This is a genomic window from Thalassospira sp. SN3W, assembly GCF_038070535.1.
Lineage (GTDB): Bacteria > Pseudomonadota > Alphaproteobacteria > Rhodospirillales > Thalassospiraceae > Thalassospira > Thalassospira xiamenensis.
Map to the genome: position 1 here is coordinate 608,225 of NZ_CP121124.1, position 115,343 is coordinate 723,567.

Sequence of the window (115,343 nt, forward strand, 5' to 3'; positions counted from 1 at the left end):
ACAGCCTTCTCAAGCAATGCCTGAAACTGATGTCTGGCAATATGGATGACGCGCAGGATGCACTGTCCGAAGCCATGCTAAAGGCATCGGTAAAGTTCGAGGATTCAATGGACGAAATCCGTAATCACCGCGCCTGGCTGTCACGGATCGTGCACAATGCCTGCATTGATCTGCATCGGCAAAACCGCCGAAAGGCGGAATACAAGGAAGAAAACCACGGCACCGCGGATGCCGCCCTGCCGCCGATTTCCGGTCGCAACGAACCCAGCCCTGAGGAATCCTTCCTTGCGACCGAAATGTTCGACCATCTTGAACGCGCCTTACGCGCCCTTCCTGAAAAACTGCGCAAACCGCTTCTGATGCGATGTGTCGAAGACCGCAGCTACGATGATATCGCGGTCAATCTCGGACTAAGCAATTGTGCCGTGCGTAAACGCGTTCAGCTTGCCCGCGACCATCTGCGTGGCGCAGGCATCCAGTAACCGCACGTGAAACCTGTTTAACGGGCAGAATGACAAATGCCATTCTGCCCGTTTCAACGCCGGGCTTGGAAAAGATCCGGCCCGCAAAAGACTTACAGAAATCCCCTTGCTGGCAAAAAAAATCATCCGTCCTGTCACAACCCCGAATTGCCAGCGTCGATAGGGTGAATTCGGGACGGAGAAACCCCGTCAGGATTTCCACCGCAAGCAGCATACGAAGGAGTTTTGAAATGGCGATTCCGACCCCGGTAAACGGTCAAATCACCGATGCCGTCACCCAGGCAAACGTCAAGGTGCTCGGTGATGCCCCGGCCATGGCTATGGGCTCGATCTTCCAGTCACTGGCCCATTCCACGGGCATTCTCTATGAAAATGCCGTCAGCGCCCAGCAGCAGCTTGGCATTTCTTCTCAGGCGGCAACCAACCAGGGTGTCATCCAGATCTATTCGATCGACACCATGGCCGATGCCGTCGCGACCTCGAAAATTGCCCAGAGCGACGTCCCCGACAACATGCTTTCGCTTCTGACCACCCTTCAGGCCGTCAAAAGCTAAGCCCCGTCCTCCAAGACCTCCCCGATTGGGCGGCCCGTTTTCCGACCGGCCGCCCAATATCGTTTCCCGGCAATTCCGCCCGCAGTTTTTGACGGTTTGACGTCACAAAGGCATATCCTCACCGTCAAATGACTGATCGCCGCGCACCACGCGGAACGGGCCGGTTTCCGGCATATTTATCCAGGCAACCAGGAGACAGATTATGGCTGATAATACCCCGGTCAATGGCATGATTACCGATGCAGTGACCCAGGCCAATGTCAAAGTACTGGGCGATGCACCGGCCATGGCCATGGGCTCGCTGTTTCAGTCGCTGGCACATTCCCACGGCATTCTTTACGAAAACGCCGTCAGCAACCAGCAGCAGGTCGGCATCTCGTCGCAGGCTGCAACCAACCAGGGCGTCATTCAGGTCTATTCCGTCGACACCATGGCAGGTGCCGTGGCAACGCAGAAAATCGCAACCAGCGACGTTCCGGACAACATGCTTGCATTGCTGTCCGCCCTGAAGGCAACCACCGGCACCGCAGTGTCGTAAACCTTCATTGGTTTCGCCGCCCGAACCGGCCCGGCATGCAAAAGCTTGCCGGGCTTTTTTTGTGTCACAAATTCCGATCCTCACCGTCATTGCGATGTAGTTCACGCGCCAGCCAAGGAGACCGCGATGGCACCGGCAAATACCGACCCGTCCGACAACAATTCCGACGCAACCTCCGTCGCAGACGCGGTGGAAAATTTGCAGGATCAGGTATCCCATCAGATCAGTGACGCTGTCAGTCTGGTAAATGTTGGCACCCTTGGTGTCGGCCCGGCCTATGCCACCCTGCAATCCATGCTGGCTCAATCACAGGCACAGGGTGTTTTGATGGCCAACATGGTTTCCGGTCAGCGGCAACTATCCATGACCGGCATGGCCACCCTGACCAAAAGCATCGAACAGATGATGTCGCGTCCTAACCGATAAGGATCAAAACGATGAGCAACCCGCGCGAAGTCGACGAACAGATCACCGATGGCGTGACACAGACCAATACCACCGTCATCGGCTCCGCACCCGCCATGGGAACCATGCAGACTTACCTGTCGCAGGCCCAGGCACAGGGTGTGCTGTTTGCAAACATGGTCAATGAACAGCAACAGCTTGCCGTCGCCAGTCTGGCGACCACCATGGAATGCGCCCGCAATACGCTGGCGATCGGGGACAAAGGCCCAAAGTCCTAAGGGGGGATAATAATGGGACAGCAAAGCGCCCCCCCGACCTCAAGAGCGCACCGCCTCCCGCCCCCAAAATACCGGAAGACCCGAACAGCAATATCGAACTGACCGACGACGAACTTAAACGCCAGCAGGACGAATACGAAAGACAGAGACAGGCCGGACAATAACGGCACTTTAACCGGCTCCGTCGGTTCTGACCCGACCTGCGGACAAACCTTCAAGACAAAGGCATGACGTCATGAGCGATATCGTCAATCCGCAAATCACCGATGCCGTGACTCAGACCAACGTCAAGGTGCTGGGCGAAAGCCCGGCACAGGCGGTATCGATCGCCCTGCAATCGCATTCCCATTCAACAGGCCTGGCCATGGAAAACGCCACCCTGACGCAGGGAAACATGCAACAGGTCGCCAATACCGCAACCTCAAAACTGGTGGCCATGATCACAGCCCAGGCGGGTTGATAAAAAGGTCATCAATCAGGATTTTTGTCACAAAGATCAATCATCTGCGTCAAAACGGGTACGGTCATCGTGACCGCCAAATCGGAGGAAGAAATGGCTATTCCAACCCCAGTGAACGGTCAGATCACAGATGCGGTGACCCAGACATCGGTCAGCGTTCTCGGCTCGGCCCCGTCGAATGCCATGGGCATGATCTATCAAAGTGCCGCGCATTCGACATCCATCCTGTTCCAGAACGCTATCCAGGCCCAGCAACAGGCCTCGATGTGCTCGCAGGCCGCGACCAATATGGGTGTGATGCAGCTTTACTCGGTCAATACAATGGCCGGCGCGCAGGCAACAACCAAGCTGTCGCGATCCGACAACAGCAACACACTTCTGACCCTTTTGGTCATTTTGGCAGCAACTCGCCGGTAGGCAGCATTCGGATGTCACGCGCCGTGCGTGTTATCCGGAAATTTCAGTGAGGGCGTGACATGGCAGACAACACCCCGGTAAATTCCCAGATTACGGACGCGGTCACGCAGACCAACGTCAAGGTTCTGGGCGAGGCTCCGGCACAGGCAATGGGGCTCGTGTATCAGACGATGGCACATTCGATCAGTCTATCGATGCAGAACGCCATGCAAACCCAGGGCGGACTGCAACAGATCGGCAATGCCGTAACCTCCAGTGCGTGCAAAATGATTCTCGACAGCTCCGGTGGCGGCATGGGTGGCGGCGGCAAATCCTGACGCCGCCAACATGATTTCCCATGCCTTAAACGTCCGGCAACTTTGCGCCAAGCTCCTGAAACCGACCTGTTAACGCGATGAGGCCCGTCATGGCTGACGAAAACGAAAATCCCCCAAAGGACACCCCGCCCGCTGGTGGAAATCCCGCCGATGAACAGGGTGCCGCCGATCCCGAAAAAGCCGGAGACAAAACCTCCCCTGCGGCCGATGCCCAGGGTGGTGCTGGTGGCGGCAAAGCTGCCGGCGGCGACACTCCGCCCGCGAATGGTGGCGCTGCTGGCGGAGGAGGAGGAGGCGCAAACAACACACCGCTCAGCACCGCCCTTAACCCGCAAATCGTTCAGGCCGTCGGCACCACCAATCACGCCGTACTGAACGGGGCCGGTCCGGGCGCCAACGGGATCGCCTATCAGAAGGTCGCGCAGGCCGCCGCCTACGCCGTACAGGACAGCACCGATTACATGCGCAACATCATGTCGATGGCGTCTGCCACAACCGGTGTCGCGCTGCAAAAGATGCTGGTGGAAAAAACAACCGATCCCTATGCCGATATCATCAAGGCGGCAACACAGGCCGTCACCGATGCCCAGCAAACATTTACCAATGTCGGCACGGCATCAAGCGGTGTGGTCAAGGATTTCGACAGTATGGCCTGATGATCGCCAGGCGGGATCACCCCGCCTGCATCAACTGGATACGCTCGCACGCTTCGGTAAAGTCCGGCGCAAACAGTTTCAGGCTCAGACCCGTGCCATGAAGCTCGAAGGCACCCATTTCTTCCGTCGGACAGGAAATGAACTTCGCCACCTGATGACTGACCAGAACCCGTTTGCCAAGCTGCTTGGTCAACTGTTCGATCCGGGCGGCTTCGTTGGCTGCCTGCCCGATCACGGTAAAATCGACCCGGTCAGGCACGCCGACATTGCCGTAAATCACATCACCAACATGCATGCCAAGCCCGTAATCAAAGGCCGGCAATCCGGTTTCTTCGCGCGGGCGGTTAAGCTGATCGATATTAAGCTGCGCCTCGGCTGCTGCGTAAACCGCGGCCGTACAGGCCTGTTCCAGATCCTGCTCATCCTCGCGGATCGGGAAAATCGCCAATGTCGCATCCCCGATATAGCGCAAGACCTGCCCACCATGCTTCAGGACCGAACCGGCCGTCGCGGCAAAGAAATCATTCATTTCACCTAGAAAAGCATCATCCCCGACACTGGCGGCAACCGATGTCGAATTGCGCATATCGGAAAACCAGATCACTGCCCGCGTCTTGGTACTGTCGCCCAGCTTGATCTGCCCGTCGCGCACCCGACGCCCGGCATCCGAACCCAGATAGGTTTCAAGGATCGTCTTGGTTTCTTCGTGCATGATGCGCATTTTGCACGACACGGCAAAACGGCGCTGGATCGATGACAGGATTGCCAGATCCTCGTCGGTAAAGCCGCTGGGCCGACGCGTCATATAGGTCATGAAGATACGGTTCGTACCCAACGTGCTGTCGCGGTCCGTGGTAAAGGGCGTCATCAGCGCCAGATAATCCGTGCCGCCGGATTTGCGGAAAGTCTGCAAAACATTGAAATCAAGGATCGCCCCCGGCCCGATCAGATGGCGACGCATGAAGGTGACATCGTTATCGGACATCCACTTCATCGGGCTATCAAGCCAGTCGGGGTTCTTTTCGCGCACATCAAGATGCAGCGACCGTTCAACCCGGCCCTCATCCTTGGACCAGATATAGGAAACGCCTTCATAAAGCGGATGCAGGGTCTTGAAACCAACCATGACGCGTTCGATCGGAATGCCCGCGGCAACAAGCCGCGACACCATGCCTTCAACAATCGCATCAATATCGGTATCGTCGAGTGCGCGCTCCATCAGCCAGTCATTGACCGCCCGCACAAAGCCACCGCCAGACAGGGCACTGTTCGTACCCGGCAGCGACGTGACATTGTTGTTGGACTTCGTGTTTTCCGGCATGATGGGCTCCGTCCGATTCTTAAGCGACTATGACATGAATATGACATCGCATAAATGGGACAGGCTTGTGATTTCGCAATCGCAAAATCACAAAAACTGCACTGACCGATATTATTCCTGACAAATTTCGGTCAATACAGCGAAACCTTTTGCCCAAGCCCCGGATCACTGCGCAATCGGCGGCAGGTAAATCCGCGCCAGAAGCCCGCCAGACGGCGCATCTTCCAGATAAATCTCGCCGCCATGCGCCCGGATCGCGGTGCGGGCAATCGCCAGACCAAGGCCAATTCCACCCGTTTCACGATTGCGCGAGGATTCAAGCCGGAAGAACGGCTCGAACACCTGATCGCGCTGATCGGGCGGAATTCCCGGCCCGTCATCACTGACTTCGATCCACATGCCTCCATCATCGGCGGGCTTCAACGATACGTCGACATGATCGCCAAATGTCAGGGCATTTGACATCAGATTGCCCATCGCCCGCTTGATCGAAAGCGGACGGCATGGATAAACCCGTGGTTCGCCATCACCCACGAACCGGATCGGTCGCCCGGTTTCGGCAAGGTCTTCGACCGCGGCCTCGATCAGGGCGGTAATATCGATCTTGCGGGTCGCCTCGTTCGCGGTTTCTTCGCGCGCAAAGGTCATGGCCGCTTCGACCATCTGTTCCATTTCATTCAATGTCTCGATGATCCGCGACCGGTTTTCCGCATCCTCGACAAATTCTGCCCGCAGCCGAAGAGACGTGATCGGAGTGCGCAAATCGTGCGAAATCGCGGCCAGCATCCGGGTGCGATCCTCGACAAAACGTTTCAGCCTTGCGGTCATGCGGTTGAACGCCTTGGCCGCCCGGCGGATTTCAAGCGGGCCATCTTCGGGCACCGGTTCGGGATAATCACCACGCCCCACCCGGTCGGCGGCCTGTGCCAGAACCGCCCAGGACCGTGTCATGCGACGCGCCAGGAAAAACGCGATGATCCCGATCAGGACCGCCGAAATAACAATACGCAGGATATTTTGCAAAACCGCACGCGGCGGCGGTGCAACACCATTGATCCGCGCTTCCAGCCAGACAACCGGCTGCACACTTTCAGCCCCCCCCGATCCGGCAGCGTTTACCGCGGCCCGCACCGGGAAGATCGGCACACTGATCTGCATTAATGGTGCGGCAACACAGTCAAGGTGATCAAAGAAGCGCGGCCCGTGATGTCCGTCGCGAACAAAGTCATCCTTGCGCCATTTCTTGTCGCGATCATCATCATCGTCATCGTCACCATGCTTTTCGTGTTTCTTTTTCTCGCGCTCCTCAACCGCCTGACAATCATCCTCCGACAGGATATGCACTCGCGCGGGCACCGCGGGACCGTCAAGCGCCTGATTAAGCCGCTCGCTCAGCGTGTAACTGATATCAGACATCGGCAGGCTGTTATCGGGCTTGTCCGCCAGACGCATGATGCTTTGCGGCGACTGGCCGACCTTCAGGACATCACGCCAGTTTTCCGATGGGGTTGCCGCCAGAATGCGCGAAATGGCCGCAACGCGCGCCAATGCACCGCCACGCCGCTCGCTTAACAACGCATCGCGCCGTTCTTCGGCCAAAAGCAATCCTAACACCACATGGGTCAGAACCACGGCACCGAGGATCAGCAACACCAGCTGCCCGACAAGGGTTTCTGGCCATAAACGGGAAATGAAACTGCGCCGTTTCATTTCTTCACCACGTCGCAGGTAAACATATATCCCCCGCCCCAAACGGTTTTGATCAGGGTCGGGTTCTTCGGGTCGGGCTCGATCTTTTTGCGCAGGCGGCTAACCTGATTATCAATACTGCGATCAAACGGAATGGCTTCGCGCCCCTTGGTCAGGTCAAGCAACTGGTCGCGGTTCAGCACCATATTGTGGTGATCGACAAAGGCGCATAACAGGGCAAATTCACCAGCACTCAGCGGCACGACAACATCGTTTTCGTCACGCAATTCATGACGCGTGCGATCCAGTATCCAGCGATCAAAGGCAATTTCACCCCCGGTCTTCTGGCCGCGCCGCCCGCTTGGCAAACTTTGCGCCCGACGAAGCACCGCCTTGATACGGGCCAGCAACTCACGCGGATTGAAAGGCTTTGCCAGATAATCATCTGCCCCCATTTCAAGGCCGATGATCCGGTCGGTTTCCTCGCCAAGCGCGGTCAGCATCACAACCGGCACATCATAATTCTCGCGCAGCCACCGGCAAAGACTCAACCCGTCTTCGCCAGGCATCATCAGATCGAGCACGATCAGATCGGGCAGAACATTCTCAGCCATCAGCTTGCGCAATTCGCGCCCGTCAGACGCCAGCGTCACGCGGTATTCATGCTGGCGCAGATACCGCCCCAGCAGATCACGAATATCGCGGTGGTCATCAACGACGAGAATATGGGCCGGATCACTCATCAAGCTGTGCCTGTCTTTCCAAAGATTATCTGATCCCAGCTTATCGCGCCCGGTGGCCCATCAAAAACAGCAATTTGTATCAGATTGTCGCAAAAGCCGGTTTTGGTAGACATTGCGACCATTTCCCCGGTTTACCGGGATCATTTCGCGACAAATCAGCTTCATAAAGGCCTCAGCCAAACAAAAGTCCCCCAACGAAAAGAGGCCCACATGACCCGTAACAGCAAACTTAAAATCGCATCCCTCCTGATCGCGACCAGCATTGTCGCAACCCCCATCGCCACCGCGCTTGCATCGGGCGGCGATCATCGACCCTGGCAGATGAGCGATGATGACCGTGGCGATGGCCCGAAATTCCGCGATCATGACCGCGACCACCACAAAGGCATGTATGGCAAACATGGCATGCGCCGCAGCACTCCGCTGACGGTCGAGGAAGCCAAAATTCTGGTCGATGCAATGCTTCTGCGTCGCGGCACGACGGAGCTTAAAACCGGCGATGTCAAATCGGTCGATGACGGCGAGGAAATCGAAGTCACCCTGCTGAATGCCAACGGCGATGTTGTCGATACCGTGAGTTTCGATGCCAAATCGGGCCGCCCGGATCGCGACGAAATGCGTGATATGCACCGCATGATGCCCAAACCGGACGCGGAGGACCGCTTTGACCGTCGCTTTACCACTGAACAGATGACCCTTCTGGCCAATGCCATGGTGATCCGGTTTGGTGGCGGTGAACTGACGCTGGGCGAAATCAAGGAAACACCACGCGGCACCTATATCGCGACCATCACCAACAAGGCCGGCGACATCGTTCGCGAAATGGAGCTTAGCCGCGTGACCGGTCGCCCGGTCAGCTAACCGGCTTTGTCAGAACACGCACTTCCCTTCTACCCAACTCCCATTGTCCGGGTCCTTCCCCCACCCAACCGATAGCCCGGACAACACTGGCGCCCCCTCTCCCCGGGGGCGCCACTTTTTATATTTGCATGACTTTTGGTTTGACGCGCCTTCGATCCCTGATCATTCTACGTTTTTAGGAACCAAAAAGCTGCATCATGACTGCAACCCACCTTTCCCCCGCCCCACGTACCGCCCTTGAAACCGACATTCCCGCAATCACCAAACTCTGGCAGGAAACCGGGCTTTACCGCCCGTACAATCCGCCGGAATGGGATGTGCGATTTGCGCTCTCGGATCGCAATTCGACGCTGATGGTATGGGAAGATATCAACGGTGTTATCATTGCCACCGTGATGGTCGGCCATGACGGGCATCGCGGCTGGATTTATTATCTGTCGGTTGCACCAAGCCATCAGAAAACCGGGCTTGGCAAAAAGCTGGTTGCCATCGGCGAAGACTGGCTGCGTGAACACGGCGTCTGGCGTATGCAATTAATGGTGCGGTCGGAAAACAGCGCGATGCAGGATTTCTATCGCCATCTTGGCTATCGGGCCCTTGATGTCACGGTCATGCAAAAAGATATAGATACCCCTCCCGCTGACCGCTGAGAAAAAAACAGCTGTTAAGGTGCAACCGGATGCCCGTGCGGCGTTCGTTCCGGGCTGTTGCTGTTGTCATCCCGATCATCGCGCGTAATCGCCAGTGACGCCCGCGCAATGCGGCGTGCGCGTTCATATAAGCGGTTGATACGCTCGACCAGCGCAACTTCTGTGCGGTAACGGCGGATATCCGCATCTCTTGGCCCGATCTCGTCGCTGATCCGGCGCAGGGTGACGTCCATTTTTTCGATGAACTCTGCCTTACGAGCCAATACACGATTGGCGGCCTCAACATCGTCACTGGCAAAGGCCGTTAGTGCCTGCTTGAGGCATTCTTCAGAAAAAGTGAACAATTCGGACATTTTTTCACGGCTATCTAATAATGGCAGATTGCGTTCGGCTAACAATCTGCCAACCAGCTCGGTCATTTCCTCGCTGATAATATCGCCGATAGCCTCCAGATGATTGCTGATCGCAAGCTTGTTCAAAAGCCGGTTCTGATCCGATGGCAGCAACTCCGAATGGCGCAGTTTTCCAGCAAACCGCGCAATCGCATCCTGAAGGCTGTCAACCCCGTCATCAAGCTCGGCAATCTTTTCAAGTTTCTCAAGTGTCGGGTTTTGCATGGTTTCGCGCCCACGCCTTACAACATCGCACACGATATCGCCCATATGCATGACCTCTTTGCGCAAAAGCATCAGAGCGGCAGACGGGGTATTGGCAATTTCATTGACCAGAAATTTTGGTGCCGGGTTAAGCGGCGGTTCGAACACATCACGCACCGGCACACATTTTTCGATCAGACGCGCAATCCACGGCACGAAACCAATCATGATCGCGACATTGGCGATGTTGAAAATGCTGTGCGCATTGGCGATTTCACGCGCGATGTCGACCTGACTACCCTCCTCGCCCAGCGACACGGCATGGACGAAACCGGCCAGTTGCGGGATAAACGGCAGCCAGATCAGCACCCCGACAACGTTAAAGAACACATGACCAAGGGCGGTGCGCATCGCATCGCGATTCTTGCCAATCGTCACCAGAAGGGCCGTGATACAGGTGCCGATATTCGCCCCGAAGATCAGGGCAATCCCCCCTTCGAGCGGCACAAGCCCCTGCCCTGCAAGGGCAATCACAATGCCGGTCGTTGCCGAACTTGATTGCACAAGGGCGGTAAAGGCCGCGGCAATCGCAATCGACAAAAACGGGTTTGTCATCTGCGCCATCAGATTGATGAAGGGGTCATAGGTGCGAAGCGGTTCCATCGCCTCGCTCATCATGCCCATACCGAAAAACAACAGCCCAAGCCCCAGCAGGGCACGCCCGCCAAGTGACCAACTTCGATCACGCCAAAACGTCATGACGCCAAAGCCGACCGCAATCATCAACGGCGCGACGGCATCAATCCGGAAGGCGATAATCTGCGCCGTCAGGGTCGTTCCGATATTGGCCCCCATGATCACAGCAATGGATTGGGCGAAGCTCATCAATCCGGCAGAAACAAAGCCGACCACAAGAACAGTTGTCACACTCGACGATTGCACCAGCCCGGTGATCGCCACCCCGGAAAGGACGGCCATAAAACGGTTGCGGGTCATTTTGGCAAGGATCACACGCAACCTTGCCCCGGCCAGCGTTTTAAGCGCCGTTGCAAGATGATCCATGCCATACAGGAAAAGGGCAAGGCCGCCCAAAAGGCCAATCATCATCCAGCCCGGCTGCAAATCCGGCACCGAAGGATCATTGGTTGCCGCAAGGATGCCGCGCATCGGCAGGACAGTCAAAACAGCCGTCAGGGCAGATAAAAAGGCGGATAAGCGAAGGGATGACATCGGCACGGAACCTGCCATAAACTATTGATATGCCATCATAGCACACAGAAATCCCGCGTATAGATCAGACTGGATCGCCGCCATCATGCCCGCCCCGAACCCGCACGGAAAAATGCGCAATATCGGCCCGACATCGTCGCACGAACTGGCCGAGATTGGCATTAAAAGCCGATCCGACCTGATCAAGGCCGGGATTGAGGAAACGGCAAGACGGCTATTGTTCCGGTTTGGCGGGGAAAAACAGATCAGCGTGAATTATCTTTATGCACTTGAAGGTGCCATTCACGACCATGACTGGCGCGATATTGCCCCATCGCGCAAACAGGAACTCCGCGATTTTCTGGTGCGGTTACGCAGCGAAATCGCGGCGCATTAAGGCCAGCCGATTACTGGGCCGCGATCTGGTCCGATGACACGGATGCCAGACGTTTGCGAAGTCCCGCAATCTGATCTTCTGACAGGCGCAAACCAAGTTTGGAGCGACGCCAGACAAGGTCTTCGACGCCACGCACCCATTCCTGATCAATCAGATAACGCACTTCGGCTTCATACAGGTCATAACCATAACAAACACCAAGGTCGGCCACGCTGTTGCAGCCATCAAGCAGTTTTTCGATCCTGCTGCCATAGGCACGCAGAAGACGTTTCAGGGTTGCTTCCGGTAGCCAGTCATATCGGGCACCATAGGATTGCAGAGCCTTTTCAAAGGATGCATCGGGCAGATCACCACCGGGCAGTACTTCGCCCGCCGTCCAGGGACGATCAGTCACCCCAAGCTGTTTTGAAATCAGTTGCAAGGCATGCTCGGCCAGTTTGCGATAGGTGGTGATTTTGCCACCAAACACATGCAGCGCCGGGGCTTTGCCCTGCCCGGCTTCGAGTTTGAGCGTGTAATCACGCGAGACTTTGGATGCGTTGGCAACTTCGCCCTCACCCGCATATAGCGGACGCACCCCGGAATAGGACCAGACGACATCCATCGCCGAAATCGGTGTTTCGAAATAATCACCAGCCAGCTTGCACAGATAATCGACTTCGTCAGCGCCGATTTCAACCCTGGCCGGATCGCCGTTAAAATCGACATCGGTGGTGCCGATCAAGGTGAGATCATCCTGATAGGGAATGGCAAAAACGATGCGGCCATCCGGGTTCTGGAAAATATAGCAATGATCATGATCGAAAAGTTTCGGAACCACGATATGGCTACCCTTGACCAGACGGATATTTGCCTTGGTTTCGGCATCGACCACACCATTCTCAGGATCAATCAGCGAGGCACACCACGGACCGGCGGCATTGATCAGCATCTTGCCACTAACGATGCGTTCGGCGTTGCTGTCGCGATCACTCAGGGTGACCTGCCATTTGCCATCCTGCTGGGTTGCACCGACACAGCGGGTACGCGTCAGGATTTCGGCACCGCATTCGCGGGCATCCATGGCATTCAAAACCACAAGCCGTGCATCATCGACCCAGCAATCTGAATAGACGAATGCCTTGTCCATCCCGGTCTTGAGCGGATGCCCTGCAACGTGCTTACGCAGTGAAATGCCTTCGCTGCCCGGCAGTTTTTTGCGTCCGCCAAGATGATCGTAAAGGAACAGGCCAAGGCGAATCATCCATGCCGGACGCAGGCCGGGAACATGGGGAAGAACAAACCGCAGCGGCCAGATGATATGCGGCGCATTTCCCAGAAGGACTTCGCGTTCGTTCAATGCCTCACGGACCAGACGGAATTCATAATGTTCAAGATAACGCAGACCGCCATGGATCAGTTTCGTACTGGCCGAAGATGTGGCACTTGCCAGATCGTTCATTTCGCACAGCAGGACCCTGAGCCCGCGCCCGGCCGCGTCACGGGCGATACCCGCCCCGTTGATCCCGCCGCCGACGATGATCAGGTCATATTCCGAATGGTTCTGCATGGCATGACTTCCGCGCTTTAGTTTCGATATTGACCATAAAATATTTCATTTTCGAAAATTTTCAAGCGATGAATTGTGACAATTTATAGCCAATAGCAATCGACCCCGCTTATTTACCGAAGCCAAAACCTCAACACTCGATAAAAATTTCGATTTTGAAAAAATTGACAACTCTGGGATCAAATCCCATGGGCCGAAACGAAAAAACCCCGCCAAACGGCGGGGCTTTCAAAGTTAGATTTTTTGCAATCAGCTTAGCTTAACCAAGCCAGCGACGCTGCCAATCCGACAGCATGGCAATTGCCCAAAGCTGGTGCGACCAGTTCCGGCAACCCGAAACATGTTCAGCAAAGCGTTTGTCGATTTCCGCACGGTTAAGGCCAAGATCGGAATAAAGCGCATCGCGTGCCAGCAAATCCCCAACCCATTCCTTAAGTGGCCCACGCAACCATTCCGCCAGCGGCACACCAAAACCGGTTTTGGGGCGGTCGATCAATTCGCGCGGAACATATTTATAAAGGATGTTGCGGAGGGCAACCTTGCCCACCGAACCGTCCAGCTTAAGGTGCGCTGGCATACGCCAGCCAAATTCGATCACCCGATGATCGATCAAAGGCACGCGCACCTCAAGCGAGCTTGCCATTGATGCCCGGTCAACCTTGGTCAGGACGTCATCGACCATATACATCATCGTATCCATGACTTGCATCGCGGACACATGATCAAGGTTTCGGTTACGGCAGAATTTTTCGCCCGGAATGCGGAATTTCTTTCGCGGTTTTCCGGGTTCATCCGCCATCAGGACATCGGGATTCCAAAGCGAAAGCAGCGCCTGATAGCGATCCAGATCATCGCGGATCGACAGAAGCGGTGCCACCTTGTGAATTTTATCGCCCAATGCCGCCGTCCTGCGCTTGCCGGGCACAAGACCGATCAGGGCATCCCATTGCCCGGGCGAAAGCGCCGTCAGCCCCTTGGACATCAACGACGATCCGAACGGGATGTTTTTGGCGATATTGCTGATCTGGCGCGCCCAAAGATACCGATTATAGCCACCAAAAGTTTCATCGCCGCCATCGCCCGAAAGGGCAACCGTGACTTCCTTGCGGGTCAGGGCCGAAATCAGGCAGGTCGGGATGGATGAGCTGTCAAAGAACGGTTCGTCATAGATTTCCGAAAGACGCGGCACCAGATCAAGCGCGTCCTTGGCGGTGACATAAAGCTCGGTATGGTCGGTGCCAAGATGTTTGGCAACTTCACCGGCAAAGGCCGCCTCGTTATAGGCATCATGATCAAAGCCGATGGAATAGGTTTTGACAGGCCGATCCGAAACCGATTGCATCAGGGCAACGACAGTCGAGGAATCAATACCACCCGACAGAAACGCGCCGAGTGGCACATCGGCAATCATCCGCCGTTCAACAGCATCGCGCAGCAAATCTTCCAGCGCATCAATCGCGCTTTGATCATCACCACTCCAATGATGGTTCTGACCGCTGATGACCGCGTCCTCGACCGACCAGTAGGCAAATTCGGATGCGTGCCCCTCCCCGGCGATTTCCAGGATATGACCGGGTTGCAGCATTTTGGCATGGGCATAGATCGAATGCCCCGATGGCACATAGCCAAACCGCAGATAGGCATCAAGGGCAGTGCGATTAACCTCGCGCGAGATGACATTGCCCGCGATCAGGCCTTTAAGCTCGGACGCAAAGGCGATGTTCCCGTCATAACGCGACCAGTAAAGCGGCTTGATCCCCAACCGGTCACGAACCAGTGTCAATTTGCCGGTCTTTTTATCCCAAAGGGCAATGGCGAACATGCCGATCAGTCGCTTGACCGTATCGCGCACGCCCCAGCGGGCCATGCATTCAAGGATCACCTCGCTATCGGAATGGCCGCGCCAGACAATGTTGTCACCGGCCAGTTTGGCACGCAGGTCTTCGGCGTTATAGACCTCGCCATTATAGACCATGACATAACGGCCATCGGCCGAATGCATCGGTTGTTTACCGGCATCGGAAAGATCAATGATAGCAAGGCGACGCTGCCCCAGCGCAAGTCCGGCATCGCTATCGCACCAGACATCGCCGCCATCCGGCCCGCGATGAAGCAATGCATCGGTCATGCGCGTGATGGTGTTGCGCAATTTATCGCCGTCGCTATTGCGACCAAGCCACAGACCGGTGATGCCGCACATGAAAATATCCCTTTATTATTTGCCCCTACTTAAAAACGATCCGGGCGCGTTCGACAATCAAAATCATGGGGTTGCCGACAAGGATTTGCAGTTTGTTCCGGGGATTTTGGTCGCGTGTAATGACAAGCGGTGATAAACAGGCTGCATTGCCCATCAAGCTGGAATGACCATGCTTAAACTGGATCGACTGTTCATCAAAATCCTGCAGGTTTTGCAAACCAATGGCCGGATTTCGAACCTTGATCTTTCAGAAGAGGTCAATCTGTCGCCCTCGCCCTGTCTGGAACGGGTGCGCAAGCTCGAGGAAGCCGGGCTGATCACGCAGTATCTGGCGGAAATCGACCTTGATAAAATCGGTGCCAATCTGCACATCATGGCCGAAATCACGCTGGGCAATCATCTGGTCGATGATTTCAAACGGTTCGAAGCCGCGATCACCGACGTCCCCGAAGTCATTTCCTGCTATAAAATCGCCGGGCCGTTCGATTACACGATGGATATGATCTGCCGCGATATCGCGCATTTCAACCAGCTCAAAGAAAAGCTTCTGGCAGCCAATATCGGGATCGAGAATTTCCGCGGCCATGTGGTGATGGAACGCACCAAAACCTTTTCGGGCTATCCGCTCGAAAGCCTCACCGCGCCCTCGCCACTTGACGGCGTGCTTAAGGGCTAGACCTCTCGCCTTATATCGAACCGATCCATCTTGCGATAAAGCGTATTGCGACTGATGCCGAGCGCCTTGGCGGTTTTGCTGATATGCCAGCGGTGATCATCAAGCACCTGACGCAATGCATCGGCTTCAGCCCGTTTCAGGATCGATCCGGCAGGGGCCGGGTCCCGCGTGACGGTTTCGTGGAAATCGTCGGGCAGGTGCGACCGCAGGATCAAACCGCCTTCGGCAAAGACGCAGGCATATTGCAAAACATTGACCAGTTCGCGGATATTGCCCGGCCAGTCATGGCGTGACAGCAGCTCCAGAACGTCGTCCGAACACCGAACATCCCCCGCCATATCCCCGGAAATTCCGCGAAGAAGCCGGGCGACGAGATCGGGCAGATCGGACCGTTCGCGAAGTGCTGGCAGGGAAAGGCGCGCGCCCTTGATCCGGTAAAGCAGATCTTCGCGGAATTTGCCATCCGCCACCGCACGGGTCAGATCGACATTGCTGGCACAGATCAGACGGAAATTGACCGGCACGGATTTGGTACTGCCAAGCGGCTCAACCGTGCGTTGTTCAAGCACACGCAAAAGCCGCCCCTGTGCTGAAAGCGGCATATCACCGATTTCATCCAGGAACAAAGTCCCGCCATCGGCCTGCTTGATCCGCCCGCCAAAGCCATCGCGTGCCGCCCCGGTAAAGGCACCACCGGCATGACCGAAAAGCTCGCTTTCTATAAGGCTTTCGGGAAGGGCCGCGCAATTGATCGCAACGAACGGTTTGCGCGCACCAACCGCTGCCGCATGAATGGCGCGCGCCATATGTTCCTTGCCGCTGCCGGTTTCACCCGACATCAGAACATTGATACGATTGCTCAGAAGCTTGCTACCGACCTTGTAAAGACGACGGATTACCGGGTCCTGATCGGGGATGTCACCGGTTTCATTCGCCGCCGAACGCGCGGACGGACGCGATACTGGTGCGGGCCGCATCGAGATAAACTTGCGCCGCTGCTTTTCAGGCAAAGTCACCCGCCCGAACAAAAGCCCCCCGCCATTGACCGGCAGGGCCTTGGCCGATGCAGAAGTTGATGCCCCTTCGCCCACGCCAAGCGTCGCGATCAGGCCATCCAGATCAAAACCGAACATCGATTGCACATCGCACGCATTATCCGCCGCCGCCAGCAAACGGCGCGCGGTCGAGGTCGCGCCACGGATATTGCCATCCGGGCCAATCGAAATCAGGGCGTCACGGGTCGATCCGACATGCTGTGCGTCGGGATGAAGATGCAGGATCAGATCAGACGCGCATTCATCAAAGAAAAGAATACGCTCAAGCGCATCGGCGTAATCGGCAATCAGGCTTCGGACCCGCAAACAATCGGTGCGTTTGATGTCATCGCGTACGGCAGACACATCAAGCACGGAGCAAACCTGCCCTTCCGGGTCAAACACCGGGGCGGCCGTGCAGGTCAGAACCGCATGTTGTGCCAGAAAATGTTCGTCCTTGTGGATGGTGATCGGTCGGCCTTCAACGATGCAGGTGCCGATACCGTTGGTGCCTTCGCGTTCCTCGCTCCAGACGGCACCGGGCAAAAGGCCGTTGGTGCGAAACGACGGCAGCAACGTGTGGGCCGCGACACTGTCAAGGATCACACCGTCATTATCGGTCAGGAAAACCGCATAGCCCGACGCATCGATCTTGCGATAAAGCGTGCGCACCAGATCATGGGCATGATGATAAAGCCGTCCGCTGCGATCACGGCGCTGGCGGGTTTGGCTTTCGGGCATGACTTCGGGACGGCGCAAAGTGTCATGCGCCAGACCAAAGCGCTGTTCGCAGCGTTGCCAGCTTTCGAGGACGGCGCGATTTTGGGCGACGCCGCTTAACTGCAACGCAGCTTCGATCCGTCCACCATGATGGTTTCCAGACATAAGACGTTATCTCCCTTGTGCCGGTGTTTTATCGGGAATGCCTTTTGACATCGCCCGGTTTGCAGCTTTTGCCGCGTCCGATCACGGTAAGGATCGTAACACATCACAGGGCCGAAACGCCAAACGGTTTCGCGGCAAAACCGCCACACAATTCACAGTGTCACGAATATGGGACAATTTGTGTCACCTGTGTCATCGCAGGGGACGCAATGGCACAGACACCTTGCGCCACCACCCTCCTCCAACCGATTGTTAAAAGACAAAAAAAACGGATCATCCGGTCATCTGGCACGGGATTTTGCGAACTGGCACGGGCTTTGCGGAAATGACAGGGCCAAAACCAAAAACAGGTGGCAAAGCCGCCTTCCGATCATGGAGGATCCAAGATGATTTACAAGAATCCGGGCGACGCGGGCAGCGTCGTTGCTTTCAAATCCCGTTATGACAACTTTATCGGTGGCGAATGGACCGCACCGGTCAAGGGCCAGTATTTTGAAAATGTCTCGCCGGTAAATGGCAAGCCATTCTGCGAAATCGCACGATCCAGTTCGGAAGACATCGAAAAGGCACTTGATGCCGCCCACGGCGCAGCAGAAGCATGGGGCAAAACGTCTGTCACCGAACGGGCCAATATCCTCAATAAAATCGCCGACCGCATGGAACAGAACCTTGAAATGCTCGCGGTTGCGGAAACATGGGATAACGGCAAGGCCGTGCGTGAAACACTCGCCGCCGACATTCCGCTGGCGATTGATCATTTCCGGTATTTTGCCGGTGCCATCCGCGCACAGGAAGGATCGCTTGGCGAGATTGACGACAATACCGTCGCCTATCACTTCCACGAACCGCTTGGCGTTGTCGGGCAGATCATTCCATGGAACTTCCCGATCCTGATGGCAGTCTGGAAACTGGCCCCGGCGCTGGCGGCGGGCAACTGCGTTATCCTGAAACCGGCTGAACAGACCCCGGCATCAATTTGCGTGCTGCTAGAACTGGTCGGTGATCTTCTTCCGGCCGGTGTGCTGAACGTTGTGCAGGGCTTCGGGGTTGAAGCCGGCAAACCACTGGCACAAAGCAACCGGGTCGCCAAGGTCGCCTTTACCGGTGAAACCACCACCGGCCGCCTGATCATGCAATATGCCAGCGAAAACATCATTCCGGTCACACTCGAACTGGGTGGCAAATCGCCGAACATCTTCTTTGACGATGTGATGGCACAGGATGACGATTTCCGCCAGAAAGCCGCCGAAGGCCTGACCATGTTCGCGCTGAACCAGGGCGAGGTCTGCACCTGCCCGTCGCGTGCGCTTATTCAGGAAAACATCTATGACAAGTTCATGGATAGCGTGCTTTCGCGTGTGGCAAATATCAAACAGGGCAACCCGCTTGATAGTGAAACCATGATCGGCGCGCAGGCATCGACCGAACAGATGGAAAAAATCCTGTCCTATCTTGATATCGGCAAGCAGGAAGGTGCCGAAGTCCTTTGCGGTGGCGGCAAGGCGGAACTGGGCGGTGATCTTTCGACCGGGTTCTATATTCAGCCAACCATCTTCAAGGGCCATAACCGGATGCGGATTTTCCAGGAGGAAATCTTTGGCCCGGTGGTTTCCGCCACGACCTTCAAGGACGAGGCCGAGGCGCTTAAAATCGCCAATGACACGCTTTATGGCCTTGGTGCCGGTGTCTGGACCCGCGATGGCACGCGTGCCTACCGGTTTGGTCGCAATATCAAGGCCGGTCGTGTCTGGACCAATTGCTATCACCTCTATCCGGCGCATGCGGCCTTTGGCGGCTACAAGCAATCGGGGATCGGACGTGAAAACCACAAGATGATGCTCAACCATTATCAGCAGACCAAGAATCTGCTGGTTTCCTATGATCCGAAACCGATGGGCTTCTTCTGATCGGAATGTTCTGGCCGGGGTCCTGCTCGCCCCCGGCCCTTCCCGATACAGAGGAGGTTGTCATGACAACAGACCAAATTCCGGCACGGGTCACGGCCACCGACGCGGCCACCGCCCTGATCTGGAAGCTTAAGGACATTCACGGGCCGCTAATGTTTCATCAGTCGGGCGGATGTTGCGATGGCAGTGCCCCGATGTGCTTTCCGGATGGGGAATTCAAAACCGGCGATCAGGACGTGTTGCTGGGCGAGATTGAAGGCAGCCCGTTTTATATCGGACGCGCCCAATTCGAATATTGGCGTCACACACAGCTGATCATTGACGTCGTGGATGGACGCGGGGGCATGTTTTCGCTTGAAGGACCCGAAGGCAAACGCTTTCTGACCCGATCACGCATCTTCACCGATGACGAATGGAATGCACTGAAATACGCCGAACAAGGAAACGAGCAATCTAAAACAGAAGCAAGAACGTAAAGAAGATTACCAACGCAGATCTACCCGTGACATTGCGCGATCCCTGCCTCCCACAGTGCCTGCTCGCCAATGTCTGAAGATGCCGGACGCATCTTCCCCTTGCCCGTCGCCATTCCCCCCGAACAGGCGGCGGGCTTTTTTTATCTGCGATCAGGCCAAAATCACCAGCACCAGAAGACCAAGTGCACACAGCACCAGAAGCGACAGAAGGGCTGCGGCAATTACCCGCCCGCCAACATGCATGACGCTTCGGATATCGACACTTAACCCCAATGCCGCCATGGCAAGGATGGTCAGGAAGGATGATGTCGTGCGCATCGGCTCCAGCGCGATTTCGGGGATCAGGCCAAATGAACGGGCTGCCATCATCGCCACAAACCCGACAATGAACCACGGCACCATCTGGGTCACAGGAAGGCGGACCTCGCGCTTGCGCCCCCCCATAAGGGCAAGCGCAAAGATCACCGGGCCAAGCATCAGAACGCGGATCAGCTTGACCAGGGTGCCGACCTGCACGGCCAACGCACCCGCCGGGGCCGTCGCGGCCAGAACCTGCGGGACTGCATAAACCGTCAAGCCGGAAAAAATACCATATTGCGCGGCACTCAGGCCCAGACCGACATGCACCAGCGGCAGGGCAAAAACAAACAGAACCCCCAGAACAGCGGTAAAGGCGATGGAGGCCGCAACATCATCGGATTTTGCCGAAATCACCGGGGCGGTGGCGGCAATCGCCGAATTGCCACAGATCGAATTGCCGCAGGCCACCAGCATCGCTAAATGCTTCGACAGTCCAAGTAACCGCCCGATATGGAAGCTTAAAAACAGACTGGCGCAAACCACCAGAACAATGGCCGCAATCAGGCCAAAGCCCGCCTGCCCCAAGGCCTGCGCACTGATTGACGCGCCCAGCAAAACAATCGCGATTTCAAGCACGGTCTTGCCACAAAACCGCACACCGTCATGAAACGGCTTGGCAAGGCCAAACACGGATCGCACCACCACACCAAGCAGGATGGCAAAAACCAGACTTTCGATCCAGCCATGCCCCAAAAGGCTACGCTCCGCCTGCTCGACCAGTTTGGCGATCAGGGCAATCGCCGTGGTCAGGAACAAACCGGGCAAAAGGGATTTGAGGTGCGCCTTAAAAAACATGATCTGCCTGTAAAATGTGACAGTCGGAAAATCACACGAACAATCATTTACTTCCATCGAATAAAAATGGATATTTCATTCGATTATTTCGAATGATTTTTGGATAAATGCCATGATGACGCTTGAACAGCTTGCCATCTTTGTGGCCGTGGCCGAACGCGAACATCTTACAAAAGCCGCCGATGCGATTGGCCTCACCCCCTCGGCAGTCAGTTCGGCGATCAAGAACCTCGAAGGGTTTTATGGCGTTGCGCTGTTCCACCGGGTCGGACGGCGGATCGAGCTTAGCGAAACCGGGCGGCTGTTCTTGAACGAGGCCAAGGCGACCTTGGCACGCGCACGGGCCGCCGAACTGACACTGGCGGAACTTGGCGGATTGCAGCGCGGCGAACTTAACGTTTATGCCAGCCAGACAATCGCCAGTTACTGGCTGCCACCGTTTTTGATGCAGTTTCATGATCAGTATCCCGGCATTGCCATCAATCTGACGATTGGCAATACAAAAACCGTGGCCGATGCCGTCCGTGGTGGTGCCGCCGATATCGGCTTTATCGAGGGCGAAGTTGATGAACCGGCACTTGCCATGCGCGAAGTCGCCGAAGATGCATTGGTGGTGGTGGTCGGCCCCAAACATCCCTGGGCCGATGGCAGGCCCTTAAGCGCGCAGGACCTAACAACCCAAAGCAGCTGGGTCCTTCGCGAAGCCGGTTCTGGAACACGGTCGGAATTTGAAAATGCCGTGCACCAGTCTGGCATCGATCCGCAACGGCTTAAAATCGCCCTGACATTACCGGCAAACGAGGCGGTGATTACCGCGGTTGAAACCGGCATCAGCGCCACCGCCGTTTCAAGCTTCGCCGTCAGTTCCCTGATCGCGCAGGGGCGTCTTTTCCGGGCCGGCTTCCATATTCGTCCACGCAAATTCATGATGCTGCGCCACAAGGAACGCCGCCAGACGCAAAGTTCGCTGGCTTTGGAAAAGCTTTGCCTTTCCACAAACGCATAATCGAATTTTTCCAGATCAAAATTGCGAATACGCAATGCACAATTCGGACGGGCCCTTTATCACTTTGTCCTTATGAACACGGCCCCTGATCCGCTGTTCTCAGTGAATCAGGTCATGCAATGAGCGATTTCGCGTTGCAACGAAAAACGCGGCCCGACAGGAAGGCTTTGCCTGATAAAAGGACCAACGCCAATGTTTGATCCCGACATATTGGCCCGCGTGCAATTCGCGTTCACCATCTCGTTTCACATCATTTTTCCGTCCTTTACCATTGGACTGGCCAGTTATCTTTTCGTGCTCGAAGCACTTTGGCTGCGCACGCGTGATGACACCTATCTGGCGCTATATAAATTCTGGCTGAAAATCTTTGCGCTGGCCTTTGGCATGGGTGTCGTTTCGGGCATTGTCATGTCCTATCAGTTCGGAACGAACTGGGGACCTTTTTCCGAATTTACCGGCAGCGTGCTGGGCCCGCTTCTGGCCTACGAGGTACTCAGCGCCTTTTTCCTCGAAGCCGGGTTCCTCGGCATCATGCTGTTTGGCCTTAACCGTGTCGGGCCGAAGCTGCATTTCACCGCGACCACGATGGTTGCAATCGGCACATTATTTTCCGCCTTCTGGATTTTGTCGGCCAATAGCTGGATGCAGACACCCACCGGCCATATTATCGAAAATGGTCGGGCTGTTGTGCAAAGCTGGTGGGATGTGATCTTTAATCCAAGCTTCCCCTATCGGCTTGTTCACATGGTTCTGGCGGCATTTCTGACCACCGCCCTTGTGGTTGGTGCGGTGGGTGCGTGGCATCTGCTGCGTGATCGGGAAAACCGCGCCGCACGGATCATGTTTTCCATGGCAATGTGGATGGCCGCCATCGTCGCCCCGATCCAGATCGTGGCCGGTGACATGCACGGGCTTAATACCCTTGAACATCAACCGGCCAAGGTCGCGGCGATGGAGGGCCATTTTGAAACCCAAAATGGTGCGCCGCTGATCCTGTTTGGCTGGCCCGACATGGCAGCAGAGGAAACAAAATACGCCCTCGAAATCCCGAAACTGGGATCAATGATCCTGACCCATGACTGGGATGGCAGGATCACCGGATTAAAGGATTTCGCCCCCGAAGACCGCCCGAATGCGACCATCGTATTCTGGACATTCCGCATCATGGTCGGGCTGGGCGTTTTGATGGCGTTACTTGGTATCGTCAGCCTGTTCGCCCGGTGGCGCAAATCGCTTTATAGCTGTACATGGCTGCATCTCTTTGCCCTGATCATGGGGCCGAGCGGCTTTATCGCCATTCTGGCCGGATGGTTCACCACCGAAATCGGACGTCAGCCATGGGTGGTTTACGGGTTGATGCGCACATCCGAAGCCGGATCGCCCGTCGCCCCGGCGGCGATTGCCGGATCGCTTGCCGCATTCGTCATTGTCTATGCCATCGTGTTCGGGGTTGGCACCGCCTATATCATCCGCGCGATGAACAAGGACCCTCGTTTTGCCCATTCGCCGAAGGGCGAGGTGCTGCGCGCCGGAAGCCGCCCGGTTTCTGATCCCACCATCCCGCAGGCAGGAGAATGATCATGGATTATCAACTGATCTGGGTACTGCTGATTGCGGTTGCCGTTTTCGCCTATGTCACGCTTGATGGTTTTGATCTTGGCATTGGCATTCTGTTTCCGTTCATCAAGGACCCGGCCAAACGCGGCAAGATGATGAATACGGTTGCCCCTGTGTGGGATGGCAATGAAACCTGGCTGGTGCTGGGCGGTGGCGGGCTTTATGCCGCCTTCCCGCTGGCCTATTCATTGCTGATGACCGCGTTTTACATCCCGGTTTTCACCATGCTGCTGGCATTGGTGTTTCGCGGGGTGGCGTTCGAATTCCGGTTCAAAAGCCGAGATCATCAAAAACACTGGGACTTTGCCTTTTCCGCCGGATCCATCATTGCGGCCGCGATGCAGGGTGCAATGCTGGGTGCGTTTATCGAAGGCATTGCCGTTGAAAATGCCAAATTCGTTGGCGGCCCGTTTGACTGGCTAAGCCCGTTTTCGGTGTTCTGCGCGTCCGCCGTCGTGGTTGGCTATGCCCTGCTTGGCACCGGCTGGCTGATCATGAAGATGGAAGGCAATTTTCAGGGGCGTTTGCGCGCCCTTGCCAAACCTGCGGTCATCTGGATGGCGGCCAATCTTGGCGTGGTGTCATTGATGACAAGCTATATCCACCCCGCTTATGCCGCGCGCTGGTTTGATATGCCAAACCTGTTTTTCCTGGCCCCGATCCCGATTGTCACGACCGGTCTGCTTTTCTGGCTTTGGCATGCGGTCAAGCACCGGGAAAAGACGGTATTTGGCATTACACTTGGCATTTTCTTCCTGTGCTATGCCGGGTTTGGCATCACGCTTTATCCCAATATCGTCCCGCCGATGATTGATTTCAGAACGGCCGCCGCCCCCGACAACAGCCTGTCCTTCATGCTGGTCGGTGCTGCCATCCTGATCCCGATCATTCTGGCCTATACCGCCTATGCCTATTGGGTATTCCGGGGCAAGGTCGGGGATGAAGGATATCACTGATGACGGCATTTTCACCCAAACCCAAAACCCGGCGTGTGCTTTGGTTTATCGGGCTTTATGCCGGGGGCATCCTTGTGATCGGGGCTGTGTCGCTTTTGCTCCGCAGCCTGATCACCGGAATTTCATGAAAATATCCGATCACAAATATCGGATTACTCCGTCTACCTGCTGACACTTGTCAGCAACTCCGGCCCGGCAGCAAGGTCCCCCACCCCTGCCGGGCCTTTTCATTCGGGGTCAGTCATTGGCCCAGATAATCGCTATCCGCCACTTTTTCCAGCCAGTCGACCGCCGATCCGTTGACGGATTCCGCAATCGCGATATGCGTCATCGCGGTTTTATCGGTCGCCCCGTGCCAGTGCTTTTCACCCGGTTCGAACCAGACGATATCACCGGGGCGGATTTCCTCGCGCGGTCCGCCTTCGCGCTGCGCCCAGCCAAGGCCGCTTGTGATGATCACGGTCTGGCCCAGCGGATGGGTATGCCATGCGGTGCGCGCGCCCGGTTCAAACGTCACAATGGCCCCGCCAACACGGGCAGGATCGGAGGTCTGAAACGGGCTGTCGATCCGAACCGTACCGGTAAAGTAATCCGGCGATCCCTTGGTCGATGGTTTTGATGCGTTGCGCTGGATGTTCATGGTGATCCTTCGGCTTTGTTTCGTGGTGCACTTTACTGATTGTGCACCCGCCGGATCAGCAATGCCAAGCGTTCGATCCCGTCGCGGATGCGCCCCACCTTTTCTGTCGCGAAGCTGAGCCGTGCGGTATTACGACCAGTATGGTCACATAAAAAGGCCTGACCGGGGACGAAGGCGACCTTGGCCTCGTGCAGGGCCTGTTCCAGCAATTGGCGACTATCGATATTTTCCGGCAGGGTCAGCCAGATGAACATGCCGCCTTCGGGTCTTGTATAGGACACGGTTTCGGGCATGAATTCATCCAATGCCGCCAGCATCGTGTCGCGTTTGGCACGATAGGCATTGCGGATGGTATCAAGATGCCCCGGAAACAGTTTGCCCGCCGCACGAAGGGCGATTTCCTGATTGATGGTCGATACATGCAGATCACCGGCCTGCTTCATCAGAACCAGCCGTTCAATCACCGGACGTGGCGCACAGACCCAGCCAATCCGAAGGGCCGGCACCAGCGTTTTGGAAAAAGTGCCAAACTGAATAACGGTTCCGGCCTCTGGATCGCCATTGGTTTCATCAAGGGCAAGCAACGATGGCAAAACGTCGCCTTCGTAGGACAGCTTGCAATAGGCCGCGTCTTCAAGAATGACCGCACCATATTTGCGGGCGATTTCAAGAACGGCCAGACGCCGTTCAAGACTATAGGACCGCCCGGTCGGGTTCTGGAAGTCGGGTGCCAGATAGGCAATGCGCGCACCACCTTCAAAGGCTACTTCGAGTTCGGCAATCACCGGGCCATCATCATCCATATTCACCCCGACATAGGTCGGACGGCGCATGGAAAAGGCCTGCATCGCACCAAGGTAACTTGGCTTTTCTACGACGATTTCGCGGCCCGGCTCCAGCAACAAACGGGCGAGCATATCAAGCCCCTGCTGCGCGCCACAGGTAATCAGGATGTTATCAATCCCGCGCACTGCCCCGCTGGTGGCCAGATCATCGACAATCCATTGGCGCAGGGCCGGCAGACCTTCGCTGATGGAATATTGCAGGCTTTTGCGACCGGCAACCTCGTCGGTCGTCAGATCACCATAGATGGCATTGAAATCGGCCAGCGGGAAAAGCGACGGATCGGGCACGCCCCCGGCAAAGGAAATGATTTCCGGCCGGTCGGCCACTTTAAGCAGATCACGGATTTCGGAGGCGGTAAGCGCACGGGCATCGCGAACGATCAGGTCATTCCATTGGACAGTCATGGGGCTTCTCTTTAGGTCAGTGTTGTTGCCATTATTTGGCAAGGAAGACTGACCTAAATCAAGTTTATTTTTCCAGGGGCATCAATTTTGAAATAAAATTACCCAACCACATTTCATCCACCCGCATGTAATTCCGTTTCCATCCCCCTATCCCGCACCACCTGCCGGGCGGTTTTTGGCACGATGTATCCAATAATCAATCAACAATGCCAAACCGTTCCAAAGGTTATCATGACCGAATATGCAAAGTTTCAGCCTTGGCTCGACTGGCTTGATCAGCGTTACGATGAAACGCTTGATCGCCTGAAATCGTGGTCGGCAATCAATAGCGGCACGGGCAATATCGACGGCCTTGACCGGATGCGCGATGTCATTCTGGATGCCTTTGCCGAACTTGATGCCAAAACCGCCATCATCGACCTGCCCGATAGCGAAGCGGTCGCCGCCGATGGCAGCATCGCACCCGTACGCTATGGCAAGCTTCTGCATTTTTCCAAACGGCCACAGGCCCCGGTTCGGGTTTTGCTGTGCATTCATTATGACACGGTCTTTGCCATCGACAGCCCGTTTCAAACCCAGCGCCTGATTGATGAAAACACCTTGAACGGGCCGGGCGTTGCCGATGCCAAGGGCGGCATCCTGACGATCCTCAATGCCCTAAGCGCACTGGAACGAAGCCCGTTTGCGGGTGGCATCGGCTGGGACGTGATCCTGAACCCGGACGAAGAAACCGGCTCCATCGGATCGGCCCCCTTTTTGGCCGAACACGCCCGCGCAGCCGATTTCGGCATGCTGTATGAACCGGCCTTGGAGGACGGCACCCTTGCCGGGGCACGCAAGGGATCGGGCAATTTTTCCGTCCGGATCAAGGGGCGCGCCGCCCACGCGGGCCGTGAATTTCATGCCGGGCGCAGTGCGATGGTCGCGGCCAGTGACTGCGTCATGCGCCTTGATCAGCTTAACGGCAAGGTTGGCGAAACCACATTCAATATCGGCAAGATCGATGGCGGCGGGCCAGTCAATGTTGTGCCTGATAATGCCGTTGTGCGCTTTAACGTTCGGGTTTCAAACCATGACGAACGCCATCAGGCCGAAAATGAAATTGCCGACGTCATTGCTGCGATCAATCAGCGCGACGGCATCACCGCCGAACTGCATGGCCAGTTTGGCCGCGCGCCAAAACCAATGGCTGGCAGGACCAAGGCCCTTTTTGAATGGGTGCGCGAGCTCAGTCATGACCTTGATCTTGATATCGCATGGAAACCCACCGGGGGCTGTTGCGATGGCAATAATCTGGCCGAGGCCGGGTTGCCCAATATCGATACCCTTGGGGTGCGCGGCGGCCTGATCCATTCCGATCAGGAATTTGTGAAGCTCGACAGTTTGATCGAACGGGCAAAACTTTCGGCTCTGATCCTGATGAAAGCCGGTTCCGGTGATTTACCCGACGCATTGAAAAAGACGGAGATATAAAATCATGATGCGCGTCCGCCCCGCCCGTATGAGCGACCTTGACCGGCTGGTTGATCTGGCATCCTCCGCCAGCAAGGGGTTAACCACCCTTCCGGCCAATCGTGACGTGCTCGAAGCCCGCATTGTCGAAAGTATCGAGGCCTTCGGGGCCGATATCGACGACCCCGGTGGTGAAAGCTATTTCATGGTTCTCGAAGATACCGCCAATGGCAAGGTCGCGGGCACCTGCGCGATCTATGCCGGGGTCGGGTTATCAAAGGCCTTCTATAACTACAAAATCCTGAAACTGACGCAGTATTCGCATGAACTGAATGTCACCGTGACATCGCGCCTGCTGACCCTTGTGAACGATTATCAGGGTGCTACCGAGGTGGGCACACTTTACCTTGATCCCGATTATCGCAAGGACGGCAACGGGCAGCTTCTGGCGCGGTCGCGATATCTGTTGATGGGGTGCTTCAAGGAACGGTTTTCGGAAATGGTCATGGCCGAAATGCGCGGCTGGCAGGATGAAAACGGTAAATCACCACTTTGGGAGGCATTGGGATCGCATTTCTTCAATATCCCGTTCCCCGATGCCGATTACATTTCCGGGATCGGCAATAACCAATTCATTGCCGATCTGATGCCGAAATACCCGATCTATATCGAAATGCTGCCCAAGGCCGCCCAGGATGTGATCGGCAAAACCCACGATGAAACGCGCCCGGCGCTGAACCTTTTGAAAAAGGAAGGTTTCCGGTTTTCAAATGCGGTCGATATTTTTGACGGCGGGCCATGCGTTGATGTCCGGCTTGATGACATCCGCACCATCCGTCATTCCAAAATCGCCACCATCCGCAAAATCGTTGATCGAAGCCCCGCCATGGAACGCCACCTTGCCTGCACACTGGAACTTTCCGGGTATCAGGCAAGCTGGCTTTACATGAATGTTGTGAATGGCACGCATGTCGATCTGGACCGCGATCAGGCCGAAATCCTTGGTCTGCGCGCTGGCGATCAGATCCGTTTTGTCACCGATTAAGCATCAGGAGCAGGCATCATGACCCAGAAATCAAATCCCGCCCTGTTCATCAATGGCACATGGCAAACCGGCAATGGCAAAGCACTGCACGCCGAAAACCCGGCCAATGGCGATATCATCTGGCAGGGAAATTCCGCCAGCGGTGACGATGTTAACACCGCGATCATGGCGGCACGAAATGCCTTTCCGGCATGGGCAAAACGCGACCTCAGTGAACGGATCGAAATCCTTGAACGGTTTGCCGGGCTTCTCAACGATCACAAGGACGCACTGGCACACACCATCAGCCGTGACGCCGGAAAACCGCATTGGGAGGCCCTGACCGAAGTCAGTGCAATGGCGGGCAAGATCGCGATTTCGATCAAGGCATATCACGACCGCACCGGCACGCGCCAAGGTGACGCACCGGGCGGCGGACAGGCAGTTTTGCGCCACAAGCCGCACGGGGTGGTTGCTGTCTTTGGTCCCTATAACTTTCCCGGCCATTTGCCGAACGGCCATATCGTCCCGGCGCTTCTGGCGGGCAATTGCGTGGTATTCAAACCATCCGAACTGACCCCGCTTGTCGCCGGGGAAACCGTAAAGCTTTGGCAACGGGCCGGATTGCCGGGCGGGGTTCTGAACCTTGTGCAGGGCGAACGCGATACCGGCATTGCCTTGGCACAGCATCCCGGTATCGACGGGCTGTTCTTTACCGGCAGTGTGCCGACCGGACGCCATTTGCATCATGCCTTTGCCGGGCAGATGGACAAAATTCTGGCGCTTGAATTGGGCGGAAATAATCCGCTTGTGATCTGGGACGCCGCTGATCTCGATGCCGTGGCGCATCATACCGTCATGTCGGCCTTTATCACGGCGGGGCAGCGTTGCACGTGCGCGCGCCGCCTGATCGTGCCATCCGGCGCACGGGGCAGGGCGATGATCGCCGCGATCAATGACTATTGCGACAGGCTGATCGTTGGCGCACCGGATGATGATCCCGAACCCTTTATGGGGCCGGTGATTTCCAACCGGGCGGCAGATGGCCTTATGGCGGCACAGGCGAAACTTGTTGCCGATGGTGCCAAAATCATCCGCGAAATGACGCGCCCCGATCCTGCCCGCCCGTTTCTGACACCGGGCCTGATTGACGTGACCGATGTGAAGGATCGCGCGGACGAGGAACTGTTTGGCCCGATCCTGCAAATCATCCGGGTCGATAGTTTTGACGATGCGATCTTTGAAGCCAACAATACCCGTTTTGGGCTTGCCGCCGGGTTGCTGTGCGATGATGCCGCACTTTGGCAACGCTTCATCCATGAAAGCCGCGCCGGGATCGTCAACTGGAACAAGCAACTGACCGGCGCATCTAGTAGCGCCCCGTTTGGCGGCATCGGCGAAAGCGGCAACCACCGCCCGTCGGCCTATTACGCCGCCGATTACTGCGCATGGCCGGTCGCAACCCTTCAGACCGACAAACTGGTCGCCCCCGATGCCGCCCCCAAAGGAGTACGCCCATGACCCGATACGCCATCGAAGCCAATTTTGACGGTCTGGTCGGGCCAACGCATAATTATGCCGGGTTAAGCTTTGGCAATGTCGCATCGACAAGCAACGCCAGCACCCATTCCAATCCGAAATCCGCCGCCCTTCAGGGCCTGACCAAGATGAAGGCCCTGCATGACATGGGCTTTGTTCAGGGCGTGTTGCCACCCCATGAACGCCCGCATATCAAGACCCTGCGCGATGTTTTCGGCTTTTGTGGGTCGGATGGTGATGTTCTGGCGTCCGCCTGGAAAACCAACCCGAACCTTGTTCTGGCGGTATCATCGGCATCCCCGATGTGGACGGCCAATGCCGCAACCGTCTCGCCCAGTGGCGATACAGGCGATGGCAAGGTGCATTTCACCCCGGCCAATCTGTGCGCCATGTTCCACCGGTCGATCGAACATCCGGTGACCGGGCGCGCACTTGCCGCGACATTCGCCAATCCAGATCATTTCGCCCATCATGCCGCCCTGCCCGGCACGGACCATATGGGGGACGAGGGGGCGGCCAACCACACCCGTTTTTGTGGCGATTACGGCGCGCGCGGGGTCGAATTTTTTGTCTATGGCCGTCATGCTTTTGATCCGGGCAAAACCCGGCCAAACCGTTATCCGGCGCGCCAGACGTTCGAAGCCAGCAGCGCGATTACCCGCCGTCATGGCCTGTCAGAAAATGGTGTCGTCTATGCGCAGCAAAACCCCGACCTGATTGATGCCGGGGTCTTTCATAATGACGTGATTTCGGTCGGCAATGCCAATGTGCTGTTCCATTACGAGAACGCCTTTGTCGACACGCCCGCCGTCATCGACGACATCCGGCGCAAGATGGACGGCATTGCCGATTTCACCAGTATCGAGGTGCCCAAAAGTGCCGTGCCGCTTTCCGACGTGATCAAAAGCTACCTGTTCAATTCACAGCTTTTGCGCCTGCCGGAAAATGGTCAGATGATGCTGATCCTGCCGACCGAGGCCGAAGAAACCATATCGGTTCGCGATTACCTTTATGACCTGATCGGCAAGGGCACCACACCAATCAGACAGATCAAGTTTTTCGATCTGCGCCAAAGCATGCGCAATGGCGGTGGGCCTGCCTGTTTGCGGCTGCGCGTCGCCCTGACAGAGGATGAACTTGCCGCCACCAACCCGCAATGCCTGATCGACGATCAACGCTTTGCCGAACTGACCGGCTGGGTCGAAAAACATTATCGCGACCGCCTGAGTGCGGATGATTTCCGCGATCCAAATCTTCTGAACGAAGTCCGGACAGCTCTTGATGAGCTGACGCAACTTCTCGACCTTGGCCCGATTTACGATTTCCAGCGATAGATGAAATAGCGAAGGCGCAGGCAAGTGCGCTTTCGCTATTTCAATTCGCCCAGAGTTACGACCATTTCCTGCTCGTTTTCGCGGCCTTCGCTGCCCGATACCCCGGCCCTGAAAACCAGAAGATCAATGCCGCCTTCTGCTTCCGACTTTACCTGCACGGTAAATTTGACGGTGACTTCGATCACTGAGCTGCTCAGATCACCGACAGTCGGATCATTGGCGATCCGAAAACTTGGCGGTAAAAACACTGCCCCCGCAAGACCGTCGCCAACGCCCAGCATGCTGCTGACAATCGCATCGGCAACCGGATGTTTTTCAAGGGCCACGGTCACATCTGTTCGGATTGCCGTTTCGCAGATTTCGGCAAGATCGCCATCGGTCAGCGTCGCGGCATCATCCGCCTGCAAAGCTATTTTGTAAATTCGGCTGGCAACGGAACTCTGTTCCCCCGAAAGATTTGCCGAAACAGGTACAAAGCTGAACACGCCACCGGCTTCTCCACCAACAGAAGATGATTTCGCCGTCGCCAGTGTTACTTTCGCACTTAATGGTTTGCGCCCATGCCACGGCAAATCGTCCGCCTGACAGATGTCTGCAATTCTTAAAATGTTCTCGGCAATCTGCAACGACACCCGCAATTTTTTCAGCACATCCGAAACAGCCTTTTGTTCCGTTGTGTTTTTGACAACCGGAACAGAAAGCTTGTCTATAGTGGCTCCCGTCGCACAACCAGAAAGAAAAGCAACCATCCCCAAGACCAAAAATTTTCTCATCTTCCCCTCGCCAAAACTCAACCCTTGATTGTTTTTATCATAAAATCAGATGATGAAGACAAACCGTTTTCTGAAATCAGCATTCTTCACCGTCGGGAAGCGCTGCTTCGAAATTTAATACCGGACCAATCGTGGCAGAATACCGGGAACAACAAGCTTCACGCCCCACACAAAGCCCCGGAGACCTGCCATGTCGACCATTTATGATACCGAACTCCTTAAAAGATCGGATGCGGCCAATATCCTGCATCCGGCATCCGTGGTTGCCGATGTGTCAAACAACGGCCCGGTCCGCATTTTTGTTAAGGGCAAGGGCGCGTTCATTACCGATACCGACGGCAATAGAATGCTGGACGGGGTTGGCGGGCTTTGGTGCATGAATATCGGCTATGGCCGGACCGAGATCGGCGATGCGATGAAGGCCGCATCCGATCAGATGGGCTATTTCCATACCTTTGCCGGGGCATCCAACCCGGCCCAGATCGAACTGGCCGAAAAGCTGGTGGCAAAAATGCCCGGTCACATCACCAAGGTGTTCTTTGGCAGTTCCGGGTCGGATGCCAACGACACATTGATGAAGATCGTCTGGTATTATAACGGGCTTCGCGGCAAGCCGGAAAAACGCAAGATCATCGCCCGCAAGCAGGCCTATCACGGCACTACCATTGCCACCGCCAGCCTGACCGGGCTTGCATCGTTTCATCGCAATTTCGGCCTGCCGATCCCCGAAGTCAAACACACCTCGCTACCGCATTATTACCGCGAAGCCAAACCCGGCGAGAGCGAGGAACAGTTTTCCTCCCGGCTGGCAAACGAGCTTGAATCCCTGATCATCGCCGAAGGTCCGGAAACGGTCGGTGCCTTCATTGCAGAGCCGATCATGGGTGCCGGTGGCGTCATCACCCCGCCCAAGGGCTATTTCAAGGCCGTTCAGTCGGTTCTGAAAAAGCACGACATCCTGTTCATCTGTGACGAGGTTGTTTGTGGTTACGGCCGCACCGGCCACTGGTTCGGTCATCAGCTTTATGACATTCGCCCCGATATGATCGCCACCGCCAAGGGCCTGACCAGCGGCTATTTCCCGATGTCAGCAGCCTTCATCAGCGATGATATCTGGAAAGTCCTGCGCGACGGATCGGCGACCCTTGGCGCATTTGCCCATGGCTTTACCTATTCCGGCCATCCGGTGGGATCGGCTGTCGCACTGGCGAACCTTGCGATCATCGAAGGCGAAAATCTGGTCGCGAATTCCGCAGAAACCGGTGCCTATCTGCATGCGCAGCTTAACGATACCTTTGGCCATCACGCTCATATCGGCGAAATCCGCGGTGTCGGCCTTCTGGGTGCCTTGCAACTGATGGCGGACCGGGACACAAAAACCGGGTTCGATCTGAAACACAAGATCGCCGCGCGCTGTGCGGCGGCAATTGGAAACCACGGCGTAATTGTCCGCCCGCTTCCAACCGCCGACAGCCTGGCATTTTCCCCGCCCCTGACGCTTGACCGGCGCGAAGCCGACCAGATGGTCGATGCCATCAAAAAGGGCATTGATCAGGTGATGGGCGAACTGAGCACCGAGGAACGCAAGGGCATGGCTGCCTGATTTTCGAAACGCCCCAAATCCTGCCCACTTGCCCGACCGGAATACTGGTCGGGCCGTTTTTTTATGTGTAAGGTGGCGCAAACAAGATAACGGCGACCCGATGATCAAGATCGACGAGATCAACCTTAAAATCCTGCGCGCCCTTCAGGCCAATGCAAAGCTGACCAATCTTGCCCTGTCAAAGCTGGTGGGACTAAGCCCGAGCCCGTGCCTTGACCGGGTCAAAAAGCTTGAAAAAGAAGCGGTCGTGAAACGCTATCGCGCGGTACTTGATATCGAAAAAATCTGCCCGCATGTCCGGGTCTTTGCCGAGGTCACACTGACCGGCAAGACCGCCGCCGATTACAAACGGTTTGCCGACGCGGCCAAAACCATCCCCGAAGTCGTTGCCGCCTACCGGATTTCAGGACCGTATGATTATATGCTGTGCCTCGTCTGTCGCGATGTGCAGCATTATCATTCCCTGTCCGAGGAAATGATCCACGGCAACCTTGGCATTACCAAATTCATCGGTCATGTCGCCTTGGCCCAGACCAAGGCATTCAGGGGCTATCCGGTTTAAGGTCAGAGCGTCATCAATCACAAAGAAAACACCCAAAGAACATATTTCCTTTGTACTAGAAAATATCTGGATATCTTTTTTGTGTGATTTGGATAGAACGCGCTTGCATCAAAGCCGTTTCCATATTACCCATCAAAGCAACGTGAAATACATTTATAAACACAAATTTTGTGTTATTTGCCACAGTTTTGATTGATCGGCAGGAACGAGAATGCAGCCTAATCTGACCCATCTCCGCCAGCTTGAGGCCGAGAGTATTCACATTATCCGCGAAGTTGCGGCGTCGTTCGAACGGCCGGTGATGCTTTATTCCATCGGCAAGGATTCGTCGGTTTTGCTGCATCTGGCGCGCAAGGCATTTTACCCGGCCCCGCCGCCCTTCCCGTTGATGCATGTCGATACCACGTGGAAATTCCGCGAAATGATCGAATTTCGCGACAAGGTGGCGGCGGAATATGGGTTTGAGCTAATTGTTCATATCAATCAGGACGGCGTTGATCAGGGCATCGGCCCCTTCACCCACGGATCAAGCCTGCATACTGACGTCATGAAAACCCAATCGCTGAAACAGGCGCTGAACAAATACAAGTTCGATGCAGCCTTTGGCGGGGCGCGGCGTGACGAGGAAAAGGCACGCGCCAAGGAACGCGTGTTTTCGTTCCGCACCGAAACCCATCGCTGGGATCCGAAAAACCAGCGCCCGGAATTGTGGGACATTTACAACGCACGGATCAACAAGGGCGAAAGCATTCGCGCCTTCCCGATCTCGAACTGGACCGAGCTTGATATCTGGCAATATATCTATCTCGAACAGATCCCGATTGTGCCGCTGTATTATTCGGCCAAACGCCCGGTTGTTGAACGTGACGGTATGCTGATCATGGTTGATGACGACCGCATGCCGCTTAATCCGGGTGAAAAGCCGGAAATGAAATCGGTGCGTTTCAGAACGCTTGGCTGCTATCCGCTGACCGGTGCGGTTGAGTCCGAAGCCGCCACCCTGCCCGAGATTATCCAGGAAATGCTGCTGACCCGCTCAAGCGAACGACAGGGGCGCATGATCGACCATGATCAGGCCGGTTCAATGGAAAAGAAAAAGCAGGAAGGCTACTTCTAATGGCGCATCAATCCGACCTGATTGCCGATGACATTCTCGGCTACCTGAAATCCCAGGAAGAAAAAAGCCTGCTGCGCTTCATCACGTGTGGCAGCGTTGATGATGGCAAATCGACCCTGATTGGCCGTCTGCTTTGGGATTCCAAACTGATCTTCGAGGATCAGCTTGCCGCCCTTGAATCTGATAGCCGCAAGGTCGGCACCCAAGGCGGCGAAATTGATTTCGCCCTGCTGCTGGACGGGCTTCAGGCCGAACGCGAACAGGGCATCACGATTGATGTTGCCTATCGGTTCTTTTCGACCGACAAACGCAAATTCATCGTCGCCGACACCCCCGGCCATGAACAATATACCCGTAACATGGCAACCGGCGCCTCGACCGCCGATGTCGCCGTAATCCTGATCGATGCGCGCAAAGGCATTCTGACACAGACACGCCGCCACAGCTTCATCACCTCGCTTTTGGGTATCAAGCATGTGGTGCTCGCCGTGAACAAGATGGACCTGATCGACTATGATCAGGACAAATTCGACACCATTGTTGCCGACTACAAGGAATTCGCCAAAGACCTTGGCTATAGCTCGATCACGCCAATCCCGTTATCGGCCCTTCGCGGCGATAACATGATCGAAGCCAGCCCGAATACCCCGTGGTACGAAGGCCCGACCCTTCTTGCGCATCTTGAAACCGTTCAGGTCGAACAGGATGCGATTGAAAAGCCGTTCCGCCTTCCGGTGCAGTGGGTCAACCGCCCGAACCTTGATTTCCGGGGTTTTTCCGGCACCATCGCATCGGGCATCATCAAGCCGGGCGATGCGATTGCCGTCACCGCCTCGGGTCAGACCAGCAAGGTCAGGGAAATCGTCACCTTTGACGGCAACCTCGATCAGGCATTCGCCGGTCAGGCCGTCACCCTGACCCTCGAAGATGAAATCGACATTTCGCGTGGCGATGTTCTGGCCCGCCTGGATGAACGTCCGGAATTTGCCGACCAGTTCGAAGCCCGCATCATCTGGATGCACGAAGATCATCTTCTGCCCGGCCGCCCCTATATCATCAAGATGGGCGCACAGGTCACCAACGCGCAGATCAGCGACCTGAAATACAAGGTCAATGTCAACACGCTGGAACATATCGCCGGCAAGACGCTGGAACTGAACGAAGTCGGCATTGCCAATATCGCAACCGACAAGGCACTGGCCTTTGATCCCTATGATGACAACCGCCATTCGGGCCGGTTCATCATCATCGACCGTTATTCCAACGCCACCGTTGGTGCGGGCATGGTCAACCATTCGCTTCGCCGTGCGACCAACGTCAAATGGCAGGAAATGGACATCAACAAACAGGCGCGTGCCTATCAGAAAGGTCAGAAATCAGCCGTTCTGTGGTTCACGGGTCTTTCGGGTGCCGGGAAATCGACCATCGCCAACCTGGTCGAGAAAAAGCTGCATGCCATGGGCAAGCACACCTACACCCTTGATGGTGACAATGTCCGTCACGGATTGAACAAGGACCTTGGCTTTACCGATGCCGACCGGGTGGAAAACATCCGCCGTGTGGGTGAAACCGCCAAGCTGTTTGTCGATGCCGGGATCATCACGCTGGTATCCTTCATCTCGCCGTTCAAAAGCGAACGCCAGTTTGCGCGTAGCCTTGTCGAAGATGGCGAGTTCATCGAGGTCTTTATCGACACCCCGATTGAAGTCTGCGAACAGCGCGACGTGAAAGGCCTTTATAAAAAGGCCCGCGAAGGCAAGATCGCCAATTTCACCGGGATCGACAGCCCGTATGAAGCACCGGAAAACGCCGAGATCACGGTCAACACATCTGATCAAACCGCCGAACAGGCAGCAGAGATCATCGTTGCCAAGCTCGAAGAATTCGGCGTTCTGGGTGCGTGGTATCCTGAAATCTGATCATCAGACGTCCATAATTCACCTGCAAAACCCGATGCTCCTGACATCGGGTTTTGTTTTGGCGCAATGACTTGAACCGTTCCTGACATTTTCCCGGTCTTTGCTGCTTGACTCCTGTTCCGTCCTGACCACATAAAAAGAACAAATCAGGAACTTACATCATGTCGGACAGACGTCTTCATCTTGCCCGTGCTGCGTTGCAACGGGCCGAAAAACAATGGAAAGGACAGGTTGCCTGCCTGCCCGGCGGGACGGATCGGATCATGCGCCGTGCCTTTGGCGGGGTCGATCTTGCACATCATATCAGCATCGGGGGCATTGCCCCGGTGGGTCTGCATGAAATCATCTGCGGTCATGATGATACCGCCGCCTCCATTCTGGCATGGTATCTGGCACGACTTTCCATCGGGGATCAAACAGGCAAAAGCCTGTTTTGGATTCGACAACGGCGCGCGATTGACCAAGGCGGGCTTTATCCGCTTGCGCTGCCAGCGACGGATATGCCGGTCATGATGGTGGTTGATCGGCAGGCCACCGCCCTTTGGACCTGCGAGGAAGCGGCAAAATCCGGACAGATCGTCAGCATAATTGTCGAAACCACGGATTATGACCTGACTGCGGCACGCCGCCTGCAACTAGCCTGCGAAGCCGGACATACGCGCCTGATTGCGATCCGGCATATGCGGTCCGATGGCAAAACCACCGCATCAAGCGCGCATACGCGGTGGCGGATAACGCCGGAAGCAGCGAAACATTCAACAACAGGCAACCGACACATACTCAGCCTGATCGGGGGACGCGGGGTTCGACCGGGCAGCTGGAGAATGCAAATTGATGCAACAACGTTTTCTTTATCTGTGGCTGACGCACTGGAAAACAGATTGCCACCGGATCGATATGCCTGAAACCGGGGATGATACCCCGCAAACCGCACCATCCCCGCAACGGGAACCGGTCGTGATCACGCGTGCTGATCACAAGGGCGTGCTTGTCTGCGGCAGCAACAAGGCAGCACAATCACGCGGGCTGGCACCGGGCATGCGCCTTGCCGAAGCACGCAGCATATACCCGGCTTTGCGCGACCTTCCCGAACAGCCCGATCTTTATGAACGCCATCTGGCGCGTTTGATCCGCGCGATGGACCGATACAGCCCGTGGGTTGCCCGCGACCGGTTCTTGCAGGAAGCCGATCATAACCATACAGGTGATGCAGGATTGTGGCTTGAAATTACCGGCGGCAGTCACCTTTTTGGTGGCGAAAGTGCGCTTCTGGCGCTGGTTCTGCGCGATGTCAAATCACGTGGTTATGCTGGCCGTGCCGCCATTGCCGATACGGCAGGTGCGGCATGGGGGGCGGCACGATGCCACCCTGCTGCCTTGGCTGATCAACGGATTTTAAGCCTGCCGCGCGATCATGATATTGCCGCCGGTTTTCCGATATCCGCCCTGCGTCTGGCCGAACAGACACGTGTCACCCTGTTTCGGCTGGGGCTTAAACATCTGGGCGACATCACCCCGATGCCGCGTGCCAATATCACCACGCGCTTGGGGCCCGAAGTTTTGCAACGGCTTGATCAGTTTTATGGACGTCTGCCCGAACATCTGAATTTCAATTTGCCAGATCGGCCATGGCTGATCCTGCGCAGCTTTGGCGAACCGCTGGGCGATGCGGCCAATCTGGCGATTACGGTTGAAAGCATGGTAACGGAACTCTGCAACAATCTGGCGCAGGAAAATCTGGGTCTGCGCCGCATTATCCTGCGCTGTGTAAGGGTTGACGGGCATACCCATACCATCACACTTGGTACCGGAAGCCCGTGCCAGTCCGCCCAGCATGTGTTGCGATTGCTGTCTGAAAAAATGCCCGGTGTCGATACTGGTTTTGGCATCGAACAGGTGATTGTCTACGCCCCGTGGGTCGAACATGTGGCCTTTCGCCAGTCGCGCCTTGACCAGCAACAGGAAGAAACCACCGACCAGATTGCCCTTGCCCAGTTGATCGACCGGATTTCCCACCACCTCGGCCCGCGCGACATGCTGTTTCACCCCGGCCACCACGCCAGCCACTTGCCTGAACAGGCTTCTGTGCGACAGGCCGTTAACGCCCGGACATATCCGGCCAGACGCACCGACATGACATTGCCCAAACGCCCGGCACGCCTGATCGACCCGCCCGAACCGGTCGAAATCCTTGCGCGCGACACCAATGGCACGCCAAGCCGCCTGCGCTGGCGCAAAATGGCGGTCGACATCATCCATGCCGAAGGACCCGAACGGATTTGCCCGGAATGGTGGCAATGCCTTGATCAGGATGAATATGCCCTATCCCCCAAGACGCGGGATTATTTCCGCATCCGCGATCAGGCAGGCCGATTGTTATGGGCCTTTCGCACCGGCCCAACCGGGCAGGATATCTGGTCCATCCATGGATTATTCGGGGACTGACATGACCGATTTCCCCCTTCAGCAATCGGCACCTGCCTATGCCGAATTACAGGTCAGCAGCAATTTTTCCTTCCTGCGCGGGGCCTCCCACGCCGAGGAACTGGTTCTTATGGCCGCAACCAAGGGACTGCATGCTATTGCGATAACCGACTGCAACACCTTGGCCGGGGTCGTGCGTGGCCACACCGCACATCAGCCCCACAGGGACCGGCTGAATTATATTGTCGGCTGTCGGCTTGATCCCGTCGATGGTCCGTCGCTGTTATGTTATCCGACGGACCGCATGGCCTATGCCCGGTTATGCCGGTTACTGACCCTTGGCAAACGCCGCGCGCCAAAGGGCGAATGCGAAATTTATCTGGCCGATATCAGAAGTCATGCCGACGGATTGCTCTTCATCGCGGTCCCGCCACAAGTCCCCGATGACACCTTTCGCACGCAGCTGATCGACCTTAAACGCCATTTATCGGGCCAGCTTTGGCTTGCCATCGGTCGGTTCATGGACGGGTTTGATAGCGAACGGCTGGCCTTTACCGAGGCGGTCGAGGCAGAACTTGCCATCCCCGCAGTTGTCACCAATGACGTGCACATGCATGTCCGCTCGCGCAAACCGTTGCAGGATGTCCTGACCTGCATCCGCCATCATTGCCGGATCGAGGATGCCGGATATCGGCTGTTTCCCAATGGCGAACGCCATATCAAAAGCCCGCAGGACATGGCGAAACTTTTCCCGACCCATCCCGAATGGCTGGCTCGCACGATTGAAATCGCCGATCAATGTCGGTTTTCCTTATCCGAATTACGCTATGAATATCCCGATGAAAATGACGGATCGGGCGAAGGCACGCAGGAACGCCTGACCCGCCTGACATGGGAAGGCGCGCATAAACGCTATCCCGACGGCATTCCCGACAAGGTCCGGGGATTGATTGAGGCCGAACTCAAACTGATCGACGAACTGGGCTACGCTCCCTATTTCCTGACGGTGCATGACATTGTCGCCTTTGCCAGATCGCAAAACATTCTGTGTCAGGGACGCGGATCGGCCGCCAATTCATCGGTCTGTTTCTGTCTGCATGTCACATCGGTCGACCCGGCCAAAGTGGAACTTCTGTTTTCGCGCTTCATCAGCAACGCACGGAACGAACCGCCCGACATCGATGTCGATTTCGAACATGAACGCCGCGAAGAGGTGATCCAGCATATCTATCAACGTTATGGCCGGGAACGGGCCGGATTGACGGCAACCGTGATTTCATACCGGTCGCGAAGCGCCATCCGCGATGTCGGCAAGGTGTTCGGCCTGCCCGAAGACACCATTATCAAACTGACCAAAACCATCTGGGGATCGGGCAGCAAGGGCGCGCATGATGAAATGATGCGCCAGTCGGGCATTCATCCAGATGAACCGCGTCTGAAAGCCGTTCTTGATCTGGCAGGCGAACTGACCGGGTTCCCCCGCCATCTGTCCCAGCATGTCGGTGGCTTTGTCATCACTCGTGGCCCGTTATGCGAACTGTCCCCGATTGCCAATGCCGCGATGGAGGACCGCACCACCATCGAATGGGACAAGGACGATATCGATGCGCTGGGCATCCTCAAGGTCGATGTGCTTGCCCTTGGAATGCTAAGCTGTATTCGCAAGGCATTCGATGAATTGAGAAACCACAAGAATATCGATCATGATCTGGCAACCCTTCCCAAGGAAGACGGGCGGGTTTACGACATGCTGGAAAAAGCCGACAGCATCGGCACATTTCAGGTCGAATCTCGCGCGCAAATGAGCATGCTTCCACGATTAAAGCCGCGCAGCATCTATGACCTGACCATTCAGGTTGCCATTGTCCGTCCCGGCCCGATCCAGGGCGGCATGGTCCATCCCTTCCTGCAACGGCGCATGGGGCGCGAAAAGGTCGATTACCCGTCAAAGGAACTCGAAGCCGTTTTAAAGCGCACCTGTGGCGTGCCGCTGTTTCAGGAACAGGCCATGCAGATTGCCATCGTGGCTGCCGGCTATACTGGCGGTGAGGCCGATGAATTGCGCCGTGCCATGGCAACCTTTCGCCGCACGGGAACGATTGGCGCGCATCGCGACAAATTCATCAATGGCATGCTGAAAAACGGATATGCCGCCGAGTTTGCAGAACGCTGCTTCAAACAGATCGAAGGCTTCGCCGATTACGGCTTTCCCGAAAGCCATGCAGCCAGTTTTGCCATCCTTGCCTATGCGTCATCATGGCTTAAATGCCATCATCCCGATGTGTTTTTATGCGCCCTTCTGAACGCGCAACCGATGGGGTTTTATGCCCCGGCGCAACTGGTTGCGGATGCCAAAAATCATGGTGTCCGAGTGCTTGAAATCGATATCAATCACAGTTTCTGGGACAATCATCTGGAACGGGAACTGGGCCGCGCCAGCGGTCATCTTTCCGTCCGGCTGGGCTTCCGCCAGACCAAGGGGTTCGGGCAGTTCGATGCCCTGTCCCTGATCGCAAACCGCCCGACCGGCGGATTTCAGGATATCTTTCTGATGGCGCGCCAGACCGGGCTATCACCCGCCGCGCTTGAAAAACTGGCCGAAGCCGATGCGTTTGGCTCCCTTGGCCTGTCCCGGCGCGAAGCGTTGTGGGCCGTCCGCCGGTTTGGCAAGGGGCGCAAGGCCCCGGCGGCCCTGCCCCTGTTTGAAGCTGCCCAGAATTTCAACCACAATATGGGCGTTTCCGCCGAATTCGGGCCCGAAGCCCCGGTCAACTTGCCAATCATGGGACCGGGCGAAGAAATCATCGAAGATTACGCAAGCCTGCGGCTGTCGCTTAAGGGGCATCCAATATCGATGCTGCGCGATGCCCTGTCCGCAGCCGGGGTGTGCAAGGCGACCGATCTGGTCAATTTCAAGAATAACGAACGGATCAACCATGCAGGACTTGCCATTGTCCGCCAACGGCCCGGCACGGCATCGGGGGTTGTTTTCATCACCCTTGAGGATGAAACAGGCATCACAAATCTTGTGGTCTGGAGCAAGGTAATGGAACAGTTCCGCCGCGAGGTAATGACCGCAACCGTCCTTGGCGTATCAGGCAAGCTTCAACGCGAAGATGGTGTCACCCACATCATCGCCGATAAACTGGTCGACCTGTCGGGGATGCTGCAAAGCCTGACAGATAACACCCGCATTGCACGCGCCAATAACGCCCATCCCCGCAACCTGCGCTGGGCCACACCCGCAGCAGGACCATCCGATCAAACCAGCCCCGTCCCCCAAAACCTTGATCAACTTGAACAACGCCACGGCAAACAGCAAAACACATCACGCCTTAAGGTCGATAGCCACGATTTCCATTAATCCCTCAAACGAAAACACCCCGGCATTTGCACCGGGGTGTTTTGCAAAAGGCCGACATGATCGATCAATCTTTATCAATGTTCTGCCATGCGTCATAGGCGGCAACAACCGTTGCCATCTGCGCAGTATGGGCCGCGATGAAGGCATCGCCATAGATCGTTTCATCGGGATATTCGGTAATCAGGGTCAGCGGCACGTCATGACGATCATCAATGGAAATCATACACGGGAAACCATTGATGATCCGAAAACCGGTTTCACCGGCATGAATGCGATACAGATCAATCTGTGCCGCGTTGAATGCCAGAAGCCCCGGAATGGCGGCAAGTTTTCGGGTGACCTGATCGATAAAGTTTTCCGCCCGTTCCGACCATTCATCATGATGACGCATGATCAGGAAGAACCCCTTTGGCAGGGTCCACATGCCAAACCCGCGCGGAACATATCCCGAAAGCGGCCGGGTCCATTCATGGCAGGGATAGCCATGCAGATTGACATGCAGGCTTGCCCCGCTGATGGCACGCGCCCGTACCCGGATTTCCTTTTCATAAAGGCCATCACCGCTGCGATATTCCATGTCATCGCCAAGCGCTGTATAGCGCGCCGCGTGATGCATATGGAACGGGTTATCAACAATCAGGCGCTGATGAAGGGCATAACCATCCGGATTTTCCAGCGGTGAAATCGTGAAATGTGCCCCATCACGTTTCGCCAACTCCAACGCCCCGCGAAGCGCGCCCGCAACACCGGAAATCTCGTTGGGATGCTGCCCGCCACTGATCATGACCGGCAAATCCGTCCCCTTGTGATAGCGCGCATTCAAAACACGCCCGGACCGCGACGTCGCATGGAATTCTTCGCCGCTGATCCCGTCAAGCTCTGCGCGGATTTGCGCAACCGTCAATGGGCGGGTGGCGTGATCAATCTGTTGCATCTCACCCGCTGTCTCGTCTTTTGACAGGGGGCGTAACTCAACCGTGACCCGGGCGTCACCATCACCGGATACCTGACGGATTTCCGGGACGATCTGCCCCGGCTGCAATCCGCGATCACCCAGCGGGCGGCCCGATTTGACCTGAAAATATTCCAGCAGCGAGAAATAGAAATCCTCGTGCAGGGCTTCATGCAGGCTCAGAACCTCGTGACCATGGGCGATCTTCTGATCATGCCCCGGCAGATCAACCGAGATATTCAGTTCTTCGAAATAAGGTTCCTGATCGCCCCAGTCATAATCGGCAATGGCCGCCATGGTTTGGGCAAAAAGCGCCTCATATTCGGTTTCAGTCCGTTCATCGCGGACAATCTGACCATCGGCATCGATAATCCGCACCCAGCCGGTCGGCGACAGGTGGGTTTCATCAACCACATCCTGATGCACCCGGTTTGGCGCAAAAACTTCGTGACGGGTTTCAACCCCATCTGATCCGCGCAGGATCACATCATAGGTACAATCGCAACGATCCGATGCCTCAAACGTGATCAAGGCTGGCGTAACCAGGGCCGCCAAGGGATAGGTTTCAAGCAGGAAGCGATTATCCGCCGCATTTTGATGGCGCGGATAACGCACCGTGATATTGGCAATGCCTGATTTTGCCTGATCAATATCTTCAAGGAAGAAATGCAAAAGCGGCTTATAGGAACTACGAATGCGCGCCTTGATCCCCTGCTGGGCCAACTTTGCCTCGGCCGCGGCGCGGGTTTGGGCATCGTTAAACAACCATGCCTCAATAAGCTGTCCGGGGCGGGCGGCCTTGACGATTTCATCAATCAGGTTTGGAAGGGTCGGCGCAAAGGTGGTGGCGAAAATCTGTGTCATTTGGACGTCCTGCCTGTGGGGTCAAGGCTATCGCGCAGCCAGTCGCCCAGAAGGTTCAGGCCAAGCACGGTCAAAAGAATGGCAAGCCCGGGGAAAACCGATACCCACCAGGCATTCTGCAAATAGGTCCGCCCATCGGCCAGCATCCCGCCCCAGCTTGGGATCAGGGGGTCAACCCCCAGCCCAAGGAAGGTCAGGCTGCTTTCAAGCAGGATGTTGGTCGCAACATTAAGCGTCATCAGAACAATCACCGGCCCGATCAGGTTGGGCAGAAGGTGACGGAACAAGATATGAATATCGCGCACGCCAATCGCCTTGGCCGACTGGATGAATTCCCGATCCCGTAGTGACAGAACCGATCCCCGCACCAGACGGGCATATTGCACCCATTGCGCAATGATCAGCAGAATGATCATGTTGGTCAGTCCACCGCCGATGATCGCGATAAAGGTGATCGCCAGCAAAATGAACGGCAATGCAAGCTGCACATCGGCAAAGCGCATCACGATCATGTCCCAGAAACCGCGATAATATCCCGATATCAGGCCCATGATCACACCAATGACAACCGCCCCTGCAACGGAAAGCAACCCAACCTGAAGCGATATTTTGCCGCCTGAAACCACACGTGCCAACACATCACGCCCGAGCGGATCGGTGCCAAAAATATGATCGGCATTGGTAAACGGCGCGATCAGGCGGGCCGAAAGATCAATCTTGTCCGCGCCGCCAGGAAACAGCAGATCGGAAAACACGACCAGAAAACAGATGCCACCGGTCAGAACAGCACCCAGAACGAATTCAAGATTTTTAAAACGCGCAAACCGCGCCTTGGTTGCAGTGGTCGCCATGGGGTTACTCCGTCCGGATACGTGGATCAATCAGGCCATAGGCAATGTCGACAAGCAGGTTCACCCCGACAATCATGATCGACAGAACCGTAATCACAGCCTGTAAAACCGGATAATCACGTGCACCAACGGCCTCAAAGGCCAGCGTGCCCATTCCCGGCCAGTTAAACACCAGCTCAACGACAACAATCCCGCCCAGAAGGTTGCCAAACTGCAAACCGAAATAGGTAACAAGCGGGATCGCACAGTTGCGAAGCGCGTGTTTATACAGCACGACATTCTCGCTAAGCCCCTTGGCGCGCGCGACCATGATGTATTGCGACTGAAGGGTTTCCAGCATCGAGGTCCGCACAAGCCGCACATTGGTCGCGGTCAGGATCACCCCCATGGTGATGGCTGGCATGATGAAGTTCTCAATACCCGTCATGCCACTTGGCGGCAGAAGCCGGAAAGTAATCGACAGCAACAGCACCAGCATGATCGCCAGCCAGAAATTCGGGAATGACAACCCGACCAGCGACAGGATGCGAATGACCTGATCGGGCCATTTGCCACGCGAAATGGCCGCCTTGATCCCCAGAGGGATCGAAATCACGATGGATACGAACATCGATGCAAACGCCAGCATCAGGGTAGCGGGCAATGCATTGCCAATCAGGGTGGAAACCTGCGTTCCACCAAGGAAGGATCTACCGAAATCAAGGCTGAAAAGCCCCAGCATGAAATCGGCATACTGAACAAAAAATGGCTGGTTCAAACCAAGGGATTCACGAATACGTGCAAGGTCTTCCTCGGTGATGCTGCCGGCCCCCTGGCTTAGCATCAGCGCCGGGTCACCCGTCAAACGGATGGCAAACGAGACAATCAATGTCACCGCGACGACCACGAAAATCGCCTGCAAAAGGCGTTTGATCAGAAAACCAGCCAAAACACTTGTCCTTTAAAGAAATAGGCATGAAAGCCGCCCGGCATCTGTCCGGGCGGCTTTCGTTTCACATCAGTCGACAGTCACTTCCGTCAGGCGCAGACGGCTGTCGGGAACCGGGGTGAAATTCTTGACGCGCTTGGAAACCCCAAAGATCGCATTGAGGTTATAAAGCGGCATTTCCAGCGCGCGATCAGCGGTGTAATGCGCAATCGACTGCAGGATTTCTTCACGTTTGGCACGGTCGGTAATCGCACGCTGGGATTCCAGCAGCTTGTCGAGTTCCGGATCGCTGTCATACGGGTTCCACTTTTCGCCCGTGTGATACATGAAGTAAGCGGTGTTATCATAATCAAGCGTCCAGCCGCCCCACGACTGCTGGAACATCGCACCGGTTTTACCCGCCGGAATGATGTCATTAAGCAGAACGTTGGTTTCATAAGGCTTGATCGTAGCGTTCAGGCCAATCACCTGAAGGTAGCTGGCAACGGCCTGGGCAACTTCGTTAAAGGTTGCGTCATTGCCGCGAATGTCGATCTGGATTTTCGTACCCGGTGCAACACCGGCTTCTTTCAGAAGCGCCTGTGCCTTGGCCGGATCATACGGCAACGGTTTCATCGACGGATCGTTACCAAACGACAATTCACCCTGGAAACTTGCAATCGGCGCTGCCTGACCACCAAGGATCGAGTCAATGATCGCCTGACGATCCACACCGTAAATCATCGCCTTACGGACTTTTTCATCCGCCGTGATGCCATTGCCGGTATTAAAGCGCAGGGCATAAACCGTAGGGCTTACGGTGGTGACGATATCGATATTTTCGTCTTCCTGAATGGTCGGGATCATGCCAATCGGAATGGTCGGCGGAATGACAAGGTCAACATTCCCGGCCTGAAGTTCCGCAACCGCGGTCGACGGTTCACTGATGAAGCGATACTTGATGGTCGAAAGTTTCGGCGCACCGCCCCAATGATCAGCATAGGCTTCAAGTGTCAGACCAACTTTCGGCTCATAGGAAACCATTTTGAACGGACCGGTGCCGATCGGATGGGCGTTGAAATAATCTTCGCCTTTTTCCGCGATATATTTCGGCGGAACAATCATCGCACCATAACCGGCAAGCTTGGTCAGAAGCACCGGATCCGGCTGGGTCAGATGCATGTCGACGGTGTTTTCGTCAATAACTTCGACCGATTTGATCGCAGCATAGTTTGACCGCTGTGGCCCTTTTTTGCCTTCATCACCCATCAGGCGATCAAAGGTGAATTTGACCGCTTCGGCATTGAACGGTTCGCCATTCTGGAAGGTCACGCCTTCACGCAGATGGAAACGGATGCGCGTGCCGCCATCAAATTCTTCCCATGATGACGCAAGCCCCGGAACCAGTTTGGCATCCGGTCCGCGATAGGTCAGACCGTCATAAATATTGGTCGCAACCGACGACCAGTTGACCAGAAACGTATCGACCGGGTCCCAGCTACCGGGGTCCTGTGGTGATGAAATGGTCAAGGTGCCTTCGGCATATGCCGGCGCAGTTGCCATCAGACCGCCCGCAAAGGCAAGAGCCATCAGCGCACTGCGCATTCCCTGTTTTTTCGTCATGTTATTTTTTCTCCGTTGTTGGTGGCTTGGCGCGAGGGGAGACAAGGCTTGCGACCCAAGGGCCGCTTAACGTGCGTCGGCCACAAAGTGACCGGGCGCAATTTCGCGATGGGCAAGAATGGCCGGCTCATCACCGACCCGACGGATCGGGCTTGGAATTTCACCATCCATCAGGATACGGTCGCGCAGGATTGTGGGGTCGGCGACCGGTACGGCACTCAGAAGCCGCTGGGTATAGGGATGGGTTGGCGTTTCAAGAACCTGCTGACGCGATCCAAGTTCGGCAACCTGACCAAGGTAAAGCACTGCGACCCGATGGCTCATTTTTTCAACCACCGCCATGTCATGGCTGATGAACAGATAGGCAAGCCCGTGTTCTTCCTGAAGTTCCATGAACAGATTGATGATCTGCGCCTGGATCGACACATCAAGGGCCGAAAGGGCTTCGTCGGCGATGATCAGCTTGGGATTGGATGCCAACGCGCGCGCAATGCAGATACGCTGGCGCTGACCACCGGAAAATTCATGCGGGTAACGATTGGCATGGGCCGATGTCAGGCCAACCCGTTCCAGCAGCTGGTCAACCCGCGCTACGATCTGTTTTTCACCATTAATCAGCCGGTGAGTGCGGATCGGCTCGGCAATCGAAAAACCGATTTTCTTGCGTGGATCAAGGGACGCAAAAGGATCCTGGAATATATACTGGATTTCCTGACGCAGGCGCTGCTGTTCGCCTTTGCCCATGTCACTGAATGCGCGGCCTTCGAAACTGATATTGCCCGCCGTTGCCTTCTGCAATTGCTGGATCGTGCGGCCAATGGTCGATTTGCCCGATCCGGACTCCCCGACAAGCGCCAGCGTTTCACCGCGATAAATATCGAAACTGACATTCTCGACCGCATGCACACGGTGGGAAACCCCGCCAAACAGGCCCTTTTTGATATCAAAGCGCGTTACCAGATCACGCACCAACAATAACGGGGCCTCGTCGTAACGTGCGGTATTCTGGATATGCTCCGTCCCGACCAGACGCGGCGTATCGCCATCCATCATCGTCACCGGGAACCGTTTGGGGAATGCTTCGCCCGTCATGCTGCCCAGTTTCGGAACTGCGGATAGCAATGTCTGGGTATAGGGATGGGCCGGATTGGCAAAAATATCGGCAACCGTGCCTTCTTCGACCTTTTTGCCCTTCCACATGACGACAACATCATCGGCAACCTCGGCAACAACCCCCATGTCATGGGTGATGAAAATCACCGCCATGCCAAGTTCTTGTTGCAGATCACGGATGATGGTCAAAATTTGCGCCTGAATGGTCACATCAAGGGCCGTGGTCGGTTCATCCGCAATCAGGACCTTGGGCCGACAGGCAAGCGCCATGGCAATCATGACGCGCTGGCGCATCCCGCCCGAAAGCTGATGGGGATACCGCCCCAAAAGTTCCTGCGCATCGGGCAGCCGCACCATATCAAGCAGCCGTTTGCTTTCAACAAGCGCATCGGGCTTGGACATGCCTTCATGCAGCATCAGGGATTCCGCAATCTGATCGCCGATGGTGAAAACCGGATTCAGCGACGTCATCGGTTCCTGAAAAATCATCGCGATGTCTTTGCCGCGAATGCGGCGCATCTGTTTTTGCGAAAGTGCTAGCAAATCTTCATCGCGATCTTTTGACCGAAACCGGATACGCCCCGATGCATAGGATGCGCCCATCATATCGGCTAGACGCATGATCGACATCGATGTCACCGATTTGCCCGATCCGGACTCTCCGACAATTGCCAATGTCCTTCCGGGTTTCACGGCAAAACTCAGATTTTCGATGACCCGGCTGTCGCCGAACTCAACGGACAAATCTTCGACGGACAGGATCGGAACAGAAACAGCATCAGTCACGCAAACATCCTCGGCAATGTAAGGCGGATGCGCGGGTGGCGCGCACCGGTCAAACCGGTATCAGTGCTGCAAGAAACGACGGCCGCAAAGAAGGAATTTTCTTCAGGCACGGTGGGGGCCGTGACCTTCTGATCATGCGTAACGGAAAGTTGTAACGCGGTCCCTCTTAACGACGATTGCCAACAACCCTGATACCGAATTCATGGTTTTTTATTTTGTATACAAACCTCATCATTTATTCGACAAATTGTCAACGAATTGAATTTCACTAAATTCAATTCGGTTTAAATGCCCTGCTGCCGCATAATCCACTGCACAGCCCGAACGTATTAAAGGTTTGTTTCAAAACCACAATTTTGCATCGCAACATTTCACCATGTTTCTGGTGTATGCCAACGCACTTCACAATCAAAAGACGAACCCATCACATCGCTTTCGGAACCCACCCCGAAGACTCCTCATGCACCGGCACCAACCATCCTTCCCTTTGCCAAACCATGGCAGGTTTTGGGATACCCCTTTCCGGTCAGAAAATTGGCACCATTAATTTTACCAAAACGGCTCTTTATGGCGCACCAATAATATCCCAGACTGCATGCTCCCTCGCCCCGCAACAAAGGTCATCAGATGCCATCCGAACATAAAAACGAATTTGGCCAGCCGGTCGGGCGCCCGGTTGAAAACTGGCAAGAATGCCCGATGCCACCACGCAGCGACATGGCTGGCCGCCATGTCATCGTCAGTCCGACCGATGTGAAACGCGACGCCAGACAACTATTTGACGCCAACCGCACAGCCATGGATGGATCGCGCTTTACCTATCTTTTCACAGATGCGTTCGAGGATTTTGATGCTTATCAGGCATGGCTCGAAACCATGGCCGCCACCCGCGACCCGATGCTTCATACCATCATCGACAAGGCATCGAACAAGGCCGTCGGCATTGCCGCCTTCATGCGCATCGATACCAAATTTGGCGGCATTGAAATCGGCAATATCAACTATTCCCCGGCGCTTTCGAAAACCATCGGCGGGACAGAGGCGATGTATCTGATGATGAAACGCGCCTTTGACGAACTGGGTTACCGCCGGTACGAATGGAAATGCGACGATCAGAACGCCCCATCACGTGCCGCCGCCCTGCGATATGGCTTCACCTACGAAGGCACCTTCCGCAACCACATGGTCTATAAGGGCCGCAACCGCGATACCGCATGGTTTTCGATTACCGATCTTGAATGGCCGATGGTCAGGGCCGCGTTCGAAGCATGGCTTGCCCCCGGCAACTTTGATGAAACCGGCAAACAACGCAACAGCCTGCAAAGCTTCCGCAGGGCATAATCGCGCCAATAATATTGCCCCATGAATCACGCCTCTGGTCCGGTGCCGGGCTATTCCCCGACACCGGCAAAGCTGCGCATGTCAAAAATGCTGTTGTCCAGAAACGCATCCGGGCCGACAAACGCCCGGTCAGCGGCATCATTCACGCCCTCAACACGCCAGTCATCATGCGGAAGCGCAACATCAAGCCCCTTGACCGCACGGCGATAAAGGTCGGGTCGGTAAATGTCGGATATAAGCGTATTGAAATCGACGGTGGCATCCACCTGCCCCCACCGCTGCATCTGCGTGCCGACCCACGCCCCCTGCGACAGCCACGGGAACGTCGCGGTATAGCGATAAAACACATGGCGATCGGGGGCCTCAATCGGGTTGTCACCGGGTTTAAGCACCGGTCGGCCAAGCAACGATGCCCGCAGAATATCAAACGATGCGCCGACATGGTTTTCACCAGACAGCAATTGCGCCAATTCAGTGCGGTTTTCCGGCTGATCGGCCCATTCGGCTGACCGGACAAGCGCACGCACCAGTGCATCCACCGTATCGGGATTGGACTGCACCCAGTCTTCGCGCACGCCAAGAACCTTTTCCGGGCTGCGCGCCCAGATATCTTCCTTAAGCGCCACAATCACCCCGTCCCCGTGGAATACCGCCCGCTGGTTCCACGGTTCCCCCACGCAATACCCATCGACCCAGCCATTGCGCAGACTGTCAAACATGCGCGGCGGTGCGATGACGCCGATATTGACGTCCTTGTCCGGGTCAATACCGCCCGCCGCCATCCAGTAACGCAGTTCGTAATTATGGCTCGAATACGGGAATACGGTCGCAAAGGACATGATCGGGCGACCATCCGCCCGGTCCTCGTCGATCACCTTTTTAAGCGCCCGCGCCGAAAGCCCGCGCGGCCCATGCATCGCCGCCGGATCTGCTTCAAGCATCCGCTGATAAAGCCGGGTTGAAACCGTAATCGCATTCCCGCCGCGCCCCAGCGCCATAGGAACCGCAATGCGTTGCGAGGGCATCCCGCCAAGCCCTAGCCGAGCTGCCAGCGGAATACCCGCAAGCAGATGCGCCGCATCATAAACCCCATAAGACAGCTTGTCGCGAATGGCCGCCCAGGACATTTCCCGGATCAGGGTCAGGTCGATATTTTCTTCCTCGGCAAAGCCCTTGGCACGCGCCACGACAGGCAGGGCACAATCCACAAGCGGTACAAAGCCAAGTCGAACCTGTTTAAGGGACATGCGTTAGAACTCCAACTGAAAGGCCGTGATCACGCTTTGCGCGATTTCAGAAATTTTGCGGTTCTGTTTCATGGCGTTTTTGCGCAGCAGGTTATAGGCCTCGTCCTCGCTCAGCCCCTTTTCCTGCATCAACAATCCTTTGGCCCGGTCGATCAGCTTGCGATCATTAAGCTTGGCCTTGGCCTCGTCACGTTCGCGGCGCAATTGATCAAACGCGTTAAAACGCGAAATCGCCATTTCGACGATGGGCCGAATACGATCCTGGCGCAAGCCATCAACAACATAGGCACTGACCCCGGCCTCGACCGCCTCTCGGATCGTGTTGCTGTCGCTTTGATCGACAAACATCGCAATCGGGCGTGCAATAACACGCGATACCTGAAACATCTGTTCAAGCGTATCACGGTCCGGGTTTTCAAGATCAATGATGATGATATCGGGGGCCAACGCCTGAATGCGTTCGACCAGATTGTATGACGTGCCGATGCGGCTGACACGGGTATAGCCACTTTCGACAAGGCCGCGCTCGACAATCGCGGCACGGTCCGGGTTTTCGTCGATCACCAGAATGCTGAAGTCTTCAAGCTTCATTTAAACCAACCCAAATCCCTGATGATCAAGGCCTCTCTCCTGTCTGTTCTTTTTCGCCCGGACCTTGATGGCCCGGTGGAAACCGGGATGCGGCACCTGCCGCATCCCGGAAAGATCGTATGTTATTCTGCCGGAACCGCCTGCGCATCGGATGGCAGCGCATCGCGTTCCTGCATGGCTTTTTCGAAACGTTCCTTTTCCTCGGCCACGGTCTTTTCCGAGAAACGAACCGCAAGGGCTGCAAAGGAACAGACAATCACGGCAATACCAAGATACATCAGTCCCTGCTGATAGGTCAGTGCTTCGGATTTGAACAGGAAGCCCGCGGCAACCGCCCCGGCATTCCCGCCCGCACCGACAATACCGGCAACCGAGCCAAGCGCCTTGCGGTTAACAAACGGAACAATCCCGAATGTCGCTCCTTCGGACATCTGCACGAAAAGCGAGAAGACCACCATCATCGACACCGCGATGACCAGCGCATCCATCATCGAAAACGCAACAAGCGCAACACCTTCAATGAACAGCGCCAGAAACAGGAATTTGACCCGCCCCGAAAGCCCGCCCTTGGCGGCAAACTTGTCGGAAAACACCCCGCCCAGCGTGCGGGCAAAGATGTTCATCAAACCAAACAGACCGGCAATCAGACCGGCGGTCTGAAGGCTAAGTTCAAACCGGTCAAAGAAATAGATCGCGGCGATGTTGTTGATCGTAAGTTCGACACCGAAACACGCCCCGTAAACCAGAAACAGCGCCCAGACCCGGTAATCCTTGGCCGCGGCCAGCATGCCCTTGGTCGCACCGGCATGATCATCTTCCGGCGACAGAGCACCGCTTTTGCGCATATCGGCATAATTGCCATCCGGCGCATCGGTGGTGAAGAACCAGTAAAGTGCCGCAACCACCAGCATGATCACACCCGGAAAGACCATCGCCAGACGCCAGCCCATGGTTTCCGAAACACCAAAGCCAAGCACCATGGCAAGGATCAGCGGCATGACCATCTGTGTCACACCACCGCCAAGGTTACCCCAGCCCGCCGTGGTGGCGTTTGCCGTCCCAACGACGTTCGGCGCAAACATGGTCGAGGTATGATACTGCGTGATCACAAACGATGCCCCGATCGAGCCGATGGCAAGACGCGCCAGCAGGAATGTTTCATAGCTGTCGGCAAGCCCGATCAGCATGACCGGCAGGGAACCGATAACCAGCAACGCCGTATAGGTCTTGCGCGGGCCGATTTTATCGCAAAGCGGCCCGATCAGAAGACGGACCAGAACCGTGATGGCGACAGACGCAATGATGGTATTGCCGATTTCACCCTTGGTCAGGCCAAGATCGTCACGCACAAGCGGCATCAGCGGCGCAATACCGAACCAGCCAAAGAAACACAGGAAGAACGCAAGCCAGGTCAGGTGGAAAGTCCGCATCTGAACAGTCTTGAGACTGAAGAGATTAATGCGCGGAGCCTTGTTTTTGATTTCCATAACAATGAAGCCCTTCGTTTGGGTCACTCCGAACCGGTTTCCCGGTTGTCGCGACCGACGGTTATTTCCCCAAGGGCCGCACGCTTCATCAGATGGATTCCGCTGGCGGCCCGTCATTCGTTTCGACTGCGGCTGCGCCATCGTTGCGCGCCAAAATCGAACGTCTGATCGCCCGCCATTGGACGAAGAACTGTGAGTCACCCGTCATTGGGCCTGCTTCCGTCGAAGCGGCTCACACGAAACAAGTTGTGCAAACCGCGCGCCAATTTTTTCGCGTTGCGGAAATTTTCAAATAATCACCTGAAATCCAAAGCATTTTAACCACCGCAACCGCACAAACAGAAAACCCACCCCATCAACGAGCCTTGTATTTGCACATTTTTTAATCTCATCACTTTGCGTGTGGTTATTTTTTGAACAATCACAGGTTTTGTACAATTTTCGAGCATCCTACAGGTCATCGAAATCTGATTTAAAATCAGTACCTTGCAAGTTTTTTGGCGCAATCTGCGGTTCTGGCACGCAACTTGTATAGTAAGGGACAAGAGCGCGGGCAAGGTCGCCTGCTGCCACGGCAGAAATGCCAAACCCCTATATAGAATCCAATGGCGGGTTCACCCGGATAACGACGTCCGTTGCGAGATTGCCTTTTTGACAGGCAGTGCGCACCGGGCGTTTTTTTTTGCCAATTCGCTTCCCGCGATCAGGAGCCAGAGACAAATGAACCACGTCCCTGCAGCACTTACCAAGAAACCCCGCCTTGTCGTCATCGGCAACGGCATGGCCGGCATGCGCACCGTCGAGGAAATCCTCGGTCGCGCCCCTGACAAATACGAAATCACCGTTTTCGGGGCCGAGCCACGCGTGAACTATAACCGCATCATGCTCTCCCCGCTTCTGTCGGGCGAAAAGGAATTCGACGATATCGTCATCAATACCGCCGAATGGTATCAGGAAAACTGCATCCATCTGTTTTCCGGCGATCCGGTGGTTGAAATCGACCGCGCCCGCAAGGTCGTCATCTCCAGAAGCGGCACCGAAACCGCCTATGACCAGATTCTGCTGGCCACCGGTTCCGACCCGATCATGATCCCGGTCCCCGGTCACAAGCTTTCGGGCGTTGTCACCTTCCGCGATGTCGATGATGTCGATACCATGCTGAAAACCGCGGCAAATGGCGGCCCCGCCGTCGTGATCGGTGGTGGCCTTCTGGGCCTTGAGGCCGCCGTCGGCCTGCAGGCGCGCGGCATGTCGGTCACGGTCCTGCATCTGGCCGGTCACGTGATGGAACGCCAGCTTGATCCGTCGGCGGGTTACCTTCTCGCACAGGAACTTGGCCGTCGGGGCATCAATGTCATTACCGAGGCCGACACCGCCGAAATCGTCGGCACCGATTGCGTAACTGGCGTCCGGCTTAAGGACGGGCGCATGATCCCGGCTGATCTGGTGGTCATGGCTGTTGGCATCCGCCCCAACGGGCGCCTTGCCGCAGACGCGGGACTAAACGTCGAACGCGGCATTGTCGTTGACGATGTCATGACCACCAGTGATCCGGATATCTTTGCCGTTGGCGAATGCGTGCAGCATCGCGGCCAGTGCTATGGCCTTGTTGCACCGCTGTTTGAAATGGCAAAATCCTGCGCCGATCATCTGGCCGAAATACAAACCGATGGCTATGCCGGTTCGGTCACCTCGACCAAGCTGAAAGTCACTGGGGTTGATGTTTTTTCCGCCGGTGATTTTTCCGGCGGCGGTGAAACCGAAGAAATCGTCTTCCGCGATGCCGGACGCGGCGTTTACAAACGCATCGTTCTTGAAGACGGCAGGATCAAGGGTGCCGTCCTTTATGGCGATACATCCGATGGCGGCTGGTATTTTCAGCTGATGAAGGATGCTCAGGACGTGACCGAACTTCGCGATACCCTCGCCTTTGGTCAGGCCTTCGCCGGGGGATCCGCCGGAAACCCTCTTGATGCCGTTGCCGCCCTGCCAGACGACGCAGAGATTTGTGGCTGCAACGGCATTTGCAAGGGAACCATCGTTTCGGCCATCACCGAAAAGGGCCTGACAACGCTTGACGAAGTCAAAGGCCATACCAAGGCATCCGCATCCTGTGGTTCATGCAGCGGCCTTGTCGAAAACCTTCTGGCGGCAACCCTTGGCGGTGATTATCAGGCGGCTGCGGTCAAACCGATCTGCACCTGTACCGATCATGACCATGACAATATCCGTCGCCTGATCAAGGCGAAGGAACTGAAATCCATGCCTGCCGTCATGCAGGAACTGGAATGGAAATCATCGGACGGCTGTCATGTCTGCCGTCCGGCGCTGAACTATTACCTGCTGGCCGCATGGCCGGGTGAATATGTCGATCATGGTGCGTCGCGCTTCATTAACGAACGCGTCCACGCCAACATTCAGAAAGACGGCACCTATTCGGTGGTACCGCGCATGTGGGGTGGCCTGACCAACCCGCGCGAATTGCGCGCCATTGCCGATGTCGCCGACAAATTCGATATCCCGACCGTCAAGGTCACCGGCGGGCAGCGCATTGACCTTCTGGGTGTGAAAAAGGAAGACCTGCCTGCCGTCTGGGCCGATCTGAATGCGGCCGGGATGGTTTCGGGTCATGCCTATGGCAAGTCCCTTCGCACGGTCAAAAGCTGTGTCGGGCAGGAATGGTGCCGCTTTGGCACCCAGATGTCGATGAGCATGGCCGTCGACCTTGAAAAAATGACCTGGGGCTCGTGGATGCCCCACAAATTCAAGATGGCGGTATCAGGTTGCCCGCGCAACTGTGCCGAAGCCACGATCAAGGATTTCGGCGTTGTCGCAACCGATGGCGGCTGGGACCTTCATGTCGGCGGCAATGGCGGCATTCATGTCCGTGCGACCGAACTTCTGTGCAAGGTCACAACCGATCAGGAAGTAAAAGAATATTGCGGTGCCTTCATCCAGCTTTACCGCGAAGAAGCCCGCTATCTGGAACGCACCGCACCGTGGATCGAACGTGTTGGCCTGAAACACGTTCAGGAACGTGTGGTCGATGATGCCAAAAATCGCGCCGCCCTGTTTGAACGTTTCATGGAAAGCCAGAAAACGGCGCAGGTCGATCCGTGGGCCGAACGCGCCAGCCAGGGCGTGGATGCGCACGAATTCAAATCCCTTTCCCTGATCGCAGCGGAGTAACGGCAATGACGGATATCGTAAACTGGGTAAATGTCGGACCGGTCGCCAATATCCCGCTTCAGGGGGCCCGCACCTTTCAGACCGAAACTGATCGCATCGCGATTTTCAGAACCCTTGATGATCAAGTCTACGCCCTTCTGGATCGCTGCCCGCATAAGGACGGGCCGCTGGCACAGGGGATCGTGCATGGCCATTTTGTCACCTGTCCGCTGCATAACATGGTCTTTTCGCTTGAAACCGGCGAGGCACAGGGCCCCGATGACGGCTGTGCGGCCAAGGTGGAACTGCGCGTCATTGACGGCACGGTTCATATCGGCCTGACGGCGGAACAAATCGGTCTGCGCCATGCGGGGTGAGGTTAAAACCACCTGTCCTTATTGCGGCGTTGGCTGCGGCCTGATCGTCTCCCCCACCAGGGACGGCTGGGCGGTCGGGGGCGACCCCGATCACCCGGCCAACCGGGGACGGTTATGCTCAAAGGGTGCCGCCCTGATCGATACGATCACCGCCGAGATGAAGCGCGATTTCCGCCTGCTGAAACCCGAAATCGACAGCAAAACCGTCGATTGGCCAACCGCAACACAAGAAACCGCGGATCGACTGCGCGCGACCATCCAGAAACATGGTCCGAAATCGGTGGCATTCTATGTTTCCGGTCAGTTATTGACCGAGGACTATTATATCGCCAACAAACTGATCAAGGGCTTCATCGGGTCACCGCATATCGATACCAATTCCCGGCTATGCATGGCATCAACCGTGGTCGGGCACAAACGCGCCTTTGGCGCGGATGTCGTGCCGGGATGCTACGAAGACCTTGAAATTGCCGATCTGGTCGTCCTGACCGGATCGAACCTGGCATGGTGCCATCCGGTCCTGAACCAGCGTTTGCGCGCAGCCAGGGAAAAACACGGCACCAAGATCGTCGTGATCGATCCGCGCAAAACTGCAAGCTGCGACATCGCCGATCTGCATCTGCCGATCAAACCGGGCAGCGACGTTGCCCTGTTTAACGGGTTGCTGGCATGGCTTGACCAGAACGGTCATTGCGACCTTCAATATGTCGCCCGCCATGTCAGCGGCTATGAAACCGCCATCGCCGAGGCACGCGCGGACTGCCCCGATATCGAGAGTACAGCAAAAAAATGCGGCCTCGATTATCCCTCCGAGATCAGCGAGTACGCCGATCATGACGGCTCGGGTCTGGGGAAACTGGAAACGTTCTTTAACTGGTTTGCCGCCTTTGACCGCACGGTCACCGTGTTTTCACAGGGTGTCAACCAGTCCAGCAGCGGCTCTGACAAGGTCAATGCGATCATCAATACCCATCTGGCGACCGGACGGGTCGGCAAACCGGGATCAAGCCCGTTTTCCGTCACCGGCCAGCCAAACGCCATGGGCGGGCGCGAGGTCGGTGGCCTTGCCAATCAGCTTGCCGCCCACATGGACCCGAACGATGTTAACGACGTTGACCGGGTCCGCCGCTTCTGGAAATCCGATATTCTGGAACCGGGCGAAGGATACAAGGCGGTTGACATGTTCCGCGCCATCGAACGCGGTGAAATCAAGGCCGTCTGGATCATGGCAACAAACCCCGCCGTCAGCCTGCCCGATGCGGATCGCGTCCGTCTTGCCCTGTCGCGTTGCCCGCTTGTCATCGCGTCCGACACGGTTAACGATACCGATACGTTGCGCTATGCGCATATCAAGCTACCCGCCGCCGGTTGGGGCGAAAAATCCGGCACGGTCACCAACTCCGAACGCCGCATTTCCCGCCAACGCCCCTTCCGCGAATTGCAGGGTGACGCCAAACCCGACTGGTGGATCATGACGCAGGTCGCACGCGCCATGGGCTATGGCAAGGCGTTCAAATACCGCGATCCTGCCGATATTTTCGCCGAACATGCCGCCCTGTCGGAATTTGAAAATAACGGGATGCGCGCCTTCGACATCGGCAAATGGCACAAGGCAAAGAAATCAACCTATGACGCCATGGAACCCTTCCAATGGCCCTCATCGCGCAAACATCAGCCAGCAGGCGGCGCCGAACGCCTGTATGGCAATGGCATTTTCACCACCTCAAACGGGCGGGCCCGTATGCTGGCAGTCGCGTATAAACTCCCCATGTCGCAAACCGGCAAGGAATTCCCGCTGATCGCCAATAGCGGGCGGTATCGCGACCAATGGCACACCATGACCCGTACGGGCACCGCCGCGCGCCTTTCGGCCCATCGGCCCGAACCGCTGCTCGAAGTCAACATCCTTGATGCCAAGCGTTACAAGCTGACCGATGGCGGCCTTGCCCGGATCAGAAGCAAACGCGGCACCGCCCTGATGCGGGTATCCGTATCAGACGCCCAGATGCCCGGCGAAGTCTTCATGCCGATGCACTGGAACGATGTTTATTCATCTGCGGGCGGTATCGGACGTTTGCCAACCGCGCATGTTGATCCCTTTTCCGGGCAACCCGAAACCAAACATATCCCGGTTTCCATCGAACCGTTTGAACCGCTGTGGCAGGGATTGCTGTTTTCCAACACGCCGGTTGATCTTTCAGACCTGCCCTATTGGGTGGCGGCAACCGGCCCCGGCTGCATGATTTATGAAATCGCCGGTGACAGGCCCTGCCTGTTCAAATCCATGCTGCCGATGGCCGCCAACAATACCGGCGATGAAAACGCCATCGAACACATCATCGAATATAACGACGGGAAAAAAGGCGTTCATCGCTATGCCCGCCTGAATGGCGACCGCATCACGGGTGCGCTTTTTGTCGGCCCGGATCGCCCCGCCCTTGGCCGGGACTGGATATCGGGACTGCTTGGCAATGATGTCATCAGCGGGCCGGAACGCAATGCGCTTCTGGCGGGCCGCATGCCCGATGCCGGGGCGATCAATGATCGTTTGATCTGTTCGTGCTTCTCGGTCGGGCTCGCGTCCATCACGCGCGCCATCCATGACCAGAACGCGGTCAGCACCGCCGATATCGGCCGCCTGTTGCAAGCCGGAACCGGATGCGGGTCCTGCCTGCCCGAACTCAAGGAGATTCTTGATGACGCATTACCGCGCGCCGCAGAATAAGCAGCAGTATAAAACGGCCAAACCCGAAAACCTGTATGGCCTTGAAACGGAAAACCGGGAAACCTTCCCCTTCTTTCCGGCCTTCGTTCATGTCACCGGCAAAAAGGTCATCGTGCTGGGCGGGGGCGAGGTCGCGGCGGGCAAACTCCGCCTGTTGCTTCGCAGTCAGGCCGACATTACCGTCATCGCCCCGGAACTGTGCACCGACATCGCAACGATGGCCGATACCGGCGCTATCCACTGGGAAGCAGCCCCGTTTGTCGATACCATGCTAAACGGTGCGGTGATGATCTTTGACGCCGCCGATGACATGCAACTGACCCGCCGGGTCAAACTCGCGGCCAAACGGCGCAACATCCTTTTGAATGTCGTCGACAAGACCGAACATTGCGATTTCATCGTGCCCGCCATCCTTGACCGGGCACCGGTGATGGTCACGATCTCGACGGGTGGCTGCGCCCCGGCACTGGCCCGCATCATCCGCCAACGGCTTGAAACCACCCTGCCCGCATCAATGTCACAATTGGCAAAACTTGCACGCAGCGCCCGCCGTCGCGTTGCCGCCCACCTGCCCGACAATGTCGCACGACAACGGTTCTGGACGCATTTCTTCCAGAACGGATTGCAGGACACCCACCTGAGCCAAAGCACCCCGCAGGACCTTGACGCCGCCCTGACCCGCTTCGTCCCTGAAGGCAGTTCCGCCACCGTCCCGGGTGGCCAGATCCTGCATGCCGATGTTGCGGCCGACAATGCCTTCGACCTCGCCCATGGCATTGCGCGCGCGATTGAAACATCCGACATCATCTTCCACATGCCTGGCATCGCACCTGACATCCTGGGCCTCGCCCGCCGCGACGCCACCGTGATCGAACTCGAAAGCACCGGCGATGACGGAAACATCGATAACGACGCCCGCGAACGCCTGAAACACCAGGCCGCCTTTTTCGCCCGGCAAGGCAGCAATATCACCTGCCTTTATAACTAGGCCGCATGCAACCGTTCCAGATAGCCCGGCATCGCATCACGCACCGATGCCATCAGGATATCGGCCAGCCGCCGCACGATATCGCTTGGCTCGCTCTCAGAACCCAAAAGGTTAAGGTCAAGCGACGGCAGGGGCGGAAGCCCGCCATCAATAACACGAAGATTGGCGGGCATTCCGATCGGTGTCCGCACCATGACGCCAAGCCCGGCTGCGGTTGCCGCCCACAATCCACCAAGGCTGGGACTGACGAACGCCATCCGCCACGCCACCCCGGCCCGATCAAGCGCTGTTGTCGCGCAATCGCGCAACAGACAGGGTGGCTCGAACGCGACAAGTGGCAAGGGATCATCGCCCAAATTCATCTGCCGCCCCCCTACATCATCCGGGGCGAAAAGCCCGGCCCCGTCTGGCGACGCAGCCGTGATCCAGCACATCGGGACTTCGGCAATGCGTGTAATATAGGGCGCAGATGCCCTATCCATCCCCGGCTGCCCCCATGTCAGCGCCAGATCAATCCGGCCCTTTTCGATCCGCTCGATCAGGTCGGCATTGCGGGCAACCCGTGCCTCGATCCGCACTTTGGGATGGGCGCGGGCAAATTGCCCCAGAATGGCGGGCAAAAGCGTTTCGCCAAAATCTTCCTGCAAACCCAGCCTGACCCAGCCCTCAAGGTCCGCACCATGCAGGGCGGTTGCCGCCTCGTCATTCAGATCAAGCAACCGGCGGGCATAAGACAGCATGGTTTGCCCGGCATCCGTCAGCGCCAGATTACGCCCGGATTTGCGAAAGATCGCCGTTCCAGCCTGTTCTTCAAGCTTTTTCATCTGCGCGCTAACCGCCGATGTCGAACGGCCCAGACGATCCGCTGCACGCGCATAACTGCCAAGGTCCATGCCCGTGACGAAACTGCGTAGCACATCAAGATCAAAATTTACGCGGCGCATCTCTCAATCCTGTTTTTCGGGACTATTACTTCAAAATAATCTGATTTTCAGGATTAAATTGCGCTGCGATAAGCAACACGTCAAGTCCTACCGTGCACCGTTTCCGATGCACGGCATCCGTCCACTGGTTTGATCCGGTTACCGCCAAGGAGCACGCATCATGATCGCCATGCAATACAGTTTCACCCTGCCTGCCGATTACGACATGACGATCATTGATCGCCGCATCACTGAAAAAGGCCCCATGCTGGATGGTTTCGCGCATCTGAAATTCAAAGCATACCTTTCAGCGCGAAAATCAGATCGCACAACTGGCAATCAGGAAAACCTGTATGCACCATTTTATGTCTGGGACAATCCGAAAGGCATCAGCAACTTTCTGTGCGGTCCCGTTTTCACTGGCCTCACCCAATCCTTTGGTCGCCCGTCGGCCAAGACCTGGATCGTCTGGAATTGCGATCTGGCGGCGGGTTTCAGAAATGCCCGATTTGCCAGCCGCATGACATCAGCAATCGCGCACGGTACCAATCTTGAATCGCTTCGCACAGTCATTGGTAAATCGACGCCCGCTACGGAAAACAATCTGGCCGGTATTGTCACGGGTTTTGATCCGACATGCTGGACACAGGTTGATTTTCGCCTGTGGTTTGATCTGCCTGCCCCGGAAACAGTCGGCAACGCGACGATCTATTCCATCGGCCATATGTCGCTCGGCCAAGATCAAATCTGACGCGTTAAAAACCGGGCCAGTCCGTCCATCGCCCTGTGAATGCGGTCTTCCGATACCGCATAACAGGCGCGGATATGGCCTGCCCCCTCTGGCCCGAATGCCTCGCCGGGCGCAAGGCCGATACCCTCGGATAGCAAAAGCTCCTTGGCAAGGGAAAGCGTATCCTCAACCCCATCAACCCGGAAAAACGCATAGAACGCGCCGTCTGCTTCGGGCAGGTGGATGCGGTTCATGTCGCGCAAGCGTTGGATGATTGCTGCGCGTGCACGGCTATATCTGGCGCGCGAGCCCGCAACAAACTCCTCGCCCTGCTCAAGCGCCACAATCCCCGCCTGCTGAATGAACCCCGCCGGACAGGACACATTGAATTCCATCAGCTTTTCAAGTTCACTGCCAACCCCCTTGGGTGCAGTGATCCAGCCCAGACGCCAGCCTGTCATCGCCCAGCTTTTGGAAAAACTGTTGATCACCATGATCCGCGTATCGTCGCTGACATAAGGCACAAATGACGGTGCCACATCCGATCCGTCATAGATCAGGCGCGCATAAACCTCATCCGCGATCAGCCAGATACCCCGTTCGGTGGCAAATTCGACCAGCTTTTTCTGATCCTCCGCGGGCATCACCCAGCCGGTCGGATTATTCGGCGAATTGATCAGAATGGCGCGCGTATCGGGCGCACAGGCGGCAATGAATTCATCGATATCAAGCTGCCAGCCATCAATCCCGGCGTGCAACGGAACCGTTGTCACCTGCGCGCCCAGAACCTTTGGCATCGCAATGATGTTGGGCCAGATCGGCGCCGTGGTCACCATCCTGTCGCCCGCCTTCAGGATCGACTGCATCGCAATCATCAGGGCATTTAACCCCGATACCGTCACGGTCATGTTTTCACGGTCCAGCGACGTGCCATAAAGACGATTGCCATAAACCGCCAGCGCATCGCGAAGCGGCGTGATACCCCGATTGGGTTGATAGAACGTGTCACCGGCTTCAAGGGCCGCAATCGCCGCCTTGCGGATGAATTCCGGGGTCGGCTGATCGGGTTCGCCAAACCACAGCGGCACGATATTTCCCCGCCCCATTCCCAGATGGGCAACCTCGCGGATCAGCGACGCCCCGATATCGCGGACATCCTTGCGGATACCGTCTACCGCAAAGGAAGAAGTCGGGATAACGTTCGAAACGGACATATGGAGCGCCCCGATAAAATTGAATTGCCATACAGACAACAGCCAATCCCGTTTTCAACGCCCCGTCAATCGGACAATTTCAAACCGGTATCATCACGCGTGCATGATTTCCCAACAGACCGTGATAGGATTATGATGTGTCTGCAATGATTTAACCGGAAACCAGAATGTTTGATGCCCGTCTGCGCCCGCTGATCGACAAGCCGCTCAATGCCGTCGCCCGCCGCCTTTCAGGAAGCGGCATCACGCCCAACATGGTGACCGGCCTTGGTTTTGTCTTTGGTCTCCTGGCCGCCGCCGCACTTGCCTTCCGGCTTGATCACATCGCCCTTGGCCTGATTTTGCTCAGCCGCATCATGGATGGTCTTGACGGCGCCGTTGCCCGCCATACCCAGCCGCGATCCCGTCACGCCGGATCAAAGTCGCAGGAAAGCGACCTTGGCGGTTATTACGATATTGTCGCCGATTTCCTGTTTTATTCGGGTATCATTCTGGCCTTTGCCATCGGACGACCCGAACACGCCCTGATGGCGGCATTCCTGATTTTCTGTTTTGTCGGCACCGGATCAAGTTTTCTGGCCTATGCGATCATCGCGGCCAAAACCGGCCGCAACCATGAAAAACAGGGCAAAAAAAGCTTCTATTACCTGACCGGCATTACCGAAGGCAGCGAAACCATCTTTGTCCTTGTGCTGATATGCGTTTTCCCGCAATGGTTTAATCATATCGCGGCTATTTTTGGCGCGTTATGCATCCTGACAACAATCGGCCGGGTGATGCAGGCCCGCCGGGATTTCGGATAAGGTCAATGTCCCGCTTTCGCGAAGCTTGAAGTCGCGATCCGCGCGCGCCATATCGAAATCTCGGACGACAAAACAGAAAACACCTTTTTAACCGGTTCGGCACAACATGAAAAAGCAACAAGAACACGCTTCGAAACCGGCAAATGGCACCCGATTTTCCATCCGATTTTCCGTCCGTTTTTGCACCATCGCCGCCGCGGCCATGATGCTGTTTGGCTGCGATGACAGCGGCCCGATCAAAATCGGTTTCATCGCCGGTATTTCCGGTGACGGTGCCGATACCGGGATCGCGGCCCTTCACGCGATGGAACTTGCCGCCCAGCAGGTCAACGAAAAAGGCGGCATTCATGGCCGGTCGCTTGAAATCATTGCCCGCGATGATCAGAAAAATCCGGAAACCGCACAGGCCGCAGTCCGCGAATTCAAGGAACTTGGCGTCACCGCGATCATCGGCCCGATCATCAGCTCGATCGGCATGGCGATGCTGCCGGTGATCAACGAACTTGATATCGTGGCCATATCGCCCACCGCCTCGGCTGCGGAATTCACCGGTCTTCGCGATAACTTTTTCCGGATGAATTCGACAACGCGCGAAAATGCCGATGCCTATGCCAGACGCAATATCGACAAGGGGCGCATGCGAATTTCCCTTGCCCTGGACGGTGAAAACGAAGCTTTCACCGAAAGCTGGTATCGTGAATTCCTGCTGACCTTTGACAAGCTTGGCGGGCGGGTTGTCTCGAAAGTCTGGTTCAACACCGCCGATACCACCAAACAGGATGTCGCACGGCAATTACGCGCCGATAGTCCCGATGCGATCATCTTCATTGCCAATGGTGTCGATAGCGCCGAACTGGCAAAGGAAATCCGCAAAATTGATCGGGACATCCCGCTTTCGACCGCCGAATGGGCAGGAACGGAACAATTGATCACCTTCGGCGGGGATGCCGTCGAAGGCATGGAACTGCTGCAAACCTATGATCGTTACGCCACCAATCCGCGCTATCAGAAATTTGTCGCCGATTACCGGAACAAGTTCAATGAACAGCCCGGCTATACCAGTGTCCTGGCCTATGATGCGATGACCGTTTTGGTCGCAGCCCTTGAAACCCGGGCCCCCGATCAACCGCTTTCGGATGCGCTTGTGACCCTGCCACCGCAACAGGGCCTGCATCAGGAATTGATGTTTGACCAATTCGGTGACGGCAAACGCGATGCCTATTTCGTAAAAATCAAAAACGGGCAGTTCATTCTGGAATAAAAAAACCCCGACGGATCGGGGCTTTTGCTGGTCTGGATTGACAGATCAATGATCTGATTCTTCGACAAAATTCTCGGAAAGGCCGGTATCATATTCCATGCCCTCGCGGGTCAGAACGATGCTGGCCGGATAGCCCTCGCGCGCCAGTCCCTTGCGGGCTAGGGCAACCCAGACCGCCGGATTGGCAAAGCCGCTGGCGTCGCGCGCGGCAACCACGAATTTCCCGACATGAACATGATCCCCATGCGCATGCGGAATACGCAAAAGGGTCGCATCACCCGTGGCTTCGTCAATCGATCCCGAATTCGGGTCCTTGGCGATAATCTGCGCCAGCACAAGCGTGCGCAGCTGCAGGTTATTGAGCTTCAGCGGATTTTTGCGTTGTACCGGCATGATGTCGTCCTGATGGTTTGAAACTGTTGGCCCAGATATCTGCGACTGCGCGCAAATATTCAAGCCCTGATTTGTTTATCACACGCCCCCTGCCAGCATTTTGCGCAATTTCCGGTCACGCTTTAAATGCCATTCGCGGCTCATCGCCTCGCCAAAGGTGCGGAACCGTTCGACATAAACAAGCTCCCATTGCCGACCACGTGTCGTCTTGGCTCCCTTGCCGCTGTTATGCGTCGCAAGCCGGGCCTCGACATCGGTTGACCAGCCAACATAGGTGCGCGGGCGGGGCACCTCCCGCTCGCGCAACACATAGACAAAGGTGAATGACGCCATGCTAGCACCACCCTTTGCGCCGGGCACTTGGTGATATGCTGGATTTCGTTGCAGGACGTGTCGAAAATGCCCGTTTGTGAGAACCGGCGCGCAGCGTACTCAAGGTACGTGAGCACCGGAAGCGCAGCAAATGGGCATTTGCAGACCGCCCTGTGACGAAAGACGACATATCAGCCCATGGTCGAGTTGAAGGCACCACCATCTAGCAGAATGTTTTGACCAACCATAAACTTTGCATGCTCGCTGCACATGAAGGCACAGGTCGCCCCGAAATCAATCGGGTCACCAAAACGCCCGGTCGGCAGACCCGCCTGCGTTTTGGCACGTGCCTCGTCAAGGCTGATATTCTCGTTCTTCGCCCGATTGGTCATCAAAGCATTGATACGGTCGGTATCATGTTGCCCCGGCAACAGGTTATTCATGATCACGCCATCCTTGGCCACCTGGCGCGCGGTTCCGGCCACAAACCCGGTAAGGCCTGCGCGTGCGGCATTCGAAAGGCCCAGATGCGGGATCGGCGATTTGACCGAACCCGATGTAATATTGACGATCCGGCCCCATTTGCGCGAAATCATGCCCGGCAAAACCGCCGTCGCCAACAGGATCGGGGTGAGCATGTTGGACTGAACCGCCGCCTCCCATTCCTTCTGTCCCCAATCGGACCAGATACCGGGCGGCGGGCCACCGGCATTATTGACCAGAATATCGGGCATGCCTTCGGCCGCCAGAACCTTGTTGCGCCCCTCTTCGGTGGTGATGTCACACGCAACCGTGGTGACTTTCACCCCATATGTATCGCGGATATATTCCGCCGTTTCCTTTAGCGGCCCTTCGGAACGCGCATTCAGCGTCAGATCAACACCGGCTTCCGCCAGCTTGATCGCGCAACCACGCCCAAGTCCCTTTGATGACGCACAGACAATCGCCTTGCGGCCCTTGATTCCCAGATCCAATGGATCCTCCCATTTTGGAATTCTTGCAATGGCAGGAATTTAGCCCGGCAATGACGCCCCGGTCAAACAGCCTTCCGCAATCCGGAAAGTCTTAATCGCCAAACACCGCATCATGCGCCGCGACATAGGCTTTGGCGGCTTTTGAAACATCATCCGCCGTCATGCCGGGCTTATAGATCCCCGATCCAAGACCAAACCCGTCACACCCGGCCTTGGCATAGGTGGCAAAATCATCCGGCCCGACGCCGCCCACCGCATAAACCGGCATATCTTTTGGCAATACGGCCCGCATCGCCTTGATCCCCTCGGCACCGATGATGCTGGCCGGAAAGATTTTAAGCCCATCCGCCCCGGCCTTGATCGCGGCAAAGCATTCGGTGGGTGTAAGCACACCGGGCCACGATCCAAGGCCCAATTCCTTGGTTCTGGCGATGACCTCTATATCGCAATTGGGCGATACGATGAATTCGCCCTTGGCCGCCTTGACCCGTTCGGCGTCTTCGGGTGTTAAAACCGTCCCCGCCCCGATCAATACCGCCGTGCCGACTTCATCCTTCATCGCCGCAATGCTTTTAAGCGGCTCAGGCGAATTTAGCGGCACTTCGATCATCGTGATCCCGGCATCGACAAGCGCACGCGCCATCCCGGCCGCTTCATCGGGTTTCACCCCGCGCAGGATGGCAATCAGCTTGCGATGGGAAACCGGTTCCACCGCGTCCGTGATCTGTGAATTTACCGAAGTCGGATATGCCATGTTACACCTGCGAAACCTTGAAAAACAAAATACTGTTATGCATTGCGGATGGCCTGATGCGCCGCCGCAAGACCGGCAATCGTGATCGCCTGTCCATCAACGGCATCCGCGTCAAACCCATGCACCGCCAACGCCTTGCGATACAAACCGGCAAGCTTGCCATCCCCGATCAGGGCAATCTGCGCATTTCCGTCCAGCGCGCCAACGACATCGGCAATTTCCGAACCGATCACAGCCCCGGAAAGAACCGCGGCACCCGGTACATTTGCGGCATTCGCATTGCCGACCAGCCCACTTGCACGCACCGTAAACAGCTTGTGCAGGAAACCGGTCGGTGCATCGGATGCATCGCGTATCGCGGCCTCGAAAGTGGCATCATCCCATCGATCATCCATTGAATGGCGCAGGATCGATTGCCCGGAAAGCAGGGCAAAAACCTCGCCACTCATATAGGTTTTAAATCCAAGGATCGCTCCGCCCGAAACCCGCGCCCATTTCGAATGAGTTCCCGGCAAACAGACCCAGCCATCAAATTCCGGCTGCGAGGCCATAAACCCGACAAGCTGGGTTTCCTCGCCCCGCATCACATCGGGATCATCGACCTGCTTAAGCCCCGGCAAAATCGCAACATCAATCCTTTGATCGGAAAGGACCGGGCGTACCGCGCCGGATGCCAATTCATCCGGGCGCACCGGCACCGAACAATACGGCGCTTCAAGCCACCCCTGCTTTGCCCCGGCCATGCCACAAATCACAACCCGCATCGGATCAGATGACCCGGATGGCAACCACCGACCAATCAGATCGATCAGAACGCCCTCAAACCCAAGTGCCGCATCCGCCGCAATCGCATTCATGCCAAGCGGGCTTGAGACCTGATCAAGGATATTGGCACGATCATCCATCGCCCATGCCCGAACGTTGGATGTTCCCCAATCCACGGCAATCCATGCGGCGGAAGATTTAAGTTCCGATTGTGACACGGCCACCCTGCCCTCAAACGTTATGATTTGTTTGAATTCCTCATACTATTTGCAACAGGGCCGGTCAATCTGCGTCTGCACAGATGATCGGCTGAATGGCGGGATCATTGCACCCGATCATTGCACCCAATCACTGCGCCAGATCACTGAGCAAGAAGCTCCTGATGCGACCGCCAGTTTTGCGCTTCGATAAACACCTTCGCGACACCGGGAATGGTGGATCGGATATCGGCTTCGACCTGGGAAACGGTCGCCTCTATCTGGTTCGAACTGATATTGTCCTGAAAATCGACACTGATGCACACCATAAGGCTTTGCGGACCTTGATGCAGTGTAATGATTTCATTGGCGCGCTTGATCCCGGGAATGGCATTCACCATTGCAGTGATCTTTGACCGGGTTTCGGCCGTGGCACTTTCACCGATCAGCAATCCCTTGCATTCCACCGCAAGGAAGAACGCCGTAACCGCCAGAATGACGCCAATCGCAACCGATGCAATCCCGTCCAGAAGCGGCATATCAAGAACATATGCCGCCGATATCCCGAAAAAGGCAACGATCAGGCCAAGCATGGCCGCACTGTCTTCAAACAGGATGACGATCACGGTCGGATCTTTGGTATCGTGAATGGCCTTCAAAACTGGCGTATCGGGATGTTGCGTGACAAAGGCCCGGTAGGCTGTCCGGAACGCCAACCCTTCCAGCAGCATGGCAACCACAAGGATCGACAGCACGACATGATAGGTCATGACATCGAACCCGCCGATGCTGGCAACCATATGAATATCAAGCGCATGGGGATGAATGATCTTGTCCACCCCTTCCCAGATCGAAACCCCCGCCCCAAGGCCAAAAATCATCACCGCCACCAGAAACGACCAGAAATAGGTTTCCTTGCCATAACCAAGCGGATGCTGCTTGTCGGGCTGCTTGTTCGACAGCCGGATACCAAGCAGAAGCAATCCCTGATTTCCGGTATCAACCAGCGAATGGATCCCTTCTGACATCATCGCGGCAGACCCGGTAACCGCCGCCCCGCCAAACTTGGCAACGGCGATCAAAAGATTGGCGGCAGCAGCCATATAAATGGCGCCTTTGGAAGAATGAGACATGATATGGTGGCTTCCGGGTTTTGTGGTTGTCAGGGTCAGGACCAGGGACTGGAAAGATTGTTGATCGGCCGATCTTCTTTGATCAGAAAATCCAGATTGCGCAACAGTCTAACCTGTTTTCACGAAATGTCATTGCTGGCAGTGATATACGGGTTCACGCAAGAGACAGGCTGCTTTGAAACGCGGATACGATTTCGATGCCTCCCGCCGCAGAAGACCCGCTACAGAAGCAATCATCCTGCCATTTCTGCCCGTCGATGAAATTGAAAAATCCCTGTTTTCAATGGATAACAGCCTATCATGGCGATCTGACACCCAATGTTACACTCTTGCGTCGCAATTTTACTGTGTGATTGCCTCAAGGTTCCTGCCACCTGCCGTCCAATTCGCAATAGATTTTCAAATCTTTTTAATCGCCTGTTGTTCATCAAGGGCGAATGAAGAGCAGGTTACCTGCCGCATGAAAAGAGGGAGACTTTGGGTGCAATTGACAGCACGCGCCGCATACAAGACAGGCATCCCGTTTGCGGGCGCTTGTTTTTCAAGTATCTGCCCCCCTGTTGTGACCAACCGGGCAAGGGCCGAACTGCGCCACCGGGAAGCATTTCCATGTGCTTTTGCCTTGCCTGTTCGTTGCCGTGACAAACACCTGAAACCGGCCAATGATGTCGTCCGAAGACGGAAAATCACTGCTTCCTGTTTCATTGCACCCAAGACAGGTCCATCATTCACTCATTCCGCAAGGACCGACAAAGTCCTTCTCCCGTGACACCCTCATAAGTTGAGGTACCGATCATGCGTTTTTCTTCTGACATACAAGAACTCGTGTCGCGCCGCGAGAAAGGCAAAAGCCTTGAAGCGCCATTTTACAATGCCCCGGAAATCCTTGATCTGGATATAGAGGTCATTTTCAACCGGCACTGGATTTTCGTCGCGGTCGAGCCGGAACTGCCTGAACCGGGTGACTGCATCACGGTCGAGGTAGGCCGCGCATCGATCCTGCTTTTGCGCGGCGACGATATGGAAATCCGCGCGTTTCACAATGTATGTCGCCACCGCGGGGCAAAACTGATCGACGAACGCGCCACGACAATCGGCAATATCGTGTGCCGCTATCACGGCTGGACCTATAACGAAGACGGCGATCTGATCCTGGCCGAACATATGGGGGCTGGCTTTGATAAAAGCTGTCACGGGCTTAAAGCCGTCCATATCCGTTCCATCGCCGGACTGATTTTCATCTGCCTTGCCGATGAAGCCCCCAAAGACATCGACGATATGGCCCGCGTGATGACGCCCTATATCGCACCGCACGACATCGCCAATTGCAAGGTTGCCTTCACCTCTGACCTGATCGAGGAAGGCAACTGGAAGCTGACGATGGAAAACAACCGCGAATGCTATCACTGCGAAGCCAACCATCCGCAACTGACCGTGCCGCTATCCGAATTCGGCTTTGGCTTTTCCCCCGATGAAATGGACGAACGCCGGTCCGAAGACGTCAAAAAATATACCAGCGCGATTGAAAACGAGCATAAACGCTGGGAATCCTGTGGTCTGCCATCGGCGGAAGAAGATCATCTTTCGGATATCACCGGCTTTCGCACCATGCGCCTGCCGCTGATGTGGGAAGGTGAATCTCACACCCTTGACACCAAGGTCGCCTCGAAAAAGCTGCTGGGCAAATTCACCGATCCAAAGCTGGGCGGGCTCAGCTTCTGGACGCATCCGAATTCCTGGCACCATTTCATGAGCGACCATATCGTCACCTTCTCGGTCCTGCCGCTATCAGCCGACCGCACGCTGGTGCGCACCACATGGCTTGTCCATAAGGACGCCATCGAAGGCGAAGATTATAACCTCGACAACCTGACCCAGGTCTGGAAAATGACCAACCAGCAGGACGCCGATCTTGTCCGTATTGCCCAGCTTGGCAGTGAACAGCCATCCTACGAACCCGGCCCCTATTCACGCTTTACCGAACCGCATGTCGAAGCATTCTGTGACTGGTATATCGCCCGGATGAATCAACATCTGGCCAAAGACAAATCCGGGGCGGCCACCAAATGATGACCCAGACCAATCCACCGGCACCCGGGCAAGCCGCCCCGTCCGGGGACGATGAAAACTTTACCGAGGCCACCCGCATCCCGCTTTGGGACCCGGAAAATGATGACGTTCTGGTCTGTCGGCAGGTGCGGCAGGAAACCCACGACGTAAAAACATTCGTCTTTTCAGCCCGCGAACCGCGCGCATTCCGCTTCTATCCGGGCCAGTACATGACGTTTGAACTGCCCGTCGAAGGGATGGTCACGCGCAGTTACACGATTTCGGGATCTGCCGCCCGCCCCTACCGGATCGAGATCACGGTCAAACGTGTGCCCGGTGGTCCGGGGTCGAACTGGCTGCATGACTATATGATGCCCGGCAAGGAAGTGAATGTTTCCGGCCCGTTCGGTGAATTCACCACCGATGCAACTGGCGAGGAAAAGCTCCTGTTCATTTCGGCTGGCAGCGGCATCACCCCGATGATGTCGATGACCCGCACCGCCTGCGATCTGTCCGAACCGTCCGATCTGTATTTCATCCACGCGGCACGAACCCCGGCCGACATCATTTTCCACAAGGAACTGTCGCTTCTTGCCACCCAGAACCCGGGCCTCAGAATTGCCTTCACCTGCAGTACCGCCGCCGCCCATCATAGCTGGAGCGGCTATACCGGCCGCTTCAACATTCAGATGCTGTCGTTGATGCTGCCCGATTTCAAGGGCCGCAAGGTGTTCTGTTGCGGCCCTGCCCCCTTCATGGAAGGTGTTCGCAACATGTTGCGCGATGCCGGTTTCGACATGGAGAAATATTACGAGGAAAGCTTCGACTTCGGCGCGGAAACAGCCGGAACATTTGAAGAGCCTGTCGCGGCCCCGGAAATCAGCGGCCAGACCTTCCGGGTGAGCTTCACCAAAACCGGCCACGTTGTCGAATGTGGTCCGGGCATGACCGTTCTTTCGGCGGCACGCGAGGCGGGGATATTGCCGATGTCCTCCTGCCAGCGCGGCATCTGCGGTACATGCAAGTCAAAACTGATTTCCGGTGAAGTCGATATGCAGCACGGTGGCGGTATCCGCCAGCGCGAAATAGATCAGGGCAAAGTCCTGATTTGTTGTTCGACACCTTTGTCGGACATCGAGGTCGAACTCTAGAACTCCAGACCTCTGCCTTACGCCCCGCACGTTACCAACAGCATAAATGAGCTCGCCTATTGGCGTGCGCGGCATCCTTTTATCCAAATCACAAGAAGGGTCCAATCAAAGGATCTCTCCTGACGGAATTTTTTCGCAGGTTCATAACAGGAGAAGCTTCATGAGTGACGTCAAAACACCGGCGGAAGAAACACCGCCAGAAGGCCAGATTGATACAGACTACAATATCGGTCAGGACAATATCGAAGGGCATCTCGGCCCCATCGGGTTCGATATCCATAACCCCGTCTTTGCCGTCTCCGCCCTGACCGTCATCGCGTTCGTTGCCTACACACTGTTGATGCCAGAACAGGCAAATTCGGTTTTCAGCCTGTTGTTTTCAGAAGTCACCAAAGGCTTCGACTGGTTCTTCATCGGTGCCGCCGACATTTTCGTAATTCTCTGCCTTGTCGTCGTCGTCAGCCCCTATGGCAAGGTTCGGCTTGGCGGCAAGGACGCAACACCTGATTTCAGCTATCTAAGCTGGTTCTCCATGCTGTTTGCGGCCGGCATGGGGATCGGGCTTATGTTCTATGGTGTCTCGGAACCGCTAAGCCACTTCTCGTCTTCTCTGGGCGGGACTGCCGTGGGTGCCGATGGCATTCGCACCGACTGGGCCCCGCTTGGTGCGGCGGCCACGCAGGAAGAAGCCGTTCGTCTGGGCATGGCGGCATCGATTTTCCATTGGGCCCTTCACCCTTGGGCGATCTATGCCATCGTCGCACTCAGCCTTGCGCTGTTTAGCTATAACAAGGGTCTGCCGCTAACCATCCGTTCCGCCTTCTATCCGATCTTCGGTGAACGCGTCTGGGGATGGCCGGGGCATATCATTGATATTCTGGCTGTTTTCGCGACCCTTTTCGGTCTTGCCACCTCGCTTGGTCTTGGTGCGGTTCAGGCAAATTCCGGCTTTAACAAGCTGTTCGGAATGCCCATCGACACCACCTGGCAGGTGATCCTGATTGTCGGCATCACTTCCATCGCCCTGTTCTCGGTCGTTCGCGGTCTGGAATCCGGGGTGAAGCTGTTATCCGAAATCAATATGGGGATTGCCTTCCTGCTGTTCCTGTTCGTGCTTGTCGCGGGTCCGACCCTGCTTCTGGCAACCGATGTTTTTGACTTCCTGGGGGCATATCTTCAATACCTTCCGGCCCTGTCAAACCCGGTTGGCCGCGAAGATGTCAACTTCATGCAGGGATGGACATCGTTCTACTGGGCATGGTGGATTTCCTGGTCCCCGTTTGTCGGCATGTTCATCGCCCGTGTCAGCCGTGGCCGTACCGTGCGGGAATTCATCATCAGTGTCTTGCTGATCCCGTCGCTGGTCTGCGTGCTGTGGATGTCGATCTTTGGCGGCTCCGCCATCAGCCAGGTCGTTCGTGACGGCTACACCGCCGTGCAGGAAGCCGACCTTCCCGTGCAGCTCTTCACCATGCTTGATGCACTCCCGCTGACCTCAATCACGTCCTTTATCGGGATCGTGCTTGTGATTGTTTTCTTTGTCACGTCCTCGGATTCCGGGTCGCTGGTCATTGATACGATTGCAGCCGGTGGCAAGGTCGACGCACCAATGCCGCAACGCGTCTTCTGGTGCGTGTTCGAAGGTCTGGTCGCGATTGTCCTGCTGCTCTCGGCGGGCGGTCTGAAATCCTTGCAATCCATGGTGATTTCAACAGGATTGCCGTTTACGATTGTTCTGCTTGTGATGTGCGTTGCCATCTGGCGCGGACTTGCCAGCGAACCGCGCTGATCACGGTCTTTGATCACTGAAAAACGCCGCCCGGAGGGATCATCTTCCGGGCGGCGTTTTCATGTTAACTTCGATATGAAAAGGCGAAAGTTACGCCTCTTCCAGAACCGGCACCGCATCAGATACTTGATCGGATACCGGGCGGCGCAATTCCTGTGGCGTGCAGCCATATCGCCGCCGGAACATCCGGCTTAGATGCGAAGAATCACAAAATCCGCAATCCACCGCAACCTGTGCCACCGACTTCTGGCTTTTCGCCATCAGGTAATGGGCCATATCAAGCCGGATATTCAGAAACGCCACCTGCGGCGATGTATCAAGCGAAAGCCTGAAATGCCGTTCGATCTGACGTTTGCTGTTGCCCATCCGGCGCGCGATTTCCTGCACCGAAATCGGTGTATCAATATTCTGCTGCATGATCAGCAACGCCCGCTGCACAATCGGGTCCTGCGTCTTGAGGTCAAGCGGAATACCCGGCTGCGGTTTTTCCGCCTGCAACGCATCATCAATGATCATGATATGCAGGCTTTTGCTGGCCTGTGCCCGCCCGACATGCTTGTCCACCAGATAGGCTGCAAGGTGGGCCGAACTGACCCCGCCCGAACAGGTCAGCCGATCCCGGTCAACGACAAAAATCTGATCGGCAACCGGATCAAGTCCCTCGAACTGTTCGATGAAATCGGAATGATGGAACCAACTGACACAACAGCGATACCCGTCAAGCAACCCCGCCCGGTGCAACAGGAACGCACCCGTGCATATCCCGACAAGCGGCACACCGGCCTCCGCCGCCTCGTGCAAAAACTTGTGATAGGCCGATCCCAGATTGGGCGTTTCTTCCATAAGCCCGCCAACCACGACGATATAATTGAACCGCCTTGGGTCGCCCAGCCGTTCCTTGGGCTGAACGATAATACCGCTGCTTGACGGCACCGGGTCCATGGTGTCGGACACCACCGTCCAGTTACACAGGATCGGTCGGCTGCGATCCCCTTCATCCGCCGCCAGTCTGAGCACATCGACAAAATTGGCAAAGGCACACAGCGTAAACCGCTTCGCCAGAATGAACCCGACCGAAAGCCGCGGCTTTTCGTGGCCCGATTTGCCCGCACCAGTGACGTTCACAAGACGCCCCGCATTAGCGCTCTGAGATCCGGAATACATGGCCCTAGACCCTCCGATGCAGACAAGGTTGCTGTATCTGTCGTAGCGATAATCCCGCTTTGACGCAAACATTCTATTTTCCGGCGCAAAAATTCGCCAAGCTATTTTTCAACAATACCAATAATGCGATTTCGCGGCGAAAGGATGAAATCCCCAAACCGCGATTTTATCAGGAAGGACGAAGATGAAGGTTCTCGTACCTGTAAAGCGGGTTGTCGATTACAACGTCAAAATCCGCGTCAAGGCAGACGGCACTGGTGTTGATCTTGCCAATGTCAAAATGTCGATGAACCCGTTTGACGAAATTGCCATCGAAGAAGCCGTGCGCCTGAAAGAATCCGGCAAGGCGAACGAAGTCGTCGCCGTTTCCATCGGCCCGGCACAGGCGCAGGAAACCCTGCGCACGGCCCTTGCCATGGGGGCGGATCGCGCCATCCTGATCACGGTCGATGGCCCCATCGAACCGCTATCTGTCGCAAAACTGCTCAAAGGCGTGGTTGCGGTCGAAAATCCAGACCTCGTCATCCTTGGCAAACAGGCGATTGACGATGACGCCAATCAGACCGGGCAAATGCTTTCCGCCCTGCTCGGCTGGTCGCAGGCAACCTTTGCCTCCGAACTTGACCTTGGCGATACCACCGCCAAGGTCATCCGCGAAGTCGATGGCGGCCTTCAGGCCATCGAAGTCACCCTGCCCGCCATTGTGACTGCCGATCTTCGCCTGAACGAACCGCGCTATGCGTCGCTTCCCAACATCATGAAGGCCAAGAAAAAGCCGCTGGAAACCAAAACGCCCGATGATTTCGGCGTCACGGTTGCCCCGCGCCTTCGCGTGATCCGGGTCGAAGAACCCGCCGGTCGCACCGCCGGGATCAAGGTGGCCGGTGTAACCGATCTGATCGAAAAGCTCAAAGCCGAAGCTGGCGTCATCTGAACCGGGCGGAGATAAAAATGGCCATTCTTCTTTTTGCAGAACACGATAATCAATCCCTGTCCGATCAGACCGCCAAGGCATTAAGTGCCGCATCCCTGATTGGTGGCGATATCGACATTCTGATCGCCGGAAAAAATGCGAATTCGGTGGCCGATGCGGCGGCAAAACTTTCGGGCATTCGCAAGGTTCTGCTTGCCGAAGGCGACGCGCTTGAACAGCGTCTTGCCGAACCGACCGCCGCCCTGATTGTCAATCTTTCAGGCGATTACGACACCATCCTCGCGCCAGCCACCACCACGGGCAAAAACGTATTGCCCCGCGTTGCCGCCCTTCTGGATGTCATGCAGGTCTCCGACGTGATCGAGGTTGTTTCCCCCGATACATTCAAACGCCCGATCTATGCCGGCAATGCGATTGAAACCGTGCAGACGACCGATGCGACAAAAATCCTCACGATCCGCACGACAAGCTTTGCCGCCGCCAATGCCGACAACGCCCCAGCCCCGGTCAAAACCATTGATGCCGGATCGGACGCAACCGGTCTTTCAACCTTCCTTGAAAATATCCTGTCGAAAAATGATCGCCCGGAACTCGGTTCCGCCAAGATCATCGTATCGGGCGGCCGCGCCCTTGGTTCCGCCGAAAGGTTCCAGCAGGTCATGACACCGGTTGCCGACAAACTCGGCGCTGCCATCGGCGCCTCGCGTGCGGCCGTGGATGCCGGTTATGCGTCAAATGATTTGCAGGTCGGCCAGACCGGCAAGGTGGTCGCCCCCGATCTTTACATCGCATGTGGCATTTCAGGTGCCATTCAGCACCTTGCGGGCATGAAGGATTCCAAAATCATCGTTGCGATCAATACCGACGAAGATGCACCGATCTTTCAGGTCGCGGATTATGGCATTGTGGGTGATCTGTTCGACATTCTTCCCGAACTGGAGCGTCAGCTCTGACACGAACGTCACACCCCTTTGAAACGGAGCACTCCAGTGAGCGAACATTCCTATACCCTGCGTATCGCCTGTGACGACCAGCCGGGCATTGTCGCAACCGTCGCCTCTGCCCTTGCATCGCGCGGGGCCAATATCATTGAATCCAACCAGTTCTGGGACCGTCAGACCAACCAGTTCTTTTTGCGCATCGCCACCAGCACACCGGAAAATGTCAGCAAGGCCGAAATCGAACTGATGCTGAACCCGGCGGTTGACCGCTTCAATATGAAGCTCAAAATCGATGATCTGTCCCGCCGTCCCAAGATCATCATCATGGTGTCGAAATTCGATCACGCGATGCTGCATCTGCTTTATCAGATCAAGGTCGGCTGGCTCGATGCCGAGGTCGCCGCAATCGTCTCGAACCACGAAGACGCGCGCAAAATCGCCGATCAGGAAGGCATTCCCTTCCATTACTGGCCGGTAAACAAGGAAAACAAGATCGAACAGGAAGCCAAACTTGCCGATCTGATCAAGGAAACCAAATCCGAACTGGTCGTCCTTGCCCGCTATATGCAGGTCCTGACCAACGATCTTTCAAGCCAGTTTTATGGCATGATCATCAATATTCACCACTCGTTCCTGCCGTCCTTCAAGGGGGCCAAACCCTATCATCAGGCTTATGAACGCGGGGTGAAACTGATCGGGGCGACCGCGCACTATGTCACGCCGGACCTCGACGAAGGCCCGATCATCGAACAGGAAACCGAACGCGTCAGCCACGCCATGTCGGCCGATGATTTCGTCGCCACCGGGCGCGATATCGAAGCCCGCGTTCTGGCCCGTGGTGTCAAATATCACCTCGAAGGCCGCGTGATGCTCAATAAAAACCGCACCGTAGTCTTCACCCAATAATTCTTCACCCAGCAATACCGCCAAAATTAATACCGCCAAAATTCCGCCACCGCCGCCGACACCAGATAACCATCGCAATAAGAAGGAAAGAGAGAAATGGCCGCATTTCCGAACAGGGCAAAAGTCGTTATCGTCGGCGTCGGCGGTATTGTGGGTGCATCGGTATCGCATCATCTGATCGAAAATGGCTGGGACGATATTGTCGGCATCGACAAATCCGGCATCCCGACCGATATCGGCTCGACCGCGCATGCGTCCGATTTCTGCTTTGCGACAAGCCATGATCTGCTGTCCTGCTGGACAACAATGTATTCCATCGATTTCTACGAAAAGATGGGCCATTACGCCCGCATCGGCGGGATCGAAGTCGCCCGTGTCGGCGATGATGCCCGCATGGCCGAACTCAAACGCCGCGTTGATTCCGGCAAGGCATTCGGAACCAAGGTCAAAATCATCAGCGCGTCCGAGGCCAAGGAAAAATTCCCCCTTCTCGAAGAAGACCAGATTCAGGGAGCGATGTGGGACCCGGATGCCGGCCTTGTCATCCCGCGCTCGCAAACCGTGGCGGGCAAGCTGATCGATCAGGGTGTCGAAAGCAACAAGCTCAAGATTTTTGCCAACACCTCCGCCCTTGAACTGATCACGGAAAATGGCCGCATCACGGGGGTCAAAACCGAACGCGGCACGATCCATGCCGATTATGTCGTCGTCTGTGCCGGGCTTTGGGGCCGCCTGATTGCCGAAATGGCGGGCGAAGACCTGCCGGTGATGCCGGTTGACCACCCGCTGACCTTCTTCGGGCCCTATAACGAATTTGCCGGAACCGGTGTTGAAATCGGCATGCCGCTTTTGCGCGATCAGGGGAATTCCGCCTATATGCGCGATACCGGCGATCCCAAAAGCACCGAGGGCGGCCAGATCGAATGGGGCTATTACTACGAAGAAAACCCGCGTCTGGTCCATCCGCGTGAAATCCTTGAAAAGGATCAGGCACGCCTGTCCCCGTCCCAGCGCGACCTTGAACTCGAAGACGTCATCGAACCGCTTGAACGCGCCATGGAACTGACCCCGATCCTGACCGAACTTGGCTTTAACGAAAGCCATTCCTTTAACGGTCTTCTGCAAACCTCGGCTGATGGCGGCCCCTCGATGGGCGAAAGCCAGAAGCTGCGCGGCCTTTGGTATGCGGTCGGCATCTGGATCAAGGACGGACCGGGCATGGGCAAACTGATTGCCGACTGGATGACCCATGGCCGCACCCATGTCGATCATCATGCGATTGATTTCGCCCGCTTCAATGAATTCCAGCTTGACGAGAAATACATTTACGACCGTTGCTGGGAAACCGCGAAAAAGATCTATAACCCGCCCGTCCACCCGCGCGAGCCATTTTCAAAAGCACGCGGCATTCGCCGCTCGCCATTTTACGAACGCGAAGTCGAACTTGGCGGCTATTTCATGGAACTGGGCGGCTGGGAACGTGCCCACGGTTATGCCGCCAACGAACATCTGCTGGAAAAATACGCCGACCGGGTGCCGGTGCGTGAAAACGAATGGGATACCCGTCATTTCTGGCGCGTTTCCAACGCCGAACAGCTCGCCATGAGTGACGATTGCGGCATCATCAACCTGTCGCACTTCCACATGACCGATATCGAAGGCCCGGATCATGTCGAACTCATGGAATGGCTCTGTGCGGCTAAAATCGGTGGGGATGCCAATATCGGCAAGGGCATCTATACCCACATGCTCGATGACGAGGGCATGGTCCGTGCCGACTTTACCGTCTTCCGCATGGCCGATCGCTGCCGTCTGGTCAATGGGGCGGATGCCGGCCCGCGCGACCTGATCTATATGCGCCGCATGGCACAGGACAAGGGCTGGGACGTCACCATCACCGACGTCACCGAAAAATTCACCACCATCGGTATCTGGGGCCCGAACGCCCGTGAAAACCTCAAAAAGGTTGTTGCCGCCCCCGAAGAACTCGATATCGAAAACTTCCCGTTTGCCGCCATCCGCCAGATCAGCATTGCCGGTAAAACCGTCACCGCATTCCGCATTTCCTATGTCGGGGAACAGGGGTGGGAGCTTCATATGCGCTACGAAGACGGTCTTGCCGTCTGGGATGCGCTGCGCGGCATTGGCGTGATGGCCGTGGGTGTTGAAACCTATGCCAACTCGCGCCGTCTGGAAAAATCACTGCGCCTGCAAAACGCCGACCTGCACACGCAATATAACCTGATCGAAGCCGCCCTTGCCCGCCCGAAGGTCAAAGAGGCCGATTTCCGTGGCAAGGCAAAGCATGTCGAATATCGCGAACGCGATCATCAACCGGCCATGCTCTGCACCCTTGTCATGACCGACAATGTGGATGCCAACGGGGTGGCGCGCTACCCGGTCGGCAATCTGCCGGTCATGGACCCGGACACCGGCAAAACCCTGATTGATGAGCTTGGCCGTCGCTCTTATACGACCTCCATCGCATTCGGCCCCAGCATCGGCAAAAACATCGCCCTTGCCTATCTGCCGTGGGACTATTGCCAGGAAGGCCGCAAACTGACCGTCTCCTATTTTGACGAAATCTATCCCGTCGAAGTCGTCGGCATCGGCTACAAACCGCTTTACGACCCGGAAAACCTCAAACCGCGCAGCTAACGCCCCACACCGCGGATAAAAAAGAACGGGGGCCACTGCTGGCTCCCGTTTTTCGTTTCAATCGGGTTAGTCCAAACCTCGCGGCTAGCTGGCCTTCGCCAGAACATCATGCGGATCAAGCACGAATTTCTTGGCCGCCCCCTGATCAAAGCTTTCATAGCCCTTCGCCGCATCGTCAAGCGAGATCACCTGCGCATTGACGATATCGGCAATCTTCAGGCGGTCATGCAGGATCGCCTGCATCAGTTGCCGATTATATTTGATCACCGGCGTCTGCCCGGTATGGAACGACTGCGCCTTGGCCCAGCCCAACCCGAAGCGCAATGACAGACTGCCCTGCCTGGCCGCATCATCGACCGCACCGGGATCTTCGGTCACATAAAGCCCCGGAATGCCGATGGAACCGGCCGCACGTGTGATTTCCATCATCTGGTTCAGGACAATGGCCGGCTGTTCGCCGCCACTATGCCCGCGGGCTTCAAACCCGACCGCATCGATGGCGCTGTCGACTTCCGGGCTTCCGGTGATCTCGGCAATCATTTCGCCCAGACGGTCACTTTGCGACAGATCGACCGCCTCAAAGCCCATCTTCGATGCATGCGCCAGACGTTCCTTGTTGAAATCACCCACCATCACGACGGCCGCACCCAGGATACGTGCTGATGCGGCGGCGGCCATCCCGACCGGCCCGGCACCGGCAACATACACGATGGACCCGACACCAACACCGGCCTGCACCGCACCGTGGAACCCGGTCGGCAGAATGTCGGACAGCATCGTCAGGTCACGGATTTTATCCATCGCCTGTTCACGGTCGGGGAATTTCAAAAGGTTGAAATCGGCATAGGGCACCATGACATAACGCGCCTGCCCACCAATCCAGCCACCCATATCGACATAGCCATAGGCACCCCCGGCCCGCGCCGGGTTCACCGTCAGGCACACACCGGTATCCTGCGATTTGCAGCACCGGCACCGCCCGCAGGCAACGTTGAACGGGACCGATACGATATCCCCGATCTCAAGCTGCTCGACGTCGCTGCCTTTCTCGATGATCTCGCCGGTGATTTCATGCCCCAGAACCAGCCCCGGCTCCGCAGTCGTGCGGCCGCGCACCATATGCTGGTCCGATCCGCAAATGTTGGTGCTGATCACCTTAAGAATGACGGCATGGTCAAGCTTCCGGCCATTCGGCGATGCCATCACCGGATCGGCAATATTCCTGACCTCGACCTTGCCGGGCCCGACATACACCACACCTCTGTTGCTGCTCATCTGCTTCCTCCTCCGATTATGTGACGCCGGAATTATTTCCCGGCCTTCCATTCCAATCAGCAGGCTCCTGCCCGGAAAACGGAGGACAAAAACCATCCTTTGATTGCAATTACGAAGGATAACAAAACCCGGAGGATATGGACTGAACGAATACGACGAATGGAGAGTACCATTGCGCATGGGGGAGGATGTGGTGGCACCCGCGGAGGGCACAAGCAAACACCCGGCACATCAATCACGAGAAGTTCGTCAAAGACTCCGTGACGGCCTCGGTTAAAGTGATGAACGCGAACCGGTTTGCCCTAGCGTAAGGGTTTGGGACTTTGGGATGGTTTGGATGGGGGCTTTGGGGCCCTGAATGAGGTTCCCCGGCCGGTTAGTTGGGGTGTTATGCGAAGAAATGAAACAAGACTTCGTGCAGCCTTACGACGCTTTAAGAATTTCTGGGGTCTGGACTCAATTGCACCAACACCTGATTGCGAACAACCGCACCCTGTTGAGAAAATTTTCTGCGTGCTTTTCGTATCGGACGATCAGTCGCCTCATGTCTTTCATGCGACAAAAGAAGCGTTCAACAAGGTTGCGTTTTGCATAGAGCCCGACATCATGCGGGATCGGATTGTTGGCGTTTGCTTTGGCCGGAATGACGGGTAATGCGCCTTCATCCTCGATTTCCCGCCGAATACGCGCACTGCCATAAGCCTTGTCTGCAACGATGGTCAGAGGCGGCTTCGACCAGTTCAGGAAACAGTCGATCATCTTGCTGTCGTGGAGCTGCCCACCACTGATGGCAAGGCGCAACGGACGACCCGATGCATCTACAGCGGCGTGAATTTTACTTGTCCTGCCGCCGCGTGAGCGTCCAATACCTTCTGCCAGTTCCCCTTTTTTGCCCCGGCCGCTGCGCGGTGAGCCTTCACAATCGAACTGTCGATAAAGACGAGAGCATCCTCGCATTCCGTTGCCAAAGTCTCGAATATCTCGCGCCAAATGCCACGCTCTCCCCATCGGATATACCGATTATAGACCGTGGTAGGCGGGCCATATCTTCCCGGAAGGTCCCGCCAGGGGGCGCCGGTTCGCAAAATGTAAAAGATGCCATTGAGAACGGTTCTGTCGTCGCGCCGCTTTGGACCTCGACCCTCAACCGGAAGCAGCGGGGCGATAATCGCCCATTCTTCATCGCTCAAATCAAATCGTGCCATGTGATAACTCCCTTTCCATAAGGGTGAATCACATTTCCAATATCAATTTCAAGCATTCCAATTGGGTTCAGACCCTAGATGAGTTCCACTAGCACGTTTTCTTCGCATCGTTTCTTGACACTGCCCCCCCCATTCGGTGCACTGGCTCCCTCAAAACCATCAATTTGAGCAGAGGCTCAGAACACAGAAAGTTCTTTGCGAAGTTCGCAGATGGCGTAAACCTAAGGACTGACACCACGGTATGATGCCTCGACCAATGTCTTTTACCCGCCTAGGCTGAAACGACATTTACATCCATAGAGTAGCTGCGGCGAGATATACGAAAGACAGATAATGACAGCCCTTGCGGTCATATCGTCTGGCCAGTCTTCGCCAGTGTTTGAGCTTGTCGAACGTCCGCTCGACAAGGTTTCTGCTCTTATAAATTTTCTTGTCGTACTCCCCCTGCTGCTTGCGATTGGATCTTGGTCGAATAACCGCAACAGCCTCCATGGTGGTGATGGTGTCCACTATTTCCTGACTGTGATCCCCCTTGTCCGCCAACACATGCGAAGGACGGAAACCTGCGATCAGTTCAAGACCTTTTGTACAATCGCTGCCCACCAATCAGGATCAAAAGCAAGGAACATCCCAGAGCATCGAAAATCTCTTCCCACAATTCGGCCTTGGTCCATCGCTTGAAACGCTTATGGACTGTTTTCCATTTGCCGTACCACTCTGGCAAGTCATGCCAGTGCGCACCAACGCAAAACCCAAAGCACGACATTGACAAACTGAAGATTGTTCTTTCCGCTGCGTCCCCAGTCCCCTCCTTACCGGGAATGGTGACTTCAACTCTCCGCCATTGCTCTGGGCTCAGTTCGTAGCGTTTCATCTCTTCTCCACTGACTGTTAAAACCGTCACAGTGAATCAAAATTGGTCCGCTTTGGGAATCCCATCAATTAAATGTCGGTTGGCCCTAGGGCATTAAATCTACCATGCTGAACTGCAACCTTTAGCTTCATCCAATCATGCTGCTATTCGCAATATTGTCCCGTTACTCAATGAGAAAGTGCAAGCAACATCGTGCGATCCAGAATTCTGAGTTTCGGTCCGGCGGCAATTGCGCCTGTTGCCTCTAGCTTTCGAAGCGAGCGCGAGAATGTTTCTGGCGTAATACCGATCCGGCTTGCGATCTGACGTTTTTCAGGAAAGTTCGTCTCGTCCTCGCCACCCAGATTCTCGCCACTTCTTTCTTCGAAATCGATCAGGAAAGACGCAATTCTCTGGATCGGTTTGGTGTGGCGAATTTTGAAAATTTCTTCGAGGAAGAATCGTTCCCACCGCAGAAGCCCGGCAAGGACTTCGGCCATGACATCGGGCGCACTGCGTAAAACGGAAAGATAGGTATCGCGCGGAATGGCGATGATCTCGCAATCTTCCATGACCTCGCATTCCACCGGATATGCCCGACCGGCCAACGAAACCGCTTCGGCGAATGCCCCCGGTTGGGTCAGGAAATGCATGACGGTTTCTTCGCCCTGCGGGGAAACCTTTACGAGGCGCAAGTGCCCGGAAAGCAGAACATAGAAGTTACGGGCAACATCACCGGCACGAAACAGATGTTCGCCGCGCGAATGGCATTCCACACGACATTTTGCCATCAGACTATCAAGCCGCGCCCCGCCAAGAGCAGACAGAAACGGGACCTGTCGGACGATATCGTAATCGATTTCAGACAGCGGTCTTGAACGCATCTTCACCCCCTTCCTTGGCATCATTCCCAGACAACCCGCACCAATCGGCCAGCATTTCCGCATCTGCAATCCGGATAATGTGACCATTGGCATGTTGCGAAACACCAATTTCAGAAAGTTTCTTAAGCGCGCGAGAGATCGTCTCGCTGGTCATTCCCAACTTGCGGGCCAAGGCAGACTTTTCAATGGTCAGGGGTGTTTCATGCACACCGTCAATCGGCACCGCATCTGCCAGGAAATAGATCGCCAGACGTTGTGCCGCCGACCGGCATTTAAGTTCTTCGGCCTGTCGCAACATCTGACACAACCGTTCTGTCATTGCCGACATCATGGTCAGTGCACGGTCGAAATGGGCCGCAAGAAAATCGGCAAAGCCAGCACCATCAATACGAACCGCTGTTGTTGCCTCCAAGGTACGAACCGACACCGCATAACAGCCATCGGGCACCAATGCGCATTCCCCGACAAGCTGACCATTCCCCAGAAGATCAATGACCCCGTCTTTACCGTCCTGATCATTGAAAGACAATTCGACATGCCCGTTCACAATCAGATAAAGCGCTGACGCCGGTTCATCTGCCGAAATCATCATTGTATCAGTGTCAAACCTGACCCATTGGCATAGGGATGCCAGTTCAAGGATATCTTCCTGCGGCCAGGTTCGGAAATAGTTCGCAAAGCGAAGAACACCGGAAATGCGTTCGACATCATTCATCACAGCATCGTCCATTGTAGAAAAAAGGGAAGATTGCATTTACTGGAATAACTCTAACATCAGCCCAGATGATCAAGTTTGTTCCAGATCAATTTTGATCGGAAAACGCTTATCGGCGCGAGAACTGCCTTAGCCCTTCGACATCAAGGATGCTCATCCTTGTATCCCGGGCAATAAATCCGTCGTCTTCAAGTTTGCGCAATGCACGTGAGAATGTTTCCGGGGTGACACCGATCCGGTTTGCAATGACATGCTTGGGTACGATTTCCGCATCATCAGACTGCGAGAGCAAAAATCCGGCAAGGCGCTGCGATGGGCTTCGCTGACGCAAATCATTGAGCTCCCTGTAGAAAAACCGTTCCCTCTCGATCAATGACTGCATCATCCGACCAATCATCGCCTTGTCATTCCTCAGGCGATTGACCAGTTGCAGCCTGCTGATTGCGATGATCTGGCTGCCCGGATCGCATTCGGCAGATACCGGATACTCTTGCCCGGAAAGGACCACAGCCTCGGCAAAAGACTCGCCTGCTGAAACAAGATGAAAAAGGGCGACACGCCCGTCACCGAGAATTCGAAACAGACGCACCTGCCCCTTGATGACAATAAAGAACTGTTCGGCGGGCTCCCCCTCGCTAAACAGCAATTCACGGCCGTTATAAATCACAACGGTCGCACCATTTGTCATCGATACGATTTCATCGCGCGAGAAGGCAGAAAGAACTGCCACCTTCGACATCAGACTGAAATCCGCATCATTCAGGTTACGGCGTGACATGATCGGCTCCAAACTCTGTCCGAGCTGACTGCGATGGTTGACAACTGCTTTTGCGATGATGTCGACCGCAATTCACATGATCGGCCAACAGCGAAGACAACTCCCACCACGTGCCAACCGGTGCGAGCATGCCGACTTTCTCATCAGACCGGAAATTAACAGAAGCCGGAATATCAATGCGGCAATGCGCCCCATCCCCCGTCATAAGGGGAACAAAAAGGGCATTTCTGCACCTTGTCATGTTTCGCCAGTTGGCGAGAGACGGTTGGCCATCAATCTGGACATTGTAGATTTCGTCGTGATCAAGATGGTGCGAAAGTATCGCTCGCAACTGCTGCATTTCGGGCGACGGGCAGATGTCCTGCTTCTGCCCGTGAGCCACCAGAAAAATTGCCTTTTTATCCTTTTGATTTCCACCGGCCTTTAATCGCTGGTCAATTCGTGCCGCCAACATGCGGTCATATCCAGACAAATGTCCTGCGAATGGCAAAAGTGCCTCCGCTTCCAACCGGGCATCGGCAACAAGTTCGGACAGTTCCGCCACCAAACCGGCGCCCGGCGTAAAGAACAGGGGAAAGACAAGCACGTCAGACGCCGAATTCCGCGTCATGACCTTCAACACATTTCCCGCTGATGGCGTTGATCGCAAAAATGAAAGGCGGATGTCGAAATGCGGTAACTGACGTTGCAGATGCGCGGAAAACATCCCGCCGGGCACTGCACCAGTTCGTCGCGTTCCATGCGCGACAATCATCAAAACCGGATCGCAGACGGACATAACCATTCCCCTGTTTCACTCTCTCTGAACGCATTTTGCGGGCTTTTCCCCCAAGCGTATTGACTCCCGTCAAGAGTGGAACGGCTCAAAACCACAATGTTCATATGGTTATTTGATCATCATCAAGGCTGGCTCGCGTCGAAAGATCAAATCTCCGCAACCGGGAGCGAAGGCTTTCATTTTCCTAATGGAGGGACGCATGAAACTCACAACTCGGCTGAGACGGTCGGCAGCGCCGCTTGCACTTGGTTTCGGCCTTATCTTTGCCTCGGTGGCAATCGCCCAGGAAAAACATCCTGAAAGCGAAAGCACCTATGAACCCAGTCTCGAGTCACTTCCGACTGATGGGTCACAGCCTGGCGCACACGAAGGTGTGCCAACGATGACGGCCGATGAATTCAATCAGGGCCGTAAGATTTTCTTTGAACGTTGCGCAGGTTGCCACGGCGTGTTGCGCAATGGTGCAACCGGCCCTGCCCTGACAACGGACCGCACCCGCGATCTTGGTTATGACTATCTGCATGACTTCATTACCTATGGATCGCCAGCTGGTATGCCAAACTGGGGAACCTCCGGAGATTTGACAGAAGAGCAAATCGACATCATGGCGCGATATGTCATGCAGGATCCGCCTCAACCGCCAGAATGGGGCATGGCCGCGATGAAAGAAAGCTGGAAAGTCATTGTTCCAGTCGACCAGCGCCCGACCCAAAAAATGAATGATCTCGATATCGAGAATCTGTTCTCGGTCACACTCCGTGATGCGGGTCAGATCGCACTGATCGACGGCCACGACTACAAGATCAAATATGTCATCGACACTGGATATGCCGTTCATATTTCACGTGTATCCGCGTCCGGGCGCTACCTCATGGTTATCGGTCGCGATGCAAAAATCGATATGATCGACCTATGGATGAAGGATCCCGAGATCGTTGCAACGATCAAAGTTGGTTTGGAAGCTCGTTCAGTCGAAACTTCTAAAATGAAAGGTTGGGAGGATCGTTACGCGATTGCGGGCTCATACTGGCCACCACAATTCACAATTATGGATGGCGAAACGCTTGAGCCACTTAAAATCGTCTCTACTCGCGGCATGACATATGATGAACAGGAATATCACCCTGAGCCTCGCGTTGCCGCGATTGTGTCCTCACATTACAACCCGGAATTTGTCGTTAACGTTAAGGAAACCGGCAAGGTACTTCTGGTAAATTACGAAGATCTCGACGCCTTGCAAGTCACTTCAATCAGTGCCGAACGGTTTCTCCATGACGGTGGTTTTGATTCATCCGGTCGATATTTCATGGTTGCCGCCAATGCTCGTGACACAGTCGCCGTTATAGATACCAAAGAACGTAAACTGACCAAACTTGTCGAGGTCGGCACAACCCCGCATCCGGGTCGCGGGGCGAACTTCATCCACCCGGAACTCGGTCCGGTCTGGGCAACCAGTCATCTTGGCGATGACACCATTGCATTGATCGGTACCGATCCGGAAAAACATCCGGAAAATGCGTGGAAAATGGCGGCATCCATTGACGGGCTCGGTGGCGGTTCACTGTTTATCAAAACCCACCCGAATTCGAAAAACCTTTGGGTTGATGCGCCGCTGAACTCGGATGCCGAAATTTATCATTCGGTTGGTGTCCTTGACATCAACAACCTTGATGCCGGTGTTGAAACACTGCCGATTGCCGAATGGGCCGATCTGGGCGACGAAGGTGCCCAGCGCGTCGTTCAGGGTGAATATAACAAACAGGGCACTGAAATCTGGTTCTCTGTCTGGAACGGCAAAGCTGAAAAGTCAGCCATTGTGATTGTTGATGACAAAACCCGGAAGCTCAAGAAGGTCATCAAAGATGATCGCCTTGTGACCCCGACGGGCAAATTCAACATCTACAACACCCAACACGACATCTACTGATCTGCAGAACCGGAGGCCATACACGGCCTCCGGACTTCCCGCATTTGAAACCTTGCCAAAACAGGGGAAAAGCCATGCAAAAATCCGGGCGTATTTATCTTGTCGGAGCCGGGCCAGGCGATCCTGAATTGCTGACCATCAAGGCAGCACGCCTTCTCGACCGCGCGGATGCCGTTATCTATGACCGGCTTGTCTCCGATGAAATACTTGAACTGGCCAACCCGTTTGCAGAACGCGTTTATGTCGGAAAATCCACAGGATCCCACAGCCTGAAGCAGTCCGAAATCAATACGCTTCTGGTTCACATGGCCAGAAAACATTGCCACATCGTTCGTCTGAAGGGCGGGGATCCGTATATTTTCGGACGCGGGGGTGAAGAGGCCGAATGGCTCAGCCTGCATGATGTTCCGTTTGAAGTTGTTCCCGGAATTACAGCCGCCGCAGGATGCATGGCACAACTTAATCTACCGCTGACCCATCGCGGTCTGGCAACCAGTGTACGTTTTGTCACCGGTCACATGCAGGCAGACGCAGAACCCCATCACGACTGGCGTTCTTTGGCCGATCCGGACACTACGCTTGCGATTTACATGGGGGTCAAAACCATGCCGGTAATCGCGGGCAAACTGCTTGAACATGGGCTGCCCACCGATACGCCGGTGATGATTATCGAAAATGGTTCAACACCGGATCAAAGACATTTCCGCAGCACATTGGGCAATGTCTGTGACGACCTGAACCGGCTGGATTTTGATCCGCCCTGCATGATCGTCATTGGCCGCGTCATTTCACTGGCGGATCGACTATCACTGCCCGAGGCCGAACTTCTATCCGAAAGCCGGTTTGACCAAAACGCAGCACCCGACTTCCCCGATGGGGGTCTACGTTATGCCCATACTGCGTAATTCCCTCGTGATCCTGATCACCACGCTCGCTTTGGCGGGGACCTATTCAGTAAGTGCGGAAAACGCGACTTCTTCCCGAAGCCCCCATGCGCTGGAGCAAATGGTGCGTCAGGATTGCGGTTCCTGTCATGGCCTAACGTTTAAGGGAGGTCTGGGATCGCCCCTTTTACCGGAAAGCCTTGCGGCTTACAGCGTCGAGAATTTGACAACCATCATCCTCGACGGATTGCCCGGGACAGCCATGCCGCCCTGGCGCGCAATCGTGACACCCGACGAGGCCACGTGGATGGCCCGCTATCTGAAAACAGGAGAACCCGAATGATGCGCATTGCATTTTCGGCCCGCATTCCTTCCACCGCGTTACAGGCAACCCGCAACCTTTTGGTTGTTGGGGGCATTTTGCTTTTGGCGGGCTGCGCAAACATCTCATCCGTTCGCGGGACGGCTGATCTGGCAACCGTCGTTGCCCGAGCAACTGGCGAAGTTGCCATCCTTGACACCAGCACCCGGCAATTTATCGGGATCGTTGAAGGCCTTGGCGATCTGTCACATGCGTCGATCGTCTATTCCCGGGACGGACGGTTCGCATTCGTCTTTGGCCGCGACGGGGGATTGACCAAGGTAGACATTCTTAAACATGAGGTTGTCGTTAGGACCTTGCAAGCGGGCAACAGTATTGGCGGAGCCATCAGCCAGGACGGCAGACTGGTGGCGGTTGCCAATTACGAACCCGGCGGTGTCCGCGTTTTCGATAGTGAAACCCTCGAACTGCTGTCCGATATTCCTGCAACCATTGACGGCAGTTCGGATCGTTCAAAAGTCATCGGGCTGGTTGATGCGCCGGGGAACCGGTTTGTTTTCAGCCTTTGGGATTCCGACGAAATCTGGATAGCCGACTTCTCAACCAGCAACGAGCCAAAAATCAACCGCTACAAAGATATCGGAACACAGCCCTACGATGCGCTGATCACATCTGATGGTCGTTATTACATTGCCGGTCTGTTTGGCGAAGACGGCATGGCATTGCTTGATCTTTGGCATCCGGAAAATGGCGTGCGCCGCATCCTTGATCATTACGGCATGGGCCAAGAACGCTTACCCGTTTACAAAATGCCCCATCTTGAAGGCTGGGCGATTGCGGGGAAACGCGCATTTGTACCCGCAATCGGTCGCCACGAAGTTCTCGTGATTGACACCGAAAACTGGCAGCAGATCGGACGTATTCCCGTCCATGGACAGCCCGTTTTCGTCATGGCCCATCCCGATAACAGGCATGTCTGGGTCAATTTCTCGGTCCCGGATTACGACATGGTCCAGATAATCGACACGGAAAATCTGGCAATCGTCGGAGAACTGAAACCCGGCACCGGTGTCCTGCATATGGAATTCAGTCCACGTGGCGATCAGATCTGGTTGTCGGTGCGCGATGACAACAAGGTCGTTGGATACAATCCCTACACGCTCCAGCCGATTGCCGAACTTCCGCTCCCCAGTCCCAGCGGCATTTTCATGTCTGACCGTGCCGGTCGGATCGGGTTGTAGGAGGCCATCATGAGCACCGAACTCACCCGCCTTCAGACCCGGCTGATCGAACATTTTCAGCGCGGATTTCCGACGACGCCACGCCCGTTTGAAACCATCGCCAGTGAACTGGGCACCAACGAAGACACGGTGATTTCCGCCATTTCCGATTTGAAGGACAAAGGTTATCTCGACCGGATTGGCGCGACCTATGCGACCGGGCGCGCAGGGGCATCAAGCCTTGCGGCGATTGAAGTTCCAGATGATCAGCTTGAAAAAATTGCCGCCCAAGTCAGCCACTTTACCGAAATCAATCACAATTACGAACGCGAAGATAAACTCAATCTATGGTTCGTCGTGACCACCGCCGATCAGGCCAGTCTGGACACGACAATCAAGGCAATCGAAACCAAAACCGGCTTACCGGTATATCGGATGCCGATGATCGAACATTACCGTCTCGATTTGGGATTTGCGTTGAAATGGAACTGAGCAATCTTCAACACCGGCTGATCGAAAGACTGCGCGACGGCTTGCCACTTGGCAAACATCCATATGCCGACATCGCCAATGACCTCGGAGCGACCGAGGAAACGGTGATCGAAACGCTTGAACAGCTTATCGCCCACAAGGTTATCAACCGCTTTGGCATGATCATCCGTCATCGCGCACTTGGTTATCAGGCCAATGCGATGTGCGTTTTCGATATCGGTGATGATGCGGCACCCGAAATTGGCAAGGCGATGGCAGCCCTTCCCTATGTCACATTGTGTTATCGCCGGGAACGGGTTGCCGGGGTTTGGCCATACAATCTTTATTGCATGATCCATGGTCGAGACCGGCTGACAGTTCGGGCACAAATCCGCCACCTGATTGCGCGTCTGGAACTGCATGATGCGCCCCACAAGGTTCTTTTCAGCAAGCAATGCTTCACCCAGCGGGCGGGCAAATATGGCGCCCCGAGGGCATCCGTATCCTTGCCGGCGCCAACGGAAACTCGCCCAATTCCCGATGAAGTCAGGGAAATATCATGAACAAGCTTGAACGCGACCTGATCAACAATATGCAGGGTGGTTTTCCGATCTGCGCGCACCCGTTCCAGGTGCTGGCCGAACGTCTTGGTTATGACGAACAAACCGTCATTGACGGTGTCAAAAGGCTGATCGCGGACGGATATGTCAGCCGGTTTGGGCCGCTTTACAACACGGAAAGACTTGGTGGTGCTGTAACCCTTGCCGCGATTGCAGTCCCACCTGATCGCTTTGACGAGGTCGCGGAACAGGTCAACGCATGCGAGGAAGTCGCCCACAATTACGCCCGTGAAGATGTTCTTAACATGTGGTTTGTGATCCTTGCCGAGGATGAAGAAGCGCTTCAGGACGTCATAAAGCGGATCGAAAACACAACCGGGCTTGGGGTTCTGAGCTTCCCAAAGGAACAGGAATACTTCCTTGAATTGCATCTGGAGGTTCCCGAAAAATGATTTCCTTTCTGAACCAACCAGAACTACCGGAACTTGACGAAATCGATCATGCCCTGATCCGTGCGACGCAAACCGGATTGCCTTTAAGTCCCACACCATACGGGGATATCGCGTTGGGCCTTGGACTTGGCCCGGATGAAGTTGAACAGCGCTTGCAACGTTTGCTTGATGTTGGCGTCATTCGGCGTATCGGCATCATCCCCAACCATTATCGGCTGGGTTATCGCGCCAATGGCATGAGCGTTTGGGACATCGACGATAAAACCGTTGATGACATGGGCGAGATGATCGGAAAGCTGGATTTCGTATCGCACTGCTATCGCAGGCCGCGCCACCTGCCCGATTGGCCATTCAACCTGTTTGCCATGGTCCACGGAACAACACGCGAAACGGTCGAGGCCAAGGTCGAAGATATCCGCAACCGTTTGGGCGGGAATGTCCGCTACCATCGCATTCTATACAGCAACCGTATCCTGAAAAAAACCGGCCTGCGTTGGCGCAAAAGCGGAGAAAAGAAATGTTGCGGTTAAGCCAGTATATCCGTGCTGCAATCGATATTGCCGAGAATGGCACAGCACCCGTTACGAACCCCCGCAAACATGCCCCGCTTTCCAACCGCGGACCTGTCGTTATCTGGAACCTGATCCGGCGGTGCAACCTGACATGCAGACATTGCTATGCCTCTGCCGTTGATAAGGATTTTCCCGGTGAGCTAACGACAAAACAGGTTTTCCATACCATGGAAAACCTGCGTGATTTCAATGTTCCGGTGTTGATCCTGTCGGGGGGCGAACCGCTTATGCGACCCGATATTTTTGATATTTCGGCCTATGCCAAAGAACTTGGTTTCTATGTCGCGCTGTCGAGCAACGGGACCCTGATTGATGATAGAAACATCGATCAGATTGCCGCCGCCGACTATGACTATGTCGGCATCAGTCTGGATGGGCTTGGCGCAACACATGATTATTTCCGTCGTCTTGAAGGCGGTTTTGATCTTGCCCTTCGCGGGGCAAAACTGTGCCGCGATGCCGGTTTGCCGGTTGGCATCCGTTTCACCATGACCCGCGAAAATTATCAGGACCTTCCTGGTCTTCTGGACCTTGTTGAACAGGAAAAGATCGACAAGTTCTATTTCTCGCATCTGAACTATGCCGGTCGCGGCAATCACAACCGCAAGGATCACGCATTTTATAATATGACCCGCGAAGCGTTGTTGATGATGTTTTCCCGCTGCGAAGCAGATGTCAAAGCAGGCATCGCGCGCGACTACGTGACAGGCAACAACGATGCCGACGGGGTTTTCCTGAAATTCTGGATTGACGAACATTACCCCGCAGCATCCAGCCAGATCGGTAAAATGCTGCAACGCTGGGGCGGGAATGCATCGGGTGTCAATGTTGCCAATATCGATAATCTGGGCAATGTCCATCCCGATACCATGTGGTGGCAGCACACATTGGGCAATGTCCTGAAACGTCCGTTTTCGGAAATCTGGCAGGATATCAGTGATCCCTTGATGGCCGGGTTAAAACAGCGTCCCCGTCTCGTTCACGGACGCTGCGGCGAATGCCGGTATCGCGACATTTGCGGCGGCAATACGCGAACGCGCGCCTATCAGTTGACCGGCGATCCTTGGGCCGAAGATCCGGGCTGTTATCTTGATGATGCCGAACTTGGCATTATTGGCGAACATAACCGTCTTGAAACCGTTCCATTTTCCGCGACCAGACGCCACGGTCAGGTGGAGGTCACATCATGATCCCCATCGTTAAGCCTGTTCTAGCCAGGATTTGCCTTGGAACGGTATTGGTATCCGGTTTGATCAGTACAACGAACGCGTTTGGCCAAACCGCACTCTCTTCCGCGCAGATTGCCGATGCCAATGCGTTATATGCAACGCATTGTGCTGCCTGTCACAATGGTGACCGGTTGGGCGGCATGGGCCCGGCGCTTTTGCCCGAAAGCCTTGAAAAATTGCGGGGCAATGGCATTTCGGATGTCATCCGCGATGGCCGCGCGGCAACGCAGATGCCGGCCTTTGGCGAAACCCTTGCCGCAACGGAAATCACCCTTCTAGCGGACTGGTTGCGCCAACCGATGGACAGGTCACCGGAATGGGGCATGTCCGAAATCGTCCAAAGTCACGACGTTTTCATCGATCCGGCGGAACTGCCCGACAAACCGAAATTCAAAAGTGATCCTCTAAACCTGTTCACAATTGTCGAGGCGGGCGATCATCACGTCACGATCCTTGATGGTGACACGTTCGAACCCCTTGATCGTTTTCCAACCCGCTTTGCCTTGCATGGCGGGGCAAAATATTCACCGGACGGTCGGTTTGTCTATCTGGCGTCGCGTGATGGATGGGTCCAGATGTATGACCTTTATTCCCTGCAAACCGTTGCTGAAATCCGGGTCGGCCTGAATACGCGAAATGTGGCGGTATCCGATGACGGCCGATATGTGATGGCGGGCAACATGCTGCCGCACAATCTGGTTCTGCTGGATGCACGGGATCTGACACCAATACGCGAGTTCGCCGTTATCGGTGATGATGGCAAATCATCGCGTGTTTCGGCGGTCTATACCGCCCCTCCGCGCCATAGCTTTATCGTCGCCCTGAAAGACCTGCCCGAAGTTTGGGAAATTTCCTATGCCGATGATCCACGTCCGGTCTATCCCGGTTTCGTTCATAACTACGAAGCCAATATGGTCGAAGCACTGGACGTTCAGAACGGCCCATTTCCGGTAAGGCGTATTCATCTTGGTGATGGTCTGGATGATTTCTTTTTCGATCAGGATTATCGCCACCTGATCGGGGCGGCCCGCAATGGCCGCGATGGACAGGTGATCAATCTGAATGTCGGCCGAAAGGTGGCCGACATTGCCTTGGAAGGTATGCCCCATCTTGGTTCGGGCATCACCTTTAACTATCAGGGCCATTCGGTGCTGGCGACACCGCACCTGAAAGATTCCAAAATCAGTGTGATCGACATGGAAAGCTGGAAAACAATCAAAACCATCGAAACAAAAGGCCCCGGTTTTTTCACGCGCAGCCATGACAACACGCCTTATGCCTGGGTCGATGTATTCTTTGGCCCGGACAAGGACGTGGTCCATATCATCGATAAACGCACACTCGAAATCGTCAAAACGCTCCGCCCGGAACCCGGCAAGGTGGCCGCCCATGTGGAGTTTGATCGCAGCGGCAAACACGCGCTGCTGTCGATCTGGGACGATGACGGCGCAATCATCGTTTACGATGCCCAAACATTCGAAGAAATCAAACGCATCCCGATGAAAAAGCCGGTTGGCAAATATAATGTTTACAACAAAGTCACCTATTCTGCCGGCACCAGTCACTAACACCAGATCAGCCGCCACGCGATGATTTAGCCATCTTGTGGCGGCGTGAAGATACGCCCTAGTGGCTTGACAAAATCACCGCCCCCTGTGCGGCCAGAACACCGGCAAAAATCACAATAAGAAAGGCAACAAACAATCCATGCCATCCGGCCGCGGATGGCCCAAGCCCAAGATAGTATCGCAAGATCAACCATGCCTTAAAGCTACCCACAGCCATAATAATTGTGGCTGACACCAGACCAAGCATCGTGGCTGTGCGTTCTTCTCCCACAAGCGCAAGGACCAGTGACAGGATGGTCGTGCTGGTTGCGATCAGCCAGACCAGAATTGCTGTTCGCATCGATAAAGCCTGCGTGTCGCAAGATTTGCCAACATTCCTTACGACATCATCGGATTTCGCACTGATGGTACAATGATGGTCCATGATTACCTCATCGCAACAGATAGATCACAGGAAAGACCAGCACCCAAACCATATCGATCATATGCCAGAAGGCGGCACCGGTTTCGATGTTGGTTAAATTGGGCCAAATGGAAACAATCCCCAAAAGACCAAGCCCCATCACCACATGCAGCGCATGAAAACCGGTGATGAGATAGTAAAGCGTGAAGAACGTACTGCTTTCCAAACCGATCCCGGCATCGATTTTACTGCTATATTCCAGCAGTTTTATGATCAGGAAAGCGATACCCAGAATTGCAGTTGCCGCCATCCAGCCCCGACACCGCAAAACAGCATTTTGGCGTATGGCATGAACGGCGAACACCGCGAACAGACCGCTTGTCAGTAAAACAACCGTATTAAGCCCGCCCATAACACGATCAAGACGCAGTTGATCCGCCGCAAACGCAGACGGGTCGCCAATTCTTGCCGCGGAAAATGTCAGCAGAAAAGCCCCGAAAACAGCCAACTCCGACAGGATCAGGACCCACATCAACGGATGCCCGGGCAAGGCTTCAAGCCCGCCCCAGGCATCAGCCCCGGCAGAAGAAGTTACCGATACACTGTGCTGATCACTTTCATTCGCGGTCGAGCTATCATGTTGTGCCATATTTTCCTGACGAGCTTGCATATTATCACCCGTTTTCAAGATACAAGCTGGCGATAGATACGTGGTAAGGCCGCCGGAAGGTTTTCCAGCTTGCTGACAATTGCGTGCCCGCCTGCCCCAAAGATATAGGGGAAGTAATCCTGTGCCCTTTGATCGACCGTTACACCGAAAAGGCCAAGCCCTGCCTTTCGGCATTCACGTACCGCACGGCGGCTATCCTCTATGCCGTAGCGACCTTCGTAATGGTCGATATCATTTGGCTTGCCATCCGTGATTACCAGCATCAACCGGTGTTGGTGCGGTCGATCCCCCAACAGCTTTCCAACATGGCGGATGGCAGCCCCCAACCGCGTGTAATACCCTGGACGGAGCTTCTGTATCCGGTCCTGCGTAGAACGTGACCATTCCTCGTCGAAGTTCTTGATCGCGTTAATACGCACCCAATCCCGACGACGTGATGTAAAGCTGAAGATACCAAACTCGTCCCCACATGCGTCCAGCCCACCAGCCAGCACCGAAAGCGCCTGCTTTTCAACATCGAGAACCCGTTGATCCTGTATCCAGGCATCGGTCGACAATGATACATCGACCAGTACCGCAACCGACAAATCGCGTGCCCGTCGAACCGTGTTCAGATACAGCCTGTCGCTGAGTTCTCCACTGCCTTTCTGGTCACAGCGGGCGCGCACCAATGCTTCGAGATCAAGCTCGCTTCCATCACTTTGCGCGCGCAGAATTTCATGGCGCGGCCGAAACGCTTCGAATTGGCGGCGAACCTGGCGGATTTGTCGCCGTTCGGTTTCACCCGGATGCCAGACATCACACTCACTGACTTTTTCATCACCGGATTGCATGACGACTTTGCAGAAATCCGGGCGATACGATTGATGACGGTAATCCCATTCCGGATAGGTCCATTCACCAATCACACGCCCTTCATCGGCTTCGCGGGGCGGCAGGTCCAGATCGAAACGCAATTTGGTTGCCGCTTTGCGTTTGCAGTCGGAAATTTCCATTTCGTCGAGCTCGTCGGCCGCTTTTTTCGCGTCCTGCTCGTCCTCGTCATCCATCGGCCGATTGACATTGACCATCTCGGCTATCGAAAGGATTTTTTCAAACCGGTTTAACGCCAGCGGATCATTGCGACCAGCCTGATCATTCTTGCGTCGGCGAGCGCGTTTTTTACGTTCCTGACTGCCGTCTGACGAATTTCCATCCTCGTCCGTGTCGGTATTGGCAACACGACCAGCCGTTCCGGAACACATGGCTTCCCCCCAAAGTGGAACGGGAAGGAATGGCGAATAACGATGCGATTGCAAACCCGCAACACTGACCATCGCAGCAATATCAACACCTGTGCCGACGGCGTTAACAACGGGCCACAAATCATTTTCATCCTGTTGCCCTACACCCATAAGAATCCGCAGAACGCATTCTTCAACCTGTTGTTCGACACGGGGCAAAGGACGCACCGGCCGCAACACAAGAAACGCATCATACAGGCGTTGACGCAAACCGATGATGCCGGGGAAATGGCGACATACATCTTGATCGGTTTGCCGTGCCCGGGAAAGTCGCATGATATCGACCAATAAGGGGCTTTGCGCAACGTCCAGCGAAATGGCTTGTGGGACCGAAACCGCGAACCATGCCATCAGCCAGATATAAAAATCACGGTTAAGATCACGGGACGGAAACAGTGAAATGGACGCGGGCAGCTTTACCGATGCCTCGTTCATTTCGGCCATCGTAATCTGTTCATCCACCAGACCAATCCGTTGCCGCCAGCGTAGCCGATGCCCCGAAACCCGTCTATCAATCTGGGCAAATTCCAACGCCGGGTCGCCACCAAGGGTGCGAAAAATCACCGGCAAATGACCGCGCAATTCAGCAAACGTGATCGCGTGTTCAACATGATCGCGATAGCTTTCCTGATTGCGTGATGCAATCCGGTGCCAGATCATGCCGACCTGTTCTTCGAATTCCAGAAAATCGAAACTCATCATCGCCTCCCGGCTGTCAGCCCCGGATAATCCCGATGGCCTCGCGAAGGCCCGCCTTGATATCCGCATCATCCGACAGCGGTTCGATAATGGCCCCATTGATGGCGTCATCAAATGCAACATTGGCCATCAAAAGCGTCGCGCCATAGACCAGCAACCGGGTTGAAACAGCTTCTTCAAGATCAATACCGGTAAGCTTGCGAATATTGCCCGCAATGCGCACCAGAAGGGCTGCGCGTTCAACATCGATCCCGGTTTCACGCATGATGACCGCTTTTTCGGTTTCCGCGTCCGGAAAGTCGAACTCGACCGCCAGAAAACGTTGCCGGGTCGATGGTTTAAGCTGCTTCAGAAGGTTCTGGTAGCCGGGGTTATAGGACACCACCAGCATGAAATTGGCAGGAGCTTCAAGCATCTCGCCCGTCCGGTCCAGCGGCAACAGACGCCGATCATCCGTCAACGGATGAAGCACCACCGTCACGTCCTTGCGCGCCTCGACCACCTCATCAAGATAACAGATACCACCGTGGCGGACCGCGCGCGTCAACGGGCCATCCACCCAAACGGTTTCCCCACCTTTGATCAGATAGCGCCCCATCAGATCCGCCGCCGTCAGATCGTCATGGCAGGAAACGGTATAAAGCGGAACGCCCAGCTTTGCAGCCATATGGGATACAAAACGTGTTTTCCCGCAACCGGTCGGTCCCTTTAACAACAAGGGCAGATGCTGCTGCCAGGCTGTTTCAAACAGTTGCTGTTCGTTGCCGGTAGACTGATAATAAGGAACGTCTTTCTGGGCGAGTACGTCTTTAAGAGCGGTCTGCATTTGAATGCTCCTTGGAAAATGGAGAGGCCGAAAATGACAACGACCGGTCGCGGGAACCAACCGGTCGTTGTCCGCCATGTGTCGTCATGGAAGAGAGCATGAAATCGAACACACAGACTTGATTGCCGTCATTCGGCAGGCTGACGTGCCCCGGCGGTTACGCGTGCATCACGTGGTGCCACCACCAGTGACCAGATAATCATGGTGACACCGATCAGCACGACAACACCCGATCCCAAGCGCATCCAGTAGAACAGGGCAACCTGGTCCTGGACTTCCATGTAATTCATTCCCAGAACACGTTGCAGATGGGTCTGTACGACACCCGCAAATGTCAGGGTAAAGGTCATGAAGGCCATCGCACTGGTCGTGATCCAGAAGCCCCACATATTGAGCTGCTGGTTATAAGGTTCACGCCCGCGAAGATAAGGCAGCGCATAGGTAAAGATTGCCAGATTAAGCATCACATAGGCCCCGTAGAAAGCCAGATGTCCATGTGCTGCGGTAATCTGAGTCCCGTGGGTGTAGTAATTGATCGACGACAGGGTATGCATGAAGCCCCATACGCCAGCGCCAAAGAACGCCATGACCGAACAGCCCAGCGACCAAAGCAGGGCCGCCTTGTTCGGATGATCGCGCCCCCCTTTCCACACCATGTAGAAACAAAAAACGACCATGGCAAAGAACGGGACGACCTCAAGCGTGGAAAACACATTGCCGATCCACTGCCAATATCCCGGGGTTCCGATCCAGTAATAGTGATGGCCGGTACCCAGAATGCCGGTAAACAGCGAAAGTGAAACCATGACATAAAGCCATTTTTCAACGACTTCGCGATCAACACCCGTCATTTTGATCATCAGAAACGCCAGGATCGACGCCATGATCAGTTCCCATACGCCTTCAACCCAAAGATGCACGACATACCACCAGTACATCTTGTCCACCGCAAGGTTGGACGGATTATAGAACGCAAACAGGAACAGCAACGCGACGAACCAAAGGGCAACCATCAGTACGTTTGATACTGCGGTTTTCCGGCCCTTAAGCAGTGTCAGCGTCGTGTTGTAAAGGAACATCAGCGCCACGACGACAATGCCGACCTTGATCGGCAATGGCTGTTCAAGAAATTCACGCCCTTCGTGATAGCCAAGGATGTATCCGACAACTGCAGCAGCGGTTGCCGCCATGAACAGCCAGAACTGGATGATCGCCAGTTTCGGGCTGTGCAGTTCGGTTTCGCATTCTTCGGGCAGCAAATAGTAAGCAGCTCCGAAATATCCCATCAACAACCAGACGATCAGGGCATTGGTGTGGATCATGCGAATGACGTTGAACGGCAATAGTTCGGACAAGACGTTTGGAAAAACATAGACAGTGCCCGCCACCACGCCGAACAGAATCTGGGCTGCGAACAATGTCAGCGCGCCGTATATGTAATACAGCGCAACCTTTTGCGATTGATATTTCATTGTAGCCTCGTTTCCATCAGCACCGGATTATCCCGCCTCGTTCGGCGGCCAGTTCTGGGTGTCGATTTCACTGGTCCATTTCAGGAAGTCGACAAGCTCATCGAGCTCCTGATCTGTAAGGTTGAATTGCGGCATCTGGCGGCGGCCTTCGATGCCTGTGGGCTGTGCGGCCATCCATGCCTTAAGCATATCGCGCGCACCTTCCGGATCATCTTCACCGCCATACCGCACCCAGACATTGCCAAGTTCAGGTGCGAAATAGGCACCCTCGCCCAAAAGCGTATGGCAGTTGATGCATGAATTGCGTTCCCAGACATGCTTGCCCGCGACAACCGATGGCGTCAGCTGATCCTGATTGCTGGACTCGTTGACGATATAGTTGTGACTGTGCAAGGTCAGTCCGATAAAGATGACCAGAAAGAAGATCGTTCCGCCGTAGAAGATGTTTCGGGCGGCAGATTTTGTCAGTCGTTCCGACATGTGAACGGATCCTCACTCCGATTGGCAGTTCAATGCCGCTCTGTCCCCAAAACGGCGTCATGCAATCATTTCCCGACTGGACGTTTCCCACCTTGACTACCGTCAAACGAAAAAAGCCCCGCACAATGGCGGGGCAGGTGAGGTCGGAAATGCACGGCAGGAAGGATAAGGCAAACCGCGTCAGGCTATTCAAAACGCGGAAACAGTATTTCATTCTCAAGATGGATATGTGCCACCAGATCTTCGACCAGCTTGGCCGTACCGGAATAAAGCGCCCGCCATGAACCACAGACACCGTCGGGCAACGTGAAATTGTTGGTCAGCTTTTGCAGTTTATGGATGGCTTCGGCATGCTCGTCATGTTCTTCGCGCATGCAATGGATCGGCATGATCAGGGGAATTGTGCTGGCACTGTTGCGTTGCATTTCGCGCATCGCCGGAAACAGAACCATTTCCTCTTTCGCCATATGAGAATCAAGCTTCTCCGTCATTTCAAACAGCGCGTCGGCCAATCCCGCCGGGGCGTCCGGATGATCTCCGTGAACGGCCTCGACCTTCCGGGCAAGCAGGATGAGTTCGGCCAGTTCATCACGATGGGTCTGATGATACCGATCCAGAATAAAATCGATGAAGCCATCGATATCATTTGGATGCGGCAAGGTCAGTGGCCCCTTGGGCAAATCGCACAATTCACGGGCAATCAGACCGGCATCCAATCCTTTCGCACCGGCGACCTCGTCCAGCGACTTGTTGCTTGAACAGCAAAATCCGATTTTATGGCGTCGCAAAACCAAGGTTGCCCCCGGAAAGCTTGCGACCAGATCGCCGATCTTGCGATGGACCAGATTTGCTGAATTGGCAGGCTCCTGATCATGTGTGAAATCGGATTGCATGCTGGCAGACCTCCATCCCCGGAATTGATCCAACCAAGTTTAGGCACCTTCCCAAAAGTCACGTTGACGATGGTCAAGTAGCCCCGCGTGGAATTTTGCGATCCCCCCTGCCCGATACTGTCTTGCAAAAGCAGAACCTTTCCGCCTTATCAAGAACCGTAAAAATTCAAATCTTTCAGTGATTTGACGGACATCAACACCTTAAGACCCAAACATGACAATACTTCCGGAACCAATTCGGTCCGGAGTCCGCCGTGTCAATCAAACGCCCGTCATTTACACCCTTTCTGCTGATGAACCCCATCGTTCGAAATGTTCCGGCATTTGCGCTGGAACGTCTGTGCCAGCACGCCATGGAAACCATGTATCGCCGACACAAAACTGTTTTCGAACGGGTCACCGAACGCGAAACATTTACCCTGCTCGTATGCCCGACGGACCTTGATCTCGACCTTTTCCTTGCCCTTGATCCCAAGGCCCCCGTCCTGCGCCCTGCCCATGAGGGGGATGACAATATCATCGCGGCACGGATCATCGGCCCGCTTCCGGCCCTTCTGGAACTGCTCGAAGGAAAATCCGACGGGGACGCACTGTTTTTCTCGCGCGCATTACGAATAGAGGGCCGGACCGACCTTGTCGTTGCCCTTCGCAATGCCCTGGACGGCGAAGAAATAGACCTGCGTTCCGCCGTCATTGAAAGCTTCGGCGCGTTGGGTCCTGCGGCACGTCTGGCACTGCGCGCGGCCGAAGCGGCATATCGCCAGATGCAATCGGACATGGACCGCGTTGCCGACACCCTGATGTCCCCGATTGAAAAACGTCTGGGCGGACTTGACCGGCGTCTTGGCGAACATGCGGAAAACATTTCAGGGATTCAGAAATCAGTAAAACGTCGCACGCCGCGCATCGGTCAGACCGTGCTGGCAGGTGATGGTTTCGCCCTGCCCGATCCTTCATAACCGACAAACACATACAGGGATTTCATGGAATTAGTTTGCCCGGCAGGAACCCCCGCCAGTCTGCGTGCCGCCGTCGAGGCCGGTGCGGATGTTGTATATTGCGGTTTCCGCGATGCGACCAATGCCCGCAACTTTCCGGGGTTGAATTTTTCCCGACCCGAACTGGCCGAGGCCGTTACATTCGCACATAGACATGGCGTGCATGTCTATCTGGCCTGCAACACCTATCCGCAGGCCGGTTCCGAAGATATCTGGCATAAGGCCGTCGATGATGCGGTTGCAATCGGTGTTGATGCCGTCATTCTGGCCGATATCGGTTTGCTGCGCTATGCCCGCGATAAACATCCCGATGCACGCCTGCATCTGTCGGTACAGGCATCCGCCTCGAACGAGGAAGCCATTCGTTTTTACCACCGCGAGTTTGGCGTGCGCCGTGTGGTTCTGCCGCGTGTCCTGTCGCTCGAAGAAATCCGGATGTTAAACCGGCGCATTTCAGTGGAAACCGAAGTTTTCGCCTTTGGCGGCATGTGTGTCATGGCCGAAGGCCGTTGTTCACTATCTTCCTATGCCACGGGGGAAAGCCCCAACATGAATGGCGTTTGTTCACCAGCAGCCCACGTCCATTACGAGGAACGCGGCGACAGCACCGTTTCCCGCCTTGGCAGTTTTACAATCAATGTTTACGGCAACGATGAAAAGGTCGGATATCCGACCCTTTGCAAAGGCCGGTTTCGCGCCATGGACAAGGCCGGTTACCTGTTCGAAGAACCCACCAGCCTTGACGTTACCGCAATCCTGCCCGAACTCGCCGATGCCGGTGTAACCGCCCTTAAAATAGAAGGACGCCAACGCGGCAAGGCTTATATCACGCAGGTGGTCGGCGCGTTCCGCGCGTCCCTTGATCGCATTGCCAATGGGCAAGCCAGTACGCGCAGCAATCTAGCCACCCTAAGCGAAGGTCAGGCAGATACAACAGGTGCCTATCGGAGAAGCTGGCAATGACGAAATCAAGACTGGTCATGGGGCCTATTTTGTTTCACTGGGACGAAAACCGTAAAAAGGATTTCTATGCCCGGATCGCGGATGAAACCGACATTGATACGGTACATGTTGGCGAAGTCGTTTGCGCCAAACGCATGCCGTTTTTCGACAAGCATCTGCCTGACATCATCGAGCGGCTTCAGAATGCCGGAAAGGAAGTCGTCTTCTCGACACTGGCCCTCGTGATGAATGAACGCGAGATCGCCCAGCTTCGTGAAATTGCCGAAATGCCGGACCTTCTGATCGAAGCCAACGACATATCGTCCATCGGCCTGCTTTCCGGTCGTCCACACGTCGTCGGGCCGTATATTAATACGTATAACGAAAGCACCCTGGACTATCTGATTGCCAATGGTGCGCATCGCGCATCGCTTCCCTGGGAATTGCCGATGTCATCGATTGAAGCCCTTTGCAAGGCGCGTAAAACGGCCGAGATCGAAGTCCAGATATTCGGTCGTGTCCCGCTTGCCATATCAGCCCGGTGTTACTCTGCACGCGCACATGGCTTGCACAAGGATGGCTGCCGATATGTCTGCGGCGAGGCCCTTGATGGCATGGATGTCGAAACGCTGGATCATACACCGTTTCTTGCCGTCAATGGTCTGCAAACCCTGTCCAGTCACTATCTGGAATTATCGACCGCCGTTGATGATCTGAAAGATGCTGGTGTTACAGCCTTCCGAATTTCACCGCACACTCTTGATATGGTGCGTGTTGCCAATCTCTACCGTCGTCTGATTGACGGTGAAACCTCGTCTGACGAGGTCAGGCAATCGTTGCTGGAAATGCAAAACGATCTGGCTTTCGCCGATGGCTTTCTGCACAGCCTTCCGGGTACGGATCTCCGGGAAACGCTTGGTTCCCGGGCAGAATAATTTTCCCCACCGCGCAAATATCCATATCCCGAATACAGATATGAAAAGGGCCACAGCCTGATGAACTGTGGCCCTTCGATACATTGTGCAGGGGAGTAAACAGCTCAATGTATTGACGATGGCTGGAGTATAATTGATTTGCTTTGATACTCCTTGACGGTCGTCAATCAGGACTGCCTTTGCGGGTTTCCTGCTTTTGGATCACACATCAATTTCTATTTCCTGCGCCTCGCCCAAAGGCACAAGAAGGATTTTTTGAACAGGCAGATGACGCGCCGCATGCCGTATTTCGGTTTCACGCATCATCGAAAACGCGGTTGAAAACGCATCGGCATCGGTTGCGGTATCTGCAAAGACACTCACCCTTTCCCACAAGGCGGGTGAATGTCCGCTGCGCGGGTCGATCAGATGGGTATAATTCCCGTTCAAACTGAACCTGAATCCCGAACCTGACGACGTTGCCAATGCACCATCATATATCCTGATTCCACTGGACGACTGCGCATCGTTCCCGCCAAATCTTACCGGCCATCCCGTACCGTCTATTCTGGGGCCAATCGCGTATTTTTCGCCAAGGTCAACCAGCACATTCTTCATGCCATGTCGCCGGAAAACCCCCGCGACACGGTCGGTGATATAACCCTGTGCCATACCATTCAGCGTGACCTGCATGCCCTGTTGCGCAAAGGAAACCCGGTTCGGTTCAATCCGGATTGCCTCATATCCGATCAAGGATTTCAGCCTCCCGATCTCTGCCTGAACTGCATCTTCATCAGTGATAGCGATCTGCTGCGACAGTTCTGTTAGCCGCGCCCAAACGGTCTGGATCGTCGGATCGAATGCGCCATCGGTATGTCTGGAAATCATGGCCGCGCGCGACATCAGTTCAACAAATTCCTGTTCGGGGTTTTCGACAAATCCGTCGCGATTCAAGCGCGAAATTGTCGCATCCGGTCGATACAGACTGAACATGTTTTCCAGTCGTTCGATTTCGGAAAGTGCCGACGAAATCATTTCATCAGCCTGATCTTGCGAAAGGCCGTCCAGATAGATTGCAGCCTCTGCACCAAGGGCGGTTCCCTGCCAACGATGCAGCTTATCTGGCGTGGCAAAGGCCTTGGGGGATACCAAGGCAATTGATGCCGCACTGGCAAACAGGGTGATAAAGCGACGACGGTTCAAGTCTGTCATGACGCACCTCCGTCCGAAGGTCCAAGATCAAAAACGTAGTCATCAGGGATGTCTTTGTAGCCGACAATCTGCCCCCCATGCGCGGTTACGAATGACTGGGCTGCGGCAAGGGTCCCGAATGGCACGGCTTCGCCAATTCCCATGCCGCTTGTCATGTCACTGCCGATCACGAAATGTGCGCTATCAATGGCCACCCAATTTGGTGGCGGGGATTGCCAGTCGGCATAACCGGTCATGTCATTTACATAAATGACAGCCACGTCACGGGCTTCACCGGGCATAAGCGTAAACGCAATCGCGTCACGTACCGACGGGAACCATAAAATTTCGCCATTCGATTTACGGTGCAGTTGGGCCTTTGGCCCCGGATGATCGGCAACAATCATGCCGCAGAAAAAGCCAGAAACATCGCGTGTCAGATCCTGCGGATCGGGACGCGCGACAATCTCCTGCTCGCGACATCCAGCAAGCAGGATCGCCCCGAGAACGACAAACGGTAAAATGGCTTTCATAACTGCTTCCTCCGAAACAGCACCACCGCCAGTATCAGCGGAACAACAACCCACATGCCGAGCGAGAGCACGGGTGCGAAACCGTTACCGATACCTTCAAGGTCCGATATCACCAGCCCGGCAGCAACCCGGACATCCTCAAAACCCGAAAGATTGATCATGCGAAATGCATCAGCCGGATTGACAGTCAGAAGCATATCGAAAACCGGTGCGCTTATGCCTTCACCGCCATCGGCAACCAACGCCCCCAAAAGCGCCATGTCATAAACGATCACCAGACAAAGCCACACACCAAACGCCAGGGCCGCCGCGGCGCTCCGTTGACGGGGCATGGCACTGATGGCCAATCCAAGTGCGACAAAAGCCGCCCCCAGCACAACCGAACTCCCTATCAGAACGCCAAAGGCCATCCAGTTGGCGCTTTCAATCCCCCCGTAAACAAGGACAAGTGCCGCTGATCCGAAACCAAGAACAGTTGCCAATCCAAGGCCCAGCGTCTGGCCCAGAAACTTTCCGATAATGATGTCGGATCGCGACAGCGGATAGGTCAGCAACAAAAGCATCGTCCCGCGTTCAACCTCGCCAACCAACGCGTCATAGGACAACAGCAATGCCATCAATGGCAGCAAAAAGACCGAAAGGCTGGCCAGACTGACGATCGCAACAGCCAGTTGATCGACGCCAACGGTGCCCGCCGGCGCACTTCCCAGAAAAGTAAGGCTAAGCGAAAACAGGACCAGCGCCGCGGTCGCGCCCAAAAACCAGCGATTGCGAATTCCGTCGCGAAATTCCTTGATTGCAATGATGACAAGTTCTCTCATAACACCACACTTTCTTTCTGGAAATGCATGTAGAGATCGCCAAGCGACGGCAACCTGATGTCAACGTCGTCAAGCTCCGGCACGGTGGCCGACAGATGCCGCAATACGTCAATCTTGCGTTCAGATGGCAATGTCAGATCAAGACCGTGATCGTTAATCCGCTCGCAGCCGATCCCGTCGGGAATTTTTTCAGCACAGGCGGCCCCCATTCCCGGTCTGGTGATCAGATGGATATGCACCGGCAGATTGGCCCGCCTGCGCAGATCATCGATGGTTCCCGATGCAATCATTTGGCCCTTTCGCATGATCGCAATTTTACGGGTATGGGCTTCAAGTTCCGTAAGCGCATGCGAAGACAGAATGACCGTCACACCACTGTCTTCAAGTTCGCGCACGATGTCATAAAAGGCGTTGCGCAATTCCGGATCAAGGCCGGTCGTGGGCTCGTCGAGCATCAATATCCGCGGATTGCCCAGCAATGCCTGCGCAAGACCAAGACGCTGACGCATCCCTTTGGAATAATGCCCAACCCGCTTATGCGCGGCTTCGGCAAGCCCGACACGTTCAAGGATCCGTGCGCAGTCAGACACGGGATGGCGTTTCAACCGGGCAAAGAAAGCCAGCGTCTCCGCACCGCTCATGCTGTTATAAAACGCGATATTTTCCGGAAGATATCCAAGAAATGCATGCGCGTTTTTTCCGCGATGGCGGGATGTGCTTTCCTCGCCAAGAATGCGGATATTTCCCTTGTCAGGACGCATAAGACCAAGGATCAGCTTGATAAGTGTCGTTTTACCCGCGCCATTATGGCCAAGTAACGCAACACTCTCGCCTGCGCCAATTTCCAATGACAGATCGTTGACAGCGTTTTGCTGATCGAACGTCTTGGTCACTTTTTCAAGCAGAATTGCAGGATCATTCGGCATGATCGCCGTCTCCTTCAAATCGGGCGATAACCGGCGGTGCCATTAGCGGATGACTGTCAATCACGCCCCCCGGATGCAGTGCCGGAAACCGGGACTGCGCCCATTTCAAAATCTGTATTGCAGGTGCATTCAGCAAAAGCTTGGCGGATGGATGGGCCCAGACGACCTGATCAAGCATGTCATTTGGCCGATAGGCCCGATCCCCAAGACCATCACCATCCAGATCGAATGCGGCATTATCGCTCCAGTAATTTCCGCGACCGTTTTCAGACCATTCAAGCCAGCGTGTGCCGACATACTTGACCTGTGTCCGGTTTCCGGAAAACGCATTGCCAACAATGACATTGCGTTCCGATCCGGCGGTAAACTGCACACCGATCCCGCAGCCCTCGAACCGGTTTCCTCGAAAATCGTTCTTGTTGGAGTTATAAATAAAAACGCACTTTTCGCCGCCACGATCCACGACATTTCCGCTAAATTCGGACTTATTGGCATAGTTCAGCAGAATGCCGTGGTCACGATCCCCGCGTGACAGGTTGTTCGTTACCTTCAAACCATCCGAAAACATCAACGCATAGCCGACCGTATTGTCAAAGGAACGGTTGTCCCGGATTTCGCTGTCATGCGTATACATGTAATGAACCGCAAAACGGACATTGCGAAATTCGTTACCGATGAACCGGTTCTGTTTGCTGGTCGTCACAAAAATACCGTCTCGGCCCTGCGATATTGCGTTGCCGATCACAACCGATCCCGGTGTATTCCAAAGCTGCACCCCATTACCACGTTCGTTTACGCGCAGGTCCTGCCGGCCGACGATGATATTGTTCCGCACGGTCGCGTTTTCCGGACCGGAAAGATAAATGCCTATCAGATTGTCACTGATCACACTGTCTTCAATGACGGCACCGTCGCCATTGGGGGTTACAAAAATCCCGCTATCCTGTGTTGATAAATCCAGTCCCGATCCCGTCACGGTAATACCGCGAAGCATTACATCCGGCCCGTCGATGGTAATCACATTGCCGGTTCCATTCCCGACAATCCGAACGTCATTACCGCCTTCAAGCCTGATCGGACGATGCAGAATGATCGGCCCGGAATAATCTCCCGGGCCGAGCAGAATCCGGTCACCGTCCTGTGCCGTGTCGACAATCTCCTGCAATCCCTTATCTGACGGGCCTGCCTCGATTTCCGACGCATGCAGCGACGAGAATGTTGCCCCCCAAACCGCCAGCGCAGATAAGGCGGTTCGAATGGCAGTCTTTGGACGGATGACCGGAAACATCGTGCTTATCCTTACGCCGGTTTAACCAGCATACGACCGCGCATTTCCATATGCAGCGCATGGCAGAACCACTGGCAGTAATACCAGTGCACACCGGGTCGATCGGCCTTGAAGGTCACCGATGCCGTTGCCTGCGGTGCGACTTCCATTGCCACACCATAGTTCCCGATTGTGAACCCGTGCGTCAGGTCGTCGACATCATCGATATTGGTGATGAATACGGTAACCTCGTCGCCCTGATTGACCTCGAACTTGTCCATGCTGAACATCGGCGCGTTGGAATACATATAGACACGCACCTTGTTGCCATCCCGAATGACGATTGAATCGCCTTCAAGATCGACACCGTCCTTTTTCGCCCAGTCGCGGGCTTCGGCAAACATCGGATCATTGCGATCCCAAAGATTGACCGGATTGACCACCGAACTATGGACGATGATGCAATCATGCGGTTCGGCAAATGTCGGACCGTCATGAACGACCTTTGGTGCATCACCGGTAATGTCAATCAGCTGATCGTTTTCCGGCTTCAGCGGACCGACATTAAGGAACCGGTCTTTCGAGAACTTGTTAAGGGAAATAAGCCATTTGCCGTCCGCATCCTTGGTTTCACCCATGGAAGTATGGTTATGGCCCGGTTGATAATGGACATCGACCTTGGCAAGGATCGGATTGACGTCTTCACCGTTGAACTTGCGAACCGCAGCATCGATGTTCCATTTGCACATCTGACTATCAAGGAACAGGGTGGTATAGGCGTTCCCCTGACCATCAAATGCGGTATGTAACGGACCCAATCCAACCTCGGGCTCGGCCACCACAACACCGCGCGGGTCGATCCTGTTTTCGAAGCAATCTTCAAACTTGCGTACATCCAGCACGGTAACCGTCGGGGACAGCTTGCCATTAATGACAATGTGCTTGCCATCCGGTGCCGTGTTGCAACCATGCGGGCTGTTCGATACCGGCACATAACGGGTCAGCGGCGATCCTTTGCGGCCGTCAACGACCTTAACACCGTTGATTTCCTTGTAATTGCCATTCTTGATCGCCTGTTCGATGCGCTCGATCGAAAAAATGACCGCCCAGTCCTGCTCGCTTGCCGTCATTTCGGCAAGCGACACACCGTTTTCCGAATTGTAGCAGGTCGAAACTGCATATTTTCCCTGATAATCGGCATCACAGTTATCAAGATTACCATCGAC

The 115,343-nt window shown here is 55.4% G+C and carries 107 protein-coding genes (2 of these 107 running past the window's edge); 58 read left to right on the forward strand and 49 right to left on the reverse strand.

From position 1 onward, the window contains the following. The 9 genes from P8T57_RS02625 to P8T57_RS02665 all read left to right on the forward strand — a co-directional run. Positions 1–482 carry the 3' portion of an RNA polymerase sigma factor gene (locus P8T57_RS02625; protein ID WP_007090411.1) on the forward strand. The gene continues 733 nt to the left of window position 1, outside the view, so 482 of the gene's 1,215 nt are visible here — the last part of the coding sequence; its start codon lies beyond the left edge, outside the window; its stop codon occupies positions 480–482. A 230-nt stretch (positions 483–712) separates the two neighbouring features. After that, the gene (locus tag P8T57_RS02630; RefSeq protein ID WP_007090412.1) at positions 713–1,036 is read left to right on the forward strand and encodes a RebB family R body protein; all 324 of its coding nucleotides are present in this window, start codon (positions 713–715) and stop codon (positions 1,034–1,036) included. 202 nt (positions 1,037–1,238) lie between these two features. Then, positions 1,239–1,574 carry a RebB family R body protein gene (locus tag P8T57_RS02635; RefSeq protein ID WP_007090413.1) on the forward strand — a complete coding sequence of 112 codons (336 nt, stop codon included), beginning with the start codon at positions 1,239–1,241 and terminating at the stop codon, positions 1,572–1,574. Between the two features lie 126 nt (positions 1,575–1,700). Next, entirely contained in the window at positions 1,701–2,000 is a 300-nt protein-coding gene (locus tag P8T57_RS02640; protein WP_037990913.1) for a RebB family R body protein, read from the forward strand. 11 nt (positions 2,001–2,011) lie between these two features. Next, complete coding sequence (locus P8T57_RS02645) at positions 2,012–2,257, forward strand: RebB family R body protein (protein WP_007090415.1); 246 nt, start codon at positions 2,012–2,014, stop codon at positions 2,255–2,257. Between the two features lie 235 nt (positions 2,258–2,492). Then, positions 2,493–2,717, forward strand: a complete 225-nt coding sequence (locus P8T57_RS02650) for a RebB family R body protein (protein ID WP_007090416.1) — start codon at positions 2,493–2,495, stop codon at positions 2,715–2,717. 93 nt (positions 2,718–2,810) lie between these two features. Beyond that, positions 2,811–3,134: a RebB family R body protein gene (locus P8T57_RS02655; RefSeq protein WP_341364483.1), complete on the forward strand. Its 324-nt coding sequence runs from the start codon at positions 2,811–2,813 to the stop codon at positions 3,132–3,134. Between the two features lie 59 nt (positions 3,135–3,193). Then, positions 3,194–3,451, forward strand: coding sequence for a RebB family R body protein (locus P8T57_RS02660; RefSeq protein ID WP_007090418.1), 258 nt, complete (start codon positions 3,194–3,196; stop codon positions 3,449–3,451). 89 nt (positions 3,452–3,540) lie between these two features. Beyond that, complete coding sequence (locus P8T57_RS02665; protein ID WP_071240509.1) at positions 3,541–4,107, forward strand: hypothetical protein; 567 nt, start codon at positions 3,541–3,543, stop codon at positions 4,105–4,107. 16 nt (positions 4,108–4,123) lie between these two features. Here P8T57_RS02665 and P8T57_RS02670 read toward each other — a convergent pair whose 3' ends face one another. From P8T57_RS02670 to P8T57_RS02680, 3 genes are all read right to left on the reverse strand, one after another. Next, the gene (locus tag P8T57_RS02670) at positions 4,124–5,428 is read right to left on the reverse strand and encodes an adenylate/guanylate cyclase domain-containing protein (protein WP_341364484.1); all 1,305 of its coding nucleotides are present in this window, start codon (positions 5,426–5,428) and stop codon (positions 4,124–4,126) included. Positions 5,429–5,593: 165 nt separating this feature from the next. Further along, positions 5,594–7,138, reverse strand: a complete 1,545-nt coding sequence (locus P8T57_RS02675; RefSeq protein WP_341364485.1) for an ATP-binding protein — start codon at positions 7,136–7,138, stop codon at positions 5,594–5,596. Continuing rightward, on the reverse strand, positions 7,135–7,860 hold the full coding sequence (locus P8T57_RS02680) for a response regulator (RefSeq protein WP_037990909.1): 726 nt from the start codon (positions 7,858–7,860) through the stop codon (positions 7,135–7,137). The genes P8T57_RS02675 and P8T57_RS02680 overlap by 4 nt, the downstream gene beginning before the upstream one ends. Positions 7,861–8,070: 210 nt before the next feature. Here P8T57_RS02680 and P8T57_RS02685 point away from each other — a divergent pair, with 210 nt between their 5' ends. Beyond that, complete coding sequence (locus tag P8T57_RS02685; RefSeq protein ID WP_071240507.1) at positions 8,071–8,721, forward strand: hypothetical protein; 651 nt, start codon at positions 8,071–8,073, stop codon at positions 8,719–8,721. A 197-nt stretch (positions 8,722–8,918) separates the two neighbouring features. Continuing rightward, the gene (locus P8T57_RS02690) at positions 8,919–9,371 is read left to right on the forward strand and encodes a GNAT family acetyltransferase (protein ID WP_007090424.1); all 453 of its coding nucleotides are present in this window, start codon (positions 8,919–8,921) and stop codon (positions 9,369–9,371) included. A 14-nt stretch (positions 9,372–9,385) separates the two neighbouring features. On the opposite strand, the gene P8T57_RS02695 is transcribed toward P8T57_RS02690, so the two are convergent. After that, positions 9,386–11,197 carry a Na/Pi cotransporter family protein gene (locus P8T57_RS02695; RefSeq protein ID WP_341364486.1) on the reverse strand — a complete coding sequence of 604 codons (1,812 nt, stop codon included), beginning with the start codon at positions 11,195–11,197 and terminating at the stop codon, positions 9,386–9,388. Between the two features lie 85 nt (positions 11,198–11,282). Between P8T57_RS02695 and P8T57_RS02700 the strand changes: the two genes are divergently transcribed. Continuing rightward, complete coding sequence (locus tag P8T57_RS02700; RefSeq protein ID WP_341364487.1) at positions 11,283–11,573, forward strand: TfoX/Sxy family DNA transformation protein; 291 nt, start codon at positions 11,283–11,285, stop codon at positions 11,571–11,573. 10 nt (positions 11,574–11,583) lie between these two features. On the opposite strand, the gene glpD is transcribed toward P8T57_RS02700, so the two are convergent. Together glpD and asnB are read right to left on the reverse strand one after the other, a co-directional pair. Then, positions 11,584–13,122, reverse strand: a complete 1,539-nt coding sequence (gene glpD / locus P8T57_RS02705) for a glycerol-3-phosphate dehydrogenase (RefSeq protein WP_341364488.1) — start codon at positions 13,120–13,122, stop codon at positions 11,584–11,586. Positions 13,123–13,381: 259 nt separating this feature from the next. Further along, positions 13,382–15,322, reverse strand: a complete 1,941-nt coding sequence (gene asnB, locus P8T57_RS02710) for an asparagine synthase (glutamine-hydrolyzing) (protein ID WP_341364489.1) — start codon at positions 15,320–15,322, stop codon at positions 13,382–13,384. A gap of 163 nt (positions 15,323–15,485) precedes the next feature. On the opposite strand from asnB, the gene P8T57_RS02715 reads away from it, so the two are divergent. After that, positions 15,486–15,998, forward strand: a complete 513-nt coding sequence (locus P8T57_RS02715) for an Lrp/AsnC family transcriptional regulator (protein WP_037990793.1) — start codon at positions 15,486–15,488, stop codon at positions 15,996–15,998. Here P8T57_RS02715 and P8T57_RS02720 read toward each other — a convergent pair. Then, the gene (locus P8T57_RS02720; protein WP_341364490.1) at positions 15,995–17,917 is read right to left on the reverse strand and encodes a sigma-54-dependent Fis family transcriptional regulator; all 1,923 of its coding nucleotides are present in this window, start codon (positions 17,915–17,917) and stop codon (positions 15,995–15,997) included. The two genes, P8T57_RS02715 and P8T57_RS02720, sit on opposite strands and share 4 nt — an antisense overlap. Positions 17,918–18,303: 386 nt before the next feature. On the opposite strand from P8T57_RS02720, the gene adh reads away from it, so the two are divergent. After that, positions 18,304–19,824 (forward strand): aldehyde dehydrogenase, encoded by a 1,521-nt coding sequence (gene adh / locus P8T57_RS02725; protein ID WP_341364491.1) that lies wholly within the window; start codon positions 18,304–18,306, stop codon positions 19,822–19,824. Between the two features lie 62 nt (positions 19,825–19,886). Continuing rightward, entirely contained in the window at positions 19,887–20,300 is a 414-nt protein-coding gene (locus tag P8T57_RS02730; protein WP_341364492.1) for a DUF779 domain-containing protein, read from the forward strand. 150 nt (positions 20,301–20,450) lie between these two features. On the opposite strand, the gene P8T57_RS02735 is transcribed toward P8T57_RS02730, so the two are convergent. Continuing rightward, positions 20,451–21,455, reverse strand: coding sequence for a putative sulfate exporter family transporter (locus P8T57_RS02735; RefSeq protein WP_341364493.1), 1,005 nt, complete (start codon positions 21,453–21,455; stop codon positions 20,451–20,453). A 112-nt stretch (positions 21,456–21,567) separates the two neighbouring features. On the opposite strand from P8T57_RS02735, the gene P8T57_RS02740 reads away from it, so the two are divergent. The 4 genes from P8T57_RS02740 (at position 21,568) to P8T57_RS02755 (ending at position 25,162) form a co-directional block, all read left to right on the forward strand. Continuing rightward, the gene (locus P8T57_RS02740) at positions 21,568–22,461 is read left to right on the forward strand and encodes a LysR substrate-binding domain-containing protein (protein WP_341364494.1); all 894 of its coding nucleotides are present in this window, start codon (positions 21,568–21,570) and stop codon (positions 22,459–22,461) included. Positions 22,462–22,653: 192 nt separating this feature from the next. Continuing rightward, positions 22,654–24,039 carry a cytochrome ubiquinol oxidase subunit I gene (locus tag P8T57_RS02745; RefSeq protein ID WP_341364495.1) on the forward strand — a complete coding sequence of 462 codons (1,386 nt, stop codon included), beginning with the start codon at positions 22,654–22,656 and terminating at the stop codon, positions 24,037–24,039. Continuing rightward, complete coding sequence (cydB, locus tag P8T57_RS02750) at positions 24,036–25,034, forward strand: cytochrome d ubiquinol oxidase subunit II (protein ID WP_037990801.1); 999 nt, start codon at positions 24,036–24,038, stop codon at positions 25,032–25,034. The genes P8T57_RS02745 and cydB overlap by 4 nt, the downstream gene beginning before the upstream one ends. Next, positions 25,034–25,162: a DUF2474 family protein gene (locus tag P8T57_RS02755; RefSeq protein ID WP_040059893.1), complete on the forward strand. Its 129-nt coding sequence runs from the start codon at positions 25,034–25,036 to the stop codon at positions 25,160–25,162. Before cydB ends, P8T57_RS02755 begins: the two co-directional genes overlap by 1 nt. Positions 25,163–25,275: 113 nt before the next feature. Here the strand turns inward: P8T57_RS02755 and P8T57_RS02760 are convergent, their stop codons facing one another. Together P8T57_RS02760 and P8T57_RS02765 are read right to left on the reverse strand one after the other, a co-directional pair. Then, positions 25,276–25,674, reverse strand: a complete 399-nt coding sequence (locus P8T57_RS02760) for a cupin domain-containing protein (RefSeq protein ID WP_341364496.1) — start codon at positions 25,672–25,674, stop codon at positions 25,276–25,278. Between the two features lie 32 nt (positions 25,675–25,706). Further along, entirely contained in the window at positions 25,707–26,924 is a 1,218-nt protein-coding gene (locus P8T57_RS02765; RefSeq protein WP_341364497.1) for a PLP-dependent aminotransferase family protein, read from the reverse strand. A 231-nt stretch (positions 26,925–27,155) separates the two neighbouring features. On the opposite strand from P8T57_RS02765, the gene P8T57_RS02770 reads away from it, so the two are divergent. From P8T57_RS02770 to astB, 4 genes are read left to right on the forward strand one after another with little or no spacing between them, the layout of a single operon-like run. Next, positions 27,156–28,397 carry a hydrolase gene (locus P8T57_RS02770; RefSeq protein ID WP_341364498.1) on the forward strand — a complete coding sequence of 414 codons (1,242 nt, stop codon included), beginning with the start codon at positions 27,156–27,158 and terminating at the stop codon, positions 28,395–28,397. Between the two features lie 4 nt (positions 28,398–28,401). Continuing rightward, positions 28,402–29,421: an arginine N-succinyltransferase gene (locus P8T57_RS02775; protein ID WP_114093937.1), complete on the forward strand. Its 1,020-nt coding sequence runs from the start codon at positions 28,402–28,404 to the stop codon at positions 29,419–29,421. 18 nt (positions 29,422–29,439) lie between these two features. Then, positions 29,440–30,921 carry a succinylglutamate-semialdehyde dehydrogenase gene (gene astD / locus P8T57_RS02780; protein WP_341364499.1) on the forward strand — a complete coding sequence of 494 codons (1,482 nt, stop codon included), beginning with the start codon at positions 29,440–29,442 and terminating at the stop codon, positions 30,919–30,921. Then, positions 30,918–32,273: an N-succinylarginine dihydrolase gene (gene astB, locus P8T57_RS02785; protein WP_341364500.1), complete on the forward strand. Its 1,356-nt coding sequence runs from the start codon at positions 30,918–30,920 to the stop codon at positions 32,271–32,273. Before astD ends, astB begins: the two co-directional genes overlap by 4 nt. 35 nt (positions 32,274–32,308) lie before the next feature. Here the strand turns inward: astB and P8T57_RS02790 are convergent, their stop codons facing one another. After that, complete coding sequence (locus P8T57_RS02790; protein ID WP_341364501.1) at positions 32,309–32,923, reverse strand: hypothetical protein; 615 nt, start codon at positions 32,921–32,923, stop codon at positions 32,309–32,311. Between the two features lie 313 nt (positions 32,924–33,236). Between P8T57_RS02790 and P8T57_RS02795 the strand changes: the two genes are divergently transcribed. The 7 genes from P8T57_RS02795 to P8T57_RS02825 all read left to right on the forward strand — a co-directional run bounded on the left by P8T57_RS02795 (position 33,237) and on the right by P8T57_RS02825 (position 44,035). After that, complete coding sequence (locus P8T57_RS02795; RefSeq protein WP_341364502.1) at positions 33,237–34,649, forward strand: aminotransferase; 1,413 nt, start codon at positions 33,237–33,239, stop codon at positions 34,647–34,649. A gap of 100 nt (positions 34,650–34,749) precedes the next feature. Then, positions 34,750–35,211: an Lrp/AsnC family transcriptional regulator gene (locus P8T57_RS02800; protein WP_037990814.1), complete on the forward strand. Its 462-nt coding sequence runs from the start codon at positions 34,750–34,752 to the stop codon at positions 35,209–35,211. A gap of 223 nt (positions 35,212–35,434) precedes the next feature. Next, positions 35,435–36,328, forward strand: a complete 894-nt coding sequence (cysD, locus tag P8T57_RS02805; protein ID WP_240478829.1) for a sulfate adenylyltransferase subunit CysD — start codon at positions 35,435–35,437, stop codon at positions 36,326–36,328. Continuing rightward, a complete protein-coding gene (gene cysN / locus P8T57_RS02810; protein ID WP_341364503.1) occupies positions 36,328–38,247 on the forward strand; it encodes a sulfate adenylyltransferase subunit CysN in 1,920 nt (639 codons plus the stop codon). The genes cysD and cysN overlap by 1 nt, the downstream gene beginning before the upstream one ends. A 161-nt stretch (positions 38,248–38,408) precedes the next feature. Further along, positions 38,409–39,152, forward strand: a complete 744-nt coding sequence (locus P8T57_RS02815; RefSeq protein ID WP_341364504.1) for a protein ImuA — start codon at positions 38,409–38,411, stop codon at positions 39,150–39,152. Then, positions 39,082–40,692, forward strand: coding sequence for a DNA polymerase Y family protein (locus tag P8T57_RS02820; protein ID WP_341364505.1), 1,611 nt, complete (start codon positions 39,082–39,084; stop codon positions 40,690–40,692). Before P8T57_RS02815 ends, P8T57_RS02820 begins: the two co-directional genes overlap by 71 nt. Before the next feature lies 1 nt (position 40,693). Continuing rightward, on the forward strand, positions 40,694–44,035 hold the full coding sequence (locus tag P8T57_RS02825; RefSeq protein WP_341364506.1) for an error-prone DNA polymerase: 3,342 nt from the start codon (positions 40,694–40,696) through the stop codon (positions 44,033–44,035). Positions 44,036–44,099: 64 nt separating this feature from the next. On the opposite strand, the gene P8T57_RS02830 is transcribed toward P8T57_RS02825, so the two are convergent. The 5 genes from P8T57_RS02830 to P8T57_RS02850 all read right to left on the reverse strand — a co-directional run bounded on the left by P8T57_RS02830 (position 44,100) and on the right by P8T57_RS02850 (position 51,131). Further along, on the reverse strand, positions 44,100–45,851 hold the full coding sequence (locus P8T57_RS02830; protein WP_341364507.1) for a M14 family metallopeptidase: 1,752 nt from the start codon (positions 45,849–45,851) through the stop codon (positions 44,100–44,102). Next, positions 45,848–46,702, reverse strand: coding sequence for an ABC transporter permease (locus P8T57_RS02835; RefSeq protein ID WP_007091389.1), 855 nt, complete (start codon positions 46,700–46,702; stop codon positions 45,848–45,850). Before P8T57_RS02835 ends, P8T57_RS02830 begins: the two co-directional genes overlap by 4 nt. Positions 46,703–46,706: 4 nt before the next feature. After that, entirely contained in the window at positions 46,707–47,630 is a 924-nt protein-coding gene (locus P8T57_RS02840) for an ABC transporter permease (protein WP_007091388.1), read from the reverse strand. 69 nt (positions 47,631–47,699) lie between these two features. Beyond that, complete coding sequence (locus P8T57_RS02845; protein ID WP_007091387.1) at positions 47,700–49,232, reverse strand: ABC transporter substrate-binding protein; 1,533 nt, start codon at positions 49,230–49,232, stop codon at positions 47,700–47,702. 66 nt (positions 49,233–49,298) lie between these two features. Continuing rightward, the gene (locus P8T57_RS02850) at positions 49,299–51,131 is read right to left on the reverse strand and encodes a dipeptide ABC transporter ATP-binding protein (RefSeq protein WP_341364508.1); all 1,833 of its coding nucleotides are present in this window, start codon (positions 51,129–51,131) and stop codon (positions 49,299–49,301) included. A 627-nt stretch (positions 51,132–51,758) separates the two neighbouring features. Between P8T57_RS02850 and P8T57_RS02855 the strand changes: the two genes are divergently transcribed. Further along, the gene (locus P8T57_RS02855; RefSeq protein WP_341364509.1) at positions 51,759–52,472 is read left to right on the forward strand and encodes a GNAT family protein; all 714 of its coding nucleotides are present in this window, start codon (positions 51,759–51,761) and stop codon (positions 52,470–52,472) included. A gap of 50 nt (positions 52,473–52,522) precedes the next feature. On the opposite strand, the gene P8T57_RS02860 is transcribed toward P8T57_RS02855, so the two are convergent. The 3 genes from P8T57_RS02860 to P8T57_RS02870 all read right to left on the reverse strand — a co-directional run bounded on the left by P8T57_RS02860 (position 52,523) and on the right by P8T57_RS02870 (position 55,824). After that, the gene (locus tag P8T57_RS02860; protein WP_341364510.1) at positions 52,523–53,719 is read right to left on the reverse strand and encodes a CmpA/NrtA family ABC transporter substrate-binding protein; all 1,197 of its coding nucleotides are present in this window, start codon (positions 53,717–53,719) and stop codon (positions 52,523–52,525) included. Positions 53,720–53,722: 3 nt separating this feature from the next. Then, complete coding sequence (locus P8T57_RS02865) at positions 53,723–54,310, reverse strand: ANTAR domain-containing protein (RefSeq protein ID WP_007091383.1); 588 nt, start codon at positions 54,308–54,310, stop codon at positions 53,723–53,725. 122 nt (positions 54,311–54,432) lie between these two features. Continuing rightward, a complete protein-coding gene (locus tag P8T57_RS02870; protein ID WP_341364511.1) occupies positions 54,433–55,824 on the reverse strand; it encodes an MFS transporter in 1,392 nt (463 codons plus the stop codon). A gap of 693 nt (positions 55,825–56,517) precedes the next feature. Between P8T57_RS02870 and nirB the strand changes: the two genes are divergently transcribed. Genes nirB through P8T57_RS02890 form a run of 4 tightly spaced genes read left to right on the forward strand, consistent with a single transcriptional unit; the run spans position 56,518 to position 63,055 of the window. Further along, entirely contained in the window at positions 56,518–58,986 is a 2,469-nt protein-coding gene (gene nirB, locus P8T57_RS02875; protein WP_341364512.1) for a nitrite reductase large subunit NirB, read from the forward strand. Positions 58,987–58,991: 5 nt separating this feature from the next. Continuing rightward, entirely contained in the window at positions 58,992–59,342 is a 351-nt protein-coding gene (nirD, locus tag P8T57_RS02880) for a nitrite reductase small subunit NirD (protein ID WP_071240479.1), read from the forward strand. Further along, positions 59,332–62,067, forward strand: coding sequence for a molybdopterin-dependent oxidoreductase (locus P8T57_RS02885; protein ID WP_341364513.1), 2,736 nt, complete (start codon positions 59,332–59,334; stop codon positions 62,065–62,067). Before nirD ends, P8T57_RS02885 begins: the two co-directional genes overlap by 11 nt. Further along, the gene (locus tag P8T57_RS02890; protein ID WP_341364514.1) at positions 62,039–63,055 is read left to right on the forward strand and encodes an NAD(P)-dependent oxidoreductase; all 1,017 of its coding nucleotides are present in this window, start codon (positions 62,039–62,041) and stop codon (positions 63,053–63,055) included. Before P8T57_RS02885 ends, P8T57_RS02890 begins: the two co-directional genes overlap by 29 nt. On the opposite strand, the gene P8T57_RS02895 is transcribed toward P8T57_RS02890, so the two are convergent. Next, positions 63,052–63,999 (reverse strand): LysR substrate-binding domain-containing protein, encoded by a 948-nt coding sequence (locus P8T57_RS02895; protein ID WP_341364515.1) that lies wholly within the window; start codon positions 63,997–63,999, stop codon positions 63,052–63,054. The two genes, P8T57_RS02890 and P8T57_RS02895, sit on opposite strands and share 4 nt — an antisense overlap. 160 nt (positions 64,000–64,159) lie before the next feature. On the opposite strand from P8T57_RS02895, the gene P8T57_RS02900 reads away from it, so the two are divergent. Beyond that, positions 64,160–64,729, forward strand: coding sequence for a DUF4865 family protein (locus tag P8T57_RS02900; protein ID WP_341364516.1), 570 nt, complete (start codon positions 64,160–64,162; stop codon positions 64,727–64,729). On the opposite strand, the gene P8T57_RS02905 is transcribed toward P8T57_RS02900, so the two are convergent. Continuing rightward, positions 64,720–65,922: a pyridoxal phosphate-dependent aminotransferase gene (locus P8T57_RS02905; RefSeq protein WP_341364517.1), complete on the reverse strand. Its 1,203-nt coding sequence runs from the start codon at positions 65,920–65,922 to the stop codon at positions 64,720–64,722. The genes P8T57_RS02900 and P8T57_RS02905 overlap by 10 nt on opposite strands. A gap of 167 nt (positions 65,923–66,089) precedes the next feature. Here P8T57_RS02905 and P8T57_RS02910 point away from each other — a divergent pair, with 167 nt between their 5' ends. Further along, positions 66,090–66,725, forward strand: coding sequence for a CDP-alcohol phosphatidyltransferase family protein (locus P8T57_RS02910; RefSeq protein WP_063092674.1), 636 nt, complete (start codon positions 66,090–66,092; stop codon positions 66,723–66,725). Between the two features lie 106 nt (positions 66,726–66,831). Beyond that, entirely contained in the window at positions 66,832–67,986 is a 1,155-nt protein-coding gene (locus P8T57_RS02915) for an ABC transporter substrate-binding protein (protein ID WP_341364518.1), read from the forward strand. 45 nt (positions 67,987–68,031) lie between these two features. Here the strand turns inward: P8T57_RS02915 and P8T57_RS02920 are convergent, their stop codons facing one another. The 6 genes from P8T57_RS02920 to P8T57_RS02945 form a co-directional block, all read right to left on the reverse strand. After that, the gene (locus P8T57_RS02920) at positions 68,032–68,379 is read right to left on the reverse strand and encodes a hypothetical protein (RefSeq protein WP_037989728.1); all 348 of its coding nucleotides are present in this window, start codon (positions 68,377–68,379) and stop codon (positions 68,032–68,034) included. A gap of 78 nt (positions 68,380–68,457) precedes the next feature. Next, complete coding sequence (locus tag P8T57_RS02925) at positions 68,458–68,712, reverse strand: GIY-YIG nuclease family protein (protein ID WP_082822719.1); 255 nt, start codon at positions 68,710–68,712, stop codon at positions 68,458–68,460. Positions 68,713–68,882: 170 nt separating this feature from the next. Further along, the gene (locus tag P8T57_RS02930) at positions 68,883–69,665 is read right to left on the reverse strand and encodes an SDR family oxidoreductase (RefSeq protein ID WP_341364519.1); all 783 of its coding nucleotides are present in this window, start codon (positions 69,663–69,665) and stop codon (positions 68,883–68,885) included. A 91-nt stretch (positions 69,666–69,756) separates the two neighbouring features. Continuing rightward, entirely contained in the window at positions 69,757–70,419 is a 663-nt protein-coding gene (locus tag P8T57_RS02935) for a 2-dehydro-3-deoxy-6-phosphogalactonate aldolase (RefSeq protein WP_341364520.1), read from the reverse strand. A gap of 35 nt (positions 70,420–70,454) precedes the next feature. Continuing rightward, positions 70,455–71,402, reverse strand: coding sequence for a 2-dehydro-3-deoxygalactonokinase (locus P8T57_RS02940; RefSeq protein ID WP_341364521.1), 948 nt, complete (start codon positions 71,400–71,402; stop codon positions 70,455–70,457). A 143-nt stretch (positions 71,403–71,545) separates the two neighbouring features. Then, a complete protein-coding gene (locus tag P8T57_RS02945) occupies positions 71,546–72,514 on the reverse strand; it encodes a cation diffusion facilitator family transporter (protein ID WP_063092669.1) in 969 nt (322 codons plus the stop codon). Between the two features lie 795 nt (positions 72,515–73,309). On the opposite strand from P8T57_RS02945, the gene P8T57_RS02950 reads away from it, so the two are divergent. The 3 genes from P8T57_RS02950 (at position 73,310) to P8T57_RS02960 (ending at position 77,503) form a co-directional block, all read left to right on the forward strand. Beyond that, on the forward strand, positions 73,310–74,584 hold the full coding sequence (locus P8T57_RS02950) for an aromatic ring-hydroxylating dioxygenase subunit alpha (RefSeq protein ID WP_007091361.1): 1,275 nt from the start codon (positions 73,310–73,312) through the stop codon (positions 74,582–74,584). Continuing rightward, positions 74,581–75,714 (forward strand): hybrid-cluster NAD(P)-dependent oxidoreductase, encoded by a 1,134-nt coding sequence (locus P8T57_RS02955; RefSeq protein WP_341364522.1) that lies wholly within the window; start codon positions 74,581–74,583, stop codon positions 75,712–75,714. Before P8T57_RS02950 ends, P8T57_RS02955 begins: the two co-directional genes overlap by 4 nt. A 160-nt stretch (positions 75,715–75,874) precedes the next feature. Then, entirely contained in the window at positions 75,875–77,503 is a 1,629-nt protein-coding gene (locus P8T57_RS02960) for a BCCT family transporter (protein ID WP_007091359.1), read from the forward strand. 90 nt (positions 77,504–77,593) lie between these two features. On the opposite strand, the gene P8T57_RS02965 is transcribed toward P8T57_RS02960, so the two are convergent. Next, on the reverse strand, positions 77,594–78,667 hold the full coding sequence (locus P8T57_RS02965) for a GlxA family transcriptional regulator (protein ID WP_341364523.1): 1,074 nt from the start codon (positions 78,665–78,667) through the stop codon (positions 77,594–77,596). A gap of 184 nt (positions 78,668–78,851) precedes the next feature. Here P8T57_RS02965 and P8T57_RS02970 point away from each other — a divergent pair, with 184 nt between their 5' ends. The 4 genes from P8T57_RS02970 to P8T57_RS02985 all read left to right on the forward strand — a co-directional run bounded on the left by P8T57_RS02970 (position 78,852) and on the right by P8T57_RS02985 (position 84,106). Continuing rightward, positions 78,852–79,601, forward strand: coding sequence for an electron transfer flavoprotein subunit beta/FixA family protein (locus tag P8T57_RS02970; RefSeq protein WP_341364524.1), 750 nt, complete (start codon positions 78,852–78,854; stop codon positions 79,599–79,601). Positions 79,602–79,618: 17 nt separating this feature from the next. Then, complete coding sequence (locus P8T57_RS02975) at positions 79,619–80,554, forward strand: electron transfer flavoprotein subunit alpha/FixB family protein (protein WP_341364525.1); 936 nt, start codon at positions 79,619–79,621, stop codon at positions 80,552–80,554. Positions 80,555–80,590: 36 nt separating this feature from the next. Beyond that, a complete protein-coding gene (gene purU, locus P8T57_RS02980) occupies positions 80,591–81,448 on the forward strand; it encodes a formyltetrahydrofolate deformylase (RefSeq protein WP_007091355.1) in 858 nt (285 codons plus the stop codon). 96 nt (positions 81,449–81,544) lie between these two features. Beyond that, the gene (locus P8T57_RS02985; RefSeq protein WP_341364526.1) at positions 81,545–84,106 is read left to right on the forward strand and encodes an FAD-dependent oxidoreductase; all 2,562 of its coding nucleotides are present in this window, start codon (positions 81,545–81,547) and stop codon (positions 84,104–84,106) included. 84 nt (positions 84,107–84,190) lie between these two features. Here P8T57_RS02985 and fdhA read toward each other — a convergent pair whose 3' ends face one another. From fdhA to P8T57_RS03025, 8 genes are all read right to left on the reverse strand, one after another. Next, complete coding sequence (gene fdhA / locus P8T57_RS02990; protein WP_063092663.1) at positions 84,191–85,381, reverse strand: formaldehyde dehydrogenase, glutathione-independent; 1,191 nt, start codon at positions 85,379–85,381, stop codon at positions 84,191–84,193. A gap of 456 nt (positions 85,382–85,837) precedes the next feature. Next, positions 85,838–86,371 (reverse strand): IS5 family transposase, encoded by a 534-nt coding sequence (locus P8T57_RS02995; RefSeq protein ID WP_341364527.1) that lies wholly within the window; start codon positions 86,369–86,371, stop codon positions 85,838–85,840. 503 nt (positions 86,372–86,874) lie between these two features. Beyond that, complete coding sequence (locus P8T57_RS03000; protein WP_341365358.1) at positions 86,875–87,189, reverse strand: transposase; 315 nt, start codon at positions 87,187–87,189, stop codon at positions 86,875–86,877. Continuing rightward, entirely contained in the window at positions 87,161–87,460 is a 300-nt protein-coding gene (locus tag P8T57_RS03005; protein WP_341364528.1) for a transposase, read from the reverse strand. The genes P8T57_RS03000 and P8T57_RS03005 overlap by 29 nt, the downstream gene beginning before the upstream one ends. A gap of 167 nt (positions 87,461–87,627) precedes the next feature. Next, a complete protein-coding gene (locus P8T57_RS03010) occupies positions 87,628–88,323 on the reverse strand; it encodes a Crp/Fnr family transcriptional regulator (protein WP_341364529.1) in 696 nt (231 codons plus the stop codon). Further along, entirely contained in the window at positions 88,301–89,038 is a 738-nt protein-coding gene (locus tag P8T57_RS03015; RefSeq protein ID WP_341364530.1) for a Crp/Fnr family transcriptional regulator, read from the reverse strand. Before P8T57_RS03015 ends, P8T57_RS03010 begins: the two co-directional genes overlap by 23 nt. Before the next feature lie 109 nt (positions 89,039–89,147). Continuing rightward, positions 89,148–89,816, reverse strand: a complete 669-nt coding sequence (locus P8T57_RS03020) for a Crp/Fnr family transcriptional regulator (protein ID WP_341364531.1) — start codon at positions 89,814–89,816, stop codon at positions 89,148–89,150. Next, positions 89,803–90,594, reverse strand: coding sequence for a hypothetical protein (locus P8T57_RS03025; RefSeq protein WP_341364532.1), 792 nt, complete (start codon positions 90,592–90,594; stop codon positions 89,803–89,805). Before P8T57_RS03025 ends, P8T57_RS03020 begins: the two co-directional genes overlap by 14 nt. Before the next feature lie 199 nt (positions 90,595–90,793). On the opposite strand from P8T57_RS03025, the gene P8T57_RS03030 reads away from it, so the two are divergent. The 10 genes from P8T57_RS03030 to P8T57_RS03075 all read left to right on the forward strand — a co-directional run bounded on the left by P8T57_RS03030 (position 90,794) and on the right by P8T57_RS03075 (position 99,799). Then, entirely contained in the window at positions 90,794–92,521 is a 1,728-nt protein-coding gene (locus tag P8T57_RS03030) for a nitrite reductase (RefSeq protein WP_110252677.1), read from the forward strand. 74 nt (positions 92,522–92,595) lie between these two features. Next, on the forward strand, positions 92,596–93,426 hold the full coding sequence (gene cobA / locus P8T57_RS03035) for a uroporphyrinogen-III C-methyltransferase (protein WP_007089814.1): 831 nt from the start codon (positions 92,596–92,598) through the stop codon (positions 93,424–93,426). After that, positions 93,410–93,748 (forward strand): cytochrome c, encoded by a 339-nt coding sequence (locus P8T57_RS03040; protein ID WP_341364533.1) that lies wholly within the window; start codon positions 93,410–93,412, stop codon positions 93,746–93,748. The genes cobA and P8T57_RS03040 overlap by 17 nt, the downstream gene beginning before the upstream one ends. Continuing rightward, on the forward strand, positions 93,745–94,968 hold the full coding sequence (locus tag P8T57_RS03045) for a cytochrome D1 domain-containing protein (RefSeq protein ID WP_341364534.1): 1,224 nt from the start codon (positions 93,745–93,747) through the stop codon (positions 94,966–94,968). Before P8T57_RS03040 ends, P8T57_RS03045 begins: the two co-directional genes overlap by 4 nt. A 9-nt stretch (positions 94,969–94,977) precedes the next feature. After that, positions 94,978–95,439 (forward strand): Lrp/AsnC family transcriptional regulator, encoded by a 462-nt coding sequence (locus P8T57_RS03050; RefSeq protein ID WP_110252679.1) that lies wholly within the window; start codon positions 94,978–94,980, stop codon positions 95,437–95,439. Beyond that, positions 95,430–95,981, forward strand: a complete 552-nt coding sequence (locus P8T57_RS03055) for an AsnC family protein (RefSeq protein WP_341364535.1) — start codon at positions 95,430–95,432, stop codon at positions 95,979–95,981. Before P8T57_RS03050 ends, P8T57_RS03055 begins: the two co-directional genes overlap by 10 nt. Beyond that, a complete protein-coding gene (locus P8T57_RS03060) occupies positions 95,978–96,430 on the forward strand; it encodes an Lrp/AsnC family transcriptional regulator (protein WP_110252681.1) in 453 nt (150 codons plus the stop codon). The genes P8T57_RS03055 and P8T57_RS03060 overlap by 4 nt, the downstream gene beginning before the upstream one ends. Further along, on the forward strand, positions 96,427–96,960 hold the full coding sequence (locus P8T57_RS03065) for an Lrp/AsnC family transcriptional regulator (protein WP_341364536.1): 534 nt from the start codon (positions 96,427–96,429) through the stop codon (positions 96,958–96,960). The genes P8T57_RS03060 and P8T57_RS03065 overlap by 4 nt, the downstream gene beginning before the upstream one ends. Beyond that, positions 96,948–98,192 carry a heme d1 biosynthesis radical SAM protein NirJ gene (nirJ, locus tag P8T57_RS03070; RefSeq protein ID WP_341364537.1) on the forward strand — a complete coding sequence of 415 codons (1,245 nt, stop codon included), beginning with the start codon at positions 96,948–96,950 and terminating at the stop codon, positions 98,190–98,192. Before P8T57_RS03065 ends, nirJ begins: the two co-directional genes overlap by 13 nt. Then, on the forward strand, positions 98,189–99,799 hold the full coding sequence (locus tag P8T57_RS03075; protein WP_341364538.1) for a cytochrome D1 domain-containing protein: 1,611 nt from the start codon (positions 98,189–98,191) through the stop codon (positions 99,797–99,799). Before nirJ ends, P8T57_RS03075 begins: the two co-directional genes overlap by 4 nt. A gap of 58 nt (positions 99,800–99,857) precedes the next feature. Here the strand turns inward: P8T57_RS03075 and P8T57_RS03080 are convergent, their stop codons facing one another. The 7 genes from P8T57_RS03080 to P8T57_RS03110 form a co-directional block, all read right to left on the reverse strand. Next, the gene (locus tag P8T57_RS03080) at positions 99,858–100,139 is read right to left on the reverse strand and encodes a hypothetical protein (RefSeq protein ID WP_341364539.1); all 282 of its coding nucleotides are present in this window, start codon (positions 100,137–100,139) and stop codon (positions 99,858–99,860) included. 91 nt (positions 100,140–100,230) lie between these two features. Beyond that, positions 100,231–100,851, reverse strand: a complete 621-nt coding sequence (locus P8T57_RS03085) for a cytochrome c oxidase subunit 3 family protein (RefSeq protein ID WP_110252802.1) — start codon at positions 100,849–100,851, stop codon at positions 100,231–100,233. Positions 100,852–100,886: 35 nt separating this feature from the next. Next, positions 100,887–102,857, reverse strand: coding sequence for a VWA domain-containing protein (locus P8T57_RS03090; RefSeq protein ID WP_341364540.1), 1,971 nt, complete (start codon positions 102,855–102,857; stop codon positions 100,887–100,889). A gap of 13 nt (positions 102,858–102,870) precedes the next feature. Then, positions 102,871–103,680: a CbbQ/NirQ/NorQ/GpvN family protein gene (locus tag P8T57_RS03095; RefSeq protein ID WP_341364541.1), complete on the reverse strand. Its 810-nt coding sequence runs from the start codon at positions 103,678–103,680 to the stop codon at positions 102,871–102,873. A 128-nt stretch (positions 103,681–103,808) separates the two neighbouring features. Then, positions 103,809–105,152, reverse strand: a complete 1,344-nt coding sequence (locus P8T57_RS03100) for a cbb3-type cytochrome c oxidase subunit I (protein WP_110252688.1) — start codon at positions 105,150–105,152, stop codon at positions 103,809–103,811. A 27-nt stretch (positions 105,153–105,179) separates the two neighbouring features. Next, complete coding sequence (locus P8T57_RS03105; RefSeq protein WP_007089828.1) at positions 105,180–105,632, reverse strand: cytochrome c; 453 nt, start codon at positions 105,630–105,632, stop codon at positions 105,180–105,182. Between the two features lie 185 nt (positions 105,633–105,817). Beyond that, positions 105,818–106,525: a DUF542 domain-containing protein gene (locus tag P8T57_RS03110; protein WP_341364542.1), complete on the reverse strand. Its 708-nt coding sequence runs from the start codon at positions 106,523–106,525 to the stop codon at positions 105,818–105,820. Positions 106,526–106,779: 254 nt separating this feature from the next. Here P8T57_RS03110 and P8T57_RS03115 point away from each other — a divergent pair, with 254 nt between their 5' ends. The 3 genes from P8T57_RS03115 to P8T57_RS03125 are packed head-to-tail and all read left to right on the forward strand — an operon-like array spanning position 106,780 to position 109,400. Then, positions 106,780–107,484, forward strand: coding sequence for an SCP2 sterol-binding domain-containing protein (locus P8T57_RS03115; RefSeq protein ID WP_341364543.1), 705 nt, complete (start codon positions 106,780–106,782; stop codon positions 107,482–107,484). A 24-nt stretch (positions 107,485–107,508) separates the two neighbouring features. Then, positions 107,509–108,486 carry a peptidase U32 family protein gene (locus P8T57_RS03120; protein WP_341364544.1) on the forward strand — a complete coding sequence of 326 codons (978 nt, stop codon included), beginning with the start codon at positions 107,509–107,511 and terminating at the stop codon, positions 108,484–108,486. Next, on the forward strand, positions 108,483–109,400 hold the full coding sequence (locus tag P8T57_RS03125; protein WP_341364545.1) for a U32 family peptidase: 918 nt from the start codon (positions 108,483–108,485) through the stop codon (positions 109,398–109,400). The genes P8T57_RS03120 and P8T57_RS03125 overlap by 4 nt, the downstream gene beginning before the upstream one ends. 201 nt (positions 109,401–109,601) lie before the next feature. Here P8T57_RS03125 and P8T57_RS03130 read toward each other — a convergent pair whose 3' ends face one another. The 6 genes in view from P8T57_RS03130 to nosZ are tightly spaced (at most 11 nt apart) and all read right to left on the reverse strand, a layout consistent with a single transcriptional unit that may run on beyond the window. Further along, complete coding sequence (locus P8T57_RS03130) at positions 109,602–110,591, reverse strand: FAD:protein FMN transferase (RefSeq protein ID WP_341364546.1); 990 nt, start codon at positions 110,589–110,591, stop codon at positions 109,602–109,604. Next, positions 110,588–111,103 (reverse strand): nitrous oxide reductase accessory protein NosL, encoded by a 516-nt coding sequence (locus P8T57_RS03135; protein ID WP_341364547.1) that lies wholly within the window; start codon positions 111,101–111,103, stop codon positions 110,588–110,590. The genes P8T57_RS03130 and P8T57_RS03135 overlap by 4 nt, the downstream gene beginning before the upstream one ends. After that, positions 111,100–111,924 (reverse strand): ABC transporter permease subunit, encoded by an 825-nt coding sequence (locus tag P8T57_RS03140; RefSeq protein ID WP_037987414.1) that lies wholly within the window; start codon positions 111,922–111,924, stop codon positions 111,100–111,102. Before P8T57_RS03140 ends, P8T57_RS03135 begins: the two co-directional genes overlap by 4 nt. Beyond that, entirely contained in the window at positions 111,921–112,850 is a 930-nt protein-coding gene (locus tag P8T57_RS03145) for an ABC transporter ATP-binding protein (protein WP_341364548.1), read from the reverse strand. The genes P8T57_RS03140 and P8T57_RS03145 overlap by 4 nt, the downstream gene beginning before the upstream one ends. Continuing rightward, positions 112,840–114,138: a nitrous oxide reductase family maturation protein NosD gene (locus P8T57_RS03150; protein ID WP_341364549.1), complete on the reverse strand. Its 1,299-nt coding sequence runs from the start codon at positions 114,136–114,138 to the stop codon at positions 112,840–112,842. The genes P8T57_RS03145 and P8T57_RS03150 overlap by 11 nt, the downstream gene beginning before the upstream one ends. An 11-nt stretch (positions 114,139–114,149) precedes the next feature. Continuing rightward, positions 114,150–115,343 carry the 3' portion of a TAT-dependent nitrous-oxide reductase gene (gene nosZ / locus P8T57_RS03155; protein WP_341364550.1) on the reverse strand. Its footprint extends 723 nt past the window's final position, so only the last 1,194 of its 1,917 coding nucleotides appear in the window; its start codon lies beyond the right edge, outside the window; the stop codon is at positions 114,150–114,152.

Excerpts from the sequence above, each read along its gene's own strand:
- nirB (WP_341364512.1), top strand. The coding sequence starts at position 56,518 with ATGAACCACGTCCCTGCAGCACTTACCAAGAAACCCCGCCTTGTCGTC.
- P8T57_RS02920 (WP_037989728.1), bottom strand. The coding sequence starts at position 68,379 with ATGCCGGTACAACGCAAAAATCCGCTGAAGCTCAATAACCTGCAGCTG.
- P8T57_RS02675 (WP_341364485.1), bottom strand. The coding sequence starts at position 7,138 with ATGAAACGGCGCAGTTTCATTTCCCGTTTATGGCCAGAAACCCTTGTC.
- P8T57_RS02955 (WP_341364522.1), top strand. The coding sequence starts at position 74,581 with ATGATGACCCAGACCAATCCACCGGCACCCGGGCAAGCCGCCCCGTCC.
- P8T57_RS03140 (WP_037987414.1), bottom strand. The coding sequence starts at position 111,924 with ATGAGAGAACTTGTCATCATTGCAATCAAGGAATTTCGCGACGGAATT.
- glpD (WP_341364488.1), bottom strand. The coding sequence starts at position 13,122 with ATGCAGAACCATTCGGAATATGACCTGATCATCGTCGGCGGCGGGATC.
- P8T57_RS02835 (WP_007091389.1), bottom strand. The coding sequence starts at position 46,702 with ATGGCGACCACTGCAACCAAGGCGCGGTTTGCGCGTTTTAAAAATCTT.
- asnB (WP_341364489.1), bottom strand. The coding sequence starts at position 15,322 with ATGTGCGGCATCACCGGTCTGTGGCTTGGTCGCAATAGCGACGGCGAT.
- P8T57_RS03045 (WP_341364534.1), top strand. The coding sequence starts at position 93,745 with ATGATGCGCATTGCATTTTCGGCCCGCATTCCTTCCACCGCGTTACAG.
- P8T57_RS02960 (WP_007091359.1), top strand. The coding sequence starts at position 75,875 with ATGAGTGACGTCAAAACACCGGCGGAAGAAACACCGCCAGAAGGCCAG.
- P8T57_RS02860 (WP_341364510.1), bottom strand. The coding sequence starts at position 53,719 with ATGTCCCTTAAACAGGTTCGACTTGGCTTTGTACCGCTTGTGGATTGT.
- P8T57_RS02800 (WP_037990814.1), top strand. The coding sequence starts at position 34,750 with ATGATCAAGATCGACGAGATCAACCTTAAAATCCTGCGCGCCCTTCAG.
- astB (WP_341364500.1), top strand. The coding sequence starts at position 30,918 with ATGACCCGATACGCCATCGAAGCCAATTTTGACGGTCTGGTCGGGCCA.
- P8T57_RS03105 (WP_007089828.1), bottom strand. The coding sequence starts at position 105,632 with ATGTCGGAACGACTGACAAAATCTGCCGCCCGAAACATCTTCTACGGC.
- P8T57_RS03080 (WP_341364539.1), bottom strand. The coding sequence starts at position 100,139 with ATGCGAACAGCAATTCTGGTCTGGCTGATCGCAACCAGCACGACCATC.
- P8T57_RS03005 (WP_341364528.1), bottom strand. The coding sequence starts at position 87,460 with ATGAAACGCTACGAACTGAGCCCAGAGCAATGGCGGAGAGTTGAAGTC.
- P8T57_RS03025 (WP_341364532.1), bottom strand. The coding sequence starts at position 90,594 with ATGTCCGTCTGCGATCCGGTTTTGATGATTGTCGCGCATGGAACGCGA.
- P8T57_RS02695 (WP_341364486.1), bottom strand. The coding sequence starts at position 11,197 with ATGTCATCCCTTCGCTTATCCGCCTTTTTATCTGCCCTGACGGCTGTT.
- P8T57_RS02975 (WP_341364525.1), top strand. The coding sequence starts at position 79,619 with ATGGCCATTCTTCTTTTTGCAGAACACGATAATCAATCCCTGTCCGAT.
- P8T57_RS02775 (WP_114093937.1), top strand. The coding sequence starts at position 28,402 with ATGATGCGCGTCCGCCCCGCCCGTATGAGCGACCTTGACCGGCTGGTT.
- P8T57_RS03130 (WP_341364546.1), bottom strand. The coding sequence starts at position 110,591 with ATGACAGACTTGAACCGTCGTCGCTTTATCACCCTGTTTGCCAGTGCG.
- P8T57_RS02885 (WP_341364513.1), top strand. The coding sequence starts at position 59,332 with ATGCGGGGTGAGGTTAAAACCACCTGTCCTTATTGCGGCGTTGGCTGC.
- P8T57_RS02820 (WP_341364505.1), top strand. The coding sequence starts at position 39,082 with ATGCAACAACGTTTTCTTTATCTGTGGCTGACGCACTGGAAAACAGAT.
- P8T57_RS02660 (WP_007090418.1), top strand. The coding sequence starts at position 3,194 with ATGGCAGACAACACCCCGGTAAATTCCCAGATTACGGACGCGGTCACG.
- P8T57_RS02760 (WP_341364496.1), bottom strand. The coding sequence starts at position 25,674 with ATGAACATCCAGCGCAACGCATCAAAACCATCGACCAAGGGATCGCCG.
- cydB (WP_037990801.1), top strand. The coding sequence starts at position 24,036 with ATGATCATGGATTATCAACTGATCTGGGTACTGCTGATTGCGGTTGCC.
- P8T57_RS03040 (WP_341364533.1), top strand. The coding sequence starts at position 93,410 with ATGCCCATACTGCGTAATTCCCTCGTGATCCTGATCACCACGCTCGCT.
- P8T57_RS02845 (WP_007091387.1), bottom strand. The coding sequence starts at position 49,232 with ATGACGAAAAAACAGGGAATGCGCAGTGCGCTGATGGCTCTTGCCTTT.
- P8T57_RS02935 (WP_341364520.1), bottom strand. The coding sequence starts at position 70,419 with ATGGCATATCCGACTTCGGTAAATTCACAGATCACGGACGCGGTGGAA.
- P8T57_RS02715 (WP_037990793.1), top strand. The coding sequence starts at position 15,486 with ATGACCATGCTTAAACTGGATCGACTGTTCATCAAAATCCTGCAGGTT.
- P8T57_RS02770 (WP_341364498.1), top strand. The coding sequence starts at position 27,156 with ATGACCGAATATGCAAAGTTTCAGCCTTGGCTCGACTGGCTTGATCAG.
- P8T57_RS02645 (WP_007090415.1), top strand. The coding sequence starts at position 2,012 with ATGAGCAACCCGCGCGAAGTCGACGAACAGATCACCGATGGCGTGACA.
- P8T57_RS03135 (WP_341364547.1), bottom strand. The coding sequence starts at position 111,103 with ATGAAAGCCATTTTACCGTTTGTCGTTCTCGGGGCGATCCTGCTTGCT.
- P8T57_RS02910 (WP_063092674.1), top strand. The coding sequence starts at position 66,090 with ATGTTTGATGCCCGTCTGCGCCCGCTGATCGACAAGCCGCTCAATGCC.
- P8T57_RS03145 (WP_341364548.1), bottom strand. The coding sequence starts at position 112,850 with ATGCCGAATGATCCTGCAATTCTGCTTGAAAAAGTGACCAAGACGTTC.
- P8T57_RS03030 (WP_110252677.1), top strand. The coding sequence starts at position 90,794 with ATGAAACTCACAACTCGGCTGAGACGGTCGGCAGCGCCGCTTGCACTT.
- P8T57_RS02855 (WP_341364509.1), top strand. The coding sequence starts at position 51,759 with ATGCCATCCGAACATAAAAACGAATTTGGCCAGCCGGTCGGGCGCCCG.
- P8T57_RS03095 (WP_341364541.1), bottom strand. The coding sequence starts at position 103,680 with ATGCAGACCGCTCTTAAAGACGTACTCGCCCAGAAAGACGTTCCTTAT.
- P8T57_RS03120 (WP_341364544.1), top strand. The coding sequence starts at position 107,509 with ATGGAATTAGTTTGCCCGGCAGGAACCCCCGCCAGTCTGCGTGCCGCC.
- P8T57_RS03100 (WP_110252688.1), bottom strand. The coding sequence starts at position 105,152 with ATGAAATATCAATCGCAAAAGGTTGCGCTGTATTACATATACGGCGCG.
- P8T57_RS02900 (WP_341364516.1), top strand. The coding sequence starts at position 64,160 with ATGATCGCCATGCAATACAGTTTCACCCTGCCTGCCGATTACGACATG.
- P8T57_RS02965 (WP_341364523.1), bottom strand. The coding sequence starts at position 78,667 with ATGTATTCCGGATCTCAGAGCGCTAATGCGGGGCGTCTTGTGAACGTC.
- P8T57_RS03075 (WP_341364538.1), top strand. The coding sequence starts at position 98,189 with ATGATCCCCATCGTTAAGCCTGTTCTAGCCAGGATTTGCCTTGGAACG.
- P8T57_RS02685 (WP_071240507.1), top strand. The coding sequence starts at position 8,071 with ATGACCCGTAACAGCAAACTTAAAATCGCATCCCTCCTGATCGCGACC.
- cobA (WP_007089814.1), top strand. The coding sequence starts at position 92,596 with ATGCAAAAATCCGGGCGTATTTATCTTGTCGGAGCCGGGCCAGGCGAT.
- P8T57_RS02680 (WP_037990909.1), bottom strand. The coding sequence starts at position 7,860 with ATGAGTGATCCGGCCCATATTCTCGTCGTTGATGACCACCGCGATATT.
- P8T57_RS02970 (WP_341364524.1), top strand. The coding sequence starts at position 78,852 with ATGAAGGTTCTCGTACCTGTAAAGCGGGTTGTCGATTACAACGTCAAA.
- cysN (WP_341364503.1), top strand. The coding sequence starts at position 36,328 with ATGGCGCATCAATCCGACCTGATTGCCGATGACATTCTCGGCTACCTG.
- P8T57_RS03110 (WP_341364542.1), bottom strand. The coding sequence starts at position 106,525 with ATGCAATCCGATTTCACACATGATCAGGAGCCTGCCAATTCAGCAAAT.
- P8T57_RS02985 (WP_341364526.1), top strand. The coding sequence starts at position 81,545 with ATGGCCGCATTTCCGAACAGGGCAAAAGTCGTTATCGTCGGCGTCGGC.
- P8T57_RS02665 (WP_071240509.1), top strand. The coding sequence starts at position 3,541 with ATGGCTGACGAAAACGAAAATCCCCCAAAGGACACCCCGCCCGCTGGT.
- P8T57_RS02765 (WP_341364497.1), bottom strand. The coding sequence starts at position 26,924 with ATGACTGTCCAATGGAATGACCTGATCGTTCGCGATGCCCGTGCGCTT.
- P8T57_RS02905 (WP_341364517.1), bottom strand. The coding sequence starts at position 65,922 with ATGTCCGTTTCGAACGTTATCCCGACTTCTTCCTTTGCGGTAGACGGT.
- P8T57_RS02690 (WP_007090424.1), top strand. The coding sequence starts at position 8,919 with ATGACTGCAACCCACCTTTCCCCCGCCCCACGTACCGCCCTTGAAACC.
- P8T57_RS02635 (WP_007090413.1), top strand. The coding sequence starts at position 1,239 with ATGGCTGATAATACCCCGGTCAATGGCATGATTACCGATGCAGTGACC.
- P8T57_RS02700 (WP_341364487.1), top strand. The coding sequence starts at position 11,283 with ATGCCCGCCCCGAACCCGCACGGAAAAATGCGCAATATCGGCCCGACA.
- P8T57_RS02830 (WP_341364507.1), bottom strand. The coding sequence starts at position 45,851 with ATGACACAGATTTTCGCCACCACCTTTGCGCCGACCCTTCCAAACCTG.
- fdhA (WP_063092663.1), bottom strand. The coding sequence starts at position 85,381 with ATGAGCAGCAACAGAGGTGTGGTGTATGTCGGGCCCGGCAAGGTCGAG.
- P8T57_RS03065 (WP_341364536.1), top strand. The coding sequence starts at position 96,427 with ATGATTTCCTTTCTGAACCAACCAGAACTACCGGAACTTGACGAAATC.
- P8T57_RS02745 (WP_341364495.1), top strand. The coding sequence starts at position 22,654 with ATGTTTGATCCCGACATATTGGCCCGCGTGCAATTCGCGTTCACCATC.
- nirJ (WP_341364537.1), top strand. The coding sequence starts at position 96,948 with ATGTTGCGGTTAAGCCAGTATATCCGTGCTGCAATCGATATTGCCGAG.
- P8T57_RS02795 (WP_341364502.1), top strand. The coding sequence starts at position 33,237 with ATGTCGACCATTTATGATACCGAACTCCTTAAAAGATCGGATGCGGCC.
- P8T57_RS02915 (WP_341364518.1), top strand. The coding sequence starts at position 66,832 with ATGAAAAAGCAACAAGAACACGCTTCGAAACCGGCAAATGGCACCCGA.
- P8T57_RS03150 (WP_341364549.1), bottom strand. The coding sequence starts at position 114,138 with ATGTTTCCGGTCATCCGTCCAAAGACTGCCATTCGAACCGCCTTATCT.
- P8T57_RS02895 (WP_341364515.1), bottom strand. The coding sequence starts at position 63,999 with ATGCGCCGCGTAAATTTTGATCTTGATGTGCTACGCAGTTTCGTCACG.
- P8T57_RS03050 (WP_110252679.1), top strand. The coding sequence starts at position 94,978 with ATGAGCACCGAACTCACCCGCCTTCAGACCCGGCTGATCGAACATTTT.
- P8T57_RS02815 (WP_341364504.1), top strand. The coding sequence starts at position 38,409 with ATGTCGGACAGACGTCTTCATCTTGCCCGTGCTGCGTTGCAACGGGCC.
- P8T57_RS02950 (WP_007091361.1), top strand. The coding sequence starts at position 73,310 with ATGCGTTTTTCTTCTGACATACAAGAACTCGTGTCGCGCCGCGAGAAA.
- P8T57_RS02735 (WP_341364493.1), bottom strand. The coding sequence starts at position 21,455 with ATGTTTTTTAAGGCGCACCTCAAATCCCTTTTGCCCGGTTTGTTCCTG.
- P8T57_RS02655 (WP_341364483.1), top strand. The coding sequence starts at position 2,811 with ATGGCTATTCCAACCCCAGTGAACGGTCAGATCACAGATGCGGTGACC.
- P8T57_RS02740 (WP_341364494.1), top strand. The coding sequence starts at position 21,568 with ATGATGACGCTTGAACAGCTTGCCATCTTTGTGGCCGTGGCCGAACGC.
- P8T57_RS03055 (WP_341364535.1), top strand. The coding sequence starts at position 95,430 with ATGGAACTGAGCAATCTTCAACACCGGCTGATCGAAAGACTGCGCGAC.
- nirD (WP_071240479.1), top strand. The coding sequence starts at position 58,992 with ATGACGGATATCGTAAACTGGGTAAATGTCGGACCGGTCGCCAATATC.
- P8T57_RS02925 (WP_082822719.1), bottom strand. The coding sequence starts at position 68,712 with ATGGCGTCATTCACCTTTGTCTATGTGTTGCGCGAGCGGGAGGTGCCC.
- adh (WP_341364491.1), top strand. The coding sequence starts at position 18,304 with ATGATTTACAAGAATCCGGGCGACGCGGGCAGCGTCGTTGCTTTCAAA.
- P8T57_RS03015 (WP_341364530.1), bottom strand. The coding sequence starts at position 89,038 with ATGAATGATGTCGAACGCATTTCCGGTGTTCTTCGCTTTGCGAACTAT.
- P8T57_RS02630 (WP_007090412.1), top strand. The coding sequence starts at position 713 with ATGGCGATTCCGACCCCGGTAAACGGTCAAATCACCGATGCCGTCACC.
- P8T57_RS02730 (WP_341364492.1), top strand. The coding sequence starts at position 19,887 with ATGACAACAGACCAAATTCCGGCACGGGTCACGGCCACCGACGCGGCC.
- P8T57_RS02650 (WP_007090416.1), top strand. The coding sequence starts at position 2,493 with ATGAGCGATATCGTCAATCCGCAAATCACCGATGCCGTGACTCAGACC.
- P8T57_RS02755 (WP_040059893.1), top strand. The coding sequence starts at position 25,034 with ATGACGGCATTTTCACCCAAACCCAAAACCCGGCGTGTGCTTTGGTTT.
- astD (WP_341364499.1), top strand. The coding sequence starts at position 29,440 with ATGACCCAGAAATCAAATCCCGCCCTGTTCATCAATGGCACATGGCAA.
- P8T57_RS03085 (WP_110252802.1), bottom strand. The coding sequence starts at position 100,851 with ATGGCACAACATGATAGCTCGACCGCGAATGAAAGTGATCAGCACAGT.
- P8T57_RS03090 (WP_341364540.1), bottom strand. The coding sequence starts at position 102,857 with ATGATGAGTTTCGATTTTCTGGAATTCGAAGAACAGGTCGGCATGATC.
- P8T57_RS02865 (WP_007091383.1), bottom strand. The coding sequence starts at position 54,310 with ATGAAGCTTGAAGACTTCAGCATTCTGGTGATCGACGAAAACCCGGAC.
- P8T57_RS02640 (WP_037990913.1), top strand. The coding sequence starts at position 1,701 with ATGGCACCGGCAAATACCGACCCGTCCGACAACAATTCCGACGCAACC.
- P8T57_RS02945 (WP_063092669.1), bottom strand. The coding sequence starts at position 72,514 with ATGTCTCATTCTTCCAAAGGCGCCATTTATATGGCTGCTGCCGCCAAT.
- P8T57_RS03020 (WP_341364531.1), bottom strand. The coding sequence starts at position 89,816 with ATGTCACGCCGTAACCTGAATGATGCGGATTTCAGTCTGATGTCGAAG.
- P8T57_RS03125 (WP_341364545.1), top strand. The coding sequence starts at position 108,483 with ATGACGAAATCAAGACTGGTCATGGGGCCTATTTTGTTTCACTGGGAC.
- P8T57_RS02670 (WP_341364484.1), bottom strand. The coding sequence starts at position 5,428 with ATGCCGGAAAACACGAAGTCCAACAACAATGTCACGTCGCTGCCGGGT.
- P8T57_RS02720 (WP_341364490.1), bottom strand. The coding sequence starts at position 17,917 with ATGTCTGGAAACCATCATGGTGGACGGATCGAAGCTGCGTTGCAGTTA.
- P8T57_RS02890 (WP_341364514.1), top strand. The coding sequence starts at position 62,039 with ATGACGCATTACCGCGCGCCGCAGAATAAGCAGCAGTATAAAACGGCC.
- P8T57_RS03060 (WP_110252681.1), top strand. The coding sequence starts at position 95,978 with ATGAACAAGCTTGAACGCGACCTGATCAACAATATGCAGGGTGGTTTT.
- P8T57_RS03010 (WP_341364529.1), bottom strand. The coding sequence starts at position 88,323 with ATGCGTTCAAGACCGCTGTCTGAAATCGATTACGATATCGTCCGACAG.
- P8T57_RS02825 (WP_341364506.1), top strand. The coding sequence starts at position 40,694 with ATGACCGATTTCCCCCTTCAGCAATCGGCACCTGCCTATGCCGAATTA.